Raw genomic sequence first — 115,343 nt, 5'->3', positions numbered from 1 at the left:
TTAGTGATCATGATGGCACTCCTCACCAGGGTTGCGCTTTAGTGAAAAAGTTGTCGGTACATAATCAAGACCGCCTTTTACAAACGGATGACAACGTAATATACGTGATGTTCCCATAATTGTACCCTTAATAATGCCATGCTTTTCGATTGCTGTCAGTGCATAAGTCGAACAAGTTGGATAATACCGGCATCTAGGAGGCAACATCGGTGAAATAAACTTTTGATAGAAGCGAATTGGTGCAAGCCATATTTTTTTCAACATTTCAATTGTCTCCTTTAAATAAAAAGTTTGTTGAGCCGATTAGCTCTGGCAGAAAAATAGGGAAATTTGATGTGGCGTTTTTTGCCACCTCGAAATTTCATCTTTTTTCCGAAGAGTTGGCTCATAAGAACTAGCCTTGATAAAAAGTTTGTTGAGCCGGTTAGGCCTGGCAGAAAAATAAGGAAATTTCATGTGGCGCTTTTTGCTATTTTACCATTTATCTTTTTCTCGAAGAACTAGCTTTTCAATACCTTAGTTTTTAAAATTAAATCCACCGTTTTCTCTCTCTTTCTATTATACGCTTTAACTATTAAATTTCTATTTAATTTTGAAATTAGCTTTAATTTAGGATACTTACGAGCTTTTGCGAAAATAGGCTTATTTTAATCATCCTCATCACCTAATTCCATAATCGAACTTTCACGATAATTGACAAAACGTCGTAATTGAATCGCTAAATTCACAGATATATCCCCGTTCTCATATAATTTTTGAATATCGCCACGTTCAGCATTTAAAGCTTTTAATCGTAATTCTTGTAGTTGTTCCTCGTACTCTGCTTGATAGTCTTGTCCAAAACGCTTGATTCGTTCGATTTTATTTCGATATTCAACTATCAGGTGATAAGCAATAGTTTTATCTATCGGAATTTCTTTTTGTTGATTTTGCTTCATATGAGCAGACAATGTTCGAATAGCCAACTTAGCTGTTTCTCTTTCTAAATTTAGCTTTTCTTGATGTTCTTGTCTATAAACTTCTCTTTTATTTATTGGCAAATTCTCTTTAATTAATTGACGATAAACTCTTTTTCCAACGACTACCAATCGATTAAAGCGTGCCACCCATAAATTTCTCAACCCGCGTTTCCGACGATTAAGTTGTTGAATATACAGATGTCCAGTTTTAGTTGAAACAGATTGATTAATAATCATTTTTTCTGTTTGCATTATTTCTGCATTGATTCCAATAATACGAATGTCTGCTTCATCCTTTAAGAATTGAACAATCGTTTCTTTACTATTATATTCCATTTGCATCCGTCTAATCAAATGGTCGTACTCGTGTAATAAATCATAGGCAGCCATCCGATTTTGGGGCTGACTTTCTTGTTCAATAATACTGATTGCTGTATTCATAATACGAATACGTGCTTTGGCTTCCTCAAAATCTGTGACTTCATCACCATCCGTTATTGGCTCCAAAAAATCAACAAAATCATCACCTGATGTTTCAAATCGCCGTTTCGATTTAGTTAATAAAGGCAAAGAAATAGTTGCTGCAACTAGCGTAAATACAATCACACCTGAAGCTATAAAGAGAATAGAGGATCTTCCTGGAAAAGCAAAACCAGTATTTAAAAGATAAGGAATTGAGAGTATACCTGCCATTGTCACAGCACCACGTACTCCAGTTAACCCTGACATTAGTGCGATTTTAAAACTTGGTACTGTTTCTCGTTTAAATTTACCAAAGGAATAATCAAACCACATATAGCTATAGGTCCATAATACTCGGATAATTAAAATAATGAACCATAGTAAAATAACATAACCAAACAGTTGATAGTTATTTCCATTGATTGAATTTTCCAATGCTGTTCCCATTGCAAAAGGGAGTTCAATTCCCAAGATTAAAAACATAATTCCATTTAATAAATAAATAATCACATCCCAGGTTCTTTCAGTAACAATTTGAACCTCAGCCATTCGGCTTTCATTTGCTTTGCGATGATTATTCGCAACAACACCAGCAGCTACAACAGCTATTACTCCAGATGCATGTAACCACTCTTCAACAATAATAAAAATTAAGAAGGGAATCAAAATTTGAATTAGGGTATGGAGAATAACATCTTTAATCCCTTGAATACTTAGCCATTCTTTTAAACCAATAATCAGCCAAGCTAATAGAATTCCCATAAGCAACCCCATTATTGCCATATAAAAAAAATCAGAAATCGCAGCTGTCAAAGAAAAATAACCTGTGACAGTTGCTGCAATTGCATACTTAAATGCAATTAATCCGCTAGCATCATTTACTAAACTTTCCCCCCTTACCAGACGTAAGACACCTACTGGTAGCTTTACTTGTTGGGCAATCCCATTTACCGCTACAGGATCTGTCGGAGATAGAATAGCCGCTAATGCAAAGGCTGCAGCCAGTGGAATTTTTCCATTCATCACCCAGTACATCGTAAATCCACCGATAACCGTCGTGAGAAAAACCAGTAAAATAGAATTTGCTAAAATAGGAATTCGTAACTTCCATAAATCTTTTTTTGGATAATGACGCCCATCGTTATATAACAACGGAGCCACAAATAAAAGCATGAACCACTCAGTATCTAATTCAATTTTGACATTAAAAACCAATGCAACAAGTAAGCCCAAACCAACTTGAAGCAACGCTGTTGGAATGGCAATTAAGTAATGGCTCAATATATTTGAGGCAATTACTAAAGCAATCAAAATAAGTGTTCCTTCGAGTACTGGAAACATTTGCCTCACTACCTTTCACTAGCGCTCTTCTAACAAATAATAAAGCTTAAAACTAGTATACGAATTTTTCCTTTATTCAACAACTAATAGAACTTACCAATGCCTAATTTTACTCAATTTAACTATACTAAATGCAACTTATTTTTTATACTTGACCCTAAAGCATACTTTAATGTTAAACTTATGTTATTCGATACTGAATCGGCTCAATAAACTTTTTATCAAGGCTAGTTTTTTTGGGCCAACTCTTCGAGAAAAATATGAATGGGAAAAATGACAAAAAGCGTCATCTCTCCCATTTCCTATTTTCTTGCCAGAGCTAATCGGCTCAACAAACTTTTTATGGGGGTGCATTATAATGGGAAAAAGAATTAAGGCAACTGCAACTGAGGTTGGAATCAGTCAAGAGGCTCTTCGCTACTATGAGAAGAAAGGTATCATAAAACCTGAACGTTTAGCAAACGGATACCGTTCTTATACTCCTGAACAAATAACTGAATTAAAATATGTTTCTGTGATGAAATATGCTCACTTTTCATTAACTGAAATTGCAACTATGACAAGTTTATTTTCCAAACCTCCTACACCTGAATGTAATCAAACATCTAAAAAAATACTCAGCGAAAAAATAGAATATCTTGAAGATACTATTAAACACTACCAAGAAATCGTCCAGCTTTTATCTAGTTTGCCTAGTAGTGATGATTCTTCTTCTTACTTACAAAAGAAACCTGAAATAGATCAATTTATTGAAACTATTTTCGAACAAATTAAACAAACTGAAGGGATTGAACTTTAATGAAAATACTTGAAAAAAAAGATTTTTGGCAACTAACTGATATGCCTGTTCTCTTTCCGATAAACTGTTTTTTAATTGCTGAAAACCAAGAATTAACTTTAATTGATACAGGGCTTAATCGCAGCGCTAAAGGGATTCTGAACACTATTAATAACATAGGCTTGCCTTTAACAAAAATCATTCTAACTCACGCTCATATAGATCATGTTGGAAGTCTTACTAAAATCAACGCAGCTTTTCCCGATGCAGAAATTTTAATTGGAAAACAAGAATGGTCTATTTTACAAGAACAACTAAATCCATCTAACTCTCATACCTATTCAAACTATCCTGACTTAACACCTTTAGCTGTGAAACCAACTGGATTTTTAGAAGATGGTGATAGGATTAACAGTCTATTAATTATTGAAACTCCTGGGCATACATTGGGATCTATTTCAATTTTTGATCAGCGTCATGGATATTTAGTTGTCGGAGATTTACTTCAAACTCGAGGTGGACCTGCAATTGCTGGGGATATTCGTCCACTATTCCCTTTTCCAGGAAAAGCTACTTGGGAACCAAAAATGGCCATTCAATCAACTGAAAAAATACTAACTTTTCAACCAAGTCTAATCGCTTGTGGGCATGGTGACTGGCTTACTGATTCAAATCAAAAGTTGTCTTCTTTAGCGACTCGAGCTAAAACAAAGCTTAATTAATTTACTTCTAAAAAATGTATCTAGTTGCTCATGTGTAGCTAGATATTTTTTATATTCAATCTAATTTCGATAACTAGGTTGAAGAATATATAAAATCATGTTAAACTATTTTCATAACTAATAAAGCAGGTGAAAATTAAATTGAATACGATGGAAAAAGAACTAGAATTATGGGGTCAGGGACTTGAGAAATTCCAACTACCACGATGGAATCTATTACCGGATATTGATTTATATATGGATCAAGTTCTAACCATGATTGAAAAATATCTATCACCCTTAATGATTCACGAAGATCAAAAAATTATTACAGCAGCGATGATTAATAACTATGTAAAACTAGGTTTAATTCCTGCACCTGTAAAAAAAAGATATACGCGAAAACATATTGCTTTTTTAATTGCAATTTCTATTTTAAAACAAGTTTTTACTATCCAAGAAATCAAGGATGGTATCTTATTTCAAGCTTCTGTTGTAGGTATTAATGAAGCTTTCAATCTATTTTGTGATGAACAAGAGAAATCATTATATGTGGTTGCAGCCCAAGTGACGGGTACAAAAAGCATCCCAATTTTAGAGGAGCAAATACCAATTGATTTTCTAGCAGTAAAACTAGCTACTCTTTCTTTTGCAACAAAATTAATTACAGAAAAAACAATTGCATTAGGTAAAGAAAAAATTTCAACTAAAAAAGAGGCGGAGGAATAATTAATGACAACAGATAAAATAGCATTACTTGTTGATTCTTGTACAGATGTTCCAGATGATATGATTGAAAAATATGGAATGTTTGTGATTCCCTTAAAAATTATTTATAAAGATCGGGTTTATACAGATAAGGTTGATATTAATGCTGAAAAAGTTTATGCGCACTTAGACACAGAAATTCCAACAACTTCTTTACCTGATGGGCAAGAAATTACAACTATTTTTGATAAAATAAAAAATGAAGGCTACACAAAAGTTGTTGTAGTCACCATTTCAAGTGGTTTAAGTGGAACAAATAACCTTGTACGTTTGATTGCTGAAGACTATTCAGGTTTAGATGTTTTTGTTGTAGATACTAAAAACATTGGAATTGGCAGTGGGATGCAAGGTATTCAAGCAGGACAATTAATTGCTTCTGGGGCAGATTGGAACACCATTAAAACAACTTTAACTGCGAATGTTGCTAAATCTAAGGTCTTCTTTTGTGTAGATACTCTTTTATATCTGCAAAAAGGTGGACGAATTGGATTAGTTTCTTCTATTTTAGGTAGCGCCCTTAATCTACGTCCGATTATTTCTTGTAATGAAGATGGCGTTTATTATACAGTTGCTAAAGTTCGTGGCCGCAAAAAAAATCTTGAAAAAGCTGTTGAACTAGCAACTAAATTTATCGGTTCTCACCAACGATTCAATTTAGCTATTGTTGATGGTGCCGCAAAAGAAGAAGCAAAAGAAATCAAAGCGAAATTAAAACAATTATTCCCACAAGCTGAAGCAATTTTTGAAGGACCAGTTGGACCCGCTTTAGGCGTTCATACTGGACCTGGCTTGATTGGCATCGGAATTCAATTACTTGACTAAATAAAAATCTCGATAAAAGCAACTTTCTGCTTTTATCGAGATTTTTTATTATTAAGCCCCACAACATTTTTTATATTTCTTACCACTACCACATGGACAAGGTTGATTACGCCCAATTTTAGTAGATAGAACGGGTTGTTGTTTCACAGGAGGTGCAGGCCTTCTATTTGCCATTCTTCTAACAGGTGCTTTAGCAGTCGGAGCTTCTGGTTGACTTGTTTTGATGACAGCTTCCATCTCTGCTTTCTTAGCTGGTGACCAATTAACTGGATTGGCAGCACGCTCAATCATTTCTGGTGCGACCTTTTTCACTCTTTTTAACAAGGTTGGCGCATTTTTTATTTTATTGGTCATTTCCAAAAATGTGAAATATGCTTCTAAAACTTGTTCAATTTGTTTAAAATCATCTGCCGCTAAAATAAATTCAGCTGGGAAATAATCAACTAAGACCTCTTCCAATGAACCAGCAGTCCATTTTTTAGCATCTCTCGAAAATTCTGTATACTGAACTTTTGCAAATGTATAAATGATACTACCACTGATTTCTTTCGTTGCATCTAGTAATTGAGCATACTCTTTTGTTTGCTCAAATTCTGTTTGCCAATCTAGTATCGGTTGCATAACTTTTTCTAATTTTTCTTTTGAAACCTCACTCATTTTAATACCCCTTTTAATAATAGGTAATTTTAACGAAATAAAACTACACCAAATTTTCCACAGATACTTATCATAACATATAAATTTATGCATTTTAAGTTTTTCTTGTAGATATAATGAAATCCTTATCTAGCATGTCAAACTGACTATCGTTTTTCTTAAATTTAAGTGGGTAGTAAATAGACTTGTAATCATACAAAATGGTATAATACCTATAACCATAAAATGCTAGTATTGGATAGGCTTGAAAAAAGAGTTCAATCGAGCTGGTAAAGAGGTAAAGGAGTGCTTGAAATGAATATCGGTTTATTTACCGACACGTATTTGCCACAAGTTAGTGGTGTAGCAACATCAATTAAAACCTTAAAAGATGAATTAGAACAGCAAGGACACAATGTCACTATTTTCACTACAACAGATCCCAACGCAGATAAAAATGAAGAAAATATTATTCGCTTAGCTAGCATTCCTTTCTTTTCATTTAAAGATCGTAGAATTGCAATTAGCGGCTCTCATAGCGCTGTAAAAAAAGCAAAAGAATTAAATTTAGACTTAATTCATACTCAAACAGAATTTAGCTTAGGGTTAACAGGTAAACAAGTTGCTAACCATTTAAAAATCCCTTGTATTCATACCTACCATACAATGTATGAAGATTACTTACATTATATTGCTAAAGGCAAAATTGTTAAGCCTTACCATGTAAAAATTTTAGCTAGATATTTTTGTAATCAAACGAATGGTTTAATTGCTCCTAGTGAGCGTGTTTTAAAACAATTGCGTGATTACGATGTCGTTCGACCAATCAAAATTATTCCAACAGGTGTCGTACTAGAGGATTTCAACTTGACTACAAAAGTTAATATTAGGCAAGAATTAGGGATTTCGACCGATACACCTGTTTTACTTTCGTTAAGTAGACTTTCGCAAGAAAAAAATATTACAGCCCTTTTACTAGCTATGCCTGAACTACTTCAAGCCAAGCCAAATTTACAACTAGTGATTGTTGGAAAAGGACCACAATGCGCTGAATTGAAAGCCTTAGCTACTCGTTTAGACATTACAGATCATGTCATTTTTGTTGGTGAAAAAAAACGCCAAGAAGTTCCTGCTTATTATGCTATGGCTGACTTATTCGTTAGTGCATCTGAGTCTGAATCGCAAGGACTGACCTATATTGAATCTTTAGCTTGTGGAACAAATATTATTGCCAAACAAAATGAGTATACAGAAAGTTTAATCGGCAATGGGGATTTCGGAAAATTATTTGTTCAGGATGAAGATTTAGCTAGCACCATTTTAGCTGAACTTGATAAACCCAAAGATTTAGCAGATTTAGAAAAAAAACGGACTCAATTGCTTTACGATATTTCTTCTGAAGCTTTTGGAAAACATGTATTTGAATTTTATCAAACAGTTATAGCAGAATATCAATACAAAGCACCTCGTGGGTTAAAAATTGTAAAATTTTATAGATAATTAAATTGAATTTGCCCTTATTTTCTTTGCTACTCAATGAGTAGTGAAGTTCTTTTTATAGTTGAAGACACTCGCTCTTCAAAAAAGTATAGTATATAGATAATAAAGTGAGGGATAATTTATGTCAGTCATGCGTCTAAACCAATTGTATTTATTTACTTCTGGTTTACTTTTACTCTTAGTAGGTTCGATCATCATCGCAGAAAATGTGAGTCTTTTCTTACCTTTTAAATTTTTCATAGTGGGGATTCTACTATTTGATGGTCTATCACATGTTACGCAATTTATTCAGAAAAAAAAATCGGGAAAAGAAACTTTATTAAATACTAGTTTTGATTTGATACTAGCTGCTATTTTCTTCTTTTCAGACATCCCGTTTTATTTATTGGCTGTTGCTTTCGGAGGCTATATTGCACTAAAAGGAGCAGCCCTTTTAGTCAATTATCAAACATACAGAGACAACCAATTACCTAATCGTTTAAATCTGCTTTTAGGTGGTTTGAGTCAAGTAATTATTGGTATTCTTTTGTTTTTCTCGCCACGGTTGACTCTTAATCAGATATTAATTATTATTGGCCTTTATTTTATTTTTTATGGTATTTCTAATTTATTCTTTACGATTCAAGCCTTCATATCACCCGAAACAAAGAATCGCTTAAAACGAAAAATTCGTTTTACCTTACCCGTTTTTATTGAAGCTTTTATTCCCAGAGCTGTTTTAAAAGAAACAAATGCCCTTTTAAAACCAGAATCAATTGCCTCAAAAACAAATGAAATGACTTCCTCTAAGAAAGAAGCAACTGTAGTCCCTGATTTAGAAATTTTTATTCATGTAACTGAAAAAAGTTTTGGATCAATCGGTCATATGGATTTATGTTTTGAAGGTGAAATTATTTCTTACGGAAATTATGATGAGGATTCTTATCGTCTCTTTGACACGCGAGGCGAAGGTGTTTTAATCTCGACGAACAAAGAAAGTTACATTCCATTTTGTATCGAACATAATAAAAAAACGCTTTTCGGTTTCGGAATCCAGCTAAATGAGCAGCAGCGTGCTGGCATTCGCCAAGAAATAAAAAAACTGAAAGAAGACTGCTATTCTTGGAAATCTCATTTAGAATTAGCGGAAAAAGAAAATCCTAACAGTATTGTCGAAAACGAATATCTTGATTATGCAAGCTGTCTCTACAAAGCAACACATTGCCAGCTGTATAAATTTAAAAAAGGCCCTTTTAAACATTATTTTGTTTTAACAACAAATTGCGTTTTGCTTGCTGATACAATTCTAGGACCATCAGGCATTGATTTATTAACTATAAATGGTATTTTAACACCAGGAACTTACCTCGATTTTTTAAATCATGAATTTAAACGCAAAAATAGCAATGTTATCACTTATCAAGTCTATAATTAAATCAAAAAACACCTTCACAGCTATCTAGACTGTGAAGGTGTTTTTTAAGTTAGTTGATACAAATCGCTAGGAATATCAGCTAATAATGGAGAAATTGCGCCATGACTTGTCACAATTAAACGATGCATTGCTCGTGAACAAATCGTATATAATAGCGTTCTTTCAGACTCTAATTGATAGTTATTCGCAGAAGCATCTAAGACAATAACAGTATCAAATTCCAATCCTTTAGCTAGATACGAAGGTAAGATAATCAAACCATCTGCTAATTTTTGATTTTCTTTACTAATTAAAGTCAAATCAAAATAATCTTTTAAAGCTGCATATGCCTCTTCACACTCTTTTTTAGTCTTGCCGATAATTGCTGTTAAAGTTGAGACATCATTTGTTTTTTTCAAAACCTGAGTAATTTCAGCTATTATCTCTTTATAAGAGGATCGTACAACAATTTGTGGCAATTCTCCTTTTCGATCAAAAGCTTCTATCATTTGAGAGTCCAATAAAATTCCTTTGGTGAAATTTGTAATATCAGCTGTTGAACGGTAGGTTTTAGTTAAATCAATTTGGCTAATTTTATCTTCGTCAAACAAAGGTTTAATACTATCTAATAGCGTTTTTTCTTTTTGTTTATTCTTAAAGATTGCTTGGTTTAAATCCCCCAACATTGTGAAGCGACTATTAGGAAATAAGGATTTCAGATAACGAATTTGTTGTGCTGAGTAATCTTGAATTTCATCAATAAAAACAAACTTAATCGTGCGCATCGTTTCCTTGCCTACAATCAAATCTTGTAAATACAAATAAGGAACCGTATCTTCCATCATTATTTGTTTTCGATTAAGTTGTTTAATAACAAAGGCTTCCTCAGCTTGCCATTCTGCTAAGCTTACACCATAATTTTCAATCTTAATTAATTTAGGAACCACTTTTAAGAAATTTGCGTACTGTGCTTTATAGTGGAAATAGCTTTTTTTATTTAAAGCTTTACGAACTTTTTTAAATTGTTTCGTAACAACTTTATTCGCTAAAAACTCTTTTTCTTCTTTAAAACTAGTAAATTTTTGATTATTCATTAAAGCTTTATACTCTTCTTCGCTTAATAATTCTAAATAGTCTTCAACCCAATCTTTTTTGCTCTCTTTTTTTATAATTGGTTTCAAACGCTTTAAAAGTTCTTCCGTTGTATAAGTAAAGCGTTGTGCCAATATATAATGCTCAGGGAAAGAATAAAAGATAGTACTAATTTCTTTTTTTGAAAATAATACTTCTTGTTTAAGCTTCACTTCTTTAAAAATCATACCGCCTTTAGAGACATATTCAGCATACCGATCCAAAGCCTTGAAAAAAATTGGCTCTTCTTTTAAATTCATAATAGCTTGACGCTTTTGGTTCTTTTTGTTTTCAAATTGCTCAAATAAACTTTCTACTTTCAAACCAGAAATACGTGATTGAGCAAAATCTAAAAATGTAGTTTGAATCATATTTTTTTCACCCAACTCTGGCAATACGTTGGAAATGTAATGATTAAATAATTTATTAGGTGAAAAAATCAACATTTGATTAGAATCTAACCCATTTCTAAAATGGTATAATAGATAAGCAATTCGTTGTAAAATAGCAGAAGTTTTACCACTTCCAGCTGCTCCTTGAACAAATAACAATTGGCTAGTTGTATCACGAATAATTTTATTTTGTTCTTGCTGGATAGTAGAAACAATACTTTTCATTTGTGTATTTGATTGATTCCCTAAGATATCTTGCAACATTTCATCGCCAATCGTTTCACTTGTGTCAAACATGGCTTCAATTTCTGCAGCTTTGATTAAAAATTGACGTTTTAAAGAAACATCAACCGTTTGAACCCCATCAGGCGTTAAATAATTCACAGCGCCTAGTGCACCATCATAATAGGCACTTGAAATTGGAGCACGCCAATCATACACCAAAAATTGATCATCATCACTCATAAACGAAGCAATCCCAATATAAATCTCTTCAATTGGTTCTTCACCTTCACGAATATCAATTCTTGCAAAATAAGGTGCATCTTTCAATTTACTAATAGCTTTTAGTTGTTTTTCAACATGTTTATAGTTTAATTCTCGTTCCTGCAATAGTAATTCTTGTTGGCGAATACTGACTTCTGTTTCAATTACATCATCTGGTTCGCTAACATTAACTGTCACATCTTTCCAAAAATTCGAACGAATTGCTTGAGCTTCTTCCCGAACATTTTCCACAGAGCTAGTCAAAATGGCCTCACGTTTAACCATTTGAGCGACTGTCCAGTCTACTCTCTCTTGTTCATAGTTAAACTCATCGGTATTCTTTTCCATTCAAAAACCCCCATGTTTTTAATAGTTGACAACTCACATAAAATTAGCTATAATTAAAGTATAGAGTATGTATATACTTATTATAACTATAATTTAAAATAAATATCAACTTCCCCATTGTATCACTTTACGGGAGTTTTTACTAGCCTTTCATCTACTTTTAACCTTTAGGTTGAGTGAGATGGATTTTTTTTTGCGTTAAAAATAGAGAAGATTCATAATCGAAACTTCTCTATTTTAATTGACTTAGATCTCCATAACTAATTGTACCTAGATTCTTATCTCAAAAATCAGCAAGTTTAATGATTGACTTTCTGACTTGTTCACTCTTCTAGATATATTCCTTTTCCAAAATCATTTATGCAACTGACTGATTTAACATTTATAAAACGAGTTTGAATAATCTGTTTTAATTTTTCATGACTTAATTCACTTGGTAAAATTAATGTTTTATGAATTTCAACTTCTTCTTTTATATTTAAAGAAACTTTTCTTTCTGCTATAAATCGAACATCATAGATCATTTTCTGCTCTAATTGTGCTTTATTACTGCTTTGCATTTCTATCCTCCTCTTTATCTAAAAAAGACTAAGAAATTCTTAGCCTTTCACATACTTATTTTTTATTTTTTTCTGAACGTTTAGTAGATATTTCTCCAGCTATTGGACGTTTTTTATTGGGTCTATTCGTTGGTGCTTTTTTTCGTTTTCTTTTTTGGGCTTGGCGTTTACGTCGTTCGGCTTCAGCTTTTTTCTTTTTCTTGCGATAGAATATAATACATAAAATCACAACTACTAACAAAATACCAATTACAATTCCGCCAACAATCCAGTACATGCTATAATCTTTTTCCAAATCTGCTGCTTTAGCATTTAATTTTTGAGCCGTTTCACGATCCACTGTGAAGTCTTTATTCCATGACCATTCTTTATCTGGATTTTCAGCTTTTGCCACAACTGACATCGTATAGTCTCCTGCTTGGTATGCTTTATTATCCATACTAACACCAAAATCAAATGTTGAATTTGGTGCCATCCTTAAACCTTGTTTTGTTGCCTCATATAATACTTCTTTGCTCCCTTTTTTTGTTACTTTTGCCACTACTTCTAGGCCGTCAATAATTCCAGGTTCCGTATTGGATAAATTGGCCTTAACAGTATTAACACCCATAACTTGACTAGGAAAAGCTTTGTTCATTTTCATCTCTGGTACAATAACAGTTTCATTTTCAACTAGAACAACACCAAAATTATAACGAATAATATTTTTAATTTGCATGCCACCTTCAGATTCTTTTTTTGTGTCATCAGCTTGATTCAATCGAATATTGATTCCGCCAATAATCAAACCATCAAATTCCTCTGCAGGCATTTTAACTTTTATCATGACTGATTTATCACTCTTCGGATCAATAGTAACATTTTTTTCAGTTGAAGCTAATTTTGAAAATGGATACTTTAAACTAGCATCAAACTTTTTTTGACCATCAGGATAATCAATAATTCCATTGTCATTTGTTATTCCCGCTGCTAAGCTAACTTCAACTTTTTGTACTGTATCTGAGGTATTACTCAATACTACTTCTAAATCTTGTTCTTGATTAGGTGTCATTTTCAAATAAAAATAAGACGCCTCTTTATTAAACTGATTTTCTGGTAGTACAACTCTAGCAGAAACAGGTACAGAATCATTATCCGCAGCCTCTACCTTTAGTAAGGAATAATTACTTATAAAACTCGTAATTAAACAGATTATAAAATAAAATTTTGCTCTTTTCATCTTGCATTCGCTCCTTCAGATAAGTAACTATTCTATTTAATGTATTAAGAAAAATCAGATTTTTCTACTAAGATCTGCATTAAACCTCTTTTATGCAAACTAAGTATATTCTTCTAACCTAAACACTCAAAAATTCGGGCAATCCAAATCGCCCGAATTTATTTATCAAGTGACTAGATTTATGTTGTAAGTAACTAATTAAATGACATCTGCTAGCGTCCAAATTAAGTTAGCTTCATACGTTTCACCGTCAACTTTTATATCACTAGCTGGAACATGTAAACTAATCCCAGTATTTTCTTGGTCTGCTGTATAGGTTGCATCTTTTGTATAATTTGCATTAAAAACAGAAGATGTAATAGTTGAATTTGTATTTTGATTGGCTTTTACATTTAAAATATCAATTCCTGATGTTCCATCTGTATTAATCTTAACTGCAGTTGTTCCAAAACCAGCTACTCGATCTAATGTTGTGTTTGGAGTTAATTCATCATAGACATTATTTGTAATTTTTTCTTGGTTTAATGTAATGTGCGTATTTGTTAATTTAGGACTATCCGTTTTAACTGTTGGGCTGAAAATAGTTCCGACAACACTCAATTTCCATTTTGCTGTCATACTTCCACGAGCATCTGCGACTTGAACAAAGTTCGGAATGTAATTAGCTACACCGTCTTTTTTATATCCTTCAACAATTGCGTTGTACTCTTTACTTGCTGTTGAAATTTTTTGATTTCCAAAATGAATATTCGGCACATGATTAATTCTTAACGAACCAGTAGTATGTCCGCCTTCATCTGGCTCAATAACTTCAGATGGTGTACCTGGTCTAATAATTTCACCAATAGTATTAGGGTCCTTATCTTCTTCAAAAATCACATCCGATTTGGTTGGAACTGATGCTGCAGATGCTAAATTTGTCCCTCCTACTAGTGATAAAACAATACTTGCTAATCCAACTAAGGCAACTTTATTTTTGGTCATTTTATTTCCTCCTCTTAGATCAAAAGCTCGTTGAGCCATTTAACTCCGTCAAGAAAATAGAAAAATTGATAGGATATTTTTTGCCATCTCGAATTTTTTTCTCAAGGAGTTGGCTCAAAAGAGCAAACCTGATAGAATATGAACGAGGCTTGATTATTGCCCATAGCCTCGTTCATTTCTTACTTATTTTCACTAAACTACATTAACTACACTTTGATTTTGATACTTAATTTCCGCCACCTTGGAATTTAACTTTCCCATAATTTGCAATTTGGAAATCGCTAACTGCTGAAGCACTTGTTGATTGAACTTCACCATTTGTATTTTTAGTAATACTTGTATTAAACAATCTTAAGTCACCAAATGCAGTTTCTGGAGCACGACTATAATCACCGCCAGTTTTTGTCCAAGTTAGAACTTCACTTAAGTTGACCCCTTTAATTTCAGTTTTTGAGCTATTAAACAATGGTGCATTGGCTAATTTGTTTGTTACTTCAAAATTAGTAGCTGCATTTAAATTAAAATCTACATAGTTATAGACACTCTCAATAACGCCGTGCTTAGCATTACCAGTTACAATTAATTCAGCACCTTCATCTAAATTGATGTTTGTACCGTATTGTTGTATTTTCATAGTCGCGTAGCTTCCGCCGCCACGTCCATTAAAGTTAAGTGATGAACCACCAGAGATGTTCAATGAAGGTTCTTCAGGGAAATCAGCTCGTGGAATAAATTGGAAAGCCACACCTGCTGCATCTACATTAAATGCAACTCCATTCCCAACATTCACTTGGTATACCTTGTCGTAGAATACTGGGTAGTAATAATTTTTGTCATCATTAGGTGAGATTTTCACATTAATGGTTGCATTGTCTTCAATTGTAACTTTACCTGTTGCTTTTCCTTTAATTAAAGCTCCGTTAAAGTAAAAGGCAGAAAATTGACCTTTACTAGCAGATGTTCCATTATAAACAGTGCCTTTTTTGAAAACTAAATCATGAACCCAAGCATTTTCAGCGCCTGTATCAATTTTATTTGTTCCTTCAAAAACCAATGTTCCTTCTGATAGGTGTACAAAACGAGCGCCTGTATAGGTAACTCCTTTTGCATTTACATCCCAACCATAACTTGAAGGTCCATTACCTGATCCACCAGTAAAGAAACGCCCACTACCAGCATCCCCTGTAATTGTTGCATTTTGAACAGCAAAAACATTTGTGCCTTTCGTGTTTTGTTTGCCGTAGATTGAATAGATATTTGAATCAATTACAACACCGGTATCAGCACTACCATCGATAACAACATCTCTATTAGGAATATTTGTAATATTTCCTGTAAATTTGATACTTTTCGTTACTTTAATAGCCGTAACTTTTACATCTAATAATGCAGCTTTAAATTCAGCAATTGTGCTAACGTTTGTATAATTTACTGGTGCAGCAAATGTAACGGCAGCACTGATTGGTTCAGGAGCAACTGGTGCGGTAGCATCAACTGTAGCTGGTGCTTCCTCCTTGGCAATAATGACTCCATCTGCTTGATTTGTCTCCGTAGCAATAACAGTTGATACTCCTGTTGCTAACGATAAAGCGATTGTACATAACCCAACTAATGCAAATTTGTTTTTTTTCATTTTTTCCCATCCTTTAATTTAGTTTTATTTTTTTATTTCATTGTTCCTATATAGCGCTAGATATTGTCCAGACTAAATCTGCTTGATAAACTTTTCCGACGTTAACAGAATCTGACTGTGGTTTTACCAAAGTAATTCCTGAGTTTTTCCCGATTGGAGCATCTGTTTCATTTGCTGGATCTTGTGGAGCAACATAATTTGTGCTCTCTGTATAAGCTGAATTAAAGACAATTGAAGATTTTGACCCGTTTGTTGATTTTCCAGCTTTTGTTTTTAAAATTTCTACACTATTAGTACCATCCGTTGGAATCTCAATGGCTGATCCAGAAAAACCTGTAATCCGATCTGAAGTAGATGCTGGGACTACATAATCAAAAACATTATTGGTTAGTTTTTGTTCTTTTAGTACAATTTTTGTATTATCAAGTTTATCCGTTGCACTAGCTGTAAGCACTGTTGATGAAACTGTGACTGCCCATTCTGCTTCAATACCTCGTTCGTCTGTTACTTGTAAAAAATTAGGAATATATTGAGTTTCAGTAACGGCTCCACTAGTGTACGTGTAACTCTCATTATTCGCTTGGAAGGTTTGATTCCCAGCACGATAAATGACTTTACCAAAATTAATGTGGGGTGCATGCTCAATTCTCAACGTCCCTGTAGTATGTCCACCCTCTGTTTCAATTTCTGTGTCCTCTGTATCTGGCTTGACTACAGGACCGGTTGGATTCGTTGGTGCTTTAAATTCTACTTTTCCTTTTGTTGGTACACTTTCATTAACGGCAGCATTAGCTGTTGCGGCTAAGCCAGACAGTCCAACAGTTGAAACTAATGCGATAACTGCTACTTTAGTTAATTTCATTTTATTTTCTCCTTTTATTTTAATAGACTTTAAATTGAATCACTTAAAGTCCAAGTCAAATCACTTTCATAGGCTTTATCAACAACAATATTATCCCCATTTGCTTTATCTAAAATAATTCCAGCATTTTTTTCTCCAACAACATAGGATGAAGCGTCTGTATAGTCAGAATTAAAGACTACCGAAGTTTTCGAACCATTTGTTGATTTTCCTGCTTTTGTTTGCATAACTAAAACAGAATCCGTTCCATTTGTTGGAATAGTTAATTCTGTTCCAGTAAATCCAGATACAAGTGTTTCTGCACTAACTACAGGAGTTGCATAGTCTGTCACCGTATTAAAGAATTTTTGTTGCTTCACTACGATTTTAGTATTCACTAATTCTGGAACCGTTGCAGGTCCGCCACCAGCGACTTTTTCTTTAAAGGTTGTTCCTGAAACAGTAACTTTCCAAGTACCTGTGTCATCACCACGCTCATCAGTTACTTGAACAAACTGAGGAATTGCTTGATCTCCAGCTACACCGTCCTTTGTATAGTTCTCAAGAATTGCTTGATGTTTTGTATTCCCAGTTTTAAAAGTAACTGTACCAAATTTAATATCTGGAACATGTTGCAATCTCAAAGGACCGGTTGTATTGCCTCCGCCTTCTGGAACAATAATATTTTCTGGTTTGTCTTCTGTATCTGGCTTAACTACTTCACCAACTTCATTTTCTCCAACTTTTTCAAATTGGACAGATCCCTTAGTATCAGCTGTTTTATCTAAAGCTGATGCTGCTGGTACAAAAGTAACTAAAATTAACCCACTTAATAATGCTGTTGCTAAAATTTGTTTTTTCATTTTTCAAAATCCTCCTAATAAATTATATGCTATCTGAAATAGTCCAGTTTAAATCTGTTACATAAGGTGTAGCCGTATTATCTTTAATAACTTGGCCAGCTGGAATGGTTAATTGGACAGCAGGATTGCGTCCCTCTTTAGTTGCATCAACAGTTCCTTCAGTATCTGTACCATCCTTACCTTTACCTGAAGTTTTTTCTGTAGAACTTCCCATTGGCATTGTCCAAATCCCATATCCTTGTCCTACTGCTGCACTTAATAAATCATGTGCTTGATTATCACTAATCACAATTGGAGTTGCTGAAACTGTTGGAAATACTGTAGAATCTTTAATCTCACTACCAGAATTCACACTAAAATTTTTCAATGTTATTTTAGTATTTTCTATTTTGTCTGTTCCAGAAGTAAAGGTTCCATTCGTTTTAACAGAAACTTTGAAGCCTTTATTTCCACCGCGCGCATCTGTAACTTGCAAATAGTTAGGAACATCCGATTCTTCTGTTTCACCAAATTTTACTCCTCTTGCAAATAATGCATAATAATTTTGTTTCGTTGCTACAATTTTATTATTTGTGCCAAAATGAAAGAATGGAGTCACATCTAAGCGTAGCGCACCAGTTGTTGGCGTTGGCGGATCAACTGGGACAAAAGGTTCTAACGGATCAGGTTTTTCTGGATCTAAAGGATCGGTTGTTCCTGATTCATCTTTCTCAAAGCCAACATCCCCTTGAGTAGTCACCGATTTATCAACCGCAAAAGCTGGTAGTGCTGATGAAAACAGTGTTAATGCACTCACTGCTGAGATTAATCCGATTTTTCGTACTTGTTTTAATTTCATTTTTCTTCCTCCTAGTATAAAATCTGGTTTATTTTAACTGTTCAATCTAATTGCTTGGATTGAATCATTCAGTTACTAAATTGAATCGCTTAGGGTCCAAGTTAAGCTAGTTGTATAATGACCTTTTTCTTTAACGGAATCTTTTGGAACAGTTAAAGAAATGCTTCTTTCACCTTCAGTATCGTCTTGTCCGAAATTAACACTCCAGCTCCCCATACCGGTTCCATTTTCAGCAGCCATGACTAACACATTTTGATTATCATTTAATAGGACTGCATCCTTTGTAAATCCAGTCGGTGTTGCAGTAATTTCATCCAAAGAGACGATAGAAGTATTGTTAAACGCTAATTTTGCACCATTTAATTCTGCTCCATCCGCATTTTTTAACTGTCCATTTTGTTTAACAGTTAATCGCCAACCAGTATTCAATCCCCTATTATCTGTTAATTCCACAAAATTAGGTCGTTTAAAACGTTGTTTTGAAGAATCAGCGTACTTGATGGTATCCAAAGACGCGTAAAAAATAGTTTCTGAATCTGCTAAATCATAAGAACCAAATTGTATATCAGAAACATAATTTAAGCTTAATGGTCCTGCAGTAGGTGGTTTAAATGGTTCTAGAGGTTTATCTGGATTAAGCGGGTCTACCGGAGGAGTAATATCTGTATTTTTCCGGAAACCTACATCACCTTCAGTTTTCATCTGACCACCATCAACCGCTTCAACTTGTCTTGGAGACAGTAAGAGGAGTAACAGTAATCCAAAAAGACTAAATTTTGTTGCATTTAAATTTTTGATATTCATTTTCCGACTTTTTATTAAACGATATAAAGCTATAACGACCATTAAAAGACCAAATAAAAACCACTGATAATAGCTTTTACTTTCACCAGTTTGTGGTAAATAATTGTCCCCTGTAGAAGTGCCACTATTTGGTACTTCTACATCTATTTTGTCTCCCCCTGTATCTGGTAATTTTATTTTAGTACCTTCACCTGTAAACTCTATTCCAACTGTAGATTCCATCTCACTTGCCATTGCTTGCTTTCCAGCTGAGCCACTCAAGAACCCTACCAGTGCTAACAACCCCAGAAATAGAACACCTTTTGAAAGAAGAGAGTTAAATTTAATTGACATTATTTTAATTCCTCCTTTTATTAAGGTCCTACACTTAAAGTCCAAGTAATTTCACCACTATAGCTACCTGATACATTCATACCTGCACGTTGCTTTAAAAATAAACCTTTTCCTTCATTATTTTTCCAAACAATTTGTTGACTCGTTAAAGAACTATCGTTTTGTATGATTGGTTGGGCAGCACCTTTGCTTAAAGGCAAGGAATTACCTGCTTGATCCACAAAAAATAGATTGCCATTTAATAGTCGATCACCATTTTTAAATTCTTTTGATACTTCTGCATTAATCGACCATGGCGCATTTGCAATTCCACGACTATCCGTAATGTTCACTACAAAATCGGCTTTTGGATCATGAATAACAGTTCCAGTACTGATTAAATCATTGGTTTTAAAATCAACTTGATCTGTAGCTGAGAAATCAAGGATTCCCTCCGTTACATCTAATGAAATTAATTGATTTGGCAAACCTACTGCTTCATTACGTGAATTTAATCCACTCATGTGTACAAGTGTTTCCAACGGTGATTTCGTCACTGCTTCAACCATGACATTAGCGGTATAATTAAAACGAATTCGGCTATCCATTTCAGTAAATTGATATTGAGGATCAGTTGTTTCAAAAATAATTTGATTCCCTATTTTTTCAAACTTTGTTAATCCGCCATTCGTCAACTCAACATCTGGTTTCCCAGGACGAACAATTGTCACACTAGTTGACAACACAATAGAGTCCAAACCTTCTGGTAGATCTACAACGATTTTTTGATTTTTCCAAACAGTATATGCATTTTTCAACGAGCTTTGAATCGTAAATCGAACTGCATTACCAGGTTTAACATTTTTATTTTCTTCCCAATCTCCACCTGTTATTTTCTTTTCTACTTTAGGTTCAAAAGTAATCATTGGATCGCTATAGTCAAGCACAGCCAAATTAGCCGAACTAGAGCTAGTTACAGGATCTTGATTGCTATCTTCCCCTGTTGCCTCCGTTGTTGATGTGTAACTTTGGCCAAGTGCTGCATCTAGAACTTTTGTATCGAATTTTAAATACATCGCTTCTGTTGCTGTAACTGAGTTTGTTAACTTCGCAGTAATTTTCCGTCCGTCAATTGTAATAGTTGCAGGGATTTCACTTGTTCCATCACTTAACTTGACACTAGAAACAGTAGGAAGTTCAACACCTTCTGGCACTGTTATTGAAATAATAGCTTTATTCCAAATTGAGCCTTCAACTGCCTTCGTAATTTTTCCTTGGAAAGTTAGTTCATCTTGAATATGCGCTGTTTGATTTGTTGAAAAATCTAAACTTTGTGTGTTATTTTTGATCATTTCCTGAATTTGAACATCAGGAATTGGATCCCCATTTTCAATTAAAATTTTCACTTTTATTTTAGCTTCTACGCCTTGGGCTGTTTCAATCACAACCCAAACATCAGCCTCGCCTTTTTTAGAAGTATCAGGCGTATTATAAAAACCCGTAATTTTAATTGGTTCGTCATTCGGTGAACCAGTATCTGTTCTTAAAGTTCCTGGAACAATAAAATCAACTGGATCTAGCTTGTCCCAATCTGCTCCAATCGCAACTTTTTTCCCATCTAATGGATCAGCATCTGGTATTCCGCGATAAAGCATATACGAAATTGCTTTATCTTTAGTAGGATCAGTTTCAACTTCTGCCGCTTGGGTAACCGTTCCTAATAAAACATTCCCGGTATTAAACGTATTTTTTGCTGTTAAAGGAACTTGAATATAACTTGTATCTAAATCATATTGTTTTTCTCGATGTCCAACTTTATTCTTATATTCATTAAGATCAAATTTTTCATTCGGTAGAGCCTCAACTAAAATCCGATACATTTTATTGTTAAATGCATCATCTAATGGATTCACAGCTTTTAAAATCAGTTTATTCTTATTACTTCCATCATAACTAGCCGTAAATTGATCCGTAATTTCAGTATTATCCAAAACATTCTGAACCTTAACTGTACTTAAATCAAAATCATATTCGACTGGAAGTTCAGAACTGATCTGAAAGTCAGTTGAATAATAGGCACTCTTTTGAGCTGGAATATTTTGTAAGATTTGATACTTCATTCTCATTGGATTATCTGTTGTTCTTTCACCAATCACTTCTGGATTAGATGGATAAATCCGCGCTAAAGGCGTTTGATTATACATTAATATCATTCCATTAGCTGTAGAAGTCTCACTCGTATTTCCTTGTGCAGTCATACCAATTGGATAATCTGCAATATTGTCAAACAACGTTGTTAAATAGGTATCTTCCGTCGCAACACTACCTGCATCACCAAAAAAACGATCAAAACCAGCTTGAATTGGTTCTGTTTTATAGGTAACTGTCGACGGTTTTGCTGCTGCATCCGACGCAAAAATAGAGGACATGTGCTTAGCATCATTTCGAATATCGGTTTGTTTGAATTTATTTTGTCGTTGAAAATTCCACATTCCCGAGATATCATTTAACTTAGTTCCTGTTTGATTGTCATAAAATTCATAATGGTAACTATAATAATCATCATTACTAGAGTTTTTTAGTGTTCCAACTGCCATGAAATAATCACCATATTTAGTTGAACTATAAGATTCCGGATAATTTATACCTCGATCTTCGTAAGTGACCGTTGCCACACCAAACTCAGCTGACTCCGACAGGCCATTTTCATTTGGGTTTTGATTGTTAAAATTCTTCCTTCGAACCCGCACTTCATCCACGACAACTCTTACATCAATCCAATTCCCTTTATAAATACCTACTTTTGTAGCAAGTATATATCTTGGAGCTGTTGGGTTCGTTAATTTTGAGCTATCTTCAAAAACATACCCTCTTAAAGAGCCTTTATACTTATTGTCTGTGTTATCATAAATTCCTTCACCCACAGCTGTATAAGTTGTGCCTTCAGAGAGTTGCATGACAAAAGAATTTTTCCCAGGTATCACATAAGGAGCCGTTGATGTTGATTCTGTTTTTGGGATGACCTTAATTCCTGGATATTGATGAATATCTGTATATCCAGTTGCTATAAAGGGCGTAATTTGATTCAGTAATAAATCATTATCCAGTAAAGACTCTGATTCATCTGTTCCCTGTTTAGCAAAATCAATTTGATTCTCGATCACAGCTAAATCAATTACATTTGATTGCTCACCAGATAATTCAGCATTTAATTGATAATTACCAACCTTATTCCCTATAATAGAAAGTTGGATGTTCACTTCATCCTTTGTCTCTATAAGCGAAACTTCAATTTGCTGTTTTTCAGCATTCCATGCAATCGATTTCACCCCTTTTTCGTCATTTAACTCTTTCGTCTTAGACTCTGAAAAAGTGATGCCCTCTGGTAACTTAACTGAAAGAAGATTATCTGTTTTACTTTCATCTCTAAATTCCCTTTTAATCGTCAAAACAGCAGCGGTTCCCAAAGTCAGTTCTTTTTTGTCAGCTACCAATTTTACTCCTGAATCTGCCTCCACCCGACCACCAGAGCTACTAATGAATTGATTGACAGCACCAATACCCAGACCTATGGATAAAAAAATCGCAATAGTCAACACTAGTATTCTCTTTTTATAACGTATCATTATACCTCCTCCTTAATGTAGCTCCACACCTACTTATTATAAAAAGTGACTCCTTCTTCTATAATGAATAAGTTGTTTAGCGAGAATAAAATAAATAGACCGATTCTGCCTTCTCATAAAACAACTACCCACTGGTTAAAGAAAGCTCACAAACCCTATTCTAGACTATAGACACTCATTTTTTTTTTTTTTAAATTCATATTTTTCATAAAATAACTAAAACAGTTAAAATTATACTTTTTAATTTTAGATTACTAGTACTCTTTTATTTAATTCCTAAAAGGCGTATTCAAATAAAATGAAATGAAATCTTAAATAAAAAAACCAACCATTAAATGGCTGGAAAATGAGTATACTTTACTAGTTTCTTATGCATCTTATCAAATGATATTTTTTTGATGACCTTGTTTACTTCAGCTAAATCATTTTCATCAGGCTCTTCGCCCCAAATAATCATAGGCGTATTTAATTGGCTGATTCCTGCATAAAGGCGATCAGAAACAATTAAATCAACATTGTTGTAATCCTCAGAAAATTCTAGATGTTCCTCATTTGATCGATTGATTAAGTTTTGTAAATACGCTAATTTTTTGTTCCCGTAGACTGAAATCAAGTGAACTTTAATGCTATTTTTTTGACTATCAATGTTAATGAATTTACGTGCAATCATTTTATATCTAGGTAACAAACGTTCTTTATTTATAAAAATTTTCTTGTATTTTTTATTTTCAATTAGTTTTTGGTAGAAAAAATCCATTAGTGAGTCATAAAAATCATTGGTTTCATCTTTTATATGACTAACTTCTAAATAGTCATTAAAAAAAACCGAAATATTTCCTTTAAAAAAGGCTATCTCCGCATGTAAATGAATCAAATTAGCATAAATTGCTCCGTATTCAGCAGCAGATAAAGATACCTCAAAAAAATCACTGCAAACTTTTAACCAATGATTGGTTGCTCCAAAAATTTCACCATTACGATTTTGTGAAAAAATTAACGTTTCACTAATCTGAGGATCATCCATTTCAAAATAATCATTCGAATACATAACAACATATAAAAATTGAATTTCGTTTAGTAAATCTGATTCACTTATAGTAGGAAATAACTGCTTAAACTCTTCTAATAAAGCATTTTTAAAATAAGTAAATGCACTATTGTCATCAATAATTGAATTGTATAACCCCACCTGCTCAATAGTATGCCCGAGGTTAATTCGAGTCGTTATAACGCCTAACCAAAATGCAATTGATTCTTGCTCTGAAATATATAAAGTAGTTGTTTTTCGTAATCCTTCAATTCGTTTTATTATTTCACAAAACTGGTTCTTATCAATTTTTTGAAAAGGCCACTCCATACCCCAATGTGTACTCCAATAGAAATGATAAAAGAAGTAACGAATCTGTTTTTCTTCTCCTTCAAAAGAAGCCATATTATTCGCTTTAAATTCAATTGAATAGTGTTCTAATAATGGTTTAATTTCATTTAATCTGCCATACAATGTACTGTAACTAATATAATTCGCACTAGAAAAAGTAGCAATATCAATAAATTCTTCATTAAAAATTGCATCACATGCTTTGAATATAAAGGACTCCTTTAAATAATACAGATTGATTGTTTCCAAAGAAAAACTGGCTTTTTTTTTGAGAGATAATGTTCGATCATTATTCGTGACTAGGGTAATACTATTTTGCCAAGGTGCTAACTCAATCTTTAATGATTGAACCATTTTAGTAATTGTTTTACTATTATGACCTAATTTTTGTTCTAATTCTTTAATTGAAAACCCACGCTTTTCAGAATCAAGCAAAGACAACAAATACATCTTTCTTAAAGAAATTCTTTCTAAAAATACATTCAAATGGTATCAACCCTTCCTTTCTATAGTAAACCATTAGCAGTTAAGTTATGCTCTTAACTCCATTTATTTATTCCAGGCCTACAAATAGTATACCTAATACCAATCTCATTTCTTTTTAAATATTTTCTGTTTTTTGAACAAAAAATTAAAAGGATTATTTCAATAGAAAATATTTTCTAAAAAAAATAAATAACATTAAAATATTACGAAAAATGTATTTCTACTTTATTTTGAAACTATCGTTAGACATTACAATAACAACTATTTTCAAATTTCTTAATTTTATAAAAAAGAAATAGTTTATTTTAGCTTTAATTAGGTTATTAAGCAATCATATGAGATAACTTTTAAAAAAAATGGTAAAAATAACAGCTTCAAAAAATTTAAAAAAAGGGACTATGCTAAGAATTTTTTGAAAATGAATACTTTTCATCCATTCAGAGCTATAAACTAAACTTTAATAATTAGAAACAATACTAAACTAACAACAAAAAAAATGGTATACTTATAAGGCTCAAGCTATACTCTTGTATAGCCAAAGTTTCTTAGTTTTTTATTCGGCTAAGAGCCTGCTGAAGGAGATGTTGTATGAGTAAAAAAAATAGATATTTTTTAGGTATTGTTTTAGCTATTGGTGTAGGTATCTTTATTTGGGAATTTCGCAAGTTATCTTTTACCGAAGTTTGGAGAGAGCTTCAACAGCTAAATTGGGGTTGGATTTTAGTTGCTTTTCTCTCAATGTTAGTATATTGGGGATTCAAAGCGAAAATAATACAAAGTTTACTGCGTAGACGTTATAAAAGTTATAAATTTAGCAATGCCTATCGTGTATCCTTAATTGAAGATTTTTTCAACGCAATTACACCATTTTCTACTGGTGGACAACCAGCACAATTAGTAGCATTAAATAAAACTGGTGTCGATATTGGTGTTGGAAGCTCTGTATTATTGATGAAATTTGTAGTTTATCAAGGTATGATTGTTGTTGTTTTTGGTATTTGTGTTCTATTTGGCTATCAAGCATTAAGTAGTCAAATTAGTCAGCTAGCTGGGTTAATTATATTTGGCTTATTAATTCATATAGTCGTAATAATTGTTCTGCTATTGATTACATTTAAAGCAAACTGGCTAAAATCAATTATTCATTGGATTTTAAAAGGCCTAAAAAGATTTAAAGATCAAGAAACAATTGCCCGTTGGGAAGAAGGATTAGTTGAAAAAATAGATGCTTTTTATGAAGAAAGTGTTTATATTCGTAATGAGAAAAAACTTCTACTTGAAATCAGTCTACTAACTCTAATTCAATTATTTTTCTATTTTATTGTCCCTTACTTTATATTACTCAGTTTAGGTGTCAGTCATATTAGTATTCTAACAATTATTAGTTTACATGCCTTTATTGTTCTGATTGTCTCTATGTTTCCAATTCCTGGGGGTGCCGGGGGTGCTGAGTATAGTTTTACTTTACTTTTTGGTGGTTTCATTGCAAATCAGGAAAAACTAGTGATTGCTCTGATCTTATGGCGTATTTTCACTTATTATCTAGGTATTTTCTTAGGTGCATTTGCTTTGAAATTTAAAAAAAGTGAACCTTTAGAAAAAGATTAAAAAAAGCGATTTGGTTAAATTAACCAAATCGCTTTTTTTTGACTTTTTAAGTCATGTGAGTTCCTTTATCTACATAAATAATTTCTCCAACAATTCCTCGAGACATATCACTCATTAGGAATGCTGCTGTATTTCCAACTTCTTCAGTTGTAACTTGCTTACCTGAAGGTGTTCTGGCTGCTTGCTCATCTAACAAAGCGTTGAAGCCTTTAATACCTGAAGCTGCTAGTGTTTTAATTGCTCCTGATGAAATAGCATTCACACGGATGTCTTGTTTTGCTAAATCTAAAGCCAAGTAACGGACAGCTGCTTCTAATGAAGCTTTTGCCAAGCCCATAATATTATAATTGGCGATTGCGCGCTCAGAACCAATATAAGTCATTGTAATAATGCTTCCACCTGGATTCATGATTTTACTTGCGTAACGAGAAACTAATAATAAAGAATAAGAGCTAATATCGTGAGCAATTGCAAAACCTTCTCTAGTAGAATCAAAAACATTTCCACCAAGTTCTTCTTTACGAGCAAATGCAATTGAATGGACCAAACCATCTATCGTACCATATGTTTTATGAATTTGATTGAAAGCCTCTTCAACTTGTTCATCAGTAGCTACATCACATTCAACGAGGTTTGCTTCTGTTCCCACTAGTTTCTCAAGCTGTTTTTTCACACGATCATTTTGGTACGTATAAATAACAGTCGCTCCACAATCATTCATTGCTTTAGCACAACCCCAAGCGATACTCGCTTTATTTACAACACCCATAATGACAATTTTTTTATCTTTTAACAATGTATTCAAAACTATTCACATCCTTTTTATTTATAGCCATTATAACACATAAATTTAACTTCTTGCTAAAAAAAATGATTACTTTGTGAATTTATCATTGTAGATAAACGTTGTATACAAAGAAACACAACACCCTTTCTATTATTTTTTCACTATCTATCCCTAACTATTTCTCATTTTATTTTCAGGTTATACTAAAAAACTACTTAAGCTTTTGCTTAAGTAGTTTGTGATTTATTTTAAAGAGTTTTGCAATAGATTGGATAGTTCACTATATTGTTTTAATTTTTGATAATTTTTTTCTGGTAGCTTTACCTTTGTTCTGCGAAAATTTATTTTAACTAGCCTTAGCTCCTCATAACGCTTCTTATAAATAAAATCTTCAATCACTTCAATATGATCCAATACCTCTTCACTATAATCCTTTTGAGGATGTTGACTCTTGTAACGCATCCAATAAAAATCAATTAACTTTACCCTGTTTTTTAATTCTTCAAACTGACGATACTCCAATGTTCTGTAATCTTTTTGCATTTTCTTCCCCCTATATATAAAAAGTTCGTTGAGTTGGTTAGCTCCGGCAAGAAAATAGGAAAAATTGATAGGACGCTTTTTGTCCTCTCGAATTTTTATCTTTTTCTCGAGGAGGTAGCTCATAAGAACTAGCCTATAAAAAGTTCGTTGAGCCGGTTTAACTCCATCAAAAGCTCGTTGAGTTCGCTCAGGCTCGACTGAAGAATAGGGAAATTTGATGTGACGTTTTTTGTCACCTCGAAATTTCATCTTTCTTCCGAGAGGCTAACTCATAGAAGCTGGCCTTGGCAAGAAAATAGGAAAAATTGATAGGACGCTTTTGTCCTCTCGAATTTTTATTTTTTTCTCGAGGAGGTGGCTCATAAGAACTAAGCTAAATAGAAAAATTTAAAAATAGTTAAAATAGTTGCTTTTATTAACAATTAAATCGAACCTAAACATAGATAAATAAATACTCCTCTTCGACTAAATTAATCTTTAAATAGTTCATTTAATAGCCCAAAACATTTAACTAAAAACGTTATTTTTTAAACTAAAAAACTTTTTATAAATTCTTCACAAGTAAGTATAACACAAAAAACTAACTAAAAACATGGTTTTAAATATTTAACAAAATAAAAAAAGGAAAACAAAATCTTCTCACTCGTTTTCCCTTCGTTATTTAATTAAGCATTTTTCGTTTTTTTACTAATACCCTGAATCAACAAAATAACCAAAGCTAATGGTAATAAAAACTTAAATCCTACAATTAAAGCCAAGCCCAAAAACTTAATAGCAATCCCCAATACTACAAAAAAACCAATTATAGATAAAATTGTCATTACAACCGAACGTGTCTCTCCCATCTCAATCTCTCCTCGTATAATTATCTGATAAAGCTAGTTTACCATTCAAGGATACCAACGTCATGGGTCTTTAGCCCTAAGGATATTTCGGACTATCTGCTGAATTTAAGCTACCTTTTAGATAGTTTTTCATTAATAAATGTTGGTACACTACCCCTTATACTCAGCAAACTTTCCCTGAGAAGATTAGATTAAAAAACTCAGCTCTCTAATTTAGTCATATCCGTATTATTTTTACGAACTAGTTTTAATCTAAATAGTATGAAATACAAATAAATCCATATTACATAGTATCTTTTATGAGAAAATCAGCCTAAAAAAAAACACCACTAAGACTAAAAAGTCCTCGTGGTGTTTTTTTATAATTATACTAAAAACCTATTATTCTTGGATATGTTCCAATGTTTTTAAGAAAATATCTTTAACGTGATCATCGGATAGAGAATAAAAAATGTTTTTTCCTTCTCTTTTCGATTTAACTACATTAGCTGTTTTTAAAGTTTTTAATTGATGAGATACAGCCGATTGTGACATATTTAAAGCCACTGCTAAATCATTGACACACATCTCATTTTCCTCTAAAATCCAAATAATTTTAATCCGAGTTCCATCTCCTAAAACTTTGATAAAATCAGATAATTTTGCAACGATATCTGCTTCTGGTAACTTATTCATAACACGCTGAACAATTTCAGGTTGAACGATCTTATTGCTTTCTTCCATGCTTGATCTCCCCTGTCTTTTAATAATTGATTTAGTTTAACAAGCTAAAAAGCTCTTCCTATTTATTATAAAGGAATTCTACCTTAGGTCAATAACTATCCCATAAATTTATCTGACTAGAACAGCTAATAAAGAGCAAATAAATGTATTTTATAGTATACTGTTCTTAAGTTATTTAATCTGAAAAGGTGGTTTTCAAATGAATCCAAGTCAAGATAAAATCGAATCAATCGATGCCTATATTTCACAATTTCCGCTAGACATTCAATTAATCTTAAAAAAACTTAGAAAAGTCATAAAAGAAGCTGCTCCAGAAAGTAGTGAAAAAATCAGTTATCAAATGCCTACCTTTGTCTTAAATGGCAACTTAGTTCATTTTGCTGCTCAGAAAAAACATATTGGCTTTTATCCTACACCAAGTGCGATTATAGCCTTTGAGGAAGCTTTAAAAGACTATAAAACGTCAAAAGGCGCCATTCAATTTCCTTTTGATAAACCCATCCCCTATGAGCTTGTTCGTGAAATCGTTCTTTTTCGTGTTGCTGAAAATAAATTAAAATAGATAGTATAAGGGCAATTCCTATAATCAGATGGAATTGCCTTTATATTTAGGTGAAATAAATTAATTAGATTAAGCAATCTAAACGATCTCCTCTTGTAGTAATTCAACTAAGCGCTGATAATCCCAGATTCTTTCGGTTGGATTCGCTTTAGCAGCGTAATCTGAAGCATAGACTGCGTGAGTTGCTACATGAACAGTTGCAGCCGTGTGACCTGCTGATCTTGCCGCATAACAACAATTATCCTCTACTGCATCTCGCGCAGCTGCATGTGCTGCAAAAGCTGCTGCTCTAGCTTCACTTACCGTACATTTACCTTTAATCCAATTTCGATTTGCTCGAATAGCCTCGCTAGGCCGACTATCCTCTTGATAATTCTCATTAAAAATAGGCAAAACTCTCTCTGCACATTCTGCTGCCCAAATAGCTAATAATTGATGATCTGCATTTTTTGCAAGCTTGTGAATTTCTTGCTTGATAGCACGATCGTTTTTTGGCTCCATTTGCTCTCCCCCATAACTATTCAAAGATCAACTCACTATCAGTATACCAATACGAAGTCGTTTCATCCATACTGGGGGATTTCCCATCAAAGAATAGCATGATTTTATTATAAAAATATCTCTTGAAAAGGTGGGATTTCTGACCTAAAACAGGTATAATGAACTTGTGTAATTAAATAATAAAACGCTGATACAAGAGAGGAGCAAGAAAATGACGAAAAAAAGTATTTTTAGAGATGACTTTCTACGGGGTGGTGCAACCGCTGCCAACCAATTTGAAGGCGCTTATTTAGAAGATGGTAAAGGTTTAACCATTGCCGATGTTTCGCCAGGTGGAAAAGAACGTAGAGCTTTACTAGCTTCTGAAGATTATCCCTTAGAAATCGATGAAACTAAATACAGCTACCCGAATCACTTAGGAATTGATTTTTATCATCGCTACAAAGAAGATATTGCTCTATTTGCTGAAATGGGTTTTAAAACTTTTCGCATGTCAATTTCTTGGGCACGTATTTTCCCAAATGGCGACGACGCGACGCCAAATGAAGCGGGTTTAGCTTATTATGAAAACGTAATTGATGAGTGTCTCAAATACAATATTGAGCCAACCATTACTATTTCACATTATGAAACACCTTTAAACTTAGTAAAAGCTTATGGCGGTTGGAAAAACCGTGAACTGATTACTTTATTTGAAAAATATGCACGAACTATCTTAGAACGTTTCCACAGCAAAGTAAAATATTGGATGACATTTAACGAAATTAATACTGGTGTAATGGGCTCTTTCTTTACTTTAGCCATGCGCAATGAATCCTTACAAAATAATTTCCAAGCTTTGCATAATCAATTTGTGGCTAGCGCTAAAGCTGTAAAAATTGCTCACGAACTCAATCCTGATCTTCAAGTTGGCTGTATGAGCATTTATGCAACTATGTATAGCATTGATTCAAACCCAGATACTGTGATGTCAACCGTTGAAAAAAATCGCATGTTTAACTATTTCTGTAATGATGTTCAAGTTCGTGGCGCCTATCCAAGTTATGCGCTAAAATTCTTCGAACAAAACAATATCACGCTAGATATCGCAGAAGGTGATTTAGAAGTGATTAAAAATCATACCGTAGATTATCTTTCATTTAGTTACTATATGTCTGCTACAAACTCTATCGAACCACAAGATGCTACTACCGAAGGAAATTTCTTTGGTGGAGTCAAAAATCCATTCTTAGAAGCTAGTGAATGGGGCTGGGAAATTGATCCAGTCGGTTTGCGGATTGCATTATGTGACTTATACGGTCGCTATGGAGTTCCACTTTATATTTCTGAAAATGGCTTAGGAGCTGTCGATCAACCAGATGCAGATTTTTATGTTGCTGACGACTATCGAATTGCTTATTTACAAAAACATATCTCAGAAATGGAAAAAGCTGTTGAACTTGATGGAGTTGATTTATTTGCTTACACACCATGGGGCTGTATTGATTTAGTTAGTGCTTCTACTGGTGAAATGGCAAAACGTTACGGTTTTATTTATGTCGATTTAGATGATAATGGTCAAGGAACTTTAAACCGTTACAAGAAAAAATCTTTTGACTGGTACAAACAAGTCATTGCTTCAAATGGCATGGATTTAAGTTCAAATAACTAGTAAGAATGATGCGCTAAAAGCCTGATTTTCCGCTTTTAGCGCATTTTAATTTGATAAAAGAAAGGAAAGAAAATGACTGAATTAGATACTATCCAAAAACTAGCACACCCGATAACAAAAGATTCCTTAGTTACTGATTTCAAGAACTTAGGTATAAAAAAAGGAGATATTCTAACTGTTCATTCCTCTCTAAGTTCAATAGGCTGGATTTCAGGTGGAGCTATTGCTGTAATTTTAGCTCTATTTGAGGTTCTTGGTGAAAATGGCACCTTGATTATGCCCGCTCATTCTGGCGATTTATCTGACCCTTCAGGATGGGGCAATCCACCAGTACCAGAAAGTTGGTGGCAAACGATTCGTGATACTATGCCTGGTTATCATCCCAAATATACACCAACACGGAGTATGGGAGCTATTGCTGAAGCATTTCGTTCTTTTCCTGAGGTTTCTCGTAGTAGCCATCCACAAGTTTCTTTTAGCGGATGGGGACAACATGCGGCGGATATATTAGCGAATCACTCTTTAAACTATGGATTAGGTGAGTGCTCTCCTTTAGGGAAAATTTATCAATTTTCTGATGCAAAAATCTTACTTCTAGGCGTAAATTATGAAAATAATACTTCGTTTCATTTAGCTGAATATCGTCAATCAGATGTAAAACCGATTAAATATGGTGCTCCTATTCTTGAAAATGACAAAACAATTTGGACCGAATATACTGATATTGAATTATTTACTGACAATTTTCTAACAATTGGTACAGATTTTGAAGCAGAAAACAAGTGCATTAACGGAACGGTCGGCAATAGCAAAGTAAAATTATTCAATCAAAAAAAAGCCGTTGATTTTGCTGAATCATGGCTAAAAAATCATTCTCAAAAATAATAAAAAACAGCTTATCTTAGCTGTTTTTTACTTTAAGATTTCATAGGATTTTTTATACTTTTGTTGCTTAGCAAAATAACTACTAGCCTGTTTTTTAACCTTTTGAATAAAACTATCATCATTAGATAGATGAATTACTTTCAGTAATTGGGTAATTTGTTCAACATATGCTTTCTCATTGCCAGCATGTATAGCACACAAAGCCGAACCAAATTGGATAAAGTAATCCATTTCTTGTGGCCTTGCTTCTAGCACATTCAAAGTCGCCAACAACAATTCAGCTTTTTCTAGCTCACCTTTTTCTGAAAATAAAACAAATAACTCAGCTATTGGTAAATATTCATTCTTTAAAATAGGACGATTTGATTGAAGTTTTGCAATTAAACTAAAATAAAATGCATCTAAATAGGTTTCTTTTTCAGACTCAGCTTCCATTTCTGGGTAGTCCTCTAAACTAATTAAAGCCGCTTCTAGACTTGTTACCGCATGGTCATAAAACTGAATAAAATAATAAACAAAACCTTTAAAATAGAGTAATTGAATCTTATTACCTTGCTGATTAAGTGGAAGTTTTTTAGTTTTATCTAATGCAGAATCAATTAATTTTAAAGCACTCTCATATTGACTTAAACAAATATAATTCAACGCAATATAACCTTCGACCATTACATTCATCTTTGCATCTGAATGTTCTAAAGCTAAGTATTTTTGATAGCTATTTATTGACTCTAAATAGCTGGTTGCTAAATTTAAGCGCAAGCCTTCATAGAAATAATAGTACCGTTGTAACTCAATAGGTAAAAAACTCTTATCAATCAATTTGGCAAAAGAATGAATAAACAACTCACGAATTTCTTGGGCTTCGTTAAATTGCCAAGACTTTAGTTGATAAATACAGACTAATAAGTAATAACTTATTTCAGCTATGGGGCTTTCCATTTGAATAGAATAGTTATGCTCTATCTCATCTAATTTTTGCTTAGCTTCTAGCATTTGATTGCGCACCAAACAATTAAAAAGATCAATAAAAAGTGTTTCCAAGTCTGAATTTCCAACCTCTTCAAAAACTAGCTGTTGATGAGAAACATTTAAACGATCCGCTAAAAATAATAATGTCTCAAGGCTAGGAATCTTCTTACACGTTTCAATATTGGATAAATAAGAAATCGAAATAATCCCAGTTGCCAATTTTTTAGTTGATAGCTTTTTTTGCTTGCGTAAATTAGCAATCCGCACACCTAAAAGCTGAGTCATACTTTCACCTCTTTTATTCTGGATAATGTAACAGTATTATTATATCATATTCGTTATCCAAAGATAAAAGACTAATTTTTCATTTCAGCAATCAATAATCTGAAGTCATCGTCAAATGTAATTCAACAGGTTGATCTGAATTATTTTGATAAACATGTGGGAGATTAGCTGCAAAGCGTATCGTATCAGATTTTTTTAATAAATATGTGGTTCCCCCGACGATTAAAGTTAATTCACCTTCTAACACCGTAATCACTTCTTTCGAGCCATTTGGATGCGATTCTGGTGTATACATGCTTGTTGGAGCTAACCTTGCTCTAAATGTCTCACTTTTATTTAAGTTAGTCACTAATGGAGCAAGTGCCCACTGATTATCATCTGAAAAAATAGTGAAATTTTCATCTCCTCGTAAAAGAACAACCTCTTCACTTTCTAAAAGTTCCATCAATGTCACACCAAGTCCATTGGCAATTTTCCATAAGACCCCAATGGTTGGATTCGTTTTTCCTTGTTCTATTTTATTAATCGTTAATTTACTCACACCTGTTTGATCTGCCAAACCCTCTAAGCTAAGTTTATTGGCTTTTCTTAAACGCTTAAGATTCCCCGCTAAAGATAGAACCATTTGGTCATTTTCATTTAATTGGTTTGTCATCAAAACACCTCTTTAAATATATTATACTATACTTTTCAGATTAAATCACATATTATAATTGACTTATTTCATTTTATAAAGTAAGATGACAAAGTTGAAAAATTTTTTTATGAAAAGAGGAACTATTTATGCGTGCAATTTTAGTTGGAATCTTAGCTTCGTTCTTTTTTTCTGCTACTTTTATCATTAATCGTGTGATGAGTACAGGAGGAACTAGTTGGGCTTGGACAGCTTCATTACGCTTTTTATTTGCAATTCCGTTTCTACTACTACTGGTTATTGGTCGTAAAGGTCTAAAAGAACTACTAGCTGAAATGCAAAAGAACATTGGAACTTGGCTACTTTGGGGTACCTGTGGTGGCGTTGGTTTTTATTCCCTATTGAGTTTTGCTTCAGCATATAGCCCTTCTTGGTTAACATCTGGAACTTGGCAAATTACGATTTTAGCTGGAGCCTTACTATCACCATTATTTTATGTATCGATTAATACAAACGGCAGTACAAAAAAAATCAGACAAAAAATTCCTTTTAAAAGCTTAGGATTCTCATTAATTATTCTCCTAGGCGTCATTTTAATGCAAGTTAAAGAGGCCAATCAATTAACTTTTTCAGACTTTTTATTTGGATTTATTCCTGTCGTTGTCGCCGCTTTTTTATACCCATTAGGCAATCGTAAAATGATGGAAGTTTGTCAGGGAAAACTTGATACTTTTCAAAGAACATTAGGAATGGCTTTAAGCAGTATTCCTGTAGCATTGCTTTTAGCGCTATTCGGCTACCAACAAACTGGACTTCCAACAGCTCCACAATTTTTACAGATTTTATTACTAGCTATTTTCTCTGGAGTAATCGCAACAATATTATTTTTTGTCGCCACAGATTTGGCTAAAAGCAATATGGCCCTTTTAGCTGCTGTTGAATCCACACAAGCAGGAGCAATGATTTTCACTATATTAGGGGAGGTTATCATTTTAAATGGCCCCTTTCCACAAGGACTATCCTTGATTGGAATGATTTTAGTTATTTTAGGTATGTTGATCACCAGTATCGCAAATAGAAGATAATTTTTAAAAGCAAATAAAGCCAAGGCTTCTACTTTATCGTATGTAGTCTTGGCTTTATTTTTTGAGTCTATAGGAGTTTAAATTAAAAATTTACGCTTTAATTCCTATCTTAGGAATACTAGTTTTATAGTACTTAGATTAAAACCGCTACCCTTCAAAAGCTACCTCTATCATACCTTAAAACAGGAAAATCTATCGGTCTCCCCACTATTTCACGCTATCTACTACCGACAGACAAATTAAAACCACACAAAAAAACCTCTTTGTGACATTACATAGAATGTTCAAAAAGGAGAAATCTTTGACCTATTTAATTTTCAGATTAACCTTTACGCTTCCAACACACATCACAAACGGTTCCTTTGCGTGGATCTGTTACAGGTTCGCCACATTCAACACATCGTTTAGTGCCTCTCGCAATAACTGTGTTTTCTTTTAAATTCTTGGCATCTTTTTTTCTTTGTTTATTTGAACTCATCCCTACAACTCCATTTCATTTCTAATCATAACAAATCATCCTCTCCATTAATAGTAAAATAGCTACATTTTATTAAAACCCTCCTATTTTTATGCAACAAAAAGAGCTGTAAAATAACTTTCACAGCTTCGATTGCTCCATTTTTATTTTATTTTAGTGAACCATGGTTGGGCTGTTTCTTTTAGAACTGTCATTAGTTCCTGACTGTTTTTCTTACCTTCAGTTTTCAACCATTCTCTAGCCGCATCTTCACCCAATTTTGAATAAGGGGCTACACCATTTTTCCAAGTAGCTCGTCCACATAATACGCCATTAAAATTTGATCCTGCCCGCTTTGCAAATACTAATGTTTCTTGAAATAATTCCGCACTAACTCCGGCACTTAAAAAGATAAAAGGTAAATGTGTTGCTGCACTTTGTTCTCTAAAATAAGCAGCAGCCTCTTCCTGTGTATAAACAGGCGCTTCATCTTGCGCTCCATAACCTTCAACAAAACTCATATTAACTGGAACTTCCATCTTCAAAACATCCACACAGTAATTTTCTTTAGAAAACTCTTTCATCATTTCAATGACTTTGTGGGGCTTAATCTTTGCATATTCAGCACTGGTAACATCTGAATTATCAGCATCATATGAGACTAACTCTAAGAAGAAAGGAATATCTTCAGCTAAACATTCAGCTCCAACTCTTTCCATGAAAACATGTTTTAACTGGTTAATTTTCGGGTCCTCATCTACATCATAGTACAATAGAAATTTAATTGCATCGGCGCCATTTTCTTTTAAACGCTTTACAGACCACTCTGGCAATAAATCAGGTAAGCGGCCAACTTCATTTGCATCGTAACCTGTTTTTTCGTAAGCTAATAATAAGCCAGCATCGCTATTTCGCACTTTAGCAGCAGGTAAACCGTATTCTGGATCTAATAAAATGGCTGTAGCATAAGGCGTTAGTTCCTCTGAAACTAACTCTTTAAATTGAATAATCCCTGCATCACCTAATTCTTTTGGGCTATCCTTTTCAATCATTTTCTTTAATGAACCACGTTGATCAATAGCTAAAGCTCCAATGATTCCATTTGAATCTGATAATCGTTCCAAGGCTTCACGCTTGTTTTTAGATAGTATTTTCATTTAAATAAACTCCTTTACATTTGTTTAATAGTTTTCAACTTTTATTTTTTTATAATAATCATCAAAATAAGCTAAATCAATCCAGCCGGTTTTATTTTCTAGTGTATTCAGTATTCCTGCTGTCATTGCTGTTTTCAAGGTATCTTCTACCGATTTATTTTCAGCCAGAGCAACTGCCAATCCAGCAACTGTTGCATCACCTGAACCAACTGGATTGACAACGTCAATTTTGGGTATCTTTACTTGATAAAATTGTTCCTTATATTTTACGAAGGCCCCATCTTTCCCCAATGAAACAACAATCCAATCAATTCCTTGATAGCGCTCCTGTTGTAAAATCGCTTTTAGCTGAGTGTAATCCTTCTCAGAAAATAGCTGGCCTTCTAGTTGGCTCAATTCAGTTAAATTAGGTTTAATCAACAACGGTTTTGCCTGATTTTGCAGCACAGTTTCTAAAGTAGAACCCGAACAATCCATCACAATTGGGACACCTTTTTTATTTGCAATATCTAGCATCTGTTGATAAAAACTAGCAGATAAGCCCTTTGGTAAACTCCCTGAAACCGTAACAAGCTTCACTTTTTCTAATAACTCAGTGAATTTGTTCAAAAAAGCTTCACCTTCTGCCTCCGTTAAGGTAGGGCCTGCTTCCAAAATCTCAGTTTGTTGACCTGCATGTAACAAAGCAATGCAATTTCGCGACTCTTTTTCAGTCTTCGAAAAATCATGGGGAATCTTACTTTTAGTTAACTCTTGTGTAATAAAGTTCCCAAGCGTTCCACCAATTATTCCTGTTGCTAAGACATTTCCTTGCATTAATTTGACCACTCGCGCAACATTTAATCCTTTTCCACCAGCGGTTTTACTTATTTCATCACAACGATTGACGTCATTTAATTGAAAATCACTTAGCTGATAAGAAATATCAACTGAAGGATTCATTGTTACTGCTAAAATCATTTATGCTCTTCCTTTCAAATCATCGCTCTGATAGCGCAATTCCCCCGCTAAATAAGTCGCTTCTAATTCTAATGTTTTTGATAATACAATAAAATCAGCAGGAGCATCAGGCACTATTTCCCCACATTTATCCGCGATACCAACACTTTCAGCAGGAATAGCACTAGCCATTCGAATCGCCTCTAGCGGTGTTGCAATTCCCCAGTCTACAACATTTTTTATGGCATCTTTCAACTGGAGCACACTGCCAGCTAAACTACCATTTTTTAAACGAGCTGCACCTTGCTTAACTTCTACTGGAAATTCTCCTAGCGTATAAGAACCATCAGGCATGCTACCCGCTCGCATACAATCAGTGATTAATACCACTTCTTCTCGACTTCGAACATCCATTAAGATTTTCGCAGCCACCGGATGAACATGTTGTCCATCACAAATTAATTCATTAAATACACCTTTTAGTGTTAGCGCTGCTCCAACCATTCCTGGCTCTCGATGGTTTAACGGGCTCATCCCATTATAGGTGTGCACAAAAATTGACGCCCCGTGGTCAACTGCATTTTTAGCCTCTTCGTAACTGGCATCACTATGCGCTAATGCTACTTTAATCCCTTTACTAGTCGCATATTGAATAAATTCAGCACTACCTTTTCGTTCAGGAGCAAGTGCAATTTTCTTGATTAGCCCACCTGATAATTGTTGCCATTTTTCCAATTTTTCAATTAAAGGATCTGAAAAATAAGCTGTATTTTGGGCACCTTTATGTTTTTCTGTAAAAAAGGGACCTTCCAAGAAAATCCCTTGAATTCTAGCACCAGCAACTTCCCTGTGGTGTTTTCCAATTGTTTCTACGACTTTATCCAATCGCTCTGTTGAATCAGTTAATGTCGTTGGTAAAAATGAAGTCACCCCACAAGCAAGGAGCCCCGTTGAAATAGCCTTAATTCCAGCAAAATCATTATCCATAACATCATGCCTAAGTAAGCCATGAATATGTGTATCCACTAATCCAGGAGCAATCCAACTTGTTGCATAATCAAGTAACTGATATTCCCCTTTAGGCAATTCTTTAGAAAATTCACCAAATTTACTTTCATTTATCTTTAGATAACCCGATCCAGTCATGCCACTGGCTAAAAAGAATCTTTCTGCATAAATTACTTTATCCATTTGTCTCATCCCTTAATTTTCACTAATTAATTCTTAAAATAAACCAATAAAACTACCTAAAACACCAACAATTACAGTAATGCCGATTAATAATAAAGGCGATTTGCCTTTTTTTAACATCCAATAACAAAAGAATGTATAAAGTAAAGGCAATAATTTTGGCATAATTTGATCAATGACACCTTCTTGTAAATTAACTTTGATTTCGCCCGCGTGAATCGTTAAGCCTAAATTAAAATTAATATAGGTTGCAACCAATGCACCAATGACCGTTAACCCAACGATTGATGCAGCTCTCGAAATCTTTTTAGTCCCCTCTTTTAAAGAAGCAATCGCTTTTGTTCCAGTATTATAACCATAGTGCATTAAGAAAAACAGTAAGCCAAAATGAACCACATTAAAAACGACTAAAAATAAAATAGGTCCAACGGGATTTCCATCACTTGATAAAGCCGCCCCAATTCCAGCGGTAATCGGCAATAAAGTGAGCCAGAATAAAGCATCTCCAATTCCACCTAAGGGACCCATCATCGCGACCTTAATCCCACGAATCGTATCACGTTTTTCTTTATTTTCTTCCATCGCTAAAATAATGCCTTGAATAAAGGTAACTAAAAAAGGATGGGTATTAAAAAATTGCATATGATCGAGCAACGAAGAGGATAAATCTTCTTCATTTTTATGAATTTTCTTTAACCCAGGAATCAGACTGTAGGTCCAGCCCCCACCTTGCATCCGCTCATAGTTAAACGAAGCTTGCAACAATAGCGAACGCCAAACCATTTTATTTAAATCTTTTTTGGTAATCACCTTAGTGACAGTTGGGTCTTTGTAGTCATTACTAATTAAATCAACCTTTTCGATGCTTTCATTAGATGCCATTGCTATAGTCCTCCTCTTCATCATTCAATACCTTAATTTTGTGGTTGCCACTTTCTCCATCTGATTTATTGCCGATAAAATAATCATAGGCTGCAAACGAAATCCCGATAATCGCAATAGCTAAAATTGGAAGTTTACCATATGCTGCAGCTACGAAACCGATTGCAAAAAATGGAGCATATGTCCATTTGAACATGATCTTCAGCAGCATAGCAAATCCGACAGCCGGCATGATTCCTCCGGCAACACCTAAACCACCAATGAGCCATGTTGGTAAAAGTTCCACAATTTTTCCAGCTTGATCTGCACCAAAGTAAATGGGTAAAAAAGAAATAATGAAGTAGAAAACAAAGAGAATAAGTGGTCCCATATAGGTTAGGCGATCAATAGACTTCGTGTCTGCCTTAGCTGCATAGTCATCCATTTTATGCATGACTGGAGAATATGCTGTGAACAATAATGTCACACAACCTTGTGCTGCAACTGCAAATGGTACAGCAATTCCAACAGCAACCTTAGGATCTTGTTTCGTTAAAATAGCAAAAGCGGTTCCAATTATTCCACCAATAACAACATTTGGCGGTTGAGCACCAGCAAGGGGAACCATACCAGCCCAAACCAATTCCAGTGTAGCACCAGCCATTAAACCTGTTTTAAAATCACCTAGAATAAGTCCAACAACCGCTCCAGTTACTAAAGGTCTATGAATATGTGTCAATCCATTAAATAAATCAATTCCAGCAATTCCTGCCCAAATACCAATTAACAATGCCTGTGTTAGCATTTTTTTTCCTCCTCGGATAAAAAGTTTGTTGAGCCGTTTAGCTCTGACAAAAAGATAGAAGAATACGCACAAAGTATCTTTTTACTTTGGGGGAATTTTTTCTTCTTTTCGAAGAGTTGGCTCATAAGAACTGGCCTAAATAAAAAGTTTGTTGAGCCGGTTAGGCCTGGAAGAAAAATAGGGAAATTTGATGTGGCGCTTCTTGCCACCTCGAAATTTCATCTTTTTTCCGAAGGACTGGCTCATAAGAACTAGCCTCAATAAAAAATTTAAAATGTCGCTTCTTTCAGTAAATTCATTAAATCTTGACCTCTCTCACTAGGGATCCCTTTAACTTCCATTTTGACACCTAACTGATTTAATTTTCTAAATGTTTCTACATCATTTTTATCAACTGAAACCGTCGAAGACAATTGTTGTTTCCCTTCTGAAAAATGTAGATTTCCAATATTTAAGAACTCAATCGGAACCCCGCCTTCAACTAAAGTCAATGCATCTTCTGGTGTTTTAACTACAAGTAAAATTTTTTGATGCGGCGCAGCTTTACCAATAATTCGAATTGTTTTTTCTAGGGTAAAGAAACGAATCTGGACCGTTTCTGGTAAAACCATATCCATTAAATTTTGCTGAACTGAATCTGTTGCTACTTCATCATTTGCTACTACAACTAAATTTGCACCTAACGTGTTGGTCCATGTCATCCCGACTTGCCCATGAACAAGTCGATTATCAATTCTAGTTAATAAAATATTTGGTTTAGTCATTTTTTCTCCTCCTTAACTTTATATAGTTAATCTACTTGGTAAGGATAAATCTCTACACCTTTGACCACACGATTAACGGTTCCAGTTGGTGAAGGTGTATCTGGTTGATTGCCAACTTTAATTGCAGATAGAACAGCAATTGTTTGAGCAAAAATAATATAGGGCAAGACTAGATAAGCATCTGGTATATCCTTGCCATTTCCTAAAAAAGTAAAATTATTCCCACCAAAATTGGTTTCTCCAGCAACAGACAAACCACTAACATAACAAGCAATTTGATCTTGCTTTAATTCATTTAAAATATCGAGATCATATTGTCTTGTATAAGGGTCATTTGAGGTGAAAACAAAAACTAGTGTTTGCTCATTAACAAACGATTTTGGACCATGGCGAAATCCCAATGATGAATCAAATACCGTAGCAATCTGGCCAGCTGTCAATTCAAGAATCTTCAATTGCGCTTCACGAGTCATACCTGCTAAGCTTCCTGACCCTAAATAAATGACCCGATTAAAATCTAAATCAATTATTTTTTGAATTTCAGTGGAACGTTGTAAGACATCTTCTCCCATGACTTTAAGCTGTTCAATCCATTTAGCTTTTTGGGAAAGTGAAGTTAAATCGAAAACCAGTAAAGCTGTTAAAGTCATACATGAGTAGCTACCTGTCATAGCAAAGCCTTTATCATTCGCTTTTTTAGGCATCAATAAAAGTAAATTTTTTGCATCTCCTTCTGCCTGATTGGCTAATTTCCCATCAAAAGCACATGTAATCGTTACTTGATAAAAATCTTTTACTAGCTGTTTCCCTAATGATACTGCGGCAAGACTTTCTGGACTATTGCCACTTCTAGCAAAGGAAACTAATAATGTTGGTATTTCATTAGCAAAAAAAGCCTCTGGGTTAGACACTAAATCTGTTGTTGGAATACTCATTAAATCCCATTTTTTTCCATTTAACTGCCCTTTTAAATAAGGCAAGACAGTATCTCCTACATAAGCTGATGTTCCTGCTCCAGTAAAAATAATACGCATTTTTTTAAACTGATTACTTAAATCAGTTAGAAAACGATTGATTTCATTCTCTTTACTTCGATAATTTTCAAAAGCTTCTTGCCATAGTTCAGGTTGTTGCTTAATTTCATTGGCTGTAATCACAGCACCTAATTGTGTTAGTTCCTCAGTTGTCAGTTCATACATTTGGCTCAGCTCCTTTTCATCATTAAATGCCAAAACTATCTTCTCTTATCGGTTCAGTTTCTTTAATTTTAAATGTTTTCAATCCTTCAGCTCCAGATTTTAATGCCTGAGAGACAAATTCTGTTAAACTGAGGTCTCGCTTAAAAGAACTTTCAAGCAATAATGGCAAATTTGTTCCAGACACAATTTTAACGCTTTCATTTTCAGTTGATAATAAAACAGCTTGATTAAAAGGGGTTCCACCGGGTATATCTGTAAAAATCACAACACCATTACCGTTTTCTGTTTTAGCAATTTGAACTAAAAGCTGTTCTTTTAACTCTTCGGAACTCATTCCAGCACTAAAATCAACGGTTGCAAAATCCTCTTGTTCACCAGCAATTAGTTTAATGGCGGAATACATGCCAGACGCAAAATTACCATGCCCACATAAGATCATTCCAATCATTCCATTCGCTCCTTTCTAGTCATTTATTTAACAATAAAAACAACTGGTTACTACTGGTAACTACCAGTTAACTAAAATATACTGTTCTTAGATTAAAAAGTCAAGTAAAATTTATAAATAATCACTTATAAGCTCAAAAATAAAAAGTTTGCTTACTCCTACTAGGCTAGAAGTAAACAAACTTTTTATTTTTCATTGTTGAATATGACGAACTTTGTATACAAATTGATCGCTGCGAGCCGTACTTAACGTAAATTCAATCACAATATTAGCTTTATTGTAACTTGTTCTTTTTAGCCTTAAACACGCTCCATCATCTTCACTTTCTAATAAGAGTGCCTCTTTATCCGTTAATAAACTAGCCGAAAATTCTTCATCTGCGACCTTAACCAATTCATTGTAATCTTCTTTAAAAATCTCATACAAGGGTTTCTTAGCAATTCGACTTTCTTCTAATCCTTGAAACTCTTTGACTGGAATATAACTCGTTTCAACCATCATTGGAATACCATCAGCTAACCGTAAACGTTTCAATCGATAGACTTCCGTTCCTAAATCAATGCCCATTTTATCGCTGATATACTGATTGCTTAATACAATTTTAAAAAAAAGGACTTTTGTTTGAGGCGCTTTTCCACTTTCGCGCATTTGGTCAGTGAAGCTATAGTTATCCATTAAATTTTGCTTTCCTTGACTTAACGCCGCTACAAAGGTTCCCTTGCCATGACGTTTATAAATATAGCCCATATTTTCTAATTCAGATAAAGCTAATCTTACTGTCGTACGGCTAACATCATATTTTTGGCAAATTTCTCTTTCGGACATCATTTTTTCATTCGTTTTTAGCTTTGTATTAATTTCATTGACTAAAATATCGACCAATTGATCGTATAGTGGTACTGAACTATTTTTATTTATCATGACTATCGCTCCTATAGTTTAATCGTGTAGCTCCTAAAACTGGTAACTACCACTTTTAGTTAATATAAACTTTCTAATGGAACAAGTCAAGAGATAGATAAAAATGACACTAGATTAATTAAATAAATGCAACAACTTAACTGTCTGTTTCACACTTTTTTCTAGATTTTCAGAAGCATTCTTTAACGCATTTTCTAAAGTAGAAACAGATTGAACAATTGGAATAATTTCAGAAATACCGGCTTGATAAGCTTCAGTCATATCCCCCTTAATCGATCCAACAAAGGCAATCACAGGGATATTGTTTTTTTTTGCTAATTTAGCAATTGCTACCGGAACTTTGCCATATAAACTTTGTTGATCAATCTGGCCTTCGCCAGTAATCACCAAATCAGCTATCTTAATTTTAGCTGCTAACTCATTTTCAGCAGCGATTAAAGTAAAGCCTGGGATTACTTTAGCGTTCAGAAAGTGACGTAGTGCAAAGCCCATACCACCTGCCGCACCATCCCCTAAACTAGAGATAGAATTACCTGTGGCTATTTTAAGAAAATTGGCCATTGCTTGATCATAACTTGCTAATTCAGAAGACCTTAATCCTTTTTGTTCCCCAAAAATAGCAACCGCACCTTCAGAACCAGTTAGGGGATTGCTGACATCTGAAGCCACAGTAATCTCAATCGTTTTCAAACGTTGGTCCATTTTATTCCTATCAATTCGTTTAATTTTTGCTAAATCATTACCTATACCTGCTAATTCTAGCCCATTTTCATCAAAAAATTCGACACCCAAAGCTTTTAAAATTCCAATCCCACCATCAATAGTTCCACTTCCACCTAAACCAATCACAATTGATTTTGCCCCTTTATCCATTGCTGACAAAATCAACTGACCTGTTCCAAAACTACTTGTTTGACTAGGATGATTGTGTTTTCTATTTTGGATAAGTCCAAGTCCAGAACTAGCAGCAACTTCAATAACAGCTTCCTTTTTTCCCGGATACCAGCCATAAAAACTTTTGCAGATTTCACCCAGAGGGTCTAGCGTTTCCACTTCAATCCATTCGCCCTCTTGATTGGTTAAATAGGCTTCAACGGTCCCTTCACCGCCATCTGCAATTGCTACTTGCTCAACTTCATAACCAGCTGCTTTAAATACAGTTGCCACAATCTGATTTGCTTCACTACTTGTTAAAGAACCTTTCATTGAATCAATCGCAATCACTACTTTCAATTAAGCTTCCACCCTTCAACTTGATTCACTTGCTCCTCTAAGTGTACTAAAGTTCTAGAACTTTATCTATTAAGACATTCTGAAACAAGTAACGAGGAAAAATAAATTTCAACCTATCAAAAAATCTAGCCAATAAAGGACTATCAATCCTTTTTGACTAGATTTTTGTTTGATATTTATTTCAGCGAATGAACAAACTCAGCAGATTTAATACCTGCTTGACGTCCGAAAATAATAATTTCAGCGACTGAATTACCGCCAATTCGATTCTCTCCGTGCAATCCACCAGTTAATTCACCAGCTGCATAAAGACCTTTAATCGATGTACCTTCTTTGGTTAGTACCTCTGTTTCAGGATTTACTTTAATGCCTCCCATTGTATAATGAATACCTGGAGCAATTTTAATTGCGTAATAAGGACCTTTTGATAAATCATGTTCCATCCCCGTTGTGCGATTAAAAGCAGTATCTGATTTAGCAGCTACATCTTCATTCCACTTACCCACAGTCGCTTCTAATGCTGTATCCGGTACGTTAATTTCTTTTGCTAACTCAGCTAATGTTTGACCTTCAACAACAAAGCCTAATTTTTCATATTGTTCAATAGCTTTCGCTCTTTCTTTGACTCCTGAATCAAAAATTAAATAAGCAAATTTATCTGGTGTTTGATTAACTGCACTTGAAACAGCGTCACGCGTGTCTAGTTCATTAACAAAACGTTCGCCAGTTGAAGAAACTAAAATTGCGCCTTCACCACGAACAACCTCACCAATTAAATAAGATTTTTCTTGTTGAACTGTTGGGTGAATTTGAATTTCTTTCATATCAACTGTATATCCACCAAGTTTTTCTATCATTTTAATGCCATCACCTGTACTACCAATCTGATTGGTTGTCACATAGTCTTTAAGTTCTGGATTGGTTTCAGAAATCATTTCCATATTTGCACCAAATCCACCAGTTGTCACTACAACCGCATCTGCCTTGATTGTTTTATCTTCCTTATGATCAAATTGTACTTTCACACCATTTACTTGATCATCTTTCTCCGTAATTTCTTTCACATCTGCATTTACAAAGACTGGAATATCTTTTTCTTGAACATTTTTTATTAAACCATTAACCAAATATTGTCCAACAGCTGAACCATCTTCTGGTCGATGTGTCCGTTTTTCTTTCATCCCACCAGTAATCGTAAGATTGTTTAAACGAATACCCATAGAGTCTAACCAATCAATGGCATCCGCTGAATGATCTACGAAAAAGCGCAACATTTCTGGGTCATTCGTTCCATGACCACCTGCTAAAGTCTCTTCATAAAATAAGTCATTACTATCAGAAATACCTTCTTCTTTTTGAAATTTAGTCTCAGATGCATTCATTCCAGAAGAAGATTTTAGTGTATTTCCACCAACGACAGCCATTTTTTCAAAAATAACTGGATTCAAACCTTTTTCTTTTGCTTCAAGTGCTGCTGACATTCCAGCACCACCAGAACCAACGATCACGATATCATAAGAATCTTTTAATTCTGCTAATGGTGTATAACTACTACCTTCTGATGCACCTGTTGTGACTTCAGAAGATTCATTTTTACTTGACTCTTTTTTTGCATTTTCTTCTTTAGCATTTTCTTTTGTGCCACAACCAACAATAATCAATGCCAATGCCATCATTAAAAATAAAACTTTCAACCCTTTTTTTCTCATAACTACCTCCATTTATTTATGCTCTTCATTTCGTTCAACAAACTATCTCCATATCTTTGTTAAACAATGAGCAATACACTGTAATAATAACAGAAACGCGTATTGTCTGCAATAAAAAAATAGAACTTAAGAATTGCTTCTTAAGTTCTATTTTTGAATATCTTATTTTGAAGGTAATAACAAACGTAAACCATTCAAGATAACAATTAAAGTACTTCCTTCATGAGCAATGACTCCGATTGTGATATCCATTTTCCCTAGAACATTCAATGTAACAAGGATAGCCACAATCAACATTGAGAAAATAATATTTTGCCAAACAACCCGATCAAGACGTTTAGAAACTTTATGTGCATAACTAAACTTAGTTAAATCATTTTGCATTAAGACCGCATCTGCCACATCAATGGCAATATCAGTTCCATCTCCCATAGCCACACCTATATCTGCTGTTACAAGGGCAGGAGCATCATTAACTCCATCACCTAGCATTGCCACTGTACCATAACGAGCTTGTTGATCTTTAATTACTTGAGCTTTATTTTCTGGTAAGACATTACCAATGACCTCATCAATTCCTAATTGGCGACCAACTGCTTGGCCTGTCACTTCTGAATCTCCAGTAATCATCATTGTATGAATATTTTGTGATTTCAAATAACTAATCACTTCAATTGCATTTGCATTGGGAACATCCATCATCGCAATCAAGCCTATAACTTGATTATCTTTAGCAAAATAAACGACCGTTTTGCCATCTTTGGAGTATTGTTCATTATGATTTTCAATTTTTGAACTAACATTTTTGAAAACAGTTGGTTTTCCAATTTGGTAAACAGCACCATTATACTGAGCCACAAGACCTTTACCAATTTCATTTTCAACTTCAAGCTCTATGCTTTCTTTTGCCTCGAATTTTCCTAAAATTGCATTAGCTAAAGGATGATTAGCTGTTTTTTCCATTGCAACAATTAAATCAATATAGTTTTGTTCAGTCGTAGCTTCATCGATTTCATCAAAATAAAAATCAGTTACAGAAGGTTTCCCTTTAGTTAATGTTCCTGTTTTATCAAATGCTACAGCCTTAATTCCTGCTAAGTTAGCCAGATAAGATCCACCTTTGAATAATACTCCACGTTTAGCTAAGTTAGAAATACCAGATAATGTTGCTGGTACAGCACTTGCTGCCAAAGCACAAGGAGATGCAGATATTAAGAATACCATTCCTCTATAAAAACTTTCATTCCAAGTCCAATTAAAAATACTTGGTCCTAAAAGAATAAAAATTGGGACAATAATTAAAACGGCAATGACATAGTAAGGTTCAATTTTTTGAATTTTAGTTGCTGTTTTAGATAGATTTGATTGGGATTGATTGACCAATTGTAAAATTTTAGCAAACAATGTATCACTGCTATCTTTGGTCACCTCCATTGTAAAAGTACCATTTCCATTAATTGTACTACCAAAAACTTCATCACCGACTGTCTTTTCTCTAGGAATACTTTCTCCATTAATAGACGATTCATCAATTGATGTCACGCCTGATAAAATCACACCATCAGTCGCAATTTGATCTCCATTTAAAACTTGTAATTTATCTCCAATTTTTAGAACCGAAACATCAACAACTTTAACGCTACCGTCTGCTTCAATTAAACGGGCTTCAGTCGGATTCATTTTAAGCAAATTAGTTATTTCTCTTTTACTACGTCCTTCTGCATATTCTTCCATAAAATGAGCAGCTGCAAAAATAATAATTAAAAGTGCACCTTCTTCATAATTGCCAATAATAGTAGCTCCAATTGCTGCTACTGTCATTAATATATGCACATTAGGTGAAAATTTTCTTTTTCTTTTTGTGGCTTCAATTGTATCTGTAATACCTTCTAGCATAATATGGTAGCCCGATAATAGCATGGCACTAATAAAAAGAATAGTTTGTAGCAAACTACTATCGGTTAAAAATAATGCAACTATAAAAGCTGTTAATCCAGCAAAAAATAAAATGACTGCTGATTTACTATCTCCATGACTATGATTATGTCCTCCACCATTTTCATGCTCGTGTTCATGATTGTGTACCTTTTCTTTGCTCGCTTCCATATTCTCTCATCCTCTCGTTCGTGCTCATTTTTTATTTAATATAGTAAAGTTAGAATTTTAGTGGAACAAACAATCGGGCTTTCTTCGATTGTATATATGAGTGCTTGTTCATCTGATAAACCTATTATACATGAACGAACACTCATGTGTCAACACTATTCTTTTATTTTAAAAAAGACTTTATTTACACAACAAAATCACTAAAAAAATAGGTTAAATACTCACTATCGGAGCATTTAACCTATTTTAATTAGCCTTAATTAGACGAGTAAATAAACATGATCGAAGGTAATTTGAACTTGATAATCACCAATTTTACGAGTTACAGCTAGTTGAATTTTTTGAGTTAATTCTTGATCATCCAATCCAAAGCCTTTTGGAATCACGATATCAAAATGCATAATCCCAGCTTCATTTTTTTCTTTTTCAATTTGCAAATCATGCATTTTCAAAGTATCATCAATACCATTAATAATTTCTTTCAAAAGCAAATGAATTCGATTTTGTTCCTGATCATGAATACTAACTGGATCAACGTGGCAAACTAATTCAATTCCAAGTTCTTTTTTAAATTCTCGTTCAATTAAATCTGTTTTTTCATGCGCTTTTCTTAAATTCCAAGTATCATCAATTTCGATATGAACTGAAGCAAAGGTTTTATTAGGACCATAATTATGAATCAATAAATCATGATAGCCAATAATATTATCGACTGCAGATAAACGTTCTTTTATTTGATTGATCTCTTCTTCAGCAGGTCGCATTCCCATTAATTCATTAACAAAGCCCATAATCATTTTGTACCCACTATAAATAATATAGATAGCAATAGCTAAACCAACGTACCCATCAATTTTTAAACCCGTTAAACCTTCAACCATTGCTGAAACTAAAACAGTTACCGTTGTAAATACATCATTTAAACTATCCTTAGCTGAAGCAACTAAAGCATCTGAATCAATCTTCTTTGCTACTTTTTGATAAAAAAGCCCTTGCCAAATTTTTATTCCAATTGAAACTAATAAAATAATTAAAACTAACCAAGTAACCGTCACACTTTGTGGATTTCGAATGCGTTCAATAGATGTTATTAAAAACTGAAAACCAACAAATGTAATCAATATTGATACCAACATTCCACTAATATATTCAAAACGCTCATGACCATAAGGATGTTCCGCGTCGGCTGGTTTCCCAGAAATATAAAAGCCAACTAATGTTAAGATTGATGAAATTGTATCGGATAAATTATTGATGGCATCTGCCATAATAGACACACTACCAGAAAGTAAACCAATTACAAATTTAGCTAAAAATAGGACTAAATTAGATAAAAGACCAATTCTTCCAGCAAATGCACCTAACTTAGGTCGCAAAGCTTCCTTTGATCCTGTATGTTTTCGTTCAAAACGATTGATTAAATAAGCAATCATACCAGCAACTCCTCCTTAGCTAAACAAAAAGTGTATTTATCCATCCTAATTTATTTGGATAGAAAAGTCTAGCAAAAATCAGCATTATTACTAAGTTATCATTTTTTAGAAAGCTCTACAACCTGGATTCCCGGAGACACCTAACTAGGAACAAATGCAAAACCCGTCAAATCAAGGTTTGGACAGTATTTTGAGGTTCGATTCACCTAGTTATGTGTTAAACGCATAACTAGGGAGAAATGCTTTTATATCAAGGTTTTATCCGACCTAGTTACGACTATCCGGGAATACAGGCTACAAATCAAGCTATAGTTCCCATATCCTATTTTTAGGAGTCCCTTTATTTTGTTTAAGCGTCTCCTATTACTTCCATAAAAAATCTATATTCATCAACTAAGTTTAGTCACTTATATTCATCTGTTAATCTTTTTGATAATTCTTTAGCAATTCTACAGGTGTGATTCCAATATTCTTCTTAATTTCTTTAATTAAATGCGGTTGATCATAGTAGCCTAAACAATCAATATCCGCTGGTTTTCTATTCGAACCGCCTATATCTAATAAAATTTCCAAAGACCGCTGAAACCGAATGACACTTAAAATCATCTTTGGCGTTAATCCATAATGTTTTAAAAATAAACGTTGGGTCTGCCGCGTGCTCTTAGCCATATTAACTGCCAACTCATTCACAGTTATGACACTATCCGCTTCAAATAGTTCATCAAATAATTGGATAAAGTCCCCAGGTTTTTGTTCCCCACTTAGTTCCTCTATCAGTTTTTTTAAAACTGATTTTCCAGCTGTTGGATCTAATTGAAAAAAATCATCATAATTCACTGTTGGATCAACTATTGATAATGGTAAAAAATTATCCATGGCTTCAGTTGCTGGAATTCCCGTTAATTGATAAAAAGCACCAGGCTTAAGCCGTGCTCCAATAAAATTAGCCGGATTGATAATCTCATAATGAAAATCTGTTTGACTCATACCGGAAAAACCTATTTGTTGTGTTTGATAATCTACAATTAAATCAATACAACCATCTGGGATTATGATATTATTTGCAACTTCTTTTGAATCAGAAATCGATTTTGTTTCCCAAAAACAAATAACAAAGTCTTCAAATTCTGGGATTATTTCTTCTTCAAATGAAACATGTTCTTTAAAAATCGGACTTAATATATAAGGAATTTGAATTGGATAATACATTCTTCACACCACTCTTTTTAGTTAACTGCACTTATTTCTATAGATAAGCATATCATATTTATCTTATTTTGTAAGGATAAAACAAGACGTGCTACGATAAAGTAAGTATTCTTTATGTATGCTATAATACCTATAGTAAATTATTTAATGTGGGAGGACTTAACCATTGGAGCATTTTAAAAATAATAGGAGCATTATAGATTATCTCAATTCTTTTGAATCAAGCACCCTAAATTGTCAACAATTAGCGTTAACTCAAGATGAGTACATTATTACAAGATACGAAAAATCTGAGTATCTTTATTTATTAACAAATGGTCTCGCTTCTGTCGAAATTCTCGAAGATAGCAATAACTATATTTCAGCCTTTATTTTTGAAAATGATTTTTTTGGTTTGGACAGTTTTTCTAGTTTTCCAACTAAAAATCATGCTATCAAGGTAATCAGTTCCAGTGCAGAAATAGTCAAAATAAAAAAAGACTTCTTGCTCAATGCTCTCAATCAAAAACCTGAACTCTATAAATTGTTATTAACTAATTTTGCTGATATTTTTCAACGGCATTATTATTTTTTCAACTTCTTAAGCTTACCACCGGTTGAACGAGTGAAAACTACTCTTCTCTATTTAAGTGATTTTATTAGTGTACCGAATGAGACTAGTCATCTAGAAATACCTAGAGAAATCACGCAACAAATAGTAGCTCGATTTTGTCGCACCTCTCAATCAAGAGTTTCAATTTGCTTAAGAAAATTACATGAAACAGGTTTTCTACTAACAAAAACAGCACCTTTTATTATTAACTAATAGATAAACCAAGAGAGGTATAAGCCCCTCTCTTGTTCATTTTAAACCTAAAGTACTTACTCGTTAATAAAATCTAATATCTTCTTAGTAAACTCATCTACATTATCTAAGTTTCTTGATGCTGCTGAAAATGCCTCAACATCATCCGGTTGGTGGGCCCATTCGCCAGATTCAGCTGTTAAGAAAACTCCCACGCGCTTATCCTCTTTATATTTAGTGATAATCGGCAAAACATTTTCAGGTGGCTCACTAGACTGAATTGTCGTAAAAATCACGACCTTATCCCATTCACTAAGTTCATCCGTAATCTCTTCAATTGGTTGAATTTCAAGATAGACATCCTTTTTCTTTATATCATTCGTAATTTTCTTCATCACTTCATTTTTAAATGTACGATCCTGTGTAAAAACGACTACTTTGGGAACTTCTTTATTTGCTAATTTTTCATTAATAATTGAGGTTTCAACTGTACCTTGAATACGAGATAACCGGTAATAAGCTAGACCTCCTCCCGCTATAACTAAGGCCCCTAGCAAAACAATTAAAATAATCCGTGTACTCTTTTTCTTTAACATTTTATTCCTCCTAATTTCAATAGATTCTTAAACTTACTTATATTTAATAATAATCGAGACTTTACTCGCCAGACTAACCTCATCCTCTATTGTTAAGCTTATTATTTTTTTGTAAATACAACCAAATGATTCCAGAACAGATACTCACATTAAACAAGAATGAAGATAAATAAAAATGAATATCAGTAAAAAATGGTAGGGAATCAATGGCTGAAAAATATCTTCGACTGAAGCCGTTACCAATAAAAACAAAAAATAATGCGCTACTATAATAACAAATAGTTAGGACCTGATTGGTGGAATTACTATTTTTTATAAACTGTTTCAATAAAATAAAATAGCTAACAAAAGCAATACAATAGCATGCCAATAAAGGAAAAAAGAGGAAGATGCGAACTAGATCAATCACCATATTATGATAGATAATCATAAATACTCCCTCAAGTATGACTAAAATCGCAATTTCAGCATAACTAACAAGAAATCTAACTAACATCTTTTGACTCTCCTCTGCTTTAAAAAAGGAGGCTGGTGTTCTAGTTTCATCTGAAGTATCCATTCGATTTAACGACCATAAAATAACGATAGAACAAATACTAACAACGAGTATCGGTAAACGTGAGCCATTATTGAAAGTGAACCAACTATCATCATACAAATAGAGTAGAACACCCCTTAAAAGATTAATTAGTATGACAGCTAACACTGACTTGAAAAAGATTTCTTTCGTTTGAGTAAAATAAAATTTACTTAAAGACTTCATTGCGTCACCTCCATGTACAATTGTTTAAGTGATTGATTGTTCACTTCTCTTATCTCCTCTAAATTGTAACTAGCAATTTGATACTGATTCGTAAAAATTAAAACATCAGACATTAACATATCCATATTTTCTAAAATATTTGTTGTAAAAAGAATCATATTTTTTTCAGATACACTGTCTTGAATCATTTGTTTAATCTCGTTTCTAGATGAATAATCTAAATGAGAAAATGGTTCGTCAAATAAAAAGATATGAACCGTTCTCCCAAGTGTTAGAGCAATTTCAAATTTTTGACGCATTCCATTAGAAAGCTGAGTCACTTTTTCAGCTAATGAAATCCCAAAATCTGCTACTAATTGTTTAGTTTTTTTGATATCAAAATCTTTAAATAATAATTGAAATTCGTTTAAGACTGTTTCAAGTGTTTTCTGTTTATAATAATAATCGGATAAATTGACAAATGAAACATCTGCTTTGGTTAGCCAATTTCCCTCCCAAAGAATCTCCCCCTTTTGAATAGGTTCCATTTGAGCTAAACTACGAAGCAGCGTTGATTTACCGATACCATTTCTTCCCAAAATCCCAATAACACTCCCTTTGTCTACTGTAAAATTACTATCAAATAGAATAGGCTTATTTAGTCCATAATTTTTTGTTACAGAACGGATTGATAATGTCACTTAGGTTGCACCTCTTTCTTTTTGCTTTATTTGCTTACCATTGTCGTCCTATTATTTTTTCGATAACTATTTTCTTTTCCATATTTAACTGTTTCATTTCATCACAAAATAGTCTTAAACTTTCTTCCAGTCGACTTTCTCTTAAAGTCTTAATAATTTGTTGATCCGTAGTTACTTGTTTACCGATACCGCGCATAGTGATCAAAATTTTTCTTTGTTCTAAATTAGCATATGCTTTTTGTACAGTTCCAGGATTTACTTGCAACTCTTTCGCTAACTCTCTAACAGAAGGAACTTTTTTTTCCGTCGACCAATGATTGGTTAAAATTTGTTCTTCTACATAACTGATAATTTGTAAATAGATTGGCAAATTTTCATTAAATTCCATACTTACTCCTTTCTCGGATAGTATACTGTTGTTTTAAGAGCTACTCTTAACTTGCCCTAACCTGTGAATTAACACTCGCAACTAATTCACTAATTTTCCCAGTAAATACACAATTACCTGGTATCAAACTGATACAATCAATTGGTCTAATTAATTCTGCTGGTTTTGGCAAAATAACTGCCTGACTTTTTTCTAAAATTTCAGCTACAAATTGAGAACAAAAATAATACTTTTCTCGTTGATAAAGAATTGAAAGCTTGTAGCAGACTAAACCAATAATGTTATAGCGATACTGCTTTTTCTCAATAACCATTTGTTGTACTTCTCTTCTCGCTTGCATAAAGACAGATTCTGAAACTTTTAACTCATATAAAGTACAAGGAGTATCTTTATGATAATTAAAAAAACAATTTGTTAAATTTTCTTGAATAAGCCCTGCAGGTAAAGCAAAGTATGGATTTTTACGGCCAAAACTAAAACATTCTGATAATTCTTCATCAAAAGCAAGAGAGACATGGGTATAATCATCTGTGGTAACTAACTGAATCAACTTTGATATATAGGTGTTGGAACGTGTTAATAAGATATAGATTGTTTTCATCCAATCCTCCTTTCTCTACTGTATCGCGTATCCGATACTGAAGTGATGTCTTTAGTATAGTTAAAAAAATTTTTCCATGTTATACCCCTGGTATAACTGTTAAATTAAACGAAAAAAAACATCCAAATTCAATTTGGATGTTTTTTTTCGTCTAAAAATGAACGATTGTGTTAATTAAGTTTTTTTATGAATGAAAAGGCTGCACCAGTTACAAATAATAAGCCTAGTAACATAGCAAACACTGTTTCTTCTTCTCCAGTTTTTGGAAAAGATTCAGTTTTAGCTTGAGGAGCAACGGGTTTGCTCGGTAGTTCTGGACGACTTGGTTCCTCGGGAACAACCGGAATAACTGGATTCTCAGGTAGCTCAGTTAATGTATTTGTAATGGTTGTGTTATCGATACTTTTTTTGTATTTAGCAACTTCAACTTCGTCTAACGTATAAGTATAAGCTACGCCATTTGTATCGGACTTAGGCAAATTAGTGAAATTAAAAGTCCATTTACCTTGATCATCAGCTTTTACTTCTTGCTTCTCAAACATTTGACCATTTTGAAGAAGAATCACTGTAATACTTTCAGGTCGAGTGTTGTATTTATTATTAAAATCATCCCACATTTTTATTCCGCTAATTTCAGTTTTTTCTTTTTCATTTGTAGCGGTAATTGTCGCAACGAATAAGCTATTTGACTCTTTAAAATCTGCTGGAGTTACAAGAATCGGTGTTGGATCTAAAGTATAACCAACCGGAGCTTTTGTTTCGATTAATTGATAACTGTCTTGAAGTAACCCCTTAATTTGTCCTTCACCATTTACGGTTGCAATAGTTCCAACTTTTCGATTAGTAGAAACTCTAATAACGTCGAATTCAGCTCCATTTAACAAAGTTGCATTCTCTTTATCTTGTTTAATTAAGTGAATTTGATAGGTATTTCCTGCTGCACTTCCGCCCTCATCTGAATAAACAAAATTCTTCTCACTGGTAGTCGTTTCAATTTCATTAGCAGTTATTACCGCTTTATTGTCAAAACTCTCTCCTTGAGCCGGAATATGCCCAATAATACCATCATAAGTAATCAGATATGGGCGATTAATATTACCAAGTCCGATAGAAAAACCTTTATTTCCATTACTCATTGTAATTTTATTACTAAATGCATCAGTCACATCGCGTAAACTATTTGGTACCATATTCCAATCTTCATCAACATTATTCCAAGTGTAATCAATCTCTTGAATTTTGATTGAATCCTGATTAATCAAGATATCTTGTTGCCCTAATAAATCACTAACAACAACATCTGTTAAATCTTTTGAAGAGACATTAACTCGTAAGCTGTAGTTGATTACTTGGGGATCTCCATTTGGATCAAATACACCTGATTTGTACAGAACCTCATCCTGATCACCAGTCCCTTTTTCATACTCTATTTCTTTGATAATTGTTTGACCATCAATATCAAATTCTAAAGGGATTTTCCCTGTTTCTGTGATGGTATAAGAATCAACCTGAACACTGAACCATAATTTACCGCTAATATTAGAATTTTTTTCAGCATAATCTGTATAGATTAACTTCACAGTCTTATCATCTTGATTTGCATAAGCTGTTGCCACTACATTTCCAGCATCATCCTTAACTTCAAATATACTATCATTTTGTAATTCTAATTCTTTAGGTAATGAAATAGTTGTCGTATCTCCTGCACTAATTTTATTATTAGGAAGAGTAAAGTCAATTGTAACTAAAATATCTGTCCATTGATCAATAGTTCCTATATCACTACCATCATTTCTTGTCATATTAATATTCGTAACAATATCTGAAATAACTTGCTTATTCTCCATTGTTTTTGTGTTATCAGCACTAACAAACTGGAAACTTCCCAAAATAGAAAAAATCAAAACAACTAGCATTGAAATACTATAAAACTTTTTTATTTTATTCATCTTTACACCTCTATTTTATTATATATTCTTTTATATTATATACACTAAAAAAATTGATGTAAACACAAAACGTGAGTTACTTATTTTTAATAATAGGAAATAGATAGAAACATGTGCAGTTTTTTTACGCCTTTCCTTTTTGCTAATAAAAAAACCACATGAAATAGTTCATTTTAGTGTCTAGGCATTTGATTTTTATCGAAATAACTATAAAATTGCGATTTATCTGAAAAACCAGCTCTATATAAACCATTTAAACCAGCTCTTTGAGCAAATACACCTAATTCACTTAATAAATTCTCTTCTACAGGTGATAATTTTATACGTCCTTTAAGTCCTACACTATAAATGTAATTTACTAAACGATTAACAAGTGCTTCTGGATTTTCTGTAGTATCAATTTTAATATATACTTGTAATAACACATCTGTAATATCTAATAAACTCGAAGCAGAGCCTGAGCGTTTAATTAAATTATTATACAGTTCATGAATATTTTCTTTGACCTTATCTACTTTATCCATAACTATTCCTCACTTTCAGTACTTAACCTCGACTAGCAAATAAATCATCTGCCCAATGATACGGTACATCAGTTCGCTTTAAATTTTCCATATTATTATTTTTAATACTACTATAATAACACATATCTATAAATAAATTATAATGATTAAATAGTTATTTTCTGCTGGTATATGATCAAGAAATTCAATATTAATTGAACATGGTAGACATTCATGATGCGAATGAAAACTATCAAAAAAAATCATAGAGTTTTATTTTTTAACATTTACCTGATAGATTTAATAGTTTAGCTCTTTGAACTAAACTATTAAATCACATCGTCATATCTTAGTTGGTTAACTTGTTCAGTCATACTAATTGTTCCGTCTAAGATGTAATCAGCATTTGAAGAAACTATCTTCTCATGTTCTAAAAATATAGGACGTGCATAGTTAAGATACGTCTTTGACCAGTTTATAATCTCTTCCTTGTCTCTATCCGAATAGTCTCTAATAACCTGTCGAGCAAAAGACACATCTAATGGTGTTTTCACATAGATAACTGTATCAATATAGGGTTTTAAACTATCATGTTCATATCCAAATGGGAAATCGATAAAAACAAATTCAAAAACACGTTTCTTAGTAGTTAAAAAAAATCATCCATTAACTGAGTAATATCATACTGATTAACGGCTGTCTTAAAATCTTCTAAAAGTAACTCCATAGGGGGCGCAGATGGCAATGCATCAATGCTATAGTCATCAAATGAAAGAGCACAAGCATTATCTACGTTCTCAATTAATTCTTTAACAAGCGATGTCTTTCCACCAGCTGTGATACCACTAACAACTATAACTTTTGAATTATACATAATTACCTCCAACAAGTATTTCTAACTTCTCTAATAGGTTGGTTTTAGTATATCATATATAGTAACTAGCCCATAAACGCTCAATGCTCCAATCAACATCAGAGATTGATCACCAAGGATCCTCGAACACGATTTTAGGCACTCTCATGTAGCTATGCTGATTGATTTAAGCAATGGTAGAGAAAGATACGATACTATTAAAGAACGTTAAGGACACTCTAGTATAACGACTACAATAGAAACGTACTCTCACCTATATCCTAACAAATAAAAAACTGTAAGTGACCCTTTAGATGACCTATTCTAATCTATGTATTTCTAAAATGGAGACTTTTTGGAGACTTTTATTTTCGAAAACGCAAAAAAAAGTACCAACGAATCGTTAGAAACGTTGATACTACTAGTATACCGGCGGCCGGGGTCGAACCGGCACGCCCTTGCGGGCACAGGATTTTGAGTTCTGTTAAGCCTCACTTGCACTAGTTAAAACTGTTTTTAAACAATGATTTACACTTTATTTAACAGATAAAAATGTCTAATTTAAGATTGATTTAGTGTTTTCTTAGTGACTTTTTCATATCAAAACCCTAGAAATTCGTACATTTATTAATTCTGTTAGAAAGAAATAAGGCTAATTTTAAAATAAAAATAACTCTTCTATTAATGTTAATATATCAATATTTTCCATGGTAGAAAATAATACAATAGCACCATTAGTAGATATAGAAAAACTAACATCCACATTATTAATTGGATATGTGACTGCGATTTGAGATAATTCTCCATTTTGATTAAGTAAATCGTATAATTCAGTTTGATTTACCCTATTTCCATTTAAGGAACTACCACTCAAGGTTTGAATTCTTACATTTTTAAACTGTGTCTTCCTTACATCAGAGGATTCGCGCATTATAGTCTCTAAATCAAATATTTTTTTAGTATAATTCAAATTAAATTCTTCTGATACGAATTGACTTATAAAATCTGCACTTGACCTATTTGCAAATAAAATTAGAGTTCCATCAATATTGTTAAAATAACCATCGTAAGTATTTTTAATCACCACTCCTGTTATATCTTGATTAAAAACCTTTCCTTTTAATTTAAATTCTTCATCCATAGCAAAAGCAAGCCTAGTGTACTGAGAAATAGTTTCATTTACAAACATTTCCGTCTTAAAGGTTTCTTCAGTTCCATTTAACTCTCGCTTTTCACTAGTTTCTTTATTAATCAAATTCACTCTTTCAAAATTTTCTTGGCTTGTTATTTCAAAAACTGATATTGCTTGCATTTTATTAGTCTCCTTTTATTTATACGTATTAAAACAAATTTTTGCTATATTAACTAAACTGGGCAAATCATTTGTTGTGTAATTAATAGATTCTTTATAGATAAAGACATCATTACCTTCTGTAGTCGGATCATCATTCCCTATAATTTCATTAAAACTCACTTGGCAAGAAAAATACTTTATAGAATTTTTTTCTAAATTTGCTAAGTTCCTCCCCATAAAAGGATTATTTTTACCATATTTCAAAGTCAAAGAAGATTGCGTTTCAGCAGACAAAATATTTTCATTTACAAATATTGATTTTGCGATTTTTTCATAATCGGAAATAATTTTTAAAGCTGTTTTATAAGTTACTGCTGCATTTATTACTCCCATACTCACATTTTTATCATCTTCTTCAATAGAATCTATTTGTTTTATTTCAAATAAAAAACTACCTAAATTGTATATCTTACTATTTTTAAGATTTTGAACCTTTTGATATTGGTACCCATTTTCTTTAAAAATCTCTTCAATCTTTTTAAAATCCAATGTTTGATTTTTTTCAAAAGATGTCATTAAATCAAAATTGATTTCTCTTCTAAAAGATAGAATTTTGTTTAATTTTAAATAGAATGTTATTTTATGATAATATAACCATGATCCAACGCCGTAAATCGAGCCTATAATACCTGTAAACGTTAAGATATTATTTAGTACATCCATCATAATAAAACCTCCTCATCACAAACTATTATATACTAATTGATATCTATACTTTTCTTTTTACTTTTAAACATACTAACAAATGCCCTATTATCAATATGTTTTCTGTAGTTTTGGCAACTATTCAAAAGTTACAATTTTAACATATAAATCTTCCAATTACTTATTTTAATTTTTATGTTCAATTTACCATTTTTGCTCCTTACTAATTATACCATACTAAATAACTAAAAAAAAAGATAATCTATCATTAGGATAGTTTACCTTTTTTACTGTATAACATTGTTTACCAAACTTTTTGTTGTGTTTGATATTGAATACTCTCATTTTGTTGCGTTTCAACTTGATAGCCACCACTAGAATCTTTTGCAACTTTCAAAGTTACCAATAGATCAAATTCATTCGGTTTAGCTTCACCAATCGCATACGTGTATTTCACACGTACTATAGCTTGACTCTCGTTAGTTAGTTTATAAAAGTATACGTCCTTTAGCTTACTTATACTTGTAGTGCTTGAATCGTACTGTTTTAATAAATCATAATAATCAGTTGTCACTAAGGTTTTGATATTCTCATTGCGTTCTGCATTAGAATTATAATCATACATACCATTAATAAAGTCAGTTATGAAGTTTTCAAAATCTTCATTCACAGCCTTTTCTCCTATTGTAATTTCTTTTGATTCTTCAACTGATGATTCTTGATTATTATTTTCAAGCGTTAATTTTGCAACCTCTTTTTTCAAAGTCTCGATTTTTAGTTCTTTCTCATCCAACTTCTTAGTATAGGAATTTACCAAAAAATATCCACTTAATAAAAGAATAGCCGCTACTGCAGTTATGATCTTTTTCATCATTTTATTTCAACTCCTCGATTACAAAATTACCTTCTTTTTTAACAATTACAGCATTATATTCGTTGATAACTTGCATCTTTGAAAATTCATCCATATAAGCGACATAAAAATGAACATGGTAGCTATCTTTTACTTTCTTTATGACCACATTATTAACAGATACCAGTGTATACTTTTTATTAATCGCTTTTACACTCTTATCTGTTGTATAGTAAACTAGCTCTTTTTGTGTCGCTGTTGGATAAATCTTAAAGAACGTTTCTAAAAAGGATTGTAACGTTTTTGAATCCTCAATCACATCACTTGTTTTATCATGCTTTTTAACAAAGCTAGACGTTTTGGGAGTCGCTACAAATGTCGGGTTTTTGGTAATCACAAAACTAACGCCATCATTATATAAATCAACTGTATACGCATTTACTGCAGTAACAGAATTAACAACTTGCTCCACTGTATAAAAGACCGTATATTGATTTTTTTCCCCTTCAATTGGCGTAACTGAATAAATTTGAACATTAGAAACGCTCGATTTTTCTTTCACTTCTCTTAAATTATCACCGTTCAAATTTACTAAATCCTCACTCATAAAGGATTTTAAGCTTTCCTTTCGTTTTTCTTTGCTCTCGTTTGTGGTATCCCACGAGTAATATACTTTAGCAAAATTAGTTACAAAGCTATTCATGCCTAGATAATTACTATCCAATTCTCTAACGACTTCTGTTTTTTCCGTAATAATTTGACGTTCAGAGCGCATATTGTTAAACACTCCAAAAAGAACACTTCCACCAACCAGTACCCACATACTAATTAAAATGAGCTTTCTATTCTTTTTTGGTGTTACGTGTTTTACTTTCACTTTATCTTTTTTCAATTCCTTCATCCCCTTCTTATTGTGCTCGACCAAATCCAACTAAATGACTTTGCCAAAACTCACTAGTAATATCGGCGTAACCAATTGGATCGCCCGCATGAAACATTTTTCCATTTCCTAAATAAATTCCTACATGTGTAATAAAATCACTTGTTGCATAGGTGTTTTTAAAGAATACTAAATCGCCTTCTTGTGCTTCGGTGGCACTTGTCACAATAGTCATAGAATCATATTGCATTTGTGCCGTACGTGGCAACGAGACACCCGCTACACCATAGCACCATTGCGTTAAGCTAGAACAATCGAAAGCACTAGGAGGAACGCCACCAAATGTATAAGGTAATCCCTCATACTTCACAGCTTCCGCCATTACTTTTTTAGCAAACTCTGAATCTAAAGCTACTCCTAAATAACGTCTAACATGGGGCACATACTCTTTATCGCCATAGGCATTCCATCCTTGTTTGATTGCCATTTCATCACTAAACCGAACCGCTAACTCTTTAGAATACTTTCCACCTTTATCAGTCAACCAACTAATGAATCCACCACCATAGTTATAGCTTTGGATAGCGGTATCTTCATCCTCAGTCCCTTTTAAAAGACTCGCAAAGTATTTTACTCCTTGCGCAATTGAAGCCTCTGGTTGTAACGTATTGACTGGTAAGCCTAAACTTTCTGAGCTTTGCATGACATCGGGAACACGTCCACCGCTTTCTTGCATCATAATTGCTAGAATAATATTCACTTTATCCTGAATATTTTCGAGTTTGCAATATTTTTCAACAAGCGGTTTATAAGAAAGAACTTCGGGCGACAATCCTACAACTGTAGTGTTACCCGAATTAGTTGTTTCTTTTTTTCCACCTCCAAGCGTTGAGGTCATCATTACGATAATTAATAAAATACTTACAATAGGAGCTAGTCCCATCATTATTTTAAATTTAATCGCTTTTTTCATTGGTTCTATCTCCCTCCTGTTTTCCCTCTATTTCTTGAGGTTATTCTTTTTTCTTTAGGTGAAATTTTCGCTAATCTATCACGTTTCAAGCCACTTGAAACTTGAGCGCTTTTTTGAATAACCCCACTCGGAGTAACCCTTTGAGTTGGGTGCATTCTTTGAGTCATAATTTCTTGTTTACGGTTTAATACACCCACACGCATTTCACGAGATTTTGCGCTTACTTGCTGACTTCTTTCTTTTCTAGCTTTTACTCGTTGTTTTCGAGCAGTTAATTTTTCCATATCTGCACCAGTACGAACACTATTAACGGTTTGTTTTGCCGTTGATTTCATGCGGTTTACTGCATATTTTCCATTTACAGGCGCATTTTTCACCCCATCTTTAACACTGTCAAATTTCTTACCTACATTGTCTTTAATGGAGGCTATTCTTCCTAATTTAGTCCCTACACGCTCCGCTTCATTTCTAGGTTTATAACTAGTCGGTTTACGTTTTAGGTCTTGTTCATTAGTCTTTTCAGCATTTCTCCTACCTACATTATTTTTCATAGGATTATTACTACCTTTACTAGGTGAGACAGAATCGCCATTAGTATTAGCAGTATTTCTATTTTCCCCTTTAGTTAAAGCTCCTAACATCCGATTATGACGGACTCGCCTAGTATTAGCACCAATCGTTCTCGTTACTTTTCTAGCTGTTTGCCCTAAGCCTTGGCTTACTTGTTTACTGTCATTGTTATTTAAGGACATATAGCCTAATAGTTCATTGGATTTATATTTAATTCCAATCCATACAACAATTTGAACAAATGCCATCAACATAAACCCTTTATTTACAGTCGTGTTATAAAGCAATTGAGAGATAGAGCACGCTACTGTTAAAATAAGCGTAATCCCCGACTTATTTAATAAGGCATTGAACATTTTCATGAATCCCATTTGTACAATTCTTTCTGTACCTGGAAACATGCCAAATGCTAACGCAACAGGTAAAAATGTGGCATATACAATAAACATAACATCTGCAAATAATTTCAAAGCGACTAATGATAAAACGACAAATGAGATCGTGAGATTAATAACCAAAATCATTAACGTCATTCCTAAACGGTTACCCGCATTTTGAAAGCCCATGTTTGTATTGCCTTCTTTAACCTCATTTTCTACCGCTTTAGCCCGACTATCATCATTAGAAAGTGGGTCAACACTTAAAATTTTCTCTAATCGCTCATTGTCTACCGTTGAATCACCATATTGTAGAATCGTATAAGGTTGAGTTACTTGAATTTTAAATAATGTATCTCTTAACCGAACTTCTGGAGCAAGCTCAGTTTCGTCTTCACCCGCTGATATTTTGTTTCCAATGTTTAAAATTTCCGTGTTAAATTCAGTTGAAAAACCATTAATCTTGGTCAAATAATTGTTTGAATAAGCTACAAATCCCATACTAAAAATAGTTACTAGCAGAAACGTTAAAGCTTTACTTAATGCTGTAGATAATTTTCTTTTGTAAACACCCATATACGCAATATAAGCACCTGTTATAACAATCCCAAAAGGCAACAGCATAGGGAATAGCCCTTCACTTTTTAGCCCGCCGCTATCAATTCCCGCAATGGTCTGAATATTTTTTGATAGTTGGCTGATAGTAGTAGAAACAAAATCTAATGTAAAAGCTTGTTCCACAATATACCCAACAAAATAACTCATTAGTGCGTTTAACATCCAAAACATATTAGCCAATAAATACAACATGTAATAGACTGCAGACATAATGCCGTCATCCCATTTCCATGGTAACCACTGCCAACTTGTATCAACATAAAAATCCAGTGAATAATTCATGATAGGGTGTTTTGTAAATTCTGCTACAACGTCATTAGCTTCTATAATCCAACCAGTTGCATATGCTCTAGTAACTGGAAATAAACCGATAATAAAGCACACTAGAAAAAGAGTGCCTAGAAAAATACTAAGCACTTTCAAGACTTTTTTAATTCGTTTCATTTTCCCCCTCCTCATGGACTTCTTCCATTTTAGGACGAGTATCAAAAGCATGGTCTAGCTCATCACTCATGGAATCAAATTGAACCACAGATACCCGACCGCTAACATCTTGGAATAAACATTGGCCATTATCAAGACTAGAAATAACCTCGGAATTATCTTCATTGAAATCTAAACCGAAAAAGTTTAATGTCTTTTCAATTTCGATACTATCCGTTGACCTAAAGGCAAACTTCATGCCGATATTATTTTTAATTTTTTCATCCGTTAAATCATCTGTATTTTGTGTAATGATATCGGAGGCGCTATTTTTGGCACGTCCTTCACGAATTGTTTTGCCTACAACAATTTTCCCTTGAGTAAATTGCATTTGTGCCCAAGCTTCTTCGAAACCAACAATTTTAAATATTGAGTTATCTTTTCGAATAAAACTTAATCCCAAATTAGAGAAAATTAACATCATTGCCACACTTAATAACTCACTTGGTGTATATTCATTAATACTAGTTTGTGAATCGGGTAGAGTTAATTCTTCAATTTGAAAGAAATTAAGCGGATTATCTAAATCAATACTTTGGTAATTTTTTCCATCACTAAAAATCAATTGAGCAAATGAACTTTTTGAAAAACTAAAAATATGATTTGCTAATTCAATCGTTACTGGTGTATTTGTTTTTCTTAATTCATCAATAACAGTTAGCAAGCCCCCATTCATTTCAGAGGCTAGAGAAACATGTTCCTCTAATGCGGGATAACGTTCACTATCTCGTATATTGACACCAGTTAAGAAAGTTAAAACATCCAGTGCTAATTTTTTAGCGCTCTTCTTGTCCTCAATAACTAGTAATGGGTCTAATATTCCTTTATTTTCATCCTCACTAGTAAAATTAATAACATTAATATATGGTGATAACCAAGGGATTCGTTCTTTCCAAATACCACGTTCTGCTTTAGGATCAAGTATGAATGCCTCAGCTCCAAAAAGGACACTTAAAAAGGTAATCAAATTAAATGAAAATGATTTACCGCCTCCCAATGAGCCTAAAAATGCCTTAGCTAAAGCATTAGTTGCCAAACCTTCTCTATTTTGAGCCGCCGCCCATGGTAAGATACGGACAATTTGCCCTGTTTGAACATCAAACCCTATCGGCATACCAATTTCTTCCCCAATAAAGCGACTTGCCCCAAAACCTAAACTTGCGATAAAATCAGATGTTGCATATTGAACATAATCATTTAAATAGCGAGTAGACGATGGAATAAATTCATGTAATAAGCCTAGTTGGTCACCGAATGGGCGTTGTAAAATTAATCCATAATCATAATAAAAATCTCTAACATTCACAACACGCCGTTCTAATTCTTCTTTAGTGCTAGCACTCACTCGAATAACAAAACTCAATTTATACATAGATTCTTTTGTATCATCCAGAATGGCTTCTAATTCATCAGCTTGTTCTAATGCCTCATTTAATTGGTTCGTTCCTTGGCTTCCCGAACTATGAGCGTTATTCTCTAAATCCTCTAAATCTTTCTTTTTATTCCGAACGGTAGACAAAGCTTTTCGATTGTTAATCGCCTCAATTTGTTCGCTCACATCAACAGGAAAATTAAAGACTTCTTGCTGTAAATAAAGAATTTCATTATCTGGAAATTGGCTTTCTCCAATGATTTCACTAAGGCATAACAATGAAACATATTGCTCATTTTCTTGTTGTGATAATTTAATGTATCTTGGTTTTTCATCAATACCCGCATCCGTAATTTTTAATACATCATACGCTTTATAAACAATTGACTTGTCTTTTATTTCCGTATCAAGAGTGTAGTCGTATTCTTCATATGGAACGCCTTCAAGACCAAAATTATGCTCAATAATGTAACCAAAATCTTTTCTTGTCAGTCGCCTAAAAGAAAATTTATTGGCTATTCTAATTTTAAGCATATTCTCAATTTGTTTAAAACGTTCAACTTCTTCTACATCAAAAACCTTATAGTCACCAGTCAGCTTTTCATTTGCCCCTCTAAAGAACTCTTTAAAGCTCTTTTTAAGTTCATCAATATAATTTTCTGTCGACATGGCTTCTTTGTTTACACTTAATTTAAAGCCACAAAAAAAGCGTACCTTAGACTCATTTTCTCCGACTGTATTTACTAATACTTCGGTAATTTCATCCATGTGCGCTTCGGCATATTCTTTTAATTCATATTTAGACCGTATTTCCTTTTTAGATTTTTCTTGAGTAGCACGTACGCTTTCCTCAGAAGTTATATAAAGAAAATGAATGTTGCCTTCATGATTTTGGGCAACCAATCGTTTTAAATCTCTAAAAATAGATTTCTTTTTATCCAAGCTCAAGAAATTGTAATTATAAGCTTCAAACTCATAATAAGCGTAACATTCTTTCTTTTTGTTAAATACTAAATTATCCTCAATATATTCAATCGGAAACATGATCTAACCTCCTTACTACAGTAATCGTTTTGTTAAATGTGTACTTTTGAACCTTCACTTTTTTTCCCTTTGTTGTTAGCCTCCCACGATTAAAGTAAGTTATGACTGACTTTAAAAATGAGATTGGGCTTTTCCCATCAAATTTAAGTTTCGACAAACCAAGAGCTATCAAAACTGATAGCCCTATTTTATTAAATACTGAATTTGAAACCAATGAAATAATTGGTAACTTTCCAAAAATTAAAAAAAACATGAATGACGTGATAAAATACTTGATTTGAGAAGTGGAAACAACAAAGGGCAAGTTAATATCATTAATTCTATAAACCAATTTTTCAACATTCCATACCTTGGTAAATACTTTGATATTCATTTTTTATCCCCTTTCTATGCCATCCATTTTTTAAATAGTTCTGCCATTTTATTGGCTAACTCCTCATATCCATAAACAAACCCAACAGCAACTAGTAAAGCGGCTACCGCTCCACCTAATTCTAACCATTTACGCTTAAACCCGAAATAAACACCCGCAATAACGATTGCGCCAAAAATGGCAAATTTCGCATTTCCAACTAAATCATTAAACATGTTTTGAATAAAATTCATTCCTTCTCACCTCCTTCCAAAGCTTTTTCGAGTTCATCAATCCGAGTTAAGAAACCTTCAAAAACAAGTTCTAACTCATTTTCAAGAAACTTTTCTAACTTCTTTCTTGTTCGCCAATTGGCAAACGTTTGACTGATAAAATTCAATACACCAACAAATATAAATAAACTTAAAAATCCTACAAATAAATCGAACATTTCTTATTACCTCCCATTTTCCTATTTAGCAAATAGTTCAACTAATACAAATAGATTATCTAAAATAACAAATCCCGCTAACCCAATAATAAAAAAAAGAAACATACTTAATAAATAAATTTGCCCTTGTAACCTTGCTATTTTTTCTTTAATTTTATATTCCTTTGTTTCACTTAATTCTAAGAATCTAAATACTGATACAATGCTAATAGCAACACATATTATGGTGAACCAACCTAAAGAACCAGTTAGTATAATAGTTTTGAAATTCAGAATCGCTTACACTCACCTCTTTAATTGTTTTAAATAATTTTCAATATCAAGCAACAGCTTTGAAGGCTGTAAATTTTTTCCATATACTTTAATATTGCTCCCTTCCTTTTTCCCATCATTGGGCTTTGTAAAATAGCTCACCTTATAAAAATCAAAAACATAGGTAGAATATCCTTTTTCTTTCTTCCCTTCAATAAATAAACAGGTAACAGGTGATAATGCCATTTCATAAACCAAAGGAGTTGGCTTATATGAAACACAGCCATTAGCCAAAATAGTGCTCGTTGTCACAATTTTTTGAAAGCCCAACTTTTCCAAACGTTCATCTAATTTACTCATTGTCTCCCTCCTAAAGTATTCCCAATACTAAAATATTTTCTTGTTGCAAATAATCACAGATATAAGTAATTTTTACTAAGATTTTTTGACCAGTAAAGTTGTTATTTTCATCAATTTCTTTCAGTAACAAACAGTCATTCACTTGGTAATTTCTATCATTAACTCGAATTTCAAAAGTTTTAATTTTGTTCCTAACTGCCCAAAAATAGCAACTTTCTGTTTTAAGCGCATGGATCATAATCACTCCTTCCCCTCTTTGAATTTAAGGATTAAGACTCATTTTCCTTTTCACTCAACAACTTGTTTAAATGGTAATTTTCAACGATATCGGTATTCATATCACGCCCATTCCCAATAAAGCTCCCTGTAGCAACATCAAAATAATACGCTTCAACTCTTACTTTCCCTTGGTCAACTAAATTAACTAATGACGTTTCTTTTTCCACTTATAACCCCTCCATTTTTTTAAATTTGTGCACCTTCAAGATTCTTTACTATTTATTTCATGAAACCGCAACGCTAAGGCGTTGACTCTCGTAAAACGCTCTAAGGAGCTACTCACATATGACACAAAATGTGTCGAAATAATAATTAATTAAAGGATTTAAAGCATAATTCCACTTTGTTCATACATATCAATTTGTTGCAAACAATCTTCTAACAATTGCATATGGTGTTTGTTCAGTTCAGCATTTTCAATAATATTTTCTAGTTCTGCAGTTCCTCGACGATTATCAACTTCCCTTAATATTTTCAGCGTAGGAGCTACATATTTTTTAATCCAGTGGAGTTTATCAAAGTAATTTTTTGATTCTGGTTGCATACACAAATTCAATTTTTTAACATCTGCCATAAACCAAGCCCAAGGCTTCCATAAAGGATATTTTTTGACGTCCTTTATTTTTGTATCAATGGGCTTTTTAACAAAACGAATGCTTTCATTTAATACTTCCATTGCAATAGAAAACACCTCGCGGCGTTTTATTAATTCTGCAACTAATGAGTTTGCTCGCTTTTGACGAAACTTCAACTCATAACGATTCCACTTTTCTTCCATTTCATCTTCTGATAATCCAAATTTTTCAGCTTGTTCATAATTTTTTTCATACAAGGTCATGAAGAACTCACTTGATCGTGAACCAAAATTAATGGTTTGACCTTTCTTTTCACCGCCCTTAATCCTAAAAGAACCATACTTAACAAATTGTTTTAGGCGACTTACCACAAGTCCTTTTTCAGCTAACTTAATCAGTTTTGGAATTGTAAAATACGTTTTTTTATCATCTATTGCCAAATCAATGCGTGTAAAATTAACCTCATGAGACACACATCTTTCAAAAAATTCAAACCATGTCTCACTTCGTGCCTCAAGGAATTTTTCAAAATTTCGGCAACCACTTCCCGACATTAATATTTGATAATGTTTTACATAGTCACCTTCTTCATTTTTTGCATCGGGACTTTCTAACACTCTAATATCATCAAAGCACATTAGCGATTTGTAGCCGTTAACTCCACCTCTTAAATCATTTCTCATTAGGTTGTATGGAATACAAAGTATGTCATCCGCAATGCTATCTGGACTAATTTCTTTAACAGTTAATTGACACCAGTCAATCAATGCTGTTAGCAAAGGTTCATTTTTTTCATTTTCTCGTATTACCCCCCTTTTAGTAGGGGGGGTTGTCGCTTCGCTCATTCTGTATCTTCCTCCGTCTCGTAAATGATTTCTCTTATTTTTTGCTCTGGCAAAGAGTGCTCGCTTGTTGCACTATCGCTTTCTTTTTCGCGGGGCGAAAAAGCGCGAGGCACAACATCGAGCAATTGAGCAAATTCTGTTAAAATATTATAGGAGTCTGGTACAAATGGTGAATAAAACTCTTTTACTATCGGGTAGCCATTTTGAAAAATATAGCCTCGCCCAACGCCTTTTTTACTGCGTAAATTTTGTTCAGTATTATCAAAAATCATCCGATATGCTGTACTAGATAGCTGACCTAAAGCAATTTTAAGACCTAAGTTATCTCTGATAGCACCCGGAATAGCTGAAACATCGGGACGTTGAGTTGTCAGTATTAGCTGTACTCCCGCCTCTCGACCTTTCATAACGATCTGATACATTTCAGCAAAATATTTATCCCTGTCCGCTTTCTTTGGAATTGATTCAATGACTGCCATTACTTCATCAAATAAGACAATAATCGGTTGCATATCATACGTTGAAAAATCGTTCCCCGGAACATAATCGGGTCTAGCTTTCATAATTACATATCGATTATTCATTTCAGCAACTACCGTTTTAAGCATTTCTAAAATATCATCGTTTTTAGTTGAAACATTTTCAAGAACACGCCCTAAATCACTTAAAGCACTATTCTTGCCATCTGCAATATAAAGTTTTGCACCAGATTCTATCAGTCCTTTTAATAAGGCTGTAAGAAAACGGGTTTTACCGCCACCAGTACCCCCAATAATCAAACCATGAGCTACTTTAGAAATATCCCAAGTAATATGCTTCATTAAAGAAAGAACATATTTATTTTTCACAACAACCTCTTTTATCCCAATGCGATTAACAACTGGGTCAGTAATCATTTCATACTTATAAAACCCATTTCGTTCAGTCGTATCACTCAAAGCTAAAGCAAACATTTGCTCAAAAGTATCTGACATTTCCCGATAAAATTGATTAAATTTACTTCCATCGAGCATGATAGTTATTTCAAACATACCCTTCCGCTTCCAAAAATACATTTTAGGAAAATAAACAATGTCTCTAGACATACTTTTTTGATTGGAAACCATCATATTAGGGTCTTCAATCTTATTGACTAAATAAAACTCATTACTATAAATCATTCTACAAAGCTTCTGCATATGATAAAGGTATGCCCAAAATTTATAAAAAAGGGCTAGCATGACTAGTAAAGATACTAAGCCAATTACAAGACCAATAACCAAAATAGTTATTAATGGTTTTATTTCAAATTCAAAATTCCCAATAAAACTCCACTCTTTAAATAACATCCACATCCAATAACCTAGCATCGGAACAAAAAAAATAAAGCTAAAAATATTAGCTAATAAATGCCGATAATTCTTTCTAATTCTGAAACCTTTCCATTTCCAATCAATAAATTGCAAAGAATCCCTCCTATTTCAATAACTTGTTACATGTCAATGGACAGGTAGTATTTTTTTCAAAACGCTTTGCTGAAAATAATCTCCACCTTTCCCCATTGACATATAACATTTTGCTCCTTGTAGTCTTATCGCCGAGCGATTAAACCAGTTAATTACTTTTTCTAGCGCTCGGTCTTTACATTGTAAGGAGCAAAACCGTTGTACACATTCAAAACTTCATCAACTTACTTTTATACAAAATACTAGAGGGGCATGCCTCCCCTCACACTCCCCAGTCGCCTCATGATTACCCAGTTAGTTACAAAGATTTTATTACTTTTTATCATTAACTTTTTGACTGTTTGCTTCAACTGGCTTAGCACCTAAAATTTCACCTGTAGTTTCATCATATAGGCGGTCTTGAGGATTCAAAGCTTCTACACCATCACAACTAAAGCGGTCAATTAATACGCCACGAGGATTATTACCAGTTGCTACAGAAGCATATGGATCGTACACTAGATTAATAAATTTAATTGGTTTCATTGGTTTTACATTAGGTCTTTTATCCACATTATCAATTTTGACTTGAATACTTGCCCCTTCTTGCGTAGCATTTCGATAAAGCGGCGCTCCAATATCACATGTTACACTTCCAACGTCCGCAACCTTTTGTTGATTTTCATATAGAGCCGATGTTTTACTCCCAATAAATAAAATTTCGCCTTCAGCTCCTAGTGCTTTTTCAATAATTTCTTTCGTCATTAATACTTTCATGTTTAAATTCCACCTTTAATTTTTATTTTTTTGTGCTATTTTCTTTTTACTCAAATAGATTGATACTCCCGCAATCATGACAAATAGACCACAAATTAAAGCAAGTTGGTTTGCTTTTTCGCCAGTTTGTGGGAACGTTGATTTTTCAGTTTTAACCGTTTCTTTAATGATTGTTTTTTCAATAATTTTATCTTTTGTATTTTTCACAGTGTACTCAAACGCTTGTCCGTTTTCTTCAATCGTAATATTTTCTTGTAAAAACGTTCCAGTATACCCAAAAGGATTTTTTGTTTCTTCTACTGAATAAATATTGTTTGCTTCAATATCAAATTCAACTAATCCAGATTCATTCGTAGTTTTCACTTCCGTAATACCTTCACTATCTGTTTTAGTAAATTCTGCATCTTTTAAAGCTTTACCATTTTCATCCACTTTGTGAATAATGATTTTACCTGTTTTAAGTGTGTTTGCAACCGTATATTCAAATACTTGGTTATCATCTTCAACGGTAATATTTTCTTGTAAAAACGCTCCGATATAACCTAGCGGATTTTTTGTTTCTTCAACTGAGTAAACATTGTTTGCTTCAATATCAAATTCAACTAGTCCACTTTCATCTGTAGTTTTCACTTCTGTAATACCTTCATTATCTGTTTTAGTAAATTCTGCATTAGCTAAAGGTTTTCCATTTTCATCTACTTTGTGAACTGCAATTTTACCTGTTTTCAATTTATTATAAATCGTACCTAAATCAATAACTTCTTGATTATGATTAATAGTGAACGGAATTTTTTCACCGTTTAAAACATAACTGCTTAACGTTCCAGTTTCGACTAGATAATGAACGCCATAGGCTAGTCCAGAAGCTTCACCTTCTCCATTTTCTGTAACAATTTCTTTTTCAACTGTAACCCCATCAGAAGCTAAAATTTTAAATTGCACATTATCAAGTAACTTTTCATCCGTTCCTTTTTTAATAAACTTAACAGAACCTTTCACCGCCTCAATTTCGCCCGAAATAGCCTCCTGTTTGTCTTCTGAGAACTCTTTCAACTCATAAGAAGCAACATCTTGAAAGCCCGCATGCCCGCCATATCTTACAGCTACATTGTAAGCATTAGTAAAACTTCCTTTCGCTGTTACACTCGGAGTTAATGCTTGCCCTTCTAATTCTGCCTCTGGTATCACCATTTTAAATTTTGTACCATCAGAAAAAGAAACAACTTCATTGCCATTTTCGTCAATTAATTTAGTGTTCGGTGTTGCATTTTCTACAATCTTAGATGTTGAGACTACATTTCCTTTTAGATTAGTAACAACGTAATCACTTACGTATTCTTCACCAACGAGTTCAAATGATAAACTAGCTTTATCAAATGATAGTTTATTTTCAAATACTGGAATACTTGGAGCGGGAGCATTTAACGCTTCTGCTTTTAATGCTTTTATTCTTGGTAAAATACCATAATCATCTACAAAGTTGCGATCCAGAGAAAAAGATTCGGGTGATTTAATATTGTGAATTGCCGCTTGTACAATATATTCATCAATTGCTTTATCTCCTGTCAAATTAGAATTGCCATTTGTATAAGCATCCATTAAATAGGTTGTAGCATTATCCAATTGCTCATAACTCTCATATTCTAAGCCGTTTGGACTTGGTAAATCAAAGTTAATACAAAACTTAATAGCCCCATTTTCATCCCTTAAACGGTCAACCATTCGTACAGGTGTGAAGCCATCAATATCACTTTTAAGATATGTGACATCTTTTTCTAAAATACTAACTGTATGTTTTACTGGAGCAAGTTTTTCAATCCCCTCAGCAAAGACTGCAGTAGTTGGAAGCAAGCTCCCGCAAACCATACCTAGAGTTAAAACTGAGTTAATTACTTTATTTTTTAATTTGGTTTGTTTCATTTCTTCATCTCTCTTTCTATTTTTTTTGACAGCTGTTACTAAAAAATTGCTAACTACTTACACCAAGTGAATCACCTCCCTTCAATTAAGTATCTAAAGTTAATTATTTTTTCCCCAATCATCTATCCAAGCACCCATTTTTTTGTGACTATCATAATAATATTCAAGTGCTATCCGTAACCTTAAGGAATCAGAAACTTCGGTATATTCAAGTTCATTTTTTTTTGAAGAAATTTTGTTCCAACGGTTTAAATCATCAAGCATATCCTCTTCTCTAGCACTTAATTCAACAGGTATTTTCATGTTATTCCTCCTATTTTTGGCAACAAAAAAAGACTTAACGAATGATAGCTCGTTAAGTCTTGAATAGTTTAGTATATTTAATTAGTAGCTTGCTAGTTCAGCCTCAGAATTAACATTAATAATTCTAGCGCCGCCATGGATACGAGTAATTAATTGTTGCATAATTCCCAAAGGAACAGCTATACATCCCGCAGTTGGAGCACCGTTACTTACATGTAAAAAGAATGCAGAACCGCCACCAACACCGCCATTATAATCCAATGCTATAGCATATTGATATTGTTGAGAGTAACTAGCTAAATGTTCATCGGAACTATCCGAGCTAGGACGTTCTTGCCACGTATTATATTGTGGGTCATTTACATTTGAAATCCAATAGCTATTAGGAGTAATTTGACGGTATGGTAATGAAGCTCCTGGGTTTCCACCTGTGCCAAATGCTAAACTTAAACCATATGAACCTTTAGGTGTAGCACTTCTATACTCGCTAGCTTGCCCTACTCCTTCACTCCCTACCATTCCGCCAGTAGATAGTACAGTATTCCATTGACTACCATTTTTTTCAAATAAATATACTTGAGCACTTGCACCAGAGGCAACAACTGCAACAATTTGATCTGCATAACTTGCCGTTGGACTTTGAGCAATTAGCCCTTCAATGCCACCTTGAGCAACTGGAGCATTCCCACCTTGAGTTTCACCGCCAGTATTACCAGTAGAACCAGTTGTATTAGTAGTAGTATTTTCAGAAGTTCCCGAATTAGCTTTCGTTTCACTTACAGCAGTAGTTTCTTCTGATTTAGATTCTCCCTCTTTTTCTTCACTTGTTTTCGCATCTTCTTTAGCCCAATAAATGGTAAATGCCTTCTCATAATTAACTGTAATTTCTGATTTAGCTTTTTCATTTTTTATTACTTTGATTAGATTTTCAACATTCTCGATATCTTCTTGAGTTACATTTTCAGCCAGTTGTTCTTTAGATTCATCTAAAAATAATAAATTTGTTTTATCATTAGCCGATTTTATCTCGTTAAATTGCTTACTAATTTCTTCAAGCGTTGGTTTCTTTTTCTCAGTAATTTTTTTATTATAGCTTAATGATTCATCATATTTTTTACCTAAAGTATTTACATTATCAGCCGTGACATCATCTTTTAATATATCATTAGGTAAAAATGATTGAATAGTACCTTTTGTCTCCAACATAAATTCTAGTTGTTTAAGTTCGGTATTCAATTTTTCTTTTACTTTTTTATCATCAATTTTTTTAACTTCAATTTTTACATCATTAATTTTTTGATTCGTTAAATCTTTTGCAAAATCCTCTTTTTTATCATTTGAATAAAGGGCTATCACAGATTTTTCAACGTCTTTAATTGTGCTTTCTCTTAAAGCAATTTCAGCTTGTGCAGATTCTTTTTCTTGTTGCTTATTAGTAGCATTAGCATAAACTAAGCCACCCCCTAGTAGCAATGCAACTGCACAAATACTACCAACCAACCATTTTTTATTCAACTTATCAAATTTCATTTTTACACCTCTTATAATTTTATTATTATTTCTTAATTATAACATAGTTGAAAATATCTTGTATTATTTTAATTCAATACATGAATACGTAGGGACAATAAATTTGTATTATTTTAATTCGTAATACTTGAATCCGAATGAACAATGTTTATTAATATTAGCTTTATAAGCTATATATGTAACGGTGGAATGAGCTTACCACCATTAGGGTTTCTCTCCCTAGCAGTTTTTCAACAGTGCCTAGCTGTTACCTATTGAGTAAAACTATAACTTCCTGTATAATAAAAGTGTCGAGTTTTTATTATGGTCGTTACATTGTTCTCAATGTATCGGCTATTTTATTTTCAAAGAACATATACAAATTATAAAGAATCTCGTATTGTAATTTGTTCTAATAATAAGATTCTATAAACTTGTTTTAACAAAACATCTTATTCATAAGGTGCTTTATTAAAGCAAGTTTTCCTTGCTTTAAAGACTTACTGGTTCTTCAATTCCGTATTTTTCAAAAAAGAATTTTTTATTCACTAACCCTCTTTCAACTCTTTTCCCTTGTTTTACAAGTTCAGCATTCAATGCTTTGATTCTAATTCTTGCTGTGTTCTCGCTTCTACCAAGTATTTCAGCTACTTCTTTAGCATTTAAAAATTGATTCATAAATATCCTCCTTAAAAACTATTTTTAATCGTTTTAACTATTGATTAACAACTTATAATCATATGATAAACGATTTAAAATTGTTTGTCAACACTTTAAACGATTATTTTAAATATATAACCATTTAAAAGCATTTTTAATGATATTATAACTTTGTAGAAAGGAGTTTTTTCTAATGAATTTTGCTACACGCTTAAAACAATTAAGAGAAAATAAAGATTTAAAACAAAAAGAGTTAGCAGATTTACTACATTTACAACAAAGTACAATTTCTGCATACGAACGTAACAAAATACAACCAACTCCTGAAACTATTAATATATTAGCTGATTTTTTTGGTGTGACTTCTGATTACTTATTAGGTAGACAGGATACTTCAAAGACAAAACTTGAACAAACAGTTAACTCTACTATAGAAGAATTGAAACAAGAAAATACATTATTATTCTTGAAAGACGATAATTTCGATGAAGAAACTGCTAGACTAATAAAGATCGCTATGAAAAACGCAATGAGAACTGTAGACGATATGAAGAAAAAGGACTGATATTTATTGACTGTATTCATTTAAAAATGAAAGATAAAGCAAATGAAATCATCAAGTTCTATAATTCAAATAACGTTACTAGAATTATAGATTACTTAGGGATTATCCTTTTAAAATCCAACTTAGGAAATGTAAAAGGTTTTTTACAATTTTACAATAACAGATACATCATCCACGTTAATCACAATATTGAGAATGAATCTGAAATTGACATGGTTATAGCACACGAACTAGCACATTATTTTTTACACAAGAATATGAACTGCTTTGAATTTAACAGCAATAGTTTATATTTTGAGGATAAGATAGAAAAAGAAGCAAATTTATTTGCTTCTGAGTTACTATTAACTGATAATATGTTATTAGAAGAATTTATTTACTTAGAGAGTTTCACAATAAAAGATATTTCTAACTATTTTAATTTATGTTATGAATTGGTGGAATTAAAATTTGAAACTCTAAAATTGGATGATTCTTTTTTTAAAGAATACAAAAAACATACGTTCGAAGGAGAGTTTTAATGGTAATTAGAAAAGATAAAAATGGTAAATATATGGTTGATGTCTCTAACGGCTTCGATCCTATTACAAATAAACAAAAAAGATTTCAAAAGAAAAATATAAGCACTAAAGAGGAAGCAATTCAAATTGAAATGAATGCTCGACTTTTCAAATTAAATGATATTTCTAAAAGTGATAATTTAACTATAGATAATTTATTTAACCTAATGTTAAAAGAAAACATTAAAGAGGATGCAAAGCAATCATACGTATCTACCCAACAGTATAATTTTAAAGCCCATATTCAACCATATTTTGAACATTCATCTATAAAGAAAGTTCAACGTGATGATATTATTAAATTTAGGGACTATCTTCAATCAAATGAAAAAAAACTTTCAAACAATACAGTAAATAAAATCATGATACTCCTCAAAAAAATATTTGACTCAGCAATTAAGGTTGATCTTATAACTGATAATCCTTGTTTGCATTTAAAAAAATTAAAAGTCGATAAAAAGAAAATGCAATTTTGGACTATTACCGAGTATAAAGATTTTATCAATAGTATTGAGGATAAAGACAAACACTATAAATATTTATTCACTACTCTATTTTTTACTGGGATGAGAATCGGTGAAGCATTGGCTCTTACTTGGAATGACATTAATTTTGCTACTGGAGAAATTAATGTTACTAAAACAACTAGTATAATTAGAGGTGAAACAATAATTAGTGAACCAAAAACAAAAGCATCAATTCGACGTATTACTATCAATAGAAAACTTGTAGATGAATTATTTTTCTGGAAAGAAAAACAACAACATATTTTAGAATCTTATCTAATGACAGTTGATAACAATACTCAAGTTTATCAATTTCAACCAAAGGCTACCAATAAAGATATGGTGCATAAAAAATTTAAATACTATTTAAAAAAGAGTCCTCATATCAAAGTAATTCGCATACACGATTTGAGACACTCTCATGTGGCTTTATTAATCAATCTAAGCAATGGTAGAGAAGAATACGATACTATTAAGGAACGCTTAGGACACTCAAGTATAACGACTACAATAGACACTTATTCCCATTTGTACCCTAATAAACAAAAAAGTGTCAGCGATCCACTAGATGATTTTTTCTAGATTAGTGATTTTTTAGTGACTAATTTTAAAAAAAATGCAAAAAAAAGCACCAACGAATCGTTAGAAACGTTGATACTACTAGTATACCGGCGGCCGGGGTCGAACCGGCACGCCCTTGCGGGCACAGGATTTTGAGTCCAGCGCGTCTGCCAATTCCGCCACGCCGGCAAGAAAGTAACTTATATTAAACTTTATAAAGATAAAGGCGGTAACCGGATTTGAACCGGTGATGAAGGTTTTGCAGACCTCTGCCTTACCACTTGGCTATACCGCCATTATATAAAATTTAATTTTAAAGTAAAAAATAAGCATTTCTGCATCTTTTACTAACTGGGCTAGCTGGATTCGAACCAACGCATAACAGAGTCAAAGTCTGTTGCCTTACCGCTTGGCGATAGCCCAATAATAATACAAAAGGCGACTGATGGGAATCGAACCCACGCATGGCGGAACCACAATCCGCTGTGTTAACCACTTCACCACAATCGCCATGAATTCATTTAATAATAAAAATAGAAAAGGCGACTGATGGGAATCGAACCCACGCGTGGCGGAACCACAATCCGCTGTGTTAACCACTTCACCACAATCGCCATCATATTAAATTTCATTATAAATGACAGGGGTAGCAGGAATTGAACCCACACTAATGGTTTTGGAGACCACTGTTCTACCTTTAAACTATACCCCTAAAGATTTAATTAACTATAAAAAAAAATGGTGGAGGGGGGCAGATTCGAACTGCCGAACCCGAAGGAGCGGATTTACAGTCCGCCGCGTTTAGCCACTTCGCTACCCCTCCAAAAATGGTGGCGCAGGACAGAATCGAACTGCCGACACATGGAGCTTCAATCCATTGCTCTACCAACTGAGCTACTGAGCCATTTTTATAGGTAATCTATTTAATTTTTAAAAATATGGCGGTCTGGACGGGACTCGAACCCGCGACCTCCTGCGTGACAGGCAGGCATTCTAACCAGCTGAACTACCAGACCAAAAAATGAATTTGTGTTACGTCACATTTAATTTACCCTCAAATCAATAACTTAAAGATAAACTAATGGGGGTTAACGGGCTCGAACCGCTGACCCTCTGCTTGTAAGGCAGATGCTCTCCCAACTGAGCTAAACCCCCAGATACTGCTTAAATGACCCGTACGGGAATCGAACCCGTGATACCGCCGTGAAAGGGCGGTGTCTTAACCGCTTGACCAACGGGCCTAAATAAAATTTCAGATACGGAGAGTAAGGGATTCGAACCCTTGAGACAGTTTTCACCGCCTACACGATTTCCAATCGTGCTCCTTCGGCCAGCTCGGACAACTCTCCAGATTCTAAATAAATCTCAAACAATCATTATCTTTTTCCATAGACAATCTTTCTATGTAACTCCGCAAGTAGGACTCGAACCTACGACATCATGATTAACAGTCATGCGCTACTACCAACTGAGCTATTGCGGAATAATATTGAATCTTGCGTGGCAACGTCCTACCCTCACAGGGGGAAACCCCCAACTACTCTCGGCGCTGAAAAGCTTAACTGCTGTGTTCGGCATGGGAACAGGTGTATCCTTTTCGCTATCGCTACCACACAATTTTTTTACAACTTGCGGCGCTACTCTGCGTCTGTTTCCTTTACTCCACTCTTCATGCACACTAGTGCATTCCGGGGTTCGCTCAGTTACATCCTTGATTAGCTTGCAATTTGATAAAAAATGCTTGTTTAGGTTGATGGTTACATCGACACTAAACTGCGATTCAATTATTTAGTTGTAGAGAGTTTGATCTCTCAAAACTGGAACTGTTTAAAAAGTAATTGTTTTGGAAACGTTCTTCACCGTTTATTTCTTGGTTAAGTCCTCGACCGATTAGTATTGGTCCGCTCCATACATCGCTGTACTTCCACTTCCAACCTATCTACCTGATCATCTCTCAGGGGTCTTACTCACTTACGTGATGGGAAATCTCATCTCGAGGGGGGCTTCACGCTTAGATGCTTTCAGCGTTTATCCCTTCCACACATAGCTACCCAGCGATGCTCTTGGCAGAACAACTGGTACACCAGCGGTGTGTCCATCCCGGTCCTCTCGTACTAAGGACAGCTCCTCTCAAATTTCCTGCGCCCGCGACGGATAGGGACCGAACTGTCTCACGACGTTCTGAACCCAGCTCGCGTACCGCTTTAATGGGCGAACAGCCCAACCCTTGGGACCGACTACAGCCCCAGGATGCGATGAGCCGACATCGAGGTGCCAAACCTCCCCGTCGATGTGGACTCTTGGGGGAGATAAGCCTGTTATCCCCAGGGTAGCTTTTATCCGTTGAGCGATGGCCCTTCCATGCGGAACCACCGGATCACTAAGCCCGACTTTCGTCCCTGCTCGACTTGTAGGTCTCGCAGTCAAGCTCCCTTCTGCCTTTACACTCTACGAATGATTTCCAACCATTCTGAGGGAACCTTTGGGCGCCTCCGTTACTCTTTAGGAGGCGACCGCCCCAGTCAAACTGCCCGTCTGACACTGTCTCCAGCCACGATTAGTGGCTAGGGTTAGAGTGGTCATACAGCAAGGGTAGTATCCCACCAATGCCTCCATCAAGACTGGCGTCCTGACTTCTATGGCTCCTACCTATCCTGTACAAGCTGTACAAACACTCAATATCAAACTGCAGTAAAGCTCCATGGGGTCTTTCCGTCCTGTCGCGGGTAACCTGCATCTTCACAGGTACTATAATTTCACCGAGTCTCTCGTTGAGACAGTGCCCAAATCGTTACGCCTTTCGTGCGGGTCGGAACTTACCCGACAAGGAATTTCGCTACCTTAGGACCGTTATAGTTACGGCCGCCGTTTACTGGGGCTTCAATTCTTAGCTTCGCCGAAGCTAACCAATCCTCTTAACCTTCCAGCACCGGGCAGGCGTCAGCCCCTATACGTCATCTTTCGATTTTGCAGAGACCTGTGTTTTTGATAAACAGTCGCTTGGGCCTATTCACTGCGGCTGATCTTTCGATCAGCACCCCTTCTCCCGAAGTTACGGGGTCATTTTGCCGAGTTCCTTAACGAGAGTTCTCTCGCACACCTTAGGATACTCTCCTCGACTACCTGTGTCGGTTTGCGGTACGGGCAATTTCTTTCTAACTAGAAGCTTTTCTTGGCAGTGTGACATCAGAAACTTCGGTACTGTAATTTCCCTCCCCATCACAACTTGTCCGTACAGAAGCAAGCATTTAACTCACCTCAAGACTCATTGCTTAGACGCACATATCCAACAGTGCGCATTTCTTAGCCTCCTGCGTCCCTCCATTGTTCAAACAAAAGAAACTGGTACAGGAATATCAACCTGTTGTCCATCGCCTACGCCTATCGGCCTCGGCTTAGGTCCCGACTAACCCTGGGAGGACGAGCCTTCCCCAGGAAACCTTAGTCATACGGTGGACGGGATTCTCACCCGTCTTTCGCTACTCATACCGGCATTCTCACTTCTAAGCGCTCCACTAGTCCTCACGGTCTAGCTTCGACGCCCTTAGAACGCTCTCCTACCATAGAACCCTAAGGTTCTATCCACAGCTTCGGTGTACTATTTAGCCCCGGTAAATTTTCGGCGCAGGGTCACTCGACTAGTGAGCTATTACGCACTCTTTAAATGATGGCTGCTTCTGAGCCAACATCCTAGTTGTCTAAGCAACCCCACATCCTTTTCCACTTAATAGTAACTTTGGGACCTTAGCTGGTGGTCTGGGCTGTTTCCCTTTCGACTACGGATCTTATCACTCGCAGTCTGACTCCCGGATATAAATCAATGGCATTCGGAGTTTATCTGAATTCGGTAACCCTAGAAGGGCCCCTAGTCCAAACAGTGGCTCTACCTCCATGATTCTTAATTCCGAGGCTAGCCCTAAAGCTATTTCGGAGAGAACCAGCTATCTCCAAGTTCGATTGGAATTTCTCCGCTACCCACACCTCATCCCCGCATTTTTCAACATACGTGGGTTCGGTCCTCCAGTGCGTATTACCGCACCTTCAACCTGGACATGGGTAGGTCACTTGGTTTCGGGTCTACGACCACATACTCATTCGCCCTATTCAGACTCGCTTTCGCTACGGCTCCGTCTTATCAACTTAACCTCGCATGTAATCGTAACTCGCCGGTTCATTCTACAAAAGGCACGCTATCACCCATTAACGGGCTCTAACTATTTGTAAGCACACGGTTTCAGGAGCTCTTTCACTCCCCTTCCGGGGTTCTTTTCACCTTTCCCTCACGGTACTGGTTCACTATCGGTCACTAAGGAGTATTTAGCCTTGCGGGATGGTCCCCGCGGATTCCGACGGAATTTCTCGTGTTCCGCCGTACTCAGGATACACAACAGAGTGAACTTTGTTTCGATTACGGGGCTTTTACCCTCTTCGGCGGACCTTTCCAGATCGCTTCTTCTACAAAACTCATTTATGACTCTTAATGTCGTGTCCTACAACCCCAAAGAGCAAGCTCTTTGGTTTGGGCTCTTCCCGTTTCGCTCGCCGCTACTCAGGGAATCGAATTTTCTTTCTCTTCCTGCAGTTACTTAGATGTTTCAGTTCTCTGCGTCTACCTCTACTAGCCTATGTATTCAGCTAGCAGTAACATTCTATAAAAAATGCTGGGTTCCCCCATTCGGAAATCTTTGGATCAAAGCTTACTTACAGCTCCCCAAAGCATATCGGAGTTAGTCCCGTCCTTCATCGGCTCTTAGTGCCAAGGCATCCACCGTGCGCCCTTATTAACTTAACCTAATTTTGGCACTACTACTTCACACTTCTTCGTTAATTTCGTGTTTTGTGATACTCACGTACGCTAGTACGCTCCGTTTCTCAAACACTCATTTCCTCGAATTGCTTCGCATTAGCACAAAATTTTTATCGATGGTATTCCCGAAGGAATCTCATGATGTTAGTCAATGATTTTATTCATTATCTTACGATAAGAACTAATTAAAAAACTTATTTAAAACGCGGTATTTTCTCGGTTTCTTACTTTAATTACTTTTTAAACAGTATCCAGTTTTCAAAGAACAAAATGTGATTGACCTCTAATGAATAGAGATGAATCGTTTTGAGAGTTAGACCTCTCAAAACTGAACAAAGTAAAAACGAATGTGTGGGATTTCCGTAATATTCCTTAGAAAGGAGGTGATCCAGCCGCACCTTCCGATACGGCTACCTTGTTACGACTTCACCCCAATTATCTATCCCACCTTAGACGGCTGGCTCCTAAAAGGTTACCTCACCGGCTTCGGGTGTTACAAACTCTCGTGGTGTGACGGGCGGTGTGTACAAGACCCGGGAACGTATTCACCGCGGCGTTCTGATCCGCGATTACTAGCGATTCCGGCTTCATGTAGGCGAGTTGCAGCCTACAATCCGAACTGAGAATGGCTTTAAGAGATTAGCTTGGCCTCGCGACCTTGCGACTCGTTGTACCATCCATTGTAGCACGTGTGTAGCCCAGGTCATAAGGGGCATGATGATTTGACGTCATCCCCACCTTCCTCCGGTTTGTCACCGGCAGTCTCACTAGAGTGCCCAACTAAATGCTGGCAACTAGTAATAAGGGTTGCGCTCGTTGCGGGACTTAACCCAACATCTCACGACACGAGCTGACGACAACCATGCACCACCTGTCACTTTGTCCCCGAAGGGAAAGCTCTATCTCTAGAGTGGTCAAAGGATGTCAAGACCTGGTAAGGTTCTTCGCGTTGCTTCGAATTAAACCACATGCTCCACCGCTTGTGCGGGTCCCCGTCAATTCCTTTGAGTTTCAGCCTTGCGGCCGTACTCCCCAGGCGGAGTGCTTAATGCGTTAGCTGCAGCACTGAAGGGCGGAAACCCTCCAACACTTAGCACTCATCGTTTACGGCGTGGACTACCAGGGTATCTAATCCTGTTTGCTCCCCACGCTTTCGAGCCTCAGCGTCAGTTACAGACCAGAGAGTCGCCTTCGCCACTGGTGTTCCTCCACATATCTACGCATTTCACCGCTACACGTGGAATTCCACTCTCCTCTTCTGCACTCAAGTTCTCCAGTTTCCAATGACCCTCCCCGGTTGAGCCGGGGGCTTTCACATCAGACTTAAAGAACCGCCTGCGCTCGCTTTACGCCCAATAAATCCGGACAACGCTTGCCACCTACGTATTACCGCGGCTGCTGGCACGTAGTTAGCCGTGGCTTTCTGGTTAAATACCGTCAGGGGATGAGCAGTTACTCTCATCCTTGTTCTTCTTTAACAACAGAGTTTTACGATCCGAAAACCTTCTTCACTCACGCGGCGTTGCTCCGTCAGACTTTCGTCCATTGCGGAAGATTCCCTACTGCTGCCTCCCGTAGGAGTCTGGGCCGTGTCTCAGTCCCAGTGTGGCCGATCACCCTCTCAGGTCGGCTACGTATCATTGCCTTGGTGAGCCATTACCTCACCAACTAGCTAATACGCCGCGGGTCCATCCATTAGTGGTAGCCGAAGCCACCTTTCCTTCAAGAATCATGCGATTCCTGAAACTATGCGGTATTAGCATCCGTTTCCGAATGTTATCCCCCTCTAATGGGCAGGTTACCCACGTGTTACTCACCCGTCCGCCACTCACTTGGTTAAAGAGCAAGCTCTTCAACTTCGTGCGTTCGACTTGCATGTATTAGGCACGCCGCCAGCGTTCGTCCTGAGCCAGGATCAAACTCTCATATAAAATGATGCTTGAAGCTCATTAGTTTTTGCTAGCGAATAATTATTCACTTTCTTGCTTATTCGACTCAACCTTGTTGAGTCATCCTACACATTTGGTTCGTCTTACTTTGTTCAGTTTTCAAAGGTCTAAGTTGTTTCGTTGGTCGTTTTGACAACTTCTAAATATTACCATCTCGACAGTTTATTGTCAACATTTTTTTAAAAGTTTTTTGAATATTTTTTTCAGTAATGAATATTTATTCAAATGCCAGTTTACAGCTCGTTCTCCTGCCGACTTAAAACATCTTATCATGTTTCAAAAGGCTTTGTCAACTGCTTTTTTAAATAATTTTTATTTTGTTTTGAGCGGTTGTTTTAACTAACTGTCTTAGCGACATCAACTACTATACCAAGATATTCAAGCACGGTCAACTAAAACATACAGAATTTATGCAAAAAAATAAAAAAGCGAACAATCTATAAATAATTAGATTTAAAAGTCGTATATATATTCAGCCAGCCCTTTATATAATCAAGAATCGTTATCTGCTTAACTAGTAGTGTTCGTAAAATTAATAATGTAGAAAACAGCATCTCTACATACATAAAGATAAACTAACCGTATTTATTACTTTTAAATACGGTTAATTCAATTTATTTTTCTAAACGATAGACAACTGTTTCATATGCTCTTAAATGTAAATTAGCTAAATCAACTGAACTATCAGAGTAATTTGATAAAATTATTTCTTTGACTTTATGTGACTCATGACTAAAATCAGCTTCTTCTTCATAAAAATTAGCTACAATTAACCAAGTTTCATTCTCATAGCTTCTTTCATACACAAATAGTTGAGTATCATTTGGAATAAGCTCTTGATAGGTTCCCCAAACCACTAAAGGATTGTTTTTACGTAACTGAATTAAACGTTGATAATGATAGAATAGCGATTCTGAATCAGCTAACTCATTTTCAACATTAATTTCTGAATATCGTGGACTTAACTCTAACCACGGAGTACCTGTTGTAAAGCCTCCATGCTCATGATTACTCCATTGCATTGGGCGACGTGCATTATCGCGCCCTTTTTTATTAATAGAAGCTAAAATATCCGCTTTATCGTATCCAGCAGCTAATCGTTCTCGGTACATATTTAAACTCTCGATATCATCCAACTCTTCTATAGAAGAAACAGGAGTATTGACCATCCCTATTTCCTCTCCTTGATAGATGTAAGGGGTACCCTTCATTAAGTGTAAAATAGTCGCTAACATCTTACCACTCTTTACTCTATACTTAGGACTATCATTGCCCCATCTTGAAATAATTCTTGGTAAATCATGATTATTCCAAAATAAGCTATTCCAACCTTCATCTCCCAGTGCTGTTTGCCATTTAGAAAGAATTGCTTTTAATTGAATAAAATCTAAAGGTTGTAAATCCCATTTACTTTTACCTGGCAGTTCATCTAAACTGATATGCTCGAATTGGAAGACCATTGAAAGCTCTTCTCTATCTGGGTTAGAGTATAGCTTCGCAATTTCCGGTGTTGCTCCCCATGTTTCGCCAACAGTTAAAACATCATACTTACCAAAAGTTTCCTTATGCATCTTCTTTAAATACTCATGAAGTTTAGGACCGTTTCCAGTGATACCTTTATCTGGGATTTTCCCAATTAAATCAATTACATCCATTCTAAAGCCGCCGATTCCTTTTGCTAACCAGAAATTCATTAACTTCCATACTTCTTCTTGTACTGCAGGATTTTCCCAATTTAAATCTGGTTGTCTCTTACTAAATAAATGGAAGTAGTATTGATTTGTTTCTTTATCAAACTCCCACGCCGAACCACTAAAAATAGACTGTAGATCATTAGGCGGACCTCCATTGACTGAATCGCGCCAAATATAATAATCACGATAAGGGTTCGTTTTACTCTTTTTAGCTTCTTTAAACCAAGGATGTTCATCAGATGTATGATTCACAACTAAATCCATAATTATCTGAATACCACGTTGCTTAGCTTCTCTAATCAATTCATCCATATCTGCCATCGTTCCAAATTCTGGTAGAATAGCTTCGTAATCACTAATATCATAGCCATTATCATCATTAGGCGATTTATACACCGGGCTTAACCAAATCACATCAATACCTAATTTTTCAAGATACTCTAATCTACTAGTAATACCTGCAATATCACCTACCCCATCACCATTGCTATCTTGAAAACTTCTTGGATAAATTTGATAAACGACCGAGCTTTGCCACCATTTTTCCACTTTAATCACCTATTTCTTTATGATTTTATTTGTTTTTGAATCATTTCTAAATTCAATTCAGCTGTCTTCGCTACGTAAATATCGGCAAACCTCATTGCTTCTGGACTTCCGACACCAACAGAAAACATACCAGCAGCATTAATCGACTCGATTCCCGCTTCTGCATCTTCAATCCCTACGCACTCGGAAATAGTTAAGCCTAATTGTTTCGCACCTTTAGTAAATATCTCTGGATCTGGCTTCCCTTTTTTAAGACTTTCAGGATCGACCACGGTATCAAATAAATTAGCAATGCCTAAGCGTTCTAAAATAAAAGGACCATTTTTGCTTGCTGAAGCTAGACCTAACTTTAAATTAGCTGCTTTTATTTCTGCTAAAAATTCTGCCATGCCTGGTAATAAATCTGCTGGGGTAATAGATTGAATTAACTTTTGATACTCCTTGTTTTTTTCATCAGCTAATTCGTTTTTTTCTGCTTCAGAGTAAGTTTGACTTTTTCCACCATAGTTCAGAATTTTTTCTAATGAATCTGTCCGACTAATACCTTTTAGTTGTTCATTAAATTTACGATCAATTGAAATCCCTAATTTATTAGCTAATTCACGCCAAGCTAAGTAATGATACTCTGCAGTATCTGTAATGACACCATCTAAATCAAATATAAAACCTTTTATCATTTTAATCCACCTCTTTAGTTAATAAGAATCTAAGATAGGGCTGGAACTTAATTCCAGCCCACCCTAAATTAAATCGCTTGTTGAACTTGGTCTGTAACACGAACGTTTTCACCGCATAAAGTTAAATCAAGTGCTTCGCCTTCAACTAAGATAACTGATGCCGTAGTCTTTGTTACAATTATTTTTAATAAACGTCCACGGTAGCTAATTTTAAATTCATAGCCATCCCAGCCTTTTGGACAGAAAGGTTTAAACTGCAATTGATTCTCATAAGTTCGCATTCCAGCAAAGCCTTGGACAATCGCTAACCAACTTCCACTCATTGAGGTAATATGCAGCCCATCCTCAGTATCGTTGTTGTAATTATCTAAATCTAACCGTGCTGTCCGAGCATATAATTCAACTGCTTTATCTTCTAATCCAACTTCTGCTGCTAAAATAGCATGAATACAAGCAGATAATGACGATTCGTGAACAGTCATTGGCTCATAAAATTCGAAATTTTTCTTTTTCTCTTCTATAGTATATTCATTATTTAGGAAATAGAGACCTTGCAGAACGTCTGCTTGCTTAATAAAGCATGAGCGTAAAATTTTGTCCCATGACCAATGTTGATTTAAAGGACGTTCTGTTGCTGCTAACGTTTCGACTGCTCTTAAATCTTTGTCTAAGAATGTATCGTGCTGTACAAAAATTCCTAGTTCTTGATTTTTTGGATAATACATCTTAGCAATGATATCTTGCCATTGATCTTTTTCAGTTTCTGTAATTTGTAAATCAACTAATTTTTCTTTGCTAACTTTTTTTAATGACTCTAAAGTATAACGTAGTACCCAAGTTGCCATCGTATTTGTATACCAGTTGTTATTCACATTATTTTCATATTCATTTGGACCAGTTACACCGTGTAGCATGTATGCTTCATTTCGTTTAGAATAATGCACACGATCTGCCCAAAATCTTGAGATTTCAGTTAAAACATCGATTCCATCAGAAAGTAGATAAGCTTCGTCGCCTGTGTAATTGGTATAATTATAAATAGCATAGGCAATTGCTGCATTCCGGTGTATTTCTTCAAAAGTAATTTCCCACTCATTATGACACTCTACACCAGTAAACGTTACCATTGGATAAAGTGCACCTTTTAATCCTTGTTGTCTAGCATTATGCAGTGCCCCTGGTAATTGGTCATGACGGTATTTTAATAGTTGTTGCGATACTTCTGGTTCTGTAACAGATAAATACATTGGAACAATATACGCCTCTGTATCCCAGTAAGTTGCACCACCATATTTTTCACCAGTAAAACCTTTTGGTCCAACATTTAAGCGAGCATCTTCTCCATAGTAAGTCGAAAACAATTGGAAAATATTAAAACGAATGCCTTGTTGTGATTCAGGGTCACCGGCAATCACTACATCAGCTTTATGCCAACGTTTGCCCCAAACGATTTTATGTTCACGTTCCAATTTGCTGATTCCAGCATCTTCAGCTACACGTAATAGCTCTTCTGCCTTAGCAACTTGCTGATTTGGTTCGATATCACGACTTGTCACAACGGCAATTAACTTGGTTAACTTAGCTTTTTCTCCAGCTTTAAGTTGGTAGTCAAACTGCTCTTGAACTAGCATTTCTTGATCTGTAGTGTGACCCTTCTTCTCATCTGACACTCTATTTTTCATCATTATTGTGACAGTAAACTGCGGGATTTCAAAATCATTAGGAATAGTCTTCGTTGTTAAATAGCTATATTCTCCTAGCCCACGATCCATTTCCAACCAAAATTTCTCATCATAATTACTATCTTCATTGGTTACATTTCCATCTAATTTAGCATTAAATTGAATTGAGGCTTCTCCTTTTAAAACTTCTGCAGCAACTTCAACGATGCAAAGTTCTTTTTGGGCAACACTTACGAAGCGCTTAAAGCTAAATTTAATTTCTATTTCTCCAGAGACCCATGTATAGTGGCGATGTAAAATTCCTGTTTGTAAATCTAACTCTAAATGGAAATCCTTAATTTCATCAACAAAGGTATCGACTTTATGTTGATTAACGAAAATATCAACCCCGATAAAATTAGTTGCATTAATGACTTTTCCAAAATAATCTGGATAACCATTTTTCCACCAACCAACACGCGTTTTATCCGGATACCAAACACCTGCTAAATACGTTCCCACATGTGAATCACCAGAGTATCCTTCTTCAAAATTACCGCGCATCCCCATATAACCATTGCCAATTGCGGTTAAGCTTTCTTGCAGACGCTTATGTTCCTTATCTAACTTAGTTGTTGCTACTTTCCAAGAATCAATATCAAATAATCGCTGAATCATTTTATTTCCTCATTTCTTTTACGTTTATTTTTAATCGGTGTATCACTAAAATGAGTGACCGCAAAAACTGCAGTTAGCATAATCACTAACCCTAAAGACTGAAAGCCAATCATAATCGTCATATCAAAATGAACTAAACCAATTAAAACAGCTAATAAAGTCCCTATTCCACTAGCATTTAGAATTAAATTAAAAGATTCTTTATATGTTCGAATTGATGATAAAGCACTTCTTTTTGTCATCCAAATAAAGAAAGCTGCAATAAACATGACTAAAACATTACTAAAACTAATGATTATTCCGGTCATTAGCATCATGGTAAAAGAAACAAAAGCTTTATTCTGCTTAAACCATTGCTCTTTAATTTGTTCTTTTAACGCACTCTTTGTCTGACTATTTTTTAAACTGAAATTTTCTGTATAACGTACCTCAAATTGATAACCAGACTCATCTTTTAAAAGTAAATGATCCTTTTCAAAACTAATTAAATTTTTTTCTGATTTTTTTACACTTTTCGGAATTTCAACACCTACAACCCCAGTATCTTCTACGATAGTAAAAGGTTCTCCTGAAATCAGTTTTCCGTTTTCAAATTCAACCGCCTGTAGCTTAGTCGCAAATTCATCTGTAACTAAGCGCAGCGTATGTGGCATAATTTCTTGTAATTGAAAGTTAGTACTCTGACTAAAATATAAGGAAACAGGGAACATCAACAAGGCATTTAAAAAGATAAAAATCACTATATTTTGTATCCAGCTTAAATTTTTACGTCCCTTAAATACTCGTTTTGGTGTTGCAATACTGTTGAAATAGTTTAAAGGAAAAGGCATTTTTTTCATTAGGCTCACATCATTTCATTGCATATTTTAATTTTAAATGGTCACAAACTATCCTTTTGTTCCACCTGCCAACAAACCTGATACAAAATTCTTTTGAAGCATAAAGAATAGAATAGAAATTGGTAAGGCAATTAAAACAGCTCCTGCTGCAAACAACGAAACTTTTTGATTTTGTGAATCATTAATAAAGGTTTGCAAACCGACTGCAACCGTTAAATTTTCTGGTGAGCGCAGTAAGAATTTGGCTAGCATATAATCTCCAAATGGACCCATAAAAGCCCAAAGTGCTTGAACAGCAATCATTGGTCGAACTAGTGGTAAGACAATTTGAGCAAAAATTCGGAAATGACCTGCTCCATCTAATTTAGCTGATTCATCCAAATCAATCGGAACTGTATCAAAGTAACCTTTCATAAGCCAAGTATTCATTGGAATTCCGCCACCAATATAAATTAAGGTTAAGAACCAATATTGATCTAAAGCACCTAATAATAATGCCATAACATAGAACGCTGTTAAAGCTGCCATTGTAGGAACCATTTGAATAATTAAAAAGAAAAGTAAGCTATTTTTACGTCCAACAAAGCGATATCGACTATACGTGTAGCCTGCTAATGTAATCACAGTTACTTGAACAATCATAGTTGATATAGCAATGATTAATGTGTTTTTGTACCAACTGCCGTAGAGAGTTTCATTAAATAGACGACTAAAATTAAGGAGCGTCCATTTGCTATTAAAATCTAAGTTAAATGCTGCGATATTACCAGATTTAAATGCAGAGCTAATTGTAATTAAAATTGGGTAGATGATAATAATCGATAGCACAATCATGAATAAATACGTTAAAAAACGAGAAATTAGACGGCTATTTTTTTGTGATTTCGCTAAATTTTTCATTTTACAACTCCTCCATGTTAAATGCATTTGTTTTCTTGAAGATAATCAAGGAAACAGTAATGATGACTGTTGATATGATCAAGGTTACAGCTGCCGCCATTGAATATTGTGGCGATGTCCCTGTCGTTAGTTTAAAAATCCAAGAAATTAAGATATCTGTCGATCCTGCTCCGCCACCCACACTTCCGGGGCCACCCGCATTGAACAAGTAAATCATCGAGAAGTTGTTAAAGTTTCCAGTGTATTGAGTGACAAAAATTGGAGCAGCTACAAATAAAATCATCGGCATTGTAATTTGTGTAAATCGTTGAATCGCATTTGCTCCATCAATTTTAGCTGCTTCATATAATTCACCTGGAATTGACTGAAGAATCCCAGTAGTCATAACATAGATATAAGGGAAGCCTAACCAACCTTGAATCATAATGATGGCAACTTTTGTCCAAAAAGGATCTGTTTTCCAAGCAACTGCACCAATTTCTACAAATGGTAGATGATTCAGCATCGGAATAACTTGAGAATTAATCGCTCCGATACTATCATTAAACATATTTGAGAAACTCATAATTGTAATAAATGCAGGTACTGCCCATGGCAATAAGAAAATTACTCCAAAAAATCTTTTTCCTTTAATGAAATCTTGATTGGCTATAACCGCCGTAAATACTCCAAGAACAATCGCTAACGTGGATGCACAAAGTGTCCAAATCAATGTCCAACTAAAAACAGAGACAAACGTATCGCGATACGCACTTAAGAAAAAGATACTAAAAAAGTTTTTAAATCCAACCCAATCAATTAAACTTGCTGGTGGAATATGATAAAAATCATAGTTTGTGAAGGCCATGAATACCGTCACTAATACTGGGAAAATAATCGTAAATATCATAGCAATGTAGGCTGGAAAAGTTAACAAATAAGGAAATCCATTATCTAACATATTTGCGATGATTTCTTTTGCTGTTTGGTTTACTTTACCGCCAGAACGCCAAATTTTTGCAACACGTTTGGCATCATTGATGTTAATCACATAAAAGAAAATAAATAGAATTGTAATGATTAATTGTAATGTTCCTTCAATCATTAGAAAGAGTGAATGATCTTCCATAGGTGTAGAACCTAACGTGATTAATCCGTTAAAAGCACTAAAACCAAATAAAATCATCTCAACTACAAAAATGATGGCTAAACCTAGAAATATGAAACCTTTAAATTTTTGCCCGTTATAAAATTGTCCTAAACCAGGAATAATGGATAGAAGCATGGCTTTTTTTACATTTTGATTCTCTCTTTTTTCTGAGTCCATGATGTGTAACTCCCTTTTATTAAAATAATCAAACAAGTATCTTCTTTGATTTAATTAAAAGACTTCCTTTTAATTTTTAAGTATGGATATAGATAGTTGGTATGTCATTTTTTAATGAATATGGCAGAGATCTGTCAAAGCCCCTCTGCCTGAATGGTTTATTTTTTATCTAGTCTAAATGGCTCTAAAGACTTGCTTCTCGTAAACTTCAGTAAATCCCTTCAATCGAAAACCACGATTGCCTCGATTTCCCTCCAGTTTAACCGAAGCAGATCAGCCTTTATCGCACTTTGTTATTTTTGATATTTTTGTTCTATATTTTCTTTAATTTGTTTAACTGCAGCATCGGCTGTTTCTTGTGGTGTTTTCTTGCCTGAAGCCGCATCAAACATTAGATTTTCTGCACCAGACCAAATTTCTGCCATTTCTGGAATGTTTGGCATTGGTTGAGCATTTGCATATTGTGCAATAACTGCATTAGTTAATTCATCATTTTTACCTTTAGCAACTTCACGAGCTGCTTGATTTGCTGGGATTTCATTTGTTGCTTCGTAGAATTTAACTTGGTTATCTTTGTTAGTGACATAATCTAACCATTTTTGTGCTACTTCTTTATTCTTAGAATAGTTACTTACTACCCAAGCTTTACCGCCACCAAAGGGTTGATAAGGTTCGCCATTATCTAATGTTGGAATTTCAGAGACACCAAAGTTTACTCCAGCTTCTTTATATGCTTGTGCTTGCCATGGCCCATCGATAATCGCCGCTGTTTTGTTTGTAGTAAATTGATTCGTTACAAAATCGCCAGCTCCAGTAGTATCTTGCATCCCTTTTGGCCATACATCTTGGAACCATTTCGTTGCGTAGGTAATACCTTCAACAGCTCCTTTATTATTTAAACCAACTTGAGAAGGATCAGTTCCATCTTTACCGAATACATAACCACCATATCCTGCTAATAACCCATAAGAATAATAGAAATCAGTCCATTTTGCTAAGAAACCTGTATTTTTTCCAGCTTCTGCTGCAAATTCAAAACGTGGATCTTTTGCTAATGCTTCCGCATCTTTAAATGTTTTTGGTGCTTCTGTAATTAAATCTTTGTTGTAATATAAAACTAATGTCTCAATAACTGCAGGTTCACCAAAAATTTTTCCATCTATTTTTACTTGTGCCTTATCTGTTTCATCATAATCAGAATCATTCCCTAATTTAACTTCTGCTAAATGACCTTGTTGTCCTAAGGGTCCAATTCGATCATATGCCGACATCATCACATCTGGCGCTTTACCAGCTGGTCCGTCTAGAGATAGAGCTTCTAGTTGATCAAACATATCTTTTTCTACAACTTTGATTTTGACATCGTTTTCTTTTTCAAAATCAGCCTTAATATCATTTACATAATCAACATAGCCTTCTGCTACTGAAATCGTTAAAGATTTATTGTCTTCCTTTGCAGCATCTTTTTTTGAATCACTGCCTCCGCCACATGCTGCTAAACTTAAGATAACACCAGCAGATAAAAAGCCTAAACCAATTTTCTTCAAATTTCTTTTATTCATTTGAAAATCCTCCTCAACTTTTTTGAATACGTTTTCGTTTACATTCATTATTATGCAGTCTAAATAGTCTTTTCGCAAACGTTTTCTTCTTGTTACCGCTAACAAGTTACATCAGAGTATCAAATACGTATGAAATCAAAGTTTTCTACTCGCTACGCAGGATATTCCCTCACTCTAGCTTAACTATCTCTGTTACGTATCACAAAAAAATAACACTACTTAATAGATATACAATCAACATTTAAGGACCACAGTCCATCTTTGATGGATGTGTATCATGTTTCTAAGTTACTAAAGCAACAAGAACCTCAACAAACCAACGTTTAAGGATCACAGTCCATCTTTGATGGATGTGTATCATGGTTCTATGTTGCTAAAGCAACAAGAACCATGATAAAAAGGAAGCTAGAATTTTTATATTCTAGCTTCCTGAAGTACCTTATATTTTACTACTTAAAATGATAAAACCGTTCGGTTCAATAGTTATACTTGTTGGGTTATTTGTTGTTAAATTAGACAACAATACTTCTTCAGTTTCTATTTTATCAATCGTTGTTTCTTGACTACCTTGATTAAAATAGCATGTTAAGACTTCATTTTGTCCAACTCTTTTAAAACCAACACATTTTTCTTGGTCTGCTACTAAGCTCCATTCCAAACTACCGTAACTCAGAACTTCTTGCTTCTCTTTTCTTAAAGAAATTAGCTTTTTAGTGAAATCAAACATTGTTAAATCTTGTTTTTCCTGATCCCAAATCATACATTTTCGGCAATCTGGGTCATTATCACCGGTCATTCCTATTTCTGTACCATAATAAATACAAGGTGAACCATGTTGCAAGAAAGTAAAGGCCAATGTTGCTTTAGCCAACTCTTTATCATCTCCACAAATAGTTAAAAGGCGTGCAGTATCATGTGAGTCCAACATATTAAATTGAACTTCGTTGGTTTGTTGACGATAAAGCATCAGTTGTTCATTTAAACCAGCAACCATTTTACTTACATCTATCTTTTTCTTAACAAAGAAATCTTCAATTGTTTCAGTGTAAGCATAATTCATTACGGCATGAAACTCATCACCTTGTAACCAGCTTTGTGAAGAGTGCCAAATTTCGCCTAAAATATAAAAATCTTTTTTCAAATCTGTTGTAGCCTTAAAAAATTCCTTCCAAAAATGATGATCAACTTCATTGGCTACATCTAAACGCCATGCATCAATATCAAACTCGCGAATCCAATAAGTGGCGATATCAAGTAAATATTTTTGAACTTCTGGATTGGCTGTATTTAATTTAGGCATATGTGGAGTGAAAGCAAATGTATCATACGAAACGGTACGCTCCCCTTCAAAATTGCCATTTTTACCGATATCAACTGGGAAACTATGCACATGGAACCAGTCTACATATTTTGATTTTTCTTGATTTTTGACGACATCTTGCCATAAAGGTGAAATATCTCCCGTATGATTAAACACAGCATCTAACATAATTCGAATGCCTCTTTTATGAGCTTCATCGACTAATTTTTTGAAGGTTTCTTTATCTCCAAAATCTGGATCAATTTCATAATAGTCAATCGTGTCATATTTATGATTAGAAGACGCTTTAAAAATTGGGCAAAAATAAATGCCGTTAATCCCCAAATCAACTAAATAATCCAGGTGATCAATCACACCTTGTAAATCACCGCCAAAAAAATCTTCACGCCCTGGATGTTCTTTACTTCCCCATGGTAAAGCATTTTCGGGAGTAATAGCAGGGTTTCCATTTGCAAACCGTTCAGGAAAAATTTGGTACCAGACAGTCTCTTTAACCCAATCTGGTGATTTAAAACGGTCAATTTCTTGGAAATAAGGCATTCTGAAAAAATAGCCGGGGGTTGCTAAAGTTTCGGCTGTATATGGAAAAATGCCACGATCCCCATAAAAGACCTCTGTCCCATCTTTTCCAACAACATGAAATGCATATTGTAAACGACGATAAGGTGCAGTTGTTTCTATTAACCAATAGTCATGAACATCTGTACTAGCAAGGAGCTTCATTGGTTCTTCATTTTTATACCACTCGTCTACATCAAATAAATAGGGATCTCCACCAATCAATCCAACTTGGCTGACCTCATCTTTTTTTGTTCTCAAACGTATATGAAAATTATCCGCCTCATATAAGTATGCATACTCGCTATCTGGTCTGTGTAAAATTGCTGCTGTTTCCATCATTTTATTTCCTCACTTTTTCATTTTAGTTTGAATAACGACACAGCTATAAGGAGCTAATGTTACTTGCTTCTTGGTTAGTTCATGGTCGCCTGCTGATAGTAAAATTTTTCCATTAAATAGTGTTTCTTCTAAGCAAGTTAATTGGACAGGCTCGTTGGTCATATTCGTTAAAACTACCGCTTCCTCGTTATCCCAGTTTCGAACATAACAAAATGTTTCATCACCAGTCTCTAACAAACTAAAACTGCCTTTAGTGAACAGTTCTCTTTTTTTAAGTAGTAACAAGCGGCGATAATAATGTAAGATACTTCCTTCATCAGCTTCTTCTGCCTCAACTGTATAGTTTTCTTCTTGATTTACACTGCTCCATGGCTTCACTGTTGAAAAACCTGAATAGGGTTCTTTAGTCCATTGCATTCCGCCACGACTGGCATCTTTACTACTTGCATTTAATAACTCCAATACTTCTATTTCTGTATAACCTAGCGCTAAAGCTTGATGATAAAAAGCTTCTGCTCCTGGGTCTTCATAGTCTTTGATCGATTGAATGATTCGATTTTTCATACCTATTTCTTCACCATTTAACAAGAAAGGCAAACCTTTTTGTAAATACATTAAAGTTGCTAGCATCTTGCTACTTGTCTCTCGATACAAACCGTCATCACCAAATCGAGATACGACTCGTGGCATATCATGGTTATTCCAATACAAAGTTGGTCCACCTACAGATGCCATTTCTTTTTGCCACTCTGCCATAACCTGCTTAAATTGCTGTCTATCTAAAGTTCCTGGTTGCATTCCCAAAGGTAATCGACTATCTTTCAATTCCTCACGCTCTGGAAAATAACGAAATGTAATCACAGTATCACATTGATTTTTAGTGGGATCTGTATACTCCACTGCTTGTTTAACTTCTGCTGAGGCAGCTTCGCCAACAATAAATACATCGGGCTTCACTTCACGTAATGCTTGAATAAATTTAGCTAAATACTCTTGAACCTTAGGTAAATTAGCATAATATTCTTCCGCAATCACATACTTCTCATTGGTCGGATTTGGAAGTGCAGGATAGCCTTTTTCTTTTGCCATATGAATAAAAGCATCTAATCTAAAACCGTCGATTCCTTCATTTAACCAAAATTTTGCAATATCTAATAAAGCAACATGAACTTCGGGGTTTTCCCAATTTAAATCTGGCATCTCTTTCGCGAATAAATGAAAATAGTACTGTTGACTGTGGAGATCTTTTTCCCATGTTGAACCACCAAAAAATGAAGCCCAATTATTAGGGGGTTCTGCTCCATTTTTTTACCATCTGCCCATAAATAATAATCACGATACAAGTTATCTGGACCTTTTAATGCCTCTTGAAACCATGGATGCTGATCTGAAGTATGATTCAAAACAAAATCAAAAATTATTTTCAATTCACGCTGATGTGCTTCATAAATTAATTCCTGTACATCCTTAAGTGTTCCAAAAATTGGATCAATCCCATAATAATTCGAAATATCGTAACCGTTATCAATTTGAGGCGATATAAAAATTGGATTCAGCCAAATTGTATTGACTCCTAGTGATTTGATATAATCAAGTCGTTGAATAATCCCTTTTATATCTCCAATTCCATCATTATTCGTGTCTTGGAAACTTCGTGGATAAATTTGATATACAATGGCGGATTGCCACCAATTGGTACGAGACATATTCTCACCTCAATCTATAGTTTCTATTACTTTCTAACTAAGCTTAAACAATAATTACTTTTCTGACAACAGGAATCGCTCTGTTAACGGTAACAGAAATTTCAAAATTTCTGTTATTAAACCAAATCTATCTTGATCAATCAGTTCTTATAAACCCTAGCTTAGAAAAAAGATAAAATCCCTACAAAGTGAAAAGAAACTTTGTAGGGATTTTTCTCCTTTTTCGCCATATTCAACTATCTCAACAAACTTTTTAATTAAAGGAAAGTGTTATTATGAGTCTTTTCGCTCAACCGTTGACTCTCGAATAATTAATTCAGGTTCAAATAGCAGATTACCTTGTGGGGCACCACTTTGATCAATTTTATTTAAGAGCATTCTTGCACAAGCAACCCCCATTTCAATCACTTGCTGTTTGACTGTCGTTAAAGGCGGAGAAGCTATTTGATCTAAGAAAACTCCATCAAAACCAATAATCCCATACTCTTTAGGAATTTGTCCCCCAAGTTTAAGTATGCTACGTTCAATTCCAATTGCTAATCGATCTGAGCTACAGATAAAGACCGTATTTGTTGGAAAATCAGACCAATTTTCAAGAATAAATTGAGCTGAATATCTTGAACGATTTGAAAAACGTTTGATTTCTGGTACTCGGCCAGCTTGCTGCATCGTATTGATATAACCAGCCTCTCTTGAATATTCAAAGGGTTCTTTTACATCAATTCCAATGTAGATAATCGATTCATAACCTTGTGCAATTGCGTGTTCAGTTGCTTTTTTTGTGCCACTTTTATTGTCTGTATCAACAAAGTCATGACCATGGTGATTCTCACCAAAAAGGACAACCGGCTTAGTTGCCCGTTCAATCCAAGCATAGTCACTTTCACGCATACCAGTGATAATATAACCATCGCAAGCTCCAATATCAAAGTTATTTTTTGTTACAAGTTGCAATGTATAATGATGTTTATCCAATTCCTTAGCAATACCAGTTAGTAAATTCATATAGTAAGGTTCCGTTGTATCCATTTCTTCTAAAATGAAAAATTTGATAATTTGAGTACGATTATTTGCTAGTGCTTTTGCAGCAACATTGGGGCGATAATCTAGCTCTTTCATTGCTTTAAAAACAAGTTCTTTCAACTCATCAGTCACTTGCTCCGGATGATTGATAACTCGAGATACTGTCATCTTAGAAACATTCGCTTTTTTTGCCACATCATTTAATGTTGCCATTTCTATTCCCACCTTATTCGTTCCACTAATACTAACATTATAGCAAATGTTTTCCATTTGTCTCTATAAAACTAAAAAAGAGATTGGGAATAATTTTCCCCAATCTCTTTTTTTAGTTAATCGAAGCACTTCTATTACGATAAAATGGTTAGATGGCTTCAGTTTTTTCTTTAGTTTCAGCTTGACGCTTTGCCAAACAATCTGGACATGTTCCATACATTTCCATCCGGTGATGTGAAACTTCAAATCCGGTTAAATTAGAAGCAACAACTTCAACATCATCTAATCCTGGATAGTAAATATCAACAATTTTCCCACACTCTTCACAAATTGCATGGTAATGTTGCGTTGATGTAAAATCAAAACGGCTAGAAGAATCTCCATAAACCATTTCTTGAACAAAACCAATTTTAGTAAATAAACGCAAATTATTATATACTGTGGCAACGCTCATATTAGGAAATCGTTCTGCTAAGGCACGATAAATTTCATCAGCTGTTGGATGACTTTCAGATTCAATTAAATACTCTAAAATAGCATATCGCTGTGGTGTAATGCGAATATTCGATGCTTTTAATTTTTCAATTGAATGGGCGACCATCGAATTTTTCATCTCTTTTTCCTCCTTATGTGAATAAAAACACTAGTTAGTTTCATTAATTTAAAGTTCTTTTTTTCTAATAACGCAGTTCTTATTTTTAAAGTTCTAAAATTATATGCTTCACCTGAATTAAAAGGAAGCTGACGAATTTTTTAAAGTTACATATTAATTATCTATAAGTACTATCATACCGCTATTTCATTGATTTTGCAATATTTTCTCTTTTTTTTCAACTTATTTAGAAGTTTATTTGCACTTCTTTTCCAGCCAACGTACAATAGAGAATGAATAAATAATATCTATAGGAGGTTTTTTAATGTTAGACCATACTGAATCCAATCGCCTCGCTGAACAGGCAAAAAAAGTTATCGTAGGCGGTGTAAATAGTCCAAGTCGTTCTTTCAAAGGCGTTGGTGGTGGCAATCCTGTTACTATGGTTAAAGGAGACGGTTGTTACTTATATGATGTCGATGGAAATAAATATATTGATTATCTTGCTGCATTCGGTCCTATTATTACTGGTTTTAATCATCCTCATATTGTCAAAGCAATCAAAAAAGCTGCGGATACTGGTGTGTTGTTTGGAACACCAACAGAGCATGAAATTACATTTGCAAAGATGTTAACAGATGCTATTCCCTCAATGGATAAAGTTCGTTTTACAAATTCTGGGACTGAAGCAGTCATGTCTACTATCCGTATTGCAAGAGCCTTCACAAATCGTGAGCTAGTTGTTAAATTTTCAGGAGCTTATCATGGACATTTTGATTTAGTTTTAGTTGAAGCCGGTAGTGGTCCTTCAACTCTTGGCGCTAGTGACTCTGCAGGTGTAACCAACGGAACTGCTCAAGAAGTTATCACTGTTCCTTTCAATCAAATTGAACCGTATAAAGCTGTTATGGAAAAATGGGGGCATAAAGTAGCTGCTGTTTTAGTTGAACCAATTATTGGTAATTTTGGAATGGTCGCCCCTGTCCCTGGATTTTTAGAGGCGGTTAATGAGATTACCCATGAACATGGCGCCCTAGTGATTTATGATGAGGTTATTACAAATTTTAGATTCCATTATGGTGCAGCCCAAGATATGCTAGGAGTTATTCCTGATTTAACAGCATTTGGTAAATCAATTGGAGGCGGACTCCCAATTGGTGCATACGGTGGACCTAAACACATCATGGATACTGTTGCCCCACTTGGACCAGCTTATCAAGCTGGAACGATGTCTGGTAATCCACTTTCAATGCAAGCTGGAATTGCTTGTTTAGAAGTTCTCCAAGAACCTGGCATCTATGAACGAATGGCTGGATTCGCTGAACAACTTCGTGATGCCTTACTTTCAGCAGGAAAGAAAAATAATATTCCCACAGTCGTCAATCAAATTGGTGGATCCCTGACTGTCTACTTTTCAGAGCGTCCAATTTTCAACTATGATGATGCTAAAAATACAGATTCGATTCGTTTTGGGAAATTTTTCAAACTAATGTTAGATGAGGGTATCAACTTAGCACCAAGTAAATTTGAAGCTTGGTTCTTAACAATTATGCATACACAGGCAGATATTGATGCAACTATTGAAGCGATAAATCGCGTTTTTGCAAAATTAGATTAATATTTTTAGAGGGTAGGAACTTATTTCCTAGCCTCTTTTTATTTCCAATTTACTAGATACATACCAACTTTTTTCACACCTTGCTTAACTTGGTTCTAAAAGTTTACTTAGTACATAACAACTTTTTTCACGCCTTGCTGATTTTAATGTTTTCTTTACATAAAAAACTTTGCTAAATAAGCTTCAATAGCTTACTATATATAGTAAGAAGAACGAAAATGGAGTTGAATGATTACTATGAAATTAGGTGCCCGAACCTTAAAAACAGGGCTAGCTGTCGCTATTGCTCTCTATGTCTCAAAATGGGTGGGAATTCCCTCTGTAACTTTTGCAGCTATTTCTGCTATTTTCGCAATGCAGCCCTCCGTTAAACGATCGCTTAATACATTACGCGATCAAACAATTGGGAATATTCTCGGAGCAGGTGTTGCTATCATCACCGTTTTAACACTAGGAAAACAATATGTACTAATTGGATTCGCTGCAATTATATTGATTGCCATTCTTCACCAACTTGAGTTAGATCAAGTAATTGGACTAGCCACCGTAACTTTAATTGTAGTTATGACAACAACTGGTGATGATTTTATGCTTTATGCAATCCTTCGTTTTTCTTCAACAATGGTCGGGATTCTAACAGCTTTCGTTATTAACAGTGTCTTTTTTCCACCAAAATATGAAGAAAAACTCTATCATGTCGTCGATTTTGCTACAAGCGAAATTTTAAAATGGATTCGAGCTAGCGTTCGTAATAATACTGAGTATCCATTTCTAAAAAAAGACTTGCAATGGGTTCGTAACCAAATGATGAAAATGGATTTTTATTACTCTTTATTTAAAGAAGAAGGTAGCTATTCTAAAAAGAAAAGATTTCAAAATTTGAGAAAAATTGTCGTCTATCGACAAATGATCTCAACTACTAAAGCTTCATATAATTTATTAAAAACGATGCACAAAAATGAAAATTCTTTTTCTAACTTCCCTAAAGAACTTCGTGTGCTTATTCGCGAAAGATTAGAAACACTTTTAAGTGCTCATGAACAAATATTATTAAAGTTTAACGGTCGCGTACCTCCTAATAGTGTTAACTTTATTGCCAACAATCGTTCCTTACGAAAAGAGTTTATGGATTCCTTTTTTGAAGCTGCAAATACAGATGAAAATTTTAAAGATGGATATTTACAAAGTAACTCTGTTATTCATATTCTTTCAAGTATTTTAAACTACGAAGAATATCTCGAGCATCTAAACACCTTAGTAACTAGCTACAAAGGTAATAATTGGAATCCAACTACAGATATTTCCAATATCGAAAATGTTGAACATTAATAAAAAAACTTCTTCCTCAATACTTTAATAAGTGATGAGGAAGAAGTTTTTTATTAATCAATCCCACTAGTTGTATCTCTTGGACTAGCCAATTGATTTAAAAATAGAGTTGTTGCTAACGTAACACCTTGTGCATTCAGCTGAATTCCATCAGCTTCTAAAGTACTAGCTAACAACTGATTTGTCGTTTCTAATTCAGATAAATATAGGCTGTGTAAATCAAGCAATGGGACTTCATTTTCAGTTAACACTGTGACAGCATCTGTTACATAGCTAGTATAATCTAATGTTCTCGAATTAAATTTATTCATTAAACTACTGCTTGGAACTGGAGTAACTGCTACGATAAGACTATCAGGAAGCTGTTCTTTTAAAGCCAGATAACTTGCTAAAATAGCTTGGCTAGATGCATCCAAAGAAATATCAACCGCTTGATTCCCAACTACTGGAATAAAAAAGAAAACAACATCGGGTTTCAAATCAACTAATTTTTCGCTTGTGTTTTCATTCGTTAGGCGTAACGAATCATAACCTGGGAAATAATAACGATTCATTTCTAAGTTAGCTAGTCCAGTTTTTTCAATGGTTGCTGTTTTGATATTCTTAGTCCATTGTTCTGATTCAACATTATCACCATAAAAAGCAAGAGTTGCTTTGCTATTTTTAGCATTAATTAATACTAAATAATCATTAATAGAAAGATTAGCACGATTACTTTGAAATTCGGTTGTTTTTGCCTCTAAGTCGTTTTTTTCATTCATTGTACGCTTTTCTTCTTGTCCTTGAACAAGACTTTCTTGGGCTTCACCTTGTCGTAATAATTCATTTTTTTTCGTTATTGAATAATTTTTCCCTAAAAATATAATTGCTCCTGTTAAAATCAAACCAATAAAAAGTAAAATCAAACTTTTTTTATTCAATTCTCCGACTCCTTTTAATAAAAAATTTATCAGGCCAAGTACATCATAATTTTTGCAACTAATTTCATAAGTAGCTTACCTATACAGATTTAAAAAGAATACCTTCTTACACTCAAAAAGGTATTCTTAATGATGAGAATAGCACTCTTCATCCTTTTTAAAACCCACATTATTTACGAGACAATTGTTGATAGCGTTCATACCAAAGTTTAACGTATTCTTCAGAGAATGGGCCTTTTTCTTCATTAATCCATTCGACTAAAATCTTTACATTTTCCTTTAAAATATGATCAATATCATTAGGATATTGCCACTTTTTTCGATGGGCTTCGTATTCATCTACATCCAATAAGCGTTTTTCACCGTCAGGGAAAACTTTGATATCTAAATCATAATCAATATATTTCAACGCCTCTTCATCCATTGTATAAGGTGAAGCTAAATTGCAATAATAAGAAACGCCATTTTCGCGAATCATTGCAATAATGTTGAACCAATAGTGTTTATGAAAATAAACAATCGCTGGTTCTCTCGTTAGCCAACGTCTGCCGTCTGCCTCCGTAACAAGTGTATGATCATTACAACCAATAACTGATTGCTCACTTGTTTTTAAAACCATTGTATCTCGCCATGTTCGATGTAAACTACCGTCATGTTTATAGCTTTGGATGGTGATGTATTCTCCTTCTTTTGGAATACGCATCCCATACCCAACTTTCTTTTTCTCTGTAAGCTAAGAGAATTAGTTATCTACACGAATTTAAAAAATCCGATCTCATGAATTATTATATCATAAAATGATTTCATTATCTAAATTATTCATTTGATTTGAACAGCATTTATCAATCCTTTATTCTAACCGTGAAAATTCTTTCTCTTTTTTGATTTCATTTAGTTTATTACGTAAATTCATCCAATCGCTATCGCTAGGAACTGATTCCCAAATTAACGTACTTTCTTGGCTTAAACAAAAAGGTGTATTAAAGGTATCTGATATCACCAAATCAGTTTCTGCAGTAACCGTTTCAGTAAAAATCAAATTGTATTGAGACATTTTTTGTAGCTCTTTTTTTAGTAAAAATTCTAGTAAGGTACTATTAGCTGAATAGAGATAAATGATAATCGGTTCTGTATAATTTTTAACATCTACAGAAAGATATAAAATTAATAGGTAGCTAGGAAATAATAGTTCCTTATCATGATAGACTTTGGCGATTGCTTTATGTCGAATAAAATCTTGATACGCTTTATTTAGCATCTTATAAACAGACGGGTAGATCCGATCAAAGCGGTGGAGTTTTAACTTTTCGGAAAAAGGCGATAGTACATTATCAAATAAAAAAACTGATAAGTGAACACTAAAAAGATTTGCTAACAAAATTGCTTGTGCTTCCTTATCCAAAGCTTGTGATAGATACTTATCCAAACTCTCAATAAATTGTTGAGAAGCAACTTTATAGATTTGGTCATTTGCTTTAATCTTGTTTAACAAACCCTCCATTGTTGGATTATACACGCGATAATGTGTGTTTATAATTTCTATAGAATAACAAAAATTTAACTCATCCAAGCTTTTTGTTCTTGATAATTTTGGGTTTATTTGATTAAAAAAAGCTTGGCTTTCGGTTGTTTTCTCGAGATAATTTACATTAAAATCTCCAATATTTTTAATTTGCGGAATGACTCCAACTGAATATCCACTTGCAATTCTTGTTAAAATTATGCCAAACCAAAGATCTATTTTATTTTGATTTACTAATGTATGATCAGCTTTTATAGCATTTGAATGAATGACTTTTTTAAATGAAGCTATAAACTCTTTGCTGAATTCAAAAGACCAATTAATATTGGAATGTGTTTCCCAAAAAAAAGAAAAATAGAAGTAGCGAATCATTTTTTCTTCCCCTACAATTTGTAAAGTCGTTGACTGTTGCAACTCTATATTAAAATTCTTTAGGATATTTTTGACTCCATTTATTTTACGATACGTCGACGCTTGGCTTAAAAAGAAATCTTTTGCATAATCAGATATACTTTTAGTTGTGTTAAAAAAACAATCTAAAATAACTTGATATTCAAAAGATTTTCTAACGTACTCATGAATCAAACAATCCACTGAAAAATTGACGTCAAAATCTGCCTCTATTCTTTTCGAAACTATTCTAATTCTCGCTGTATTAATCTCAAAACTTTTTAAGTCCTCTATTAAAGATTCTATCGTTGTCATTAAGGTCTGATTTGAACAATCTAATTCTTTAGAAATTTCAGCAATGGAACGATTAGGATATTCATTTTTAAGTAGTTTAATTAATTTAATTTTTCTAGTTTGTAGTTTATCCAAAAAATAGTTCATTTTTACACTTCTACTCCTATCTTAACTAGAAATTAAGTACGAACTTTTATCTAGCCTATGTATCTATTATATACTACCTGTAACTAAAAAAAAGAGAAACAGTTTCGTTTCTCTTTTTTTTAACCAATTATTTAATTAGGTATTAGAAATTATCTAGTTAATTGAGGATGAATTTAGCTCTATCTCAATGACAAAGTTCTCTTTTAGTTCTTAAGAGTTTTTTTGGTGGCTCTTTGCATTTTTTACTGCAGCTTTTTTTGAATTTGTTGCATATTCTTTATTTTTTTCTACCACGCTCTTAATTAATTGTTCGACTAATGTTGACATAGGTCATTCTCCTCTTCTATATGTTTTTAAGGGGATGAGGCTTATTTATTCCAGCTCTCATTTTAATTCATCATAAGTTTTAATTTGTTGAAATTCTGTCACAAATCAAAAATCTTACTTTTGTTGAATTATAGCATTTTTTTTTAACTATATGTACTATTTTGTTTATCGCTAATGCTTAAAACATCAAATAACTAGGCATAAATACCAATGTTATCAGTATTTACAGCGTTTTTTTACAAGTAATTATCTCTAATTTGTATTTTTTTCAAAAAAATTGATAAAAAGCAAGAGTATTCTTACTTGACTATTAAGAATAATAAAAAAAAGCTTGTAAATATAACATTTACAGGCTTTTTTTTCTTATACTCTATTTCTCAAATTTAGTCAAGTAGCTTTTCCACATTTTTTGTTGAGGACCAGGAAAAGTATAGTTTTCAAAGTCACTAGGATGGACCCAAAGGCAGTTTTCTGGAGCTTCCGTAAGCATTTCACTGGACATTTTTCCATAGTAGGAAGTGATAAACCATTTTAAATGACTAAACAAATGAACAACTTCTCCAAAGGGTTTTTTTAACCAAATTGGTTCTATTTGATAACGTTGTCTACTCTCTACTGAAAGGTTGTTGAGTACTTGTGTTTCGATTGTTTCGGGTAATTTATCATTTAATTTGCCTATTTTCAGACCTGTTCCAACTGTCAATAACTCTTCTGGCAATAATGGAAAAGTCCACATATTAGCTAGTAATCCTTCTGCTGGTCGTTTCTCAATCAGAAACTCACCTCGTTCATTTTGAATTAATAGTCCTGCATAATAAACTGGTTTAGCTTTTTTCTTTTTGCTTTTCACTGGGTACTGAGTCATTGTCCCAGCTTCGAATGCCTGACAGAACTCATTGATAGGACATAAATTACATGTTGGTGTAGTTGGAGTACAAGTACTTGAACCTAAATCCATCATCGCTTGATTAAAATCCCCTGGTTTGTATGGATCAATAATTTGATTCATGATTGCTTCAAAAGTCTTTCGTGATGCTGGCTTTGCAATGTCTTCACTAATCTCAAATAAGCGACTAACAACTCGCATAACATTACCATCCACTGCTGGGACTGGCAACTGAAAAGCCATACTCGAAATTGCTCCTGTCGTATACGGACCAATTCCTTTTAAGGTTGCAATATCTTCTGGGTTGGTAGGCATTTCTCCTGAAAATTCATTCATAATTTGGATTGCTGCTTTTTGCAAATTTCTGACTCTTGAATAGTATCCTAAGCCTTCCCAAACCTTTAATAATGTATCTTCTTCTGCAGCAGCAAGATCGGCGGTAGTTGGAAATAATTTCATGAAATTTAAATAGTATGGAATTACTGTATCCACTCGTGTTTGCTGTAGCATAATTTCAGATACCCAAATACGGTAAGGATCATTATTTTCTCGCCAAGGGAGAGTGCGTTTTTCTAAATCATACCAACTTAAAAAATGGCTTCTAAAATCAGTGATTTTTTTTTCTGACCACATGGTTATTTCTGTTTTTTGAGTATCTACTCTTAACTTCTCTTCAGTCATTCGTCCTCTTCTTCCATTTCTTTTTCCGTTACAAACTGGCTAATTAAATCACCTGGAAAACCTTTTTGAAATAAACTTGTTTTTACTTTCTGCTTTTTCTTACTTAAATCTAGACGACTATGTTTGCGCCATAATTTATCTCCTTGATCCTTTAAAGCTGCATACTCATCTTCATCGTCTTTTTGAGTATCTATATTTTGTAAAACTTCTTGAATAATATCACTAGAAAAACCTTTTTGCATTAAATTTTGTTGAATTTTATTTTTAGTTTCTCTAGAAGAACTACGGGCAGTTCGTTTAACTACTTTTTCAGCCAAAGCTAACCCATTTTCTAACATTTGTTCAAATGGATACTGCTCTAACGCTTGGCTAATAGTTTCATCGCCTATTCCGCGTTTTTTTAATTCTTGTGTAATGACCCTTGGCCCTTTACCACCAAGATTAGCTCCTGTTCTAGTATAACTTTCCGCATAGGTACTGTCATTAATATAATTTTGCATTTTCAATTTATCCACTACCGCTTGTGCTGTGGCAAAAGTTATTTCATGTTTAATCAAATCGTCCCGAACTTCTTTTTCAGAGCGTAAACCATAGTTTAGATAATTTAAAGCACGATTATAAGCTTTATGAAAACCATCTTGTTCTTCAAGCTCTGCTCTAAATTCTGGCGAAATCTCCATACCTTTGTGCAGAATATATTTCACTAAAATTGCTTCATCTACAGGAAAAGCGTACTCGCCATTTAAATAAATATTGTAACGTTCCTTTGCTTTTTTTTGGACTTCAATCTTAGTAATAAGAGGAAACGTATTCTCATTTTTCTGGGTTAGTTGCTCTAGCTTATTTTTTTCAGCCATATTGTCCTCCTTTTAAATGGTTTAATCATTACTCTATAATACTAGTCAATATTCAATCATCGACTAGTTAGCATTTACATGTTCGGTTTTTGTTCCTCTATTCACTTTACCCCACAATTCTAAAATTTTCTAGCCCTTAAGGTAAATTTTTATTTATCTTTCCTTCTTGAATTTAATGACGAATGATTTCTTATAATATACTACTATATAAATACTCAAATTAATCAAAGGTTAAAAAAGTGAACAGTTAGAATTAAGTCTAATTCAGACGTCATCCATTTTTTGTGCTATAATAGTGCTTGACTAAAATGAACAGATTGGAAGGTATTTATGAACCCACAACATACAATAGAAATAGGGCAACGTTTCCCATTAACAATTAAACGTCTTGGGATTAATGGCGAAGGTATCGGCTACTACAAACGGACGATTGTTTTTGTAAAAGGCGCTTTACCAGAAGAAGAAGTTGTTGCTGAAGTTACAGAGGTTATGCCTAAGTATGCAACAGCGACAATTAAAAAAATTCGTAAAAAATCAGTTAGTCGTGTCGTACCACCTTGTGATGTTTATGAAGCCTGTGGTGGCTGTCAATTACAACATTTAGCTTATGATAAACAACTAGATTTTAAACGTGATATGGTTCTCCAATCCTTAGAAAAATTTAAACCTGCTGGCTATGAAAAATTTGATTTACGTCCTACTATCGGAATGGATGATCCTTGGCGTTACCGCAACAAGGCTCAATTTCAAGTCCGAATGACAGAGGAAAATCAAATTATTGCTGGATTATATGGTGAAGGTACGCATAAGTTAGTTGATATTAATAATTGTATCGTCCAACGACCTGAAACGACTAAGGTTATTCAAGTAGTAAAAGGACTTTTAGCTGAACTTGAAATCCCAATTTATAATGAAATTAAACATAGCGGGATTGTGAAAACGATTGTTTGTCGTGTCGGTATTCAAACGGGTGAAGTTCAACTGGTCTTAGTAACGAACAGTAAAAAATTGCCTAAGAAAAGACAATTCCTTGAACAAATCAAAATCCTTTTACCAGAAGTAGTTTCAATTATGCAAAATGTCAATCAAGAAAAGACTTCTCTTGTTATGGGAGAAGAAACAATACATTTAGCTGGAAAAAATAGTATTACTGAAAAACTTGATGATTTTGCTTTTGATTTATCTGCTCGGGCTTTCTTTCAATTGAATCCTGAACAAACTGCTGTATTATATGACGAAGCTCGTAAAGCCCTTAAATTAGCACCTAACGAGACTTTAGTTGATGCTTATTGTGGAGTTGGAACAATTGGGCTTAGCTTAGCTAAAGAAGCTAAGGAAGTTCGTGGGATGGATATTATCCCTGAAGCGATTGAAGATGCAACTAAAAATGCTAAAAAATTAGGCTTGGATCATGTTCGTTATGAAGTTGGTAAAGCTGAATCTCTACTTCCTTTATGGATGAAGCGCGGATTTAAACCTGATGCTTTAGTAGTTGATCCGCCTCGAACTGGATTGGATCGTGAATTGATTAAAGCTATCAATAAAACAAAACCGAAAAAAATGGTTTATATTTCATGTAACCCTTCAACCTTGGCCCGTGATTTAGTCGATTTAAGTAAAGTCTATACAATTGATTATCTCCAATCAATTGATATGTTTCCACAAACAGCACGTTGTGAAGTTGTTGTTAGATTGACGGCAAAATAACAAAAAAAGCTTTAATTGCAACTCTTTTGAGTCGTAATTAAAGCTTTTTTAATTCTAACAAATACTAGAGCGATTCTTCAACTATTTTTTCTTTATATTTTCCAAGTTTGAATATTTTGGCGACACTTAATACAATAATTTTCACGACAGCATAAGTTGGCAAGGCTAGTATCATACCGACTAAACCAGCTAAGTTTCCAGCTACTAATAGAATTAGAATAATCGTTAAAGGATGCATATTTAGTGATTTCCCCATAATCAATGGATAAACCAAGTATGATTCACCTAATTGAATGACGATGATACTCAAGGCTAAAATTAAGGCTGATTGGGGTGAATTGGCAAAAGCAATAATAAAAGCTGGCGCTACTCCAATCCAGGGACCAATATAAGGAATAATATCCATCATACCAGCAATACATGCTAGTAAAAAGGCATAAGGAATCCCTAATAATTTAAAGGTAATGTAAGCACCTGTTCCCACATATAAACAAACCAGTGCTTGCCCACTGATGTAAGACGACAACGTTTTATTGACTGTCTGTATCAATTCTTCTGCATTTTTTTGTTGTTTTTCTGGGATAAACCATCGAATGGCACTTGGTAATTGTTCTCCATCTTTAAACATGTAAAAAAGAATCACAGGTACTGTTACCATTAAGATAATCGAGCGCGATAAAACTGAAATCACACTACCAATACTAGTTGTAAATCCATTTACGATTCCATTAATAACTCTACCAGTAGAAATATTTAGTTCGTTCCAATATCGTTGAATATCTACATTAGATAGCTCTGGTCTATTCAGTAATTCAGTAACAGCCATTTGTTGTTCCCGCATAAAACGGGGCATGCTACTCGCTAGTTGGGTTACTTCACTGAGTAAGTTAGGGATGATTATCCCAATAAAAAATACAAATCCCAAAGCAATCAGAATGAACACAATTAAAATAGCTCGACTTCTTTTTTTAGTGAATTTTTCAAGTAACCCTACAACTGGGTTCATGACATAGTAAAAAAATCCTGCAATAATGATTGGAGCAAATAAAGTTGAGATAAAAATTCCAACTGGCTTAAATAAAAAACTAATTTTTGTGCAAACCAAAATTAGCGTTGCTGCCGCTAGTAAATGGATGATGATCGATAAAATTTTTGACTTTTTTAATTCTCGCATCTGGCTTCCTACCTTCTTTAATTAGCTTAAAAATAATTTGATTCCTTTGAAAATATTCCAAATAACCAAACCAAAGTCAATTATTATAATGGTAAAAAAGAGAATAATTGTTAAGGTTCCTAATGTAGCTTGGCTGTTGGTTAATAATCCTGTTGTGA

Annotated in this window: 99 protein-coding genes, 13 tRNA genes, 3 rRNA genes and 3 pseudogenes (2 of these 118 cut by a window edge); 19 read left to right on the top strand and 99 right to left on the bottom strand. The window is 34.1% G+C overall.

The window, feature by feature from the left end; translation table 11 throughout:
• Positions 1–11, bottom strand: partial view of a thioredoxin family protein gene (locus BR77_RS16485; protein WP_015076982.1) — the beginning only. It extends 319 nt beyond the left edge of the window; the window shows 11 of its 330 coding nt (coding positions 1–11); the start codon lies at positions 9–11; its stop codon lies beyond the left edge, outside the window.
• Positions 1–261 carry a membrane protein insertion efficiency factor YidD gene (gene yidD, locus BR77_RS16480; RefSeq protein ID WP_029451068.1) on the bottom strand — a complete coding sequence of 87 codons (261 nt, stop codon included), beginning with the start codon at positions 259–261 and terminating at the stop codon, positions 1–3. Before yidD ends, BR77_RS16485 begins: the two co-directional genes overlap by 11 nt.
• A 386-nt stretch (positions 262–647) precedes the next feature.
• A complete protein-coding gene (locus tag BR77_RS16475) occupies positions 648–2,762 on the bottom strand; it encodes a cation:proton antiporter (RefSeq protein WP_015076983.1) in 2,115 nt (704 codons plus the stop codon).
• A 358-nt stretch (positions 2,763–3,120) separates the two neighbouring features.
• Between BR77_RS16475 and BR77_RS16470 the strand changes: the two genes are divergently transcribed.
• The 4 genes from BR77_RS16470 to BR77_RS16455 all read left to right on the top strand — a co-directional run bounded on the left by BR77_RS16470 (position 3,121) and on the right by BR77_RS16455 (position 5,831).
• Entirely contained in the window at positions 3,121–3,561 is a 441-nt protein-coding gene (locus BR77_RS16470) for a MerR family transcriptional regulator (protein ID WP_015076984.1), read from the top strand.
• Positions 3,561–4,262 carry an MBL fold metallo-hydrolase gene (locus BR77_RS16465; RefSeq protein WP_010051846.1) on the top strand — a complete coding sequence of 234 codons (702 nt, stop codon included), beginning with the start codon at positions 3,561–3,563 and terminating at the stop codon, positions 4,260–4,262. Before BR77_RS16470 ends, BR77_RS16465 begins: the two co-directional genes overlap by 1 nt.
• 141 nt (positions 4,263–4,403) lie before the next feature.
• Positions 4,404–4,970, top strand: coding sequence for a DUF1836 domain-containing protein (locus BR77_RS16460; protein ID WP_010051845.1), 567 nt, complete (start codon positions 4,404–4,406; stop codon positions 4,968–4,970).
• 3 nt (positions 4,971–4,973) lie between these two features.
• On the top strand, positions 4,974–5,831 hold the full coding sequence (locus tag BR77_RS16455) for a DegV family protein (RefSeq protein WP_035065809.1): 858 nt from the start codon (positions 4,974–4,976) through the stop codon (positions 5,829–5,831).
• A gap of 51 nt (positions 5,832–5,882) precedes the next feature.
• On the opposite strand, the gene BR77_RS16450 is transcribed toward BR77_RS16455, so the two are convergent.
• Positions 5,883–6,488, bottom strand: coding sequence for an SEC-C metal-binding domain-containing protein (locus BR77_RS16450; protein WP_015076985.1), 606 nt, complete (start codon positions 6,486–6,488; stop codon positions 5,883–5,885).
• Positions 6,489–6,782: 294 nt separating this feature from the next.
• On the opposite strand from BR77_RS16450, the gene BR77_RS16445 reads away from it, so the two are divergent.
• Positions 6,783–7,967, top strand: a complete 1,185-nt coding sequence (locus tag BR77_RS16445) for a glycosyltransferase family 4 protein (protein ID WP_016356544.1) — start codon at positions 6,783–6,785, stop codon at positions 7,965–7,967.
• Positions 7,968–8,088: 121 nt separating this feature from the next.
• Entirely contained in the window at positions 8,089–9,381 is a 1,293-nt protein-coding gene (locus BR77_RS16440; protein ID WP_016356545.1) for a DUF308 domain-containing protein, read from the top strand.
• Positions 9,382–9,425: 44 nt separating this feature from the next.
• On the opposite strand, the gene helD is transcribed toward BR77_RS16440, so the two are convergent.
• The 11 genes from helD to BR77_RS16385 all read right to left on the bottom strand — a co-directional run bounded on the left by helD (position 9,426) and on the right by BR77_RS16385 (position 25,261).
• Positions 9,426–11,717, bottom strand: coding sequence for an RNA polymerase recycling motor HelD (gene helD, locus BR77_RS16435; protein WP_035065806.1), 2,292 nt, complete (start codon positions 11,715–11,717; stop codon positions 9,426–9,428).
• A 323-nt stretch (positions 11,718–12,040) separates the two neighbouring features.
• Positions 12,041–12,277: a hypothetical protein gene (locus BR77_RS16430; RefSeq protein ID WP_015076992.1), complete on the bottom strand. Its 237-nt coding sequence runs from the start codon at positions 12,275–12,277 to the stop codon at positions 12,041–12,043.
• Between the two features lie 55 nt (positions 12,278–12,332).
• Positions 12,333–13,496 (bottom strand): WxLIP family cell surface protein, encoded by a 1,164-nt coding sequence (locus tag BR77_RS16425; protein WP_035065804.1) that lies wholly within the window; start codon positions 13,494–13,496, stop codon positions 12,333–12,335.
• Positions 13,497–13,694: 198 nt separating this feature from the next.
• On the bottom strand, positions 13,695–14,480 hold the full coding sequence (locus tag BR77_RS16420; RefSeq protein WP_010051837.1) for a WxL domain-containing protein: 786 nt from the start codon (positions 14,478–14,480) through the stop codon (positions 13,695–13,697).
• A 226-nt stretch (positions 14,481–14,706) separates the two neighbouring features.
• Positions 14,707–16,113, bottom strand: coding sequence for a pectate lyase-like adhesive domain-containing protein (locus BR77_RS16415; RefSeq protein WP_015076998.1), 1,407 nt, complete (start codon positions 16,111–16,113; stop codon positions 14,707–14,709).
• A 46-nt stretch (positions 16,114–16,159) separates the two neighbouring features.
• Positions 16,160–16,975, bottom strand: coding sequence for a WxL domain-containing protein (locus BR77_RS16410; RefSeq protein ID WP_015076999.1), 816 nt, complete (start codon positions 16,973–16,975; stop codon positions 16,160–16,162).
• 29 nt (positions 16,976–17,004) lie between these two features.
• Positions 17,005–17,817, bottom strand: coding sequence for a WxL domain-containing protein (locus BR77_RS16405; RefSeq protein WP_015077000.1), 813 nt, complete (start codon positions 17,815–17,817; stop codon positions 17,005–17,007).
• 22 nt (positions 17,818–17,839) lie between these two features.
• A complete protein-coding gene (locus BR77_RS16400) occupies positions 17,840–18,655 on the bottom strand; it encodes a WxL domain-containing protein (RefSeq protein ID WP_015077001.1) in 816 nt (271 codons plus the stop codon).
• A gap of 75 nt (positions 18,656–18,730) precedes the next feature.
• Complete coding sequence (locus BR77_RS16395) at positions 18,731–19,792, bottom strand: WxL domain-containing protein (protein ID WP_015077002.1); 1,062 nt, start codon at positions 19,790–19,792, stop codon at positions 18,731–18,733.
• 20 nt (positions 19,793–19,812) lie between these two features.
• Positions 19,813–23,397, bottom strand: a complete 3,585-nt coding sequence (locus BR77_RS16390; RefSeq protein ID WP_015077003.1) for a hypothetical protein — start codon at positions 23,395–23,397, stop codon at positions 19,813–19,815.
• Between the two features lie 331 nt (positions 23,398–23,728).
• Complete coding sequence (locus BR77_RS16385; protein WP_010051829.1) at positions 23,729–25,261, bottom strand: AcpB/EbpR/MafR family transcriptional regulator; 1,533 nt, start codon at positions 25,259–25,261, stop codon at positions 23,729–23,731.
• Between the two features lie 588 nt (positions 25,262–25,849).
• On the opposite strand from BR77_RS16385, the gene BR77_RS16380 reads away from it, so the two are divergent.
• Entirely contained in the window at positions 25,850–26,869 is a 1,020-nt protein-coding gene (locus BR77_RS16380; RefSeq protein WP_010051827.1) for a lysylphosphatidylglycerol synthase transmembrane domain-containing protein, read from the top strand.
• Between the two features lie 46 nt (positions 26,870–26,915).
• On the opposite strand, the gene fabI is transcribed toward BR77_RS16380, so the two are convergent.
• From fabI to BR77_RS16360, 4 genes are all read right to left on the bottom strand, one after another.
• Positions 26,916–27,674, bottom strand: a complete 759-nt coding sequence (fabI, locus tag BR77_RS16375) for an enoyl-ACP reductase FabI (RefSeq protein ID WP_010054727.1) — start codon at positions 27,672–27,674, stop codon at positions 26,916–26,918.
• Between the two features lie 225 nt (positions 27,675–27,899).
• Entirely contained in the window at positions 27,900–28,199 is a 300-nt protein-coding gene (locus tag BR77_RS19210) for a hypothetical protein (protein ID WP_010054726.1), read from the bottom strand.
• 665 nt (positions 28,200–28,864) lie between these two features.
• Positions 28,865–29,044: a hypothetical protein gene (locus BR77_RS16365; protein ID WP_016356548.1), complete on the bottom strand. Its 180-nt coding sequence runs from the start codon at positions 29,042–29,044 to the stop codon at positions 28,865–28,867.
• A 381-nt stretch (positions 29,045–29,425) separates the two neighbouring features.
• Positions 29,426–29,767, bottom strand: coding sequence for an ArsR/SmtB family transcription factor (locus tag BR77_RS16360; protein WP_010054725.1), 342 nt, complete (start codon positions 29,765–29,767; stop codon positions 29,426–29,428).
• Positions 29,768–29,966: 199 nt separating this feature from the next.
• On the opposite strand from BR77_RS16360, the gene BR77_RS16355 reads away from it, so the two are divergent.
• Positions 29,967–30,329: an iron chaperone gene (locus BR77_RS16355; protein ID WP_010054722.1), complete on the top strand. Its 363-nt coding sequence runs from the start codon at positions 29,967–29,969 to the stop codon at positions 30,327–30,329.
• Between the two features lie 78 nt (positions 30,330–30,407).
• On the opposite strand, the gene BR77_RS16350 is transcribed toward BR77_RS16355, so the two are convergent.
• On the bottom strand, positions 30,408–30,830 hold the full coding sequence (locus BR77_RS16350) for a putative immunity protein (protein ID WP_015077007.1): 423 nt from the start codon (positions 30,828–30,830) through the stop codon (positions 30,408–30,410).
• A 211-nt stretch (positions 30,831–31,041) separates the two neighbouring features.
• On the opposite strand from BR77_RS16350, the gene BR77_RS16345 reads away from it, so the two are divergent.
• Positions 31,042–32,481 (top strand): glycoside hydrolase family 1 protein, encoded by a 1,440-nt coding sequence (locus BR77_RS16345; RefSeq protein WP_035065798.1) that lies wholly within the window; start codon positions 31,042–31,044, stop codon positions 32,479–32,481.
• A gap of 72 nt (positions 32,482–32,553) precedes the next feature.
• The gene (locus tag BR77_RS16340) at positions 32,554–33,366 is read left to right on the top strand and encodes an AAC(3) family N-acetyltransferase (protein WP_015077009.1); all 813 of its coding nucleotides are present in this window, start codon (positions 32,554–32,556) and stop codon (positions 33,364–33,366) included.
• A gap of 27 nt (positions 33,367–33,393) precedes the next feature.
• Here the strand turns inward: BR77_RS16340 and BR77_RS16335 are convergent, their stop codons facing one another.
• Positions 33,394–34,620, bottom strand: coding sequence for a helix-turn-helix domain-containing protein (locus BR77_RS16335; protein ID WP_035065794.1), 1,227 nt, complete (start codon positions 34,618–34,620; stop codon positions 33,394–33,396).
• Between the two features lie 91 nt (positions 34,621–34,711).
• Complete coding sequence (locus BR77_RS16330; protein ID WP_015077011.1) at positions 34,712–35,275, bottom strand: helix-turn-helix domain-containing protein; 564 nt, start codon at positions 35,273–35,275, stop codon at positions 34,712–34,714.
• Positions 35,276–35,403: 128 nt separating this feature from the next.
• Between BR77_RS16330 and BR77_RS16325 the strand changes: the two genes are divergently transcribed.
• Positions 35,404–36,339, top strand: coding sequence for a DMT family transporter (locus BR77_RS16325; RefSeq protein ID WP_015077012.1), 936 nt, complete (start codon positions 35,404–35,406; stop codon positions 36,337–36,339).
• A 322-nt stretch (positions 36,340–36,661) separates the two neighbouring features.
• On the opposite strand, the gene BR77_RS19205 is transcribed toward BR77_RS16325, so the two are convergent.
• The 15 genes from BR77_RS19205 to BR77_RS16255 form a co-directional block, all read right to left on the bottom strand.
• Positions 36,662–36,817, bottom strand: a complete 156-nt coding sequence (locus tag BR77_RS19205) for a hypothetical protein (RefSeq protein ID WP_010054707.1) — start codon at positions 36,815–36,817, stop codon at positions 36,662–36,664.
• Positions 36,818–36,960: 143 nt separating this feature from the next.
• Positions 36,961–37,953, bottom strand: a complete 993-nt coding sequence (gene lacD / locus BR77_RS16320) for a tagatose-bisphosphate aldolase (RefSeq protein WP_015077013.1) — start codon at positions 37,951–37,953, stop codon at positions 36,961–36,963.
• A gap of 24 nt (positions 37,954–37,977) precedes the next feature.
• Positions 37,978–38,913 carry a tagatose-6-phosphate kinase gene (gene lacC, locus BR77_RS16315; RefSeq protein ID WP_010054704.1) on the bottom strand — a complete coding sequence of 312 codons (936 nt, stop codon included), beginning with the start codon at positions 38,911–38,913 and terminating at the stop codon, positions 37,978–37,980.
• Positions 38,914–40,083, bottom strand: a complete 1,170-nt coding sequence (gene nagA / locus BR77_RS16310) for an N-acetylglucosamine-6-phosphate deacetylase (RefSeq protein WP_015077015.1) — start codon at positions 40,081–40,083, stop codon at positions 38,914–38,916. It abuts the gene before it with no gap.
• Positions 40,084–40,116: 33 nt separating this feature from the next.
• Complete coding sequence (locus BR77_RS16305; protein WP_035065791.1) at positions 40,117–40,965, bottom strand: PTS system mannose/fructose/sorbose family transporter subunit IID; 849 nt, start codon at positions 40,963–40,965, stop codon at positions 40,117–40,119.
• Positions 40,955–41,749: a PTS N-acetylgalactosamine transporter subunit IIC gene (gene agaW / locus BR77_RS16300; protein ID WP_010054701.1), complete on the bottom strand. Its 795-nt coding sequence runs from the start codon at positions 41,747–41,749 to the stop codon at positions 40,955–40,957. The genes BR77_RS16305 and agaW overlap by 11 nt, the downstream gene beginning before the upstream one ends.
• Before the next feature lie 269 nt (positions 41,750–42,018).
• Positions 42,019–42,513 (bottom strand): PTS N-acetylgalactosamine transporter subunit IIB, encoded by a 495-nt coding sequence (agaV, locus tag BR77_RS16295; protein WP_015077018.1) that lies wholly within the window; start codon positions 42,511–42,513, stop codon positions 42,019–42,021.
• Positions 42,514–42,539: 26 nt separating this feature from the next.
• On the bottom strand, positions 42,540–43,712 hold the full coding sequence (locus BR77_RS16290) for an AgaS family sugar isomerase (RefSeq protein WP_015077019.1): 1,173 nt from the start codon (positions 43,710–43,712) through the stop codon (positions 42,540–42,542).
• 22 nt (positions 43,713–43,734) lie between these two features.
• Positions 43,735–44,160, bottom strand: a complete 426-nt coding sequence (gene agaF, locus BR77_RS16285; protein ID WP_015077020.1) for a PTS galactosamine/N-acetylgalactosamine transporter subunit IIA — start codon at positions 44,158–44,160, stop codon at positions 43,735–43,737.
• Between the two features lie 192 nt (positions 44,161–44,352).
• A complete protein-coding gene (locus BR77_RS16280) occupies positions 44,353–45,081 on the bottom strand; it encodes a GntR family transcriptional regulator (protein ID WP_016356550.1) in 729 nt (242 codons plus the stop codon).
• Positions 45,082–45,195: 114 nt separating this feature from the next.
• Complete coding sequence (locus BR77_RS16275) at positions 45,196–46,305, bottom strand: glycerate kinase (protein WP_231857810.1); 1,110 nt, start codon at positions 46,303–46,305, stop codon at positions 45,196–45,198.
• 185 nt (positions 46,306–46,490) lie between these two features.
• Positions 46,491–48,023, bottom strand: coding sequence for a flavocytochrome c (locus BR77_RS16270; protein ID WP_015077024.1), 1,533 nt, complete (start codon positions 48,021–48,023; stop codon positions 46,491–46,493).
• A 162-nt stretch (positions 48,024–48,185) separates the two neighbouring features.
• The gene (locus BR77_RS16265; protein WP_015077025.1) at positions 48,186–50,129 is read right to left on the bottom strand and encodes a heavy metal translocating P-type ATPase; all 1,944 of its coding nucleotides are present in this window, start codon (positions 50,127–50,129) and stop codon (positions 48,186–48,188) included.
• A 260-nt stretch (positions 50,130–50,389) separates the two neighbouring features.
• Positions 50,390–51,562 carry a cation diffusion facilitator family transporter gene (locus tag BR77_RS16260; RefSeq protein WP_015077026.1) on the bottom strand — a complete coding sequence of 391 codons (1,173 nt, stop codon included), beginning with the start codon at positions 51,560–51,562 and terminating at the stop codon, positions 50,390–50,392.
• Between the two features lie 420 nt (positions 51,563–51,982).
• Positions 51,983–52,771 (bottom strand): helix-turn-helix domain-containing protein, encoded by a 789-nt coding sequence (locus BR77_RS16255; RefSeq protein ID WP_015077027.1) that lies wholly within the window; start codon positions 52,769–52,771, stop codon positions 51,983–51,985.
• Between the two features lie 166 nt (positions 52,772–52,937).
• Here BR77_RS16255 and BR77_RS16250 point away from each other — a divergent pair, with 166 nt between their 5' ends.
• Complete coding sequence (locus BR77_RS16250) at positions 52,938–53,576, top strand: Crp/Fnr family transcriptional regulator (RefSeq protein WP_015077028.1); 639 nt, start codon at positions 52,938–52,940, stop codon at positions 53,574–53,576.
• A 56-nt stretch (positions 53,577–53,632) separates the two neighbouring features.
• Here BR77_RS16250 and BR77_RS16245 read toward each other — a convergent pair whose 3' ends face one another.
• From BR77_RS16245 to BR77_RS16210, 8 genes and pseudogenes are all read right to left on the bottom strand, one after another.
• Entirely contained in the window at positions 53,633–54,151 is a 519-nt protein-coding gene (locus BR77_RS16245; RefSeq protein ID WP_015077029.1) for a flagellar basal body-associated FliL family protein, read from the bottom strand.
• Between the two features lie 79 nt (positions 54,152–54,230).
• The gene (locus BR77_RS16240; protein WP_016356551.1) at positions 54,231–54,914 is read right to left on the bottom strand and encodes a hypothetical protein; all 684 of its coding nucleotides are present in this window, start codon (positions 54,912–54,914) and stop codon (positions 54,231–54,233) included.
• Complete coding sequence (locus BR77_RS16235) at positions 54,911–55,594, bottom strand: ATP-binding cassette domain-containing protein (RefSeq protein ID WP_015077031.1); 684 nt, start codon at positions 55,592–55,594, stop codon at positions 54,911–54,913. Before BR77_RS16235 ends, BR77_RS16240 begins: the two co-directional genes overlap by 4 nt.
• Before the next feature lie 34 nt (positions 55,595–55,628).
• Positions 55,629–55,982 (bottom strand): GntR family transcriptional regulator, encoded by a 354-nt coding sequence (locus BR77_RS16230; protein ID WP_010054684.1) that lies wholly within the window; start codon positions 55,980–55,982, stop codon positions 55,629–55,631.
• 46 nt (positions 55,983–56,028) lie between these two features.
• The gene (locus BR77_RS16225) at positions 56,029–56,583 is read right to left on the bottom strand and encodes a hypothetical protein (RefSeq protein WP_016356552.1); all 555 of its coding nucleotides are present in this window, start codon (positions 56,581–56,583) and stop codon (positions 56,029–56,031) included.
• A gap of 170 nt (positions 56,584–56,753) precedes the next feature.
• Positions 56,754–58,532, bottom strand: coding sequence for an Ig-like domain-containing protein (locus BR77_RS16220; protein ID WP_015077034.1), 1,779 nt, complete (start codon positions 58,530–58,532; stop codon positions 56,754–56,756).
• Between the two features lie 173 nt (positions 58,533–58,705).
• Complete coding sequence (locus tag BR77_RS16215) at positions 58,706–59,056, bottom strand: bacteriocin immunity protein (RefSeq protein WP_015077035.1); 351 nt, start codon at positions 59,054–59,056, stop codon at positions 58,706–58,708.
• 308 nt (positions 59,057–59,364) lie between these two features.
• Positions 59,365–59,909, bottom strand: a pseudogene (locus BR77_RS16210) (nucleoside/nucleotide kinase family protein).
• 115 nt (positions 59,910–60,024) lie between these two features.
• Between BR77_RS16210 and BR77_RS19585 the strand changes: the two are divergent.
• Positions 60,025–60,180: pseudogene (locus tag BR77_RS19585) on the top strand (site-specific integrase); the annotation flags it as partial.
• 366 nt (positions 60,181–60,546) lie between these two features.
• Here the strand turns inward: BR77_RS19585 and BR77_RS16205 are convergent.
• From BR77_RS16205 to BR77_RS16115, 20 genes are all read right to left on the bottom strand, one after another.
• Complete coding sequence (locus BR77_RS16205; protein WP_035065788.1) at positions 60,547–61,200, bottom strand: hypothetical protein; 654 nt, start codon at positions 61,198–61,200, stop codon at positions 60,547–60,549.
• 15 nt (positions 61,201–61,215) lie between these two features.
• Positions 61,216–61,908 (bottom strand): hypothetical protein, encoded by a 693-nt coding sequence (locus BR77_RS16200; protein ID WP_035065786.1) that lies wholly within the window; start codon positions 61,906–61,908, stop codon positions 61,216–61,218.
• Positions 61,909–62,191: 283 nt separating this feature from the next.
• Entirely contained in the window at positions 62,192–62,761 is a 570-nt protein-coding gene (locus BR77_RS16195) for a hypothetical protein (protein WP_035065784.1), read from the bottom strand.
• Position 62,762: 1 nt separating this feature from the next.
• Positions 62,763–63,632: a conjugal transfer protein gene (locus BR77_RS16190; RefSeq protein ID WP_035065782.1), complete on the bottom strand. Its 870-nt coding sequence runs from the start codon at positions 63,630–63,632 to the stop codon at positions 62,763–62,765.
• A 16-nt stretch (positions 63,633–63,648) separates the two neighbouring features.
• Positions 63,649–64,593 (bottom strand): bifunctional lytic transglycosylase/C40 family peptidase, encoded by a 945-nt coding sequence (locus tag BR77_RS16185; RefSeq protein ID WP_051926782.1) that lies wholly within the window; start codon positions 64,591–64,593, stop codon positions 63,649–63,651.
• 5 nt (positions 64,594–64,598) lie between these two features.
• Positions 64,599–66,602 carry a CD3337/EF1877 family mobilome membrane protein gene (locus tag BR77_RS16180; RefSeq protein WP_035065780.1) on the bottom strand — a complete coding sequence of 668 codons (2,004 nt, stop codon included), beginning with the start codon at positions 66,600–66,602 and terminating at the stop codon, positions 64,599–64,601.
• The gene (locus BR77_RS16175; RefSeq protein ID WP_051926779.1) at positions 66,589–69,060 is read right to left on the bottom strand and encodes an ATP-binding protein; all 2,472 of its coding nucleotides are present in this window, start codon (positions 69,058–69,060) and stop codon (positions 66,589–66,591) included. Before BR77_RS16175 ends, BR77_RS16180 begins: the two co-directional genes overlap by 14 nt.
• Positions 69,044–69,430: a TcpE family conjugal transfer membrane protein gene (locus tag BR77_RS16170; RefSeq protein ID WP_035065776.1), complete on the bottom strand. Its 387-nt coding sequence runs from the start codon at positions 69,428–69,430 to the stop codon at positions 69,044–69,046. Before BR77_RS16170 ends, BR77_RS16175 begins: the two co-directional genes overlap by 17 nt.
• 14 nt (positions 69,431–69,444) lie before the next feature.
• On the bottom strand, positions 69,445–69,663 hold the full coding sequence (locus BR77_RS16165) for a hypothetical protein (protein WP_035065774.1): 219 nt from the start codon (positions 69,661–69,663) through the stop codon (positions 69,445–69,447).
• On the bottom strand, positions 69,660–69,860 hold the full coding sequence (locus BR77_RS16160; protein WP_035065771.1) for a hypothetical protein: 201 nt from the start codon (positions 69,858–69,860) through the stop codon (positions 69,660–69,662). Before BR77_RS16160 ends, BR77_RS16165 begins: the two co-directional genes overlap by 4 nt.
• 285 nt (positions 69,861–70,145) lie before the next feature.
• Positions 70,146–70,472 carry a hypothetical protein gene (locus BR77_RS16155; protein WP_035065767.1) on the bottom strand — a complete coding sequence of 109 codons (327 nt, stop codon included), beginning with the start codon at positions 70,470–70,472 and terminating at the stop codon, positions 70,146–70,148.
• 10 nt (positions 70,473–70,482) lie between these two features.
• A complete protein-coding gene (locus BR77_RS16150; RefSeq protein ID WP_035065764.1) occupies positions 70,483–70,710 on the bottom strand; it encodes a DUF3850 domain-containing protein in 228 nt (75 codons plus the stop codon).
• Between the two features lie 31 nt (positions 70,711–70,741).
• Positions 70,742–70,918, bottom strand: a complete 177-nt coding sequence (locus BR77_RS19200) for a hypothetical protein (RefSeq protein ID WP_155520237.1) — start codon at positions 70,916–70,918, stop codon at positions 70,742–70,744.
• 158 nt (positions 70,919–71,076) lie between these two features.
• Positions 71,077–72,171, bottom strand: a complete 1,095-nt coding sequence (locus tag BR77_RS16145) for a replication initiation factor domain-containing protein (RefSeq protein WP_035065761.1) — start codon at positions 72,169–72,171, stop codon at positions 71,077–71,079.
• Complete coding sequence (locus BR77_RS16140; RefSeq protein ID WP_035065758.1) at positions 72,168–73,616, bottom strand: FtsK/SpoIIIE domain-containing protein; 1,449 nt, start codon at positions 73,614–73,616, stop codon at positions 72,168–72,170. Before BR77_RS16140 ends, BR77_RS16145 begins: the two co-directional genes overlap by 4 nt.
• Before the next feature lie 312 nt (positions 73,617–73,928).
• Positions 73,929–74,372, bottom strand: coding sequence for a hypothetical protein (locus tag BR77_RS16135; protein ID WP_035065753.1), 444 nt, complete (start codon positions 74,370–74,372; stop codon positions 73,929–73,931).
• Between the two features lie 15 nt (positions 74,373–74,387).
• Entirely contained in the window at positions 74,388–76,292 is a 1,905-nt protein-coding gene (locus BR77_RS18425) for a SpaA isopeptide-forming pilin-related protein (protein WP_051926777.1), read from the bottom strand.
• Positions 76,293–76,391: 99 nt separating this feature from the next.
• Positions 76,392–76,595 carry a hypothetical protein gene (locus BR77_RS16125; protein WP_035065749.1) on the bottom strand — a complete coding sequence of 68 codons (204 nt, stop codon included), beginning with the start codon at positions 76,593–76,595 and terminating at the stop codon, positions 76,392–76,394.
• Between the two features lie 81 nt (positions 76,596–76,676).
• Entirely contained in the window at positions 76,677–78,125 is a 1,449-nt protein-coding gene (locus tag BR77_RS18420) for a toxin Cry1Ac domain D-VI-related protein (RefSeq protein ID WP_051926775.1), read from the bottom strand.
• Positions 78,126–78,596: 471 nt separating this feature from the next.
• Entirely contained in the window at positions 78,597–78,782 is a 186-nt protein-coding gene (locus tag BR77_RS16115; protein ID WP_035065746.1) for a hypothetical protein, read from the bottom strand.
• A 175-nt stretch (positions 78,783–78,957) separates the two neighbouring features.
• Between BR77_RS16115 and BR77_RS16110 the strand changes: the two genes are divergently transcribed.
• The 3 genes from BR77_RS16110 to BR77_RS16100 are packed head-to-tail and all read left to right on the top strand — an operon-like array spanning position 78,958 to position 80,977.
• Complete coding sequence (locus tag BR77_RS16110) at positions 78,958–79,329, top strand: helix-turn-helix domain-containing protein (protein ID WP_035065743.1); 372 nt, start codon at positions 78,958–78,960, stop codon at positions 79,327–79,329.
• 26 nt (positions 79,330–79,355) lie between these two features.
• Positions 79,356–79,850 (top strand): ImmA/IrrE family metallo-endopeptidase, encoded by a 495-nt coding sequence (locus BR77_RS16105; RefSeq protein WP_035065740.1) that lies wholly within the window; start codon positions 79,356–79,358, stop codon positions 79,848–79,850.
• Positions 79,850–80,977, top strand: a complete 1,128-nt coding sequence (locus tag BR77_RS16100; RefSeq protein WP_035065737.1) for a tyrosine-type recombinase/integrase — start codon at positions 79,850–79,852, stop codon at positions 80,975–80,977. Before BR77_RS16105 ends, BR77_RS16100 begins: the two co-directional genes overlap by 1 nt.
• An 84-nt stretch (positions 80,978–81,061) precedes the next feature.
• Here BR77_RS16100 and BR77_RS16095 read toward each other — a convergent pair.
• From BR77_RS16095 to BR77_RS15965, 27 genes and pseudogenes are all read right to left on the bottom strand, one after another.
• Positions 81,062–81,145: transfer RNA gene (locus BR77_RS16095), tRNA-Leu, on the bottom strand.
• A gap of 35 nt (positions 81,146–81,180) precedes the next feature.
• A tRNA-Cys gene (locus tag BR77_RS16090) sits at positions 81,181–81,251 on the bottom strand.
• 56 nt (positions 81,252–81,307) lie between these two features.
• Positions 81,308–81,379, bottom strand: a tRNA-Gln gene (locus BR77_RS16085).
• Positions 81,380–81,393: 14 nt separating this feature from the next.
• Positions 81,394–81,466, bottom strand: a tRNA-His gene (locus BR77_RS16080).
• Between the two features lie 31 nt (positions 81,467–81,497).
• A tRNA-His gene (locus BR77_RS16075) sits at positions 81,498–81,570 on the bottom strand.
• Positions 81,571–81,597: 27 nt separating this feature from the next.
• A tRNA-Trp gene (locus BR77_RS16070) sits at positions 81,598–81,668 on the bottom strand.
• 27 nt (positions 81,669–81,695) lie between these two features.
• A tRNA-Tyr gene (locus BR77_RS16065) sits at positions 81,696–81,779 on the bottom strand.
• A gap of 5 nt (positions 81,780–81,784) precedes the next feature.
• Positions 81,785–81,860, bottom strand: a tRNA-Phe gene (locus BR77_RS16060).
• A 35-nt stretch (positions 81,861–81,895) separates the two neighbouring features.
• A tRNA-Asp gene (locus BR77_RS16055) sits at positions 81,896–81,972 on the bottom strand.
• 66 nt (positions 81,973–82,038) lie between these two features.
• A tRNA-Val gene (locus BR77_RS16050) sits at positions 82,039–82,111 on the bottom strand.
• Positions 82,112–82,125: 14 nt separating this feature from the next.
• A tRNA-Glu gene (locus BR77_RS16045) sits at positions 82,126–82,197 on the bottom strand.
• Positions 82,198–82,215: 18 nt separating this feature from the next.
• Positions 82,216–82,305, bottom strand: a tRNA-Ser gene (locus tag BR77_RS16040).
• Positions 82,306–82,365: 60 nt separating this feature from the next.
• A tRNA-Asn gene (locus BR77_RS16035) sits at positions 82,366–82,439 on the bottom strand.
• A gap of 15 nt (positions 82,440–82,454) precedes the next feature.
• Positions 82,455–82,570: ribosomal RNA gene (gene rrf, locus BR77_RS16030) — 5S ribosomal RNA — on the bottom strand.
• Between the two features lie 256 nt (positions 82,571–82,826).
• Positions 82,827–85,748 (bottom strand): 23S ribosomal RNA (locus BR77_RS16025).
• Between the two features lie 391 nt (positions 85,749–86,139).
• Positions 86,140–87,694 (bottom strand): 16S ribosomal RNA (locus BR77_RS16020).
• The 16S, 23S and 5S rRNA genes sit together here with 13 tRNA genes alongside, the layout of an rRNA operon.
• A gap of 632 nt (positions 87,695–88,326) precedes the next feature.
• On the bottom strand, positions 88,327–89,955 hold the full coding sequence (locus BR77_RS16015) for a glycoside hydrolase family 13 protein (protein WP_015077039.1): 1,629 nt from the start codon (positions 89,953–89,955) through the stop codon (positions 88,327–88,329).
• A 17-nt stretch (positions 89,956–89,972) separates the two neighbouring features.
• Positions 89,973–90,632 (bottom strand): beta-phosphoglucomutase, encoded by a 660-nt coding sequence (gene pgmB, locus BR77_RS16010; protein WP_010052151.1) that lies wholly within the window; start codon positions 90,630–90,632, stop codon positions 89,973–89,975.
• A gap of 68 nt (positions 90,633–90,700) precedes the next feature.
• Positions 90,701–92,971, bottom strand: a complete 2,271-nt coding sequence (locus tag BR77_RS16005) for a glycoside hydrolase family 65 protein (protein ID WP_015077042.1) — start codon at positions 92,969–92,971, stop codon at positions 90,701–90,703.
• Positions 92,968–93,810: a DUF1189 domain-containing protein gene (locus BR77_RS16000; RefSeq protein ID WP_010052149.1), complete on the bottom strand. Its 843-nt coding sequence runs from the start codon at positions 93,808–93,810 to the stop codon at positions 92,968–92,970. The genes BR77_RS16005 and BR77_RS16000 overlap by 4 nt, the downstream gene beginning before the upstream one ends.
• A gap of 48 nt (positions 93,811–93,858) precedes the next feature.
• Positions 93,859–94,710, bottom strand: a complete 852-nt coding sequence (locus BR77_RS15995; protein ID WP_010052148.1) for a sugar ABC transporter permease — start codon at positions 94,708–94,710, stop codon at positions 93,859–93,861.
• A 1-nt stretch (position 94,711) separates the two neighbouring features.
• Positions 94,712–96,016 carry a sugar ABC transporter permease gene (locus tag BR77_RS15990; RefSeq protein ID WP_015077045.1) on the bottom strand — a complete coding sequence of 435 codons (1,305 nt, stop codon included), beginning with the start codon at positions 96,014–96,016 and terminating at the stop codon, positions 94,712–94,714.
• A gap of 293 nt (positions 96,017–96,309) precedes the next feature.
• A complete protein-coding gene (locus BR77_RS15985; protein ID WP_015077046.1) occupies positions 96,310–97,578 on the bottom strand; it encodes an extracellular solute-binding protein in 1,269 nt (422 codons plus the stop codon).
• A gap of 439 nt (positions 97,579–98,017) precedes the next feature.
• On the bottom strand, positions 98,018–99,796 hold the full coding sequence (locus BR77_RS15980) for a glycoside hydrolase family 13 protein (RefSeq protein WP_016356555.1): 1,779 nt from the start codon (positions 99,794–99,796) through the stop codon (positions 98,018–98,020).
• A 12-nt stretch (positions 99,797–99,808) separates the two neighbouring features.
• Positions 99,809–101,505: pseudogene (locus BR77_RS19765) on the bottom strand (alpha-glucosidase).
• Between the two features lie 273 nt (positions 101,506–101,778).
• Positions 101,779–102,741, bottom strand: a complete 963-nt coding sequence (locus BR77_RS15970) for a LacI family DNA-binding transcriptional regulator (RefSeq protein ID WP_010050042.1) — start codon at positions 102,739–102,741, stop codon at positions 101,779–101,781.
• Positions 102,742–102,889: 148 nt separating this feature from the next.
• Positions 102,890–103,354, bottom strand: a complete 465-nt coding sequence (locus tag BR77_RS15965) for a Fur family transcriptional regulator (protein ID WP_010050040.1) — start codon at positions 103,352–103,354, stop codon at positions 102,890–102,892.
• A gap of 304 nt (positions 103,355–103,658) precedes the next feature.
• Between BR77_RS15965 and BR77_RS15960 the strand changes: the two genes are divergently transcribed.
• Together BR77_RS15960 and BR77_RS15955 are read left to right on the top strand one after the other, a co-directional pair.
• On the top strand, positions 103,659–104,951 hold the full coding sequence (locus tag BR77_RS15960; protein WP_010050037.1) for a glutamate-1-semialdehyde 2,1-aminomutase: 1,293 nt from the start codon (positions 103,659–103,661) through the stop codon (positions 104,949–104,951).
• 228 nt (positions 104,952–105,179) lie between these two features.
• Positions 105,180–106,280, top strand: coding sequence for an FUSC family protein (locus BR77_RS15955; RefSeq protein WP_229252058.1), 1,101 nt, complete (start codon positions 105,180–105,182; stop codon positions 106,278–106,280).
• A 53-nt stretch (positions 106,281–106,333) separates the two neighbouring features.
• On the opposite strand, the gene BR77_RS15950 is transcribed toward BR77_RS15955, so the two are convergent.
• The 5 genes from BR77_RS15950 to recX form a co-directional block, all read right to left on the bottom strand.
• Positions 106,334–107,200 (bottom strand): SGNH/GDSL hydrolase family protein, encoded by an 867-nt coding sequence (locus BR77_RS15950; RefSeq protein WP_015077049.1) that lies wholly within the window; start codon positions 107,198–107,200, stop codon positions 106,334–106,336.
• Positions 107,201–107,369: 169 nt separating this feature from the next.
• Positions 107,370–107,903, bottom strand: coding sequence for a nucleoside tri-diphosphate phosphatase (gene ntdP / locus BR77_RS15945; RefSeq protein ID WP_010051756.1), 534 nt, complete (start codon positions 107,901–107,903; stop codon positions 107,370–107,372).
• A 147-nt stretch (positions 107,904–108,050) separates the two neighbouring features.
• Positions 108,051–109,553, bottom strand: a complete 1,503-nt coding sequence (locus BR77_RS15940) for an AcpB/EbpR/MafR family transcriptional regulator (protein WP_035065732.1) — start codon at positions 109,551–109,553, stop codon at positions 108,051–108,053.
• Between the two features lie 697 nt (positions 109,554–110,250).
• The gene (gene mutY, locus BR77_RS15935) at positions 110,251–111,447 is read right to left on the bottom strand and encodes an A/G-specific adenine glycosylase (protein WP_016356558.1); all 1,197 of its coding nucleotides are present in this window, start codon (positions 111,445–111,447) and stop codon (positions 110,251–110,253) included.
• The gene (gene recX, locus BR77_RS15930; protein ID WP_015077054.1) at positions 111,444–112,304 is read right to left on the bottom strand and encodes a recombination regulator RecX; all 861 of its coding nucleotides are present in this window, start codon (positions 112,302–112,304) and stop codon (positions 111,444–111,446) included. The genes mutY and recX overlap by 4 nt, the downstream gene beginning before the upstream one ends.
• Before the next feature lie 330 nt (positions 112,305–112,634).
• Here recX and rlmD point away from each other — a divergent pair, with 330 nt between their 5' ends.
• The gene (gene rlmD, locus BR77_RS15925; RefSeq protein ID WP_035065730.1) at positions 112,635–114,011 is read left to right on the top strand and encodes a 23S rRNA (uracil(1939)-C(5))-methyltransferase RlmD; all 1,377 of its coding nucleotides are present in this window, start codon (positions 112,635–112,637) and stop codon (positions 114,009–114,011) included.
• 64 nt (positions 114,012–114,075) lie between these two features.
• Here rlmD and BR77_RS15920 read toward each other — a convergent pair whose 3' ends face one another.
• Positions 114,076–115,185, bottom strand: a complete 1,110-nt coding sequence (locus BR77_RS15920) for an AI-2E family transporter (RefSeq protein ID WP_035065728.1) — start codon at positions 115,183–115,185, stop codon at positions 114,076–114,078.
• A gap of 21 nt (positions 115,186–115,206) precedes the next feature.
• Positions 115,207–115,343, bottom strand: partial view of a magnetosome magnetite crystal formation protein family gene (locus BR77_RS15915; protein ID WP_015077059.1) — the 3' end only. The gene runs 190 nt beyond the window's last position; 137 of the gene's 327 nt are visible here — the last part of the coding sequence; the start codon falls outside the window, past its right edge — the gene reads right to left on this strand; it ends in the stop codon at positions 115,207–115,209.

It is taken from the genome of Carnobacterium maltaromaticum DSM 20342 (assembly GCF_000744945.1).
Lineage (GTDB): Bacteria > Bacillota > Bacilli > Lactobacillales > Carnobacteriaceae > Carnobacterium > Carnobacterium maltaromaticum.
This window is presented reverse-complemented; position numbering and strand designations above follow the sequence as displayed.

Bases quoted from the DNA above. Each gene is read 5' to 3' on its own strand.
- BR77_RS16475 (WP_015076983.1), bottom strand. From the start codon at position 2,762: ATGTTTCCAGTACTCGAAGGAACACTTATTTTGATTGCTTTAGTAATT.
- BR77_RS16470 (WP_015076984.1), top strand. From the start codon at position 3,121: ATGGGAAAAAGAATTAAGGCAACTGCAACTGAGGTTGGAATCAGTCAA.
- BR77_RS16465 (WP_010051846.1), top strand. From the start codon at position 3,561: ATGAAAATACTTGAAAAAAAAGATTTTTGGCAACTAACTGATATGCCT.
- BR77_RS16455 (WP_035065809.1), top strand. From the start codon at position 4,974: ATGACAACAGATAAAATAGCATTACTTGTTGATTCTTGTACAGATGTT.
- BR77_RS16450 (WP_015076985.1), bottom strand. From the start codon at position 6,488: ATGAGTGAGGTTTCAAAAGAAAAATTAGAAAAAGTTATGCAACCGATA.
- BR77_RS16445 (WP_016356544.1), top strand. From the start codon at position 6,783: ATGAATATCGGTTTATTTACCGACACGTATTTGCCACAAGTTAGTGGT.
- BR77_RS16440 (WP_016356545.1), top strand. From the start codon at position 8,089: ATGTCAGTCATGCGTCTAAACCAATTGTATTTATTTACTTCTGGTTTA.
- helD (WP_035065806.1), bottom strand. From the start codon at position 11,717: ATGGAAAAGAATACCGATGAGTTTAACTATGAACAAGAGAGAGTAGAC.
- BR77_RS16430 (WP_015076992.1), bottom strand. From the start codon at position 12,277: ATGCAAAGCAGTAATAAAGCACAATTAGAGCAGAAAATGATCTATGAT.
- BR77_RS16425 (WP_035065804.1), bottom strand. From the start codon at position 13,496: ATGAAAAGAGCAAAATTTTATTTTATAATCTGTTTAATTACGAGTTTT.
- BR77_RS16420 (WP_010051837.1), bottom strand. From the start codon at position 14,480: ATGACCAAAAATAAAGTTGCCTTAGTTGGATTAGCAAGTATTGTTTTA.
- BR77_RS16415 (WP_015076998.1), bottom strand. From the start codon at position 16,113: ATGAAAAAAAACAAATTTGCATTAGTTGGGTTATGTACAATCGCTTTA.
- BR77_RS16410 (WP_015076999.1), bottom strand. From the start codon at position 16,975: ATGAAATTAACTAAAGTAGCAGTTATCGCATTAGTTTCAACTGTTGGA.
- BR77_RS16405 (WP_015077000.1), bottom strand. From the start codon at position 17,817: ATGAAAAAACAAATTTTAGCAACAGCATTATTAAGTGGGTTAATTTTA.
- BR77_RS16400 (WP_015077001.1), bottom strand. From the start codon at position 18,655: ATGAAATTAAAACAAGTACGAAAAATCGGATTAATCTCAGCAGTGAGT.
- BR77_RS16395 (WP_015077002.1), bottom strand. From the start codon at position 19,792: ATGTCAATTAAATTTAACTCTCTTCTTTCAAAAGGTGTTCTATTTCTG.
- BR77_RS16390 (WP_015077003.1), bottom strand. From the start codon at position 23,397: ATGATACGTTATAAAAAGAGAATACTAGTGTTGACTATTGCGATTTTT.
- BR77_RS16380 (WP_010051827.1), top strand. From the start codon at position 25,850: ATGAGTAAAAAAAATAGATATTTTTTAGGTATTGTTTTAGCTATTGGT.
- BR77_RS19210 (WP_010054726.1), bottom strand. From the start codon at position 28,199: ATGCAAAAAGATTACAGAACATTGGAGTATCGTCAGTTTGAAGAATTA.
- BR77_RS16365 (WP_016356548.1), bottom strand. From the start codon at position 29,044: ATGGGAGAGACACGTTCGGTTGTAATGACAATTTTATCTATAATTGGT.
- BR77_RS16360 (WP_010054725.1), bottom strand. From the start codon at position 29,767: ATGGAAGAAAGCAATAAGATCGTTCAACCTGAAATTGTTCAGCGTGTT.
- BR77_RS16355 (WP_010054722.1), top strand. From the start codon at position 29,967: ATGAATCCAAGTCAAGATAAAATCGAATCAATCGATGCCTATATTTCA.
- BR77_RS16350 (WP_015077007.1), bottom strand. From the start codon at position 30,830: ATGGAGCCAAAAAACGATCGTGCTATCAAGCAAGAAATTCACAAGCTT.
- BR77_RS16345 (WP_035065798.1), top strand. From the start codon at position 31,042: ATGACGAAAAAAAGTATTTTTAGAGATGACTTTCTACGGGGTGGTGCA.
- BR77_RS16340 (WP_015077009.1), top strand. From the start codon at position 32,554: ATGACTGAATTAGATACTATCCAAAAACTAGCACACCCGATAACAAAA.
- BR77_RS16335 (WP_035065794.1), bottom strand. From the start codon at position 34,620: ATGACTCAGCTTTTAGGTGTGCGGATTGCTAATTTACGCAAGCAAAAA.
- BR77_RS16330 (WP_015077011.1), bottom strand. From the start codon at position 35,275: ATGACAAACCAATTAAATGAAAATGACCAAATGGTTCTATCTTTAGCG.
- BR77_RS16325 (WP_015077012.1), top strand. From the start codon at position 35,404: ATGCGTGCAATTTTAGTTGGAATCTTAGCTTCGTTCTTTTTTTCTGCT.
- BR77_RS19205 (WP_010054707.1), bottom strand. From the start codon at position 36,817: ATGAGTTCAAATAAACAAAGAAAAAAAGATGCCAAGAATTTAAAAGAA.
- lacD (WP_015077013.1), bottom strand. From the start codon at position 37,953: ATGAAAATACTATCTAAAAACAAGCGTGAAGCCTTGGAACGATTATCA.
- lacC (WP_010054704.1), bottom strand. From the start codon at position 38,913: ATGATTTTAGCAGTAACAATGAATCCTTCAGTTGATATTTCTTATCAG.
- nagA (WP_015077015.1), bottom strand. From the start codon at position 40,083: ATGGATAAAGTAATTTATGCAGAAAGATTCTTTTTAGCCAGTGGCATG.
- BR77_RS16305 (WP_035065791.1), bottom strand. From the start codon at position 40,965: ATGGCATCTAATGAAAGCATCGAAAAGGTTGATTTAATTAGTAATGAC.
- agaW (WP_010054701.1), bottom strand. From the start codon at position 41,749: ATGCTAACACAGGCATTGTTAATTGGTATTTGGGCAGGAATTGCTGGA.
- agaV (WP_015077018.1), bottom strand. From the start codon at position 42,513: ATGACTAAACCAAATATTTTATTAACTAGAATTGATAATCGACTTGTT.
- BR77_RS16290 (WP_015077019.1), bottom strand. From the start codon at position 43,712: ATGTATGAACTGACAACTGAGGAACTAACACAATTAGGTGCTGTGATT.
- agaF (WP_015077020.1), bottom strand. From the start codon at position 44,160: ATGATTGGAATGATCTTATGTGGGCATGGTAATTTTGCGTCTGGCATG.
- BR77_RS16280 (WP_016356550.1), bottom strand. From the start codon at position 45,081: ATGATAAATAAAAATAGTTCAGTACCACTATACGATCAATTGGTCGAT.
- BR77_RS16270 (WP_015077024.1), bottom strand. From the start codon at position 48,023: ATGAGAAAAAAAGGGTTGAAAGTTTTATTTTTAATGATGGCATTGGCA.
- BR77_RS16265 (WP_015077025.1), bottom strand. From the start codon at position 50,129: ATGGAAGCGAGCAAAGAAAAGGTACACAATCATGAACACGAGCATGAA.
- BR77_RS16260 (WP_015077026.1), bottom strand. From the start codon at position 51,562: ATGATTGCTTATTTAATCAATCGTTTTGAACGAAAACATACAGGATCA.
- BR77_RS16255 (WP_015077027.1), bottom strand. From the start codon at position 52,771: ATGTATTATCCAATTCAAATTCCTTATATATTAAGTCCGATTTTTAAA.
- BR77_RS16245 (WP_015077029.1), bottom strand. From the start codon at position 54,151: ATGTTAAAGAAAAAGAGTACACGGATTATTTTAATTGTTTTGCTAGGG.
- BR77_RS16240 (WP_016356551.1), bottom strand. From the start codon at position 54,914: ATGAAGTCTTTAAGTAAATTTTATTTTACTCAAACGAAAGAAATCTTT.
- BR77_RS16230 (WP_010054684.1), bottom strand. From the start codon at position 55,982: ATGGAATTTAATGAAAATTTGCCAATCTATTTACAAATTATCAGTTAT.
- BR77_RS16225 (WP_016356552.1), bottom strand. From the start codon at position 56,583: ATGAAAACAATCTATATCTTATTAACACGTTCCAACACCTATATATCA.
- BR77_RS16220 (WP_015077034.1), bottom strand. From the start codon at position 58,532: ATGAATAAAATAAAAAAGTTTTATAGTATTTCAATGCTAGTTGTTTTG.
- BR77_RS16215 (WP_015077035.1), bottom strand. From the start codon at position 59,056: ATGGATAAAGTAGATAAGGTCAAAGAAAATATTCATGAACTGTATAAT.
- BR77_RS16205 (WP_035065788.1), bottom strand. From the start codon at position 61,200: ATGCAAGCAATATCAGTTTTTGAAATAACAAGCCAAGAAAATTTTGAA.
- BR77_RS16200 (WP_035065786.1), bottom strand. From the start codon at position 61,908: ATGATGGATGTACTAAATAATATCTTAACGTTTACAGGTATTATAGGC.
- BR77_RS16195 (WP_035065784.1), bottom strand. From the start codon at position 62,761: ATGATGAAAAAGATCATAACTGCAGTAGCGGCTATTCTTTTATTAAGT.
- BR77_RS16185 (WP_051926782.1), bottom strand. From the start codon at position 64,593: ATGAAAAAAGCGATTAAATTTAAAATAATGATGGGACTAGCTCCTATT.
- BR77_RS16180 (WP_035065780.1), bottom strand. From the start codon at position 66,602: ATGAAACGAATTAAAAAAGTCTTGAAAGTGCTTAGTATTTTTCTAGGC.
- BR77_RS16170 (WP_035065776.1), bottom strand. From the start codon at position 69,430: ATGAATATCAAAGTATTTACCAAGGTATGGAATGTTGAAAAATTGGTT.
- BR77_RS16165 (WP_035065774.1), bottom strand. From the start codon at position 69,663: ATGAATTTTATTCAAAACATGTTTAATGATTTAGTTGGAAATGCGAAA.
- BR77_RS16160 (WP_035065771.1), bottom strand. From the start codon at position 69,860: ATGTTCGATTTATTTGTAGGATTTTTAAGTTTATTTATATTTGTTGGT.
- BR77_RS16155 (WP_035065767.1), bottom strand. From the start codon at position 70,472: ATGAGTAAATTAGATGAACGTTTGGAAAAGTTGGGCTTTCAAAAAATT.
- BR77_RS16150 (WP_035065764.1), bottom strand. From the start codon at position 70,710: ATGATCCATGCGCTTAAAACAGAAAGTTGCTATTTTTGGGCAGTTAGG.
- BR77_RS16145 (WP_035065761.1), bottom strand. From the start codon at position 72,171: ATGAGCGAAGCGACAACCCCCCCTACTAAAAGGGGGGTAATACGAGAA.
- BR77_RS16135 (WP_035065753.1), bottom strand. From the start codon at position 74,372: ATGAAAGTATTAATGACGAAAGAAATTATTGAAAAAGCACTAGGAGCT.
- BR77_RS18425 (WP_051926777.1), bottom strand. From the start codon at position 76,292: ATGAAACAAACCAAATTAAAAAATAAAGTAATTAACTCAGTTTTAACT.
- BR77_RS16125 (WP_035065749.1), bottom strand. From the start codon at position 76,595: ATGAAAATACCTGTTGAATTAAGTGCTAGAGAAGAGGATATGCTTGAT.
- BR77_RS18420 (WP_051926775.1), bottom strand. From the start codon at position 78,125: ATGAAATTTGATAAGTTGAATAAAAAATGGTTGGTTGGTAGTATTTGT.
- BR77_RS16115 (WP_035065746.1), bottom strand. From the start codon at position 78,782: ATGAATCAATTTTTAAATGCTAAAGAAGTAGCTGAAATACTTGGTAGA.
- BR77_RS16110 (WP_035065743.1), top strand. From the start codon at position 78,958: ATGAATTTTGCTACACGCTTAAAACAATTAAGAGAAAATAAAGATTTA.
- BR77_RS16105 (WP_035065740.1), top strand. From the start codon at position 79,356: ATGAAAGATAAAGCAAATGAAATCATCAAGTTCTATAATTCAAATAAC.
- BR77_RS16100 (WP_035065737.1), top strand. From the start codon at position 79,850: ATGGTAATTAGAAAAGATAAAAATGGTAAATATATGGTTGATGTCTCT.
- pgmB (WP_010052151.1), bottom strand. From the start codon at position 90,632: ATGATAAAAGGTTTTATATTTGATTTAGATGGTGTCATTACAGATACT.
- BR77_RS16005 (WP_015077042.1), bottom strand. From the start codon at position 92,971: ATGATTCAGCGATTATTTGATATTGATTCTTGGAAAGTAGCAACAACT.
- BR77_RS16000 (WP_010052149.1), bottom strand. From the start codon at position 93,810: ATGAAAAAAATGCCTTTTCCTTTAAACTATTTCAACAGTATTGCAACA.
- BR77_RS15995 (WP_010052148.1), bottom strand. From the start codon at position 94,710: ATGAAAAATTTAGCGAAATCACAAAAAAATAGCCGTCTAATTTCTCGT.
- BR77_RS15990 (WP_015077045.1), bottom strand. From the start codon at position 96,016: ATGGACTCAGAAAAAAGAGAGAATCAAAATGTAAAAAAAGCCATGCTT.
- BR77_RS15985 (WP_015077046.1), bottom strand. From the start codon at position 97,578: ATGAATAAAAGAAATTTGAAGAAAATTGGTTTAGGCTTTTTATCTGCT.
- BR77_RS15980 (WP_016356555.1), bottom strand. From the start codon at position 99,796: ATGGAAACAGCAGCAATTTTACACAGACCAGATAGCGAGTATGCATAC.
- BR77_RS15970 (WP_010050042.1), bottom strand. From the start codon at position 102,741: ATGGCAACATTAAATGATGTGGCAAAAAAAGCGAATGTTTCTAAGATG.
- BR77_RS15965 (WP_010050040.1), bottom strand. From the start codon at position 103,354: ATGAAAAATTCGATGGTCGCCCATTCAATTGAAAAATTAAAAGCATCG.
- BR77_RS15960 (WP_010050037.1), top strand. From the start codon at position 103,659: ATGTTAGACCATACTGAATCCAATCGCCTCGCTGAACAGGCAAAAAAA.
- BR77_RS15955 (WP_229252058.1), top strand. From the start codon at position 105,180: ATGATTACTATGAAATTAGGTGCCCGAACCTTAAAAACAGGGCTAGCT.
- ntdP (WP_010051756.1), bottom strand. From the start codon at position 107,903: ATGCGTATTCCAAAAGAAGGAGAATACATCACCATCCAAAGCTATAAA.
- BR77_RS15940 (WP_035065732.1), bottom strand. From the start codon at position 109,553: ATGAACTATTTTTTGGATAAACTACAAACTAGAAAAATTAAATTAATT.
- mutY (WP_016356558.1), bottom strand. From the start codon at position 111,447: ATGACTGAAGAGAAGTTAAGAGTAGATACTCAAAAAACAGAAATAACC.
- recX (WP_015077054.1), bottom strand. From the start codon at position 112,304: ATGGCTGAAAAAAATAAGCTAGAGCAACTAACCCAGAAAAATGAGAAT.
- rlmD (WP_035065730.1), top strand. From the start codon at position 112,635: ATGAACCCACAACATACAATAGAAATAGGGCAACGTTTCCCATTAACA.
- BR77_RS15920 (WP_035065728.1), bottom strand. From the start codon at position 115,185: ATGCGAGAATTAAAAAAGTCAAAAATTTTATCGATCATCATCCATTTA.